Raw genomic sequence first — 112,433 nt, forward strand, 5'->3', positions numbered from 1 at the left:
CGTCGTGCTCCCGCCCTCCAACCCGGTCGTCTCGGTCGGCACGATCCTCGGGGTGCCGGGCATCCGCGACGCGGTGCGCGCGACGTCCGCGCCGGTGGTCGGGCTCTCCCCCATCGTCGGCTCCGCGCCCGTGCACGGGATGGCGGCGCAGATGCTCGCCGGCATCGGCGTCGAGGTGAGCGCGGGTGCCGTCGGCGCCCACTACGGCTCGCGCCGCGCGGGCGGGGTGCTCGACGGATGGCTCGTCGACGAGCGGGACGCCGAGCAGGTGCCCGCCCTCGAGCAGGCCGGGATCGCCGCCGCGGCCGTCCCGCTCATGATGACCGACCACGACGCCACCGCGGCGATGGCCGCGGCGGCCGTCTCGCTCGTCGCCGCCGGCCACGCGTGAGCGCCGTGAGCCGCCTGGAGGTGTGGGCGCCGGACGGGATCCCCGAGGTCTCCGCGGGCGACGACCTCGCCGCTCTGGTGCTGGACGCGCTCGACCGGGCCGGCGCGGGCGCGGCCCTGGCCGACGGCGACGTCGTGTGCGTGACGAGCAAGGTGGTGAGCAAGGCGGAGGGTCGCACCCGGGTGGGCGAGCGGGACGCCGCCGTCGAGGAGGAGACCGTGCGCGTCGTCGCGCGCCGCGGGCCGGTGCGCATCGTGCGCAACCGCCTCGGCCTCACCATGGCGGCGGCCGGGGTCGACGCCTCCAACGTCGCGGCCGGGTCGGTGGTGCTCCTCCCCCTCGACCCCGACGCCTCCGCGCGGACGCTGCGCCGGGAGGTGCACCGGCGCACCGGGACCAACGTGGGGGTCGTCATCACCGACACCTCCGGGCGGGCGTGGCGCGAGGGGCAGACCGACATCGCCATCGGTGCCGCCGGGCTGCTGGTCGCCGAGGACTTCGCCGGCCGGACCGACCCCCACGGCAACCCGCTCGCGGTGACCCTGCCCGCGGTGGCCGACGAGATCGCCGGGGCCGCCGAGCTCGCCCAGGGCAAGCTGGCCGGCCGGCCGGTCGCGGTCGTGCGGGGCCGGGCCGACCTCGTGCTGCCGCCCGGCGAGGACGGCCCCGGCGCCGTGTCGCTGGTGCGCCCCGACGGTGGCGACCTCTTCGGCTGGGGCGCCCGCGAGGCCGTCGTACGCGCGCTGGCCGGCGACGAGGCCGACCGCGCGCCGTTCGGGGCGCCCGCCCCGCCCGACGAGCTGCAGGCCGCGCTCGGTCGCGTCGTCGGGGCCGGTCAGGCGCTGTCGTCGATCCTCCTGCTGAGCCTCGACGACGACCCCGACCGCGTCGAGCTGCACCTCCCCGAGGGCTCGGACCGCGGCGCCGTGGCCGCCGTGTGCTTCGCCCACGGGTGGCGGATCGCAGGCTGGGAGACGACCGGAAGTCGCGTCGTGTGCCACCTGTCACCCGCGACTACGTAGACTCTGCCCGCGCAGGCGCAACCGTCGCAGCGAGCAGCACCCTCCAGCAGTCGACCGAGAGACACCGAGCACCGTGGCCAAGCAGGCAAAGACCGACCGTCAGGCGGTCATCGACTCCATCCGATCGCAGCAGTCCAAGCGCGAGAACCGACGCGGCCTGGCCATCGTGGGCGTGTGCGTCCTCGTCGCCGTCGTGATCGTGTGCGCCGCGGCGTTCAAGCCCGTCAAGGACTGGTGGGACCTGCGCGCCTACGCCTCGGCCTCGCTGGGTGAGATCGGCGCGAAGGCGTCCGTGTGCCAGGACGTCACGACCAAGCCGGCCGAGGGCAACCAGGACCACGTGGAGATCGGCACGCCGATGACCTACCCGGACTCCCCGCCGGCCTTCGGCCAGCACTGGAACGTCTGGGACAGCATGGACCGCAAGCTCTACTCGACCTCCGACCGCCCCGAGCTCGGCGAGCTGGTGCACAACCTGGAGCACGGTTACACGATCCTCTGGTACGACGACACGATCGCCGACGACTCCGAGCAGATGGACCACCTGCGCGGCATCGCCTCCAAGCTGCAGGGCACCGACAACCTGCGCGACAAGTTCAAGGCCGTGCCGTGGACCGACGAGGACGGCAAGGCCTTCCCCAAGGGCCAGCACGTCGCCCTGACCCACTGGTCGGTCGGCGGCGCCGGCGAGACCGACCCGTCCAAGCAGGTCGGCGTGTGGCAGTACTGCTCCGAGGTCAGCGGCTCCGCGCTGGAGACCTTCATGCAGGACTACCCCTACATGGACTCCCCGGAGCCCAACGCCGTCTGAGGCGTCCGGCGCCGATGACCCCTGCCGCGACGTTCAGCGAGGTGCTCGCTGCGCAGCTGCGCAGCGAGCCAGGTCGTCCGCTGGTGACGTTCTACGACCACGCCGGCGACGAGCGCGTAGAGCTGTCGGTGACGACGTACGCCAACTGGGTGGCCAAGGCGTCCGGCCTGCTGACCGACGTGGCCGACCTCGAGCGCGGCATGTCCCTGCGCATCGACCTGCCGCCGCACTGGCTCTCGCCGGTGTTCCTCGGCGCCGCCTGGACGGTGGGGCTGCGGGTCACCACGTCCGACGCGCCGGACGCCGTGGTGTGCGGCCCCGACGGGCTGGAGCGGTGGGCGCCGCGGGCCGCCACGGTGCCGGTGCTCGCCTGCAGCCTGCGCCCCCTGGGCGTCCGGTTCGCCGAGCCGCTGCCGGCCGGGGTGCTCGACGTCGGGGTGGAGATCTGGTCGCAGCCCGACGGCTTCACGGCGTGGGACCCGCCCACCGGTGACGACCTCGCCACCGACGACCTGACCCAGCGCGAGCTCTTCGGGCCGCCCCCGGCCCCTTCCGACGACCTGACGGCCGCCGTCGGGAGCGTGCTCACCGACGGCGGCCGTCTTCTCTCGGTGGCCGACCCGGCTTCCCCACCAGGAATGGCCACCTTCACCGAGCCCCTCGTACGAGGCGGCTCGCTGGTCCTCGTCCGCAACCCCGACCCGGCTCGCCTCGACGGCGTCTACGACGCCGAACGGGCGACGGCCCGGGCCTGAGGACGCGGCTCGCGTCCCTGCCGGCTCACCCGGCCAGGTCGAAGGCCCCCAGTCCCTCGCCCAGCACCCGCGGGTGGGACACGCCCTTCTTGCGGCCGCTGTAGACGTACGCCACGCCGCTCGAGCGGTCGCGCACGACGTAGTCGGCCGATCCCTTGAGCGTCATCGCCTGGACCTCGAGCACCCAGTCGAAGCCGGAGAGGTCCGAGGGCAGCCCGGCCCGCGAGGGCACCGCTCCACCCTTGATGGCGATGCCTGCGTTGAAGCTCGAGCCGTTGCCGGGCCACACCGTCGGACGGCCGCCGGACGGGGTCCCGACCAGGTCGGGCAGGCCGTCGCCGGTCACGTCGCCGACCGCGGTCAGTCCCTCGACCGGGCCCCAGCCCTCGCCCAGGACGCGTCCCTCCGCGAGGGCGCCGGTGCCGTTGCCGGCGAAGAACCAGAGCCGGCCGGAGCCGTCGCGGGTCAGCACGTCGCCGAAGCCGTCGCGGTTGACGTCGCCGGCGTTGAGGATGCGGTCCATGCCGGCGAACGACGCCCCGGTGTCGATGGGCGAGCCGAGCTCGAAGGTGTCGCGGTTGGCCACGACGACGAGCTGCTTGCCGGACACGCCGATCAGGTCCGCACCCGCCCCGCCGACCAGGTTGACGCCGGTGATCCAGCGCATCGACTTGAGGTTGGTGGCGGGTCCGAGCGCCGCGCCGAACGTGCCGTCGCCGCGACCCGGCTTGAGCATCATCGTGCCCTTGGACGTGCGGGCGACCAGGTCGGTGCGACCGTCGCCGTTGAAGTCACCGGCGACGACCCGGTTGTAGCCGCTCCACGACCCGGCGACCCGGCGCGGCGGGGCGAACCGGCCGGTGCCGTAGCCGGTCTGCAGGAACAGCCGGTTCTTCTTGCGCACCAGCAGGTCGGCGCGGCCGTCGCCGTTGACGTCGCCCGCTCCGATGAACTGCCGGTACTCGCCGTAGCCCTTGCGGGTCACCTTGCGGGCGAAGCCGCCCTTGCTGGTCGCCAGCAGCGTGACGAGGCGGCCCTTGAAGCGGGCGACCAGGTCGTTGCGGCCGTCGCCGTTGATGTCACCGGCCGCGGTCAGCAGCGAGTAGCCGCGCAGCTTCATCTTGCGGGTGGTCTTGCCGAAGTTGCCGTTGCCCTTGCCGGCGCGGATGCGCACGACGCCGGACTTGTCGGCCGTCACCAGGTCGGGCAGGCCGTCGCCGGTGAGGTCCGGTGAGACGAGCACGTCGGCGCGCTTGTCCCAGCCGCGCTTGCCCACCACGATGCGCTTCTGGAACGACGTGAGGCCGCCCGTCGGCAGCACCAGGCCGCGGCCGTCGGACGCACGGCGCACGACGAGGTCGGGATAGGGCGAGGCGTCGAGGTTGTTCTGCGGCGCCGGCTCGGAGATCGCCAGCTCCGTCGGCGCGGTCACGACCGGCGCCGCCTGCGCGGCGTAGGTGCGGATGAGCGGCAGCTGGGCGTAGAGGTACTTGCCCGGGCAGGCCGTCGACCCGGCGTCGCGGTGGCCGCTGATGGCCTGGAAGGTGCCGCGACCGATCTTCTGCGCGGTGGAGGCCGGGTTCACGCCGTGCAGCGACAGCTTCCACGCGAACAGCTGGCCGTACGCGCGCAGCATCACGTCGGGCGGCTGGACGGTGTCGAAGTTGCCGATGGCCGACATCGCGAACGAGTAGTCGTTGTAGTTGAGCGTGTGGGCGCCGACGACGGGGCGGTCGATGCCGCCGTAGCGGCCCTCCCAGATCCGCCCGAAGCGGTCGACGAGGAAGTTGTAGCCGATGTCGCTCCAGCCCCGCGACTTCACGTGGTACGCGTAGATGCTGCGCAGCATGGCCGGCACCTGGGCCTCGGTGTAGTTGTTGGCGTTGACCGTGTGGTGCACGAACCCGCCGCTGATCGAGCCGTAGCGCAGCGCGCCCTTGTTGCGGATGCTCTCGTCGGCGCCCCACTGGGCGCGCGAGTAGATCGTGGGCTGCGCGGCCGTCTGCTTGCGAGACGCCACGGTGGCCGACTGGAGGGCGAGGCCGTCGGTCGCCGGGGTGGAGCCGTCCTGCGCGGCGTACTCCTCGTCGTACGACGCGCTGGGGTCCTCGCTCGCCGTCCCGGCCGGCGCCTCGGCCGGCGCCTCGGTCTCGGTCCTCGTCGCCGAGCCGGGGTCGACCAGGGCCAGGGAGAGGTCGTCGGGCAGGGCCACGCCGTTGGTGCGGGCCTCGACCTGGACGTCGTCGACGTCGCCGACGAAGGCGGGATCGGTGCCGGGGCGCGCGCCCGCCGCCTCGGCGCTGCCGGGGTCGGGCCCGTGCTCGTCGTGGTACTCCAGGTCCTCCCAGTCGCTCCACTCCTCGCCGGTGCGCGTGCGGACCCGGACGGTGATCTGGTCCTCCTCGATCACCTCGCCGCTCTCCCAGGTGACGCCCACGGCACCGAACGCGTCGATCGGCTGCGGGGTGCTGACCACCCGGGCCTGGGTGGCACCGCCGGCGACGGAGCGCCCACGCAGCCCGGCGAACCCACCGGACGAGCCGGTGAGCGGCACCTCGGTGACCGCCGGCGTGACCGCCTTGGTGGGCACGGTGGCCGACATCAGCGCCGCGGGCGCGGTGGAGGCGGACGGGGCGCCGGGCGTATCCCCCACGATGTCGAGGGACACGACACCGGAGGCGGGGGTGAGCACGACGAGCACGACACCCAGCGCCAGCACCTGCTGGCAGAGGGTGACGAGACGGGCCTGAAGGGGACGCATGGGGATCTCTACTCCTGTGTGGGGGAAGGTCACACGAGAGATGAGTTCACACCAGTCACACCAGTCACGGAAGAGTTTCTGAGTAACTACAGCGTTGTAATTTCCACTCGCCACGCCGTTACATCGGTGTAATTATCGCTGATCGCCGTCGAAATCGGGCGAGATTCGGTTCGGAGCGTCGTTCCCGGGGTCAGGAGCCCGCTGCGCCCGTGCCCACGAACCGAGCACCGCGACTCCCACGATCGGCACCCACGCGTCGGCGGTGGCGCCTCCTTGCACCGAGGTGCCGAGGGACAGCAGGTAGGCGAAGACGGCCACCGGCACCATGACCAGCACCGCAGACACCGCAAGACGCAGGACGCCTCGCCGGCTCGGCCGCCGCGGCGCCAGGACGAACGCCGCAGCGACTGCCGCGACCATGGCCCCGATCGACCAGAGCCACCACGCCCGACGCCACCTCTCCGGGTCCTCCAGCGTGCCGCACGGCGCCGTCTGGCAGGCGGCGCCTGTGGGGATCATCTCCGGCTGCACGGGCGCCCAGGCGCCAGCGACCGCCATCACGGCGAACCCCACCGCGCCCAGCAACATCCAGCCCCCCGGCCTCATGGAGCGATCCTGCCCCTTGAGGCTCCCCTCCGCGAGGGTCCGATCTGCCGCGCCCCGCACTCCTGCCGTCTCCGGGGCGTCTGCGTGGCACGGTGACGCTCCCGCAGACCACGGTGACGCTCCCGCAGACCGAGGAGTATTGCCCCCTTGTTGGCTGCCGGAGTCCCCGCTCGAGCGGGGACTCCGACGCGATCGTGGAGTATCCGAGCCACCAGGTGACCCGGATCCTCCACGATCGCCTCATCCACAGATGAGGTCGGCGCTACTCAAGGGTCCCGGACGGCCCGCTCATGCGCGGCCGGCGCGTGTGCGGCGAGCCTCTCGAGCCGGTCGGAGACGTCGCCGGCGGGTGCGGGCATGCGTGAGCTCCTCGGGTGGGTGGACAGCCTCACACGTCCACACGCCACGAAGGTGGGATCCGGTGGGGTGCCGCGGTCCTATTTCTCGGAGCGGGACGGGAGCCACGGATCTGGGCTCGCGCCGGGACGCGTGCGAGGACGCGGACGGCGCGGCGCTCCCCGGTGGGATGTCGGGCTCGGCTCAGATGTCGGCGCCGAGGCCGTCGTCCTCGCCGGAGTCGTCGTCGCTCTCGTCGTAGTGGAGGTAGCGGATGCCCTCCTCGACGTCGCCGTCGAAGCCGAGGCGACCGTTCTCCATCACCAGGACGCGGTCGCAGAGGTTGCGCACCGACCCGGGGGCGTGCGAGACGTAGAACATCGTCACGCCGGACTTCACGATCTGGTCCATGCGCTTCTTGCACTTGCGCTTGAACGGCCGGTCCCCCACCGCGAGGGCCTCGTCGGCGATGAAGATGTCGGCGTCGACGTTGACCGCCACGGAGAACCCGAGGCGGGCCTTCATGCCTGAGCTGTAGTAGGCCACGTCGGTGTCGAGGAACTTGCCGAGGTCGGCGAAGTCGACGATCTCGTCGAACTTGCGGTCGGTCTCGGCCCGCGACATCCCCAGGATGGCGGCGTTGAGGTAGAGGTTCTCCCGGCCGCTGAGGTTGTTGTCGAAGCCGGTGCCGGTGGCGATCAGGCCGGCGATGCGCCCGCGGGTGAGCACCGAGCCGGAGTCGGGCCGCATCACGCCGCTGATGAGCTTGAGCAGCGTCGACTTGCCGGAGCCGTTGAGCCCCATCAGGCCGACCGACTCCCCCTCGTGCACCTTGAAGCTGACGTCGTCGACGGCGTTGAAGGTGTCGTGGGTCTTGCGGCCGCGGACCTTGGCCAGCACGGTCTGCTTGAGCGAGCGCTGGTAGGACAGCGTGAAGGCCTTGGTGGCGTTCTCCACCTGGATCATGGTCGTCATGCGGGGTCCCTGCGGAAGCGCGGGCTGGAGGAGCGAAGCGGGGGAAGGCCGCGGTTTCGTGGGGTGCTCATCAAAGGCGCTCCGGGACCTTGGCCTCGAGCCGCGCGAAGATCCTCTGGGCGAGCACGAGCAGCACGATCGAGATGCCCGTCATGATGAGCCCGCGGGTGAACAGGTGGTCGGGCAGGTGCTCGGCCGCCGTCGCGTCGGGGTCGCTGGTGGTGCCGATCCAGAAGCCGCGCTGGATGAGCAGCACCGCCTCGGCCATCGGGTTGAACAGGTAGTAGCTCGCGATCGGCTCGCCGAAGCGCTCCTGGACGAGCGTGAAGGGGTACATCATCGGCACGCTGAAGGTGACGAACTGGGTGAGGGTCTGGGCGACCTTGCCGATGTCGCGCATGAAGACGTTCCCGACGCTGAACAGCAGGCCCAGCGCCAGCCCGAGCGCGGCGGCCAGGCTGAAGCCGAGCAGGGCCGCCGCCATCCCCACCACGTCGGGACGCCAGCCGAGGAGGATGCACGGCACGACCAGGATCACGATCATCGGGAGGGTGTGCCACGCGGCCACGAGCATGCGGGCCACCGGGAACATCTCGCGTGGCACGGGCAGCTTGGTGATCAGCGAGCGGTTCTGCACCAGCGACTGGGTGCCGCCGTTGAAGGTCTCGGTGAAGAAGTGGACGATCACCATGCCGGCGAACAGGTGGATCGCGAAGTTCTCCATCCCCGCGCCACGGCCGATCATGACCTGGAACAGGAAGTAGAACATGAGGAACCGGATGGCCGGCTGGAGGTAGCTCCACACCCAGCCGAGCACGGTGCCCTGGTAGCGCGACTTGATGGTGTTGCGCACCAGCATGCCGAGCAGGTAGCGCCGGCGCACGACCTCGCCGAGGCCCGTCGCGGCGGGCGGCGCCAGCGGCAGGGCCTCGAGCTCGGCCGTCGTGCGCCGGGCCGGGCCGAAGGTCGCGGCGCTCACCGGAGGCTCATTCCGAGGTGCCCGACGGGTCGCCCTCCGGGCGGTCGGTCGGGTCGGTCCAGGGCGCGAACGTCTTCTCCCACGCCTCCGGTGAGGTGATCTCGCCGAGCGCCTCGCGGTACTGCTGGGCGAGGGCGGGCCACTCGCGGTGGAAGCGCCGGTGGATCTCGATCGTGCGTCGCAGCAGGTCGCGGTAGTGAGACGGGTCGCGCCGGTAGAGCGCGACCGAGGAGCCGTCGTTCATCGAGACCACGGCCGAGTCGTAGCGCGCGAGGTTGAACCAGCTGGCGTCCATCGCGGTGAGCTCGGTCTCGGGGTAGTCCTCGGCCATCCTCCGCACCGGCCGCAGCTGGCGCAGCGGGGCGAGCCCGGCTGCCAGCAGGGTCGCCTTGCGGCCGGGGATCTCGATGTCGGACTTGCCCTTCTTGGGCGGCTTCTCGCGGCGCACCGGGGGCAGGTCGTCGCGGTCGACGTGCAGCTGGGCGTCGGAGAACTGCGCCCGGAACGCGTTGATCTCGGCCAGCTTGGTGGCCAGCTCGCCGTGCAGGGCGTGGGGACCGCGCAGCACGTCCTCCATCGCGAGGTGGCGCAGCTCGGCGGTGGAGTACTGGAGGGAGGCGAGGTGCTTGACCTGGTGGTTGAGGCTCTCGCGCACCATCCGGCCGCCGCGCTCGTAGGGCGAGTGCAGCAGCGCCGCGATGATCCGGTTGCGGTGGTGGAAGTAGGACTGCCAGTCGACGCCGTCGTTCTTGTCGGTCCACGGCACGTGCCAGACCGCGGCGCCCGGGAAGGACACGGTCGGGTAGCCCGCCTGCTTGGCGCGCAGCCCGAACTCGGAGTCGTCCCACTTGATGAAGACCGGCAGCGAGAGGCCGATCTCCTCGAGCACCACGCGCGGGATCAGGCACATGAACCAGCCGTTGAAGTCGACGTCGGCACGCTTGTGCAGCCAGCGCGCGGAGCGCAGGTTGCGGGCGGCGAAGTCCCACTGGCTGTAGCCGTCGAGGCGGGTCTGCCACCAGAAGCGCCACGGCTGGACGATCTCGCCGAAGGAGTGCAGCTCGGCGCGGTTGTAGAGGTTGAACATGTGGCCGCCGACGATGGTCGGCCGCTTGGCCAGGTCGCCGAACGTGACGGCGCGGATGATGCCCTCGGGCTCGCAGACGACGTCGTCGTCCATCATCATCGCGTAGGTCGCGGTGCCCTTGCGCACGCTCTCCAGCTGGCCGCGGGCGTAGCCCCCCGACCCGCCGAGGTTGCCCTGCACGATCACCCGCAGCTTGTCGCCCAGGCCGCGCTCGGCCTCGGGGAAGTAGGGGCTGTCGGTGACCTTCTGCTTGCCCTGGTCCATCACCATCACGGTGTCCAGGTAGGGGTGCAGCTCCTCGGCCGCGCCGAGCTGGCCGAGCAGCTGGGCGCTCATGTCGGGCAGCATCGTGGTGATGCAGAGGTCGACGGTGCCGTGCTCGGCGCGGTCGGCCGGGACCTGTGCGGTCCACTCGGCGCCCTCGACGCTCGCGCCGTGGTCGCCGGCGACGACGTCGTACCAGTACCAGCCGCCGTCGACGAAGGGCTTGAGGGTCAGCGCGAACGAGAACGACGCCCGCGCGTCGGGGCCCTCGCCCTCGACGACCCCGGAGTGGATGCGCTGGGCGTGCCCGCGCGCCATCGACTTGTAGACGGTCACGACGGTGCCGGCACCGACGACGTCGACGGTGAGGTCGACGGCGGTGACGACGGTGTGGCGGCGCCAGTAGGAGGCGGGGAAGGCGTTGAAGTAGGTGCCGAAGGACAGCGGCTGCGAGGGCCGCAGCTGCAGCGCGGTGCGCGAGCGGATCTGGTCGGGGTGCAGCTTCTTGCCGGTCGAGGTGGACTGGCGGATCGCCGCGTTGTTGAGGTCCTTGGCCGCCTTGTCGCCACCGACGGCGTGCCGGTCGGTGTCGAGCTTGGCCTCCTCGAGGTCGACGTAGAGCGGGAACACCTCGGTGTTCTTGTCGACGGGCAGGATCTGGCGCTGCAGCAGCCGGGTGACGGTGGCGGCCGCGTGGGCGCCGGGGGTGGCGGGGGTGCTGGTGCCGGGTGTGGTGGTGCTCATGCGTCGATGCCTCCGCTGGTGAGCTCGGCGCCCTCGGTGAAGTGCGGCTTGAGCTTGTTGTCGTACATCGACAGCGCCGACCCGATGGCCATGTGCATGTCGAGGTACTTGTAGGTGCCGAGCCGCCCGCCGAACAGCACCATCAGCTCGGCCTTGGCGAGCTCGCGGTACTTGAGCAGCTTGGCGCGGTCGTCGGCGGTGTTGACCGGGTAGTAGGGCTCGTCGCCCTCCTCGGCGAAGCGGCTGTACTCGTGGACGATGACGCTCTTGCCGGGCAGGTGGGTCTTCTCCCGCTCGGGGTGGAAGTGCTTGAACTCGATGATGCGGGTGAAGGGCACGTCCTGGTCGTTGTAGTTGATCACTCCGGTGCCCTGGAAGTCGCCGGTGTCGACGACGCTCTCCTCGAGGTCGACGGTGCGCCACGACAGGCGGCCCTCGGAGTTGCCGAAGTACTCGTCGACCGGCCCGGTGTAGACGATCGGGACCGTGCCCTTGTACGTCTCGGCGACCCCTGTGGCGGGATCCAGGAAGTCGGTCTCGAGGCGCACCTCGATGTTGGGGTGGTCGGCCATCCGGGTCAGCCACGCGGTGTAGCCGTCGACGGGCAGTCCCTCGTAGGTGTCGCTGAACCACCCGTTCTCGAAGGTGTAGCGCACCGGGAGCCGGGTGATGATGTCGGCGCTGAGCTCGGTGGGGTCGGTCTGCCACTGCTTGGCGGTGTAGCCCTTGATGAACGCCTCGTAGAGCGGGCGGCCGATCAGGCTGATCGCCTTCTCCTCCAGGTTGGAGGCGTCCTCGGTGGCGATCTCGCTGGACTGCTCGGCGATGAGCGCACGCGCCTCGTCGGGGGTGTGCGAGCGGCCGAAGAACTGGTTGATGAGCGCGAGGTTCATCGGCAGCGAGTAGACCTGCCCCTGGTACTTGCCGAAGACCCGGTGCCGGTAGTCGGTGAACGAGGTGAACCGGTTGGCGTACTCCCAGACCCGCTCGTTGGAGGTGTGGAACAGGTGCGCGCCGTACTTGTGCACCTCCACGTTGGTCTCGGGGTCGCGCTCGGAGTAGGCGTTGCCGCCGATGTGGTGGCGACGCTCGAGGATGAGCACGCGGAGACCGAGCTCCTCGGCGCACCGCTCGGCGATCGTGAGACCGAACAGCCCGGCGCCGACGATCACGAGGTCGGGACGCGGTGCGGTGTCTGTGGTGGGGCCCTGGGACAAGGGAGGAACTCCTTGGGTGAGAAACGCGGGGTGAGTCTATCGAGGGGGGCGTGCGGAAGCCGTCAGGCGGCGCATGCCCCGCGCGGACGCCATGGCGCGGGTCACGTTGCGTGCCTCGGCCCGGCCGCCTCGCACCGGGCTGAGCAGCACGACCGCGGCCGTGATCAGCCAGGGCTTGAGCCGCACGAGGACGTTCTCCCCGTGGCGCAGGTGCACCACGAAGAGGTTGCGGTACATGTAGAAGCCCTTCCAGCCCGACAGGTCGTGCTGCTGGTTGAAGTCGAGCTGGCGCACCAGCACGGCGTCGCGCACCGCCCAGATGCGGTGGCCCGCGCGGCGCGCACGCACCGCGTACTCGGCGTCGTCGTAGAAGATGAAGAACGACGGGTCCGGGAAGCCGATCTCCTCGATCACCCGCCGGCGCGCCATGAAGCCCTCGAAGGCGACGTTGCGGACCTCGACGAGCTCGGGCATCGACGCGCGGTCGGCGTAGGTGCTGTCGACGGAGGCGCGCTTGGGGTTGATGGCGAGCGGGTTGCGCAGGTCGAAGTCGACGGCAGCCTTCTCGACCAGGGCGCCGCTGCGGTCCTCGCGCACCGCGATCAGGCAGTCCTCGTCGACGGCCATCAGCGCCTCGAGGCAGCCGGGAGCAGGCACCACGTCGTCGTCCATCAGCCACACCCGGTCCCAGCCCGCGTCGTACGCCTCGCGCACCCCGAGGTGGAAGCCGCCGGCGCCGCCGAGGTTGTCGTCGCTGTGGGTGACGTGGAGCGGGAGGTCGGTGCGCGCCTGCAGCACCTCGCGGGTGTGGTCGGTGCTGGCGTTGTCGATGACGATGACGGCGTCGGGGCGCCGCGTCTGGGCGGCGAGGCCGTCGAGCATCCCGACGAGCAGGTCGGCGCGGTTGTAGGTGACCACGACGACCGCCACTGTCTCCGGTGCGGTCGGGGCGGTCACGACAAGAACCTCCGGTGGCCGTCGAAGTCGCCGGCGATGCCTGCGCGCATGGCCGAGGCGCTGAGCCGCAGCCGCGACAGGCTGGGCCGGGTGAAGGTGTAGAACCACGCCGTCTTCACGACGAAGGCCAGCGCGTGCAGGGGCCCGCGGTAGTCGCGCAGGTTGACCAGGTTGTTGCGGGCCATGCAGTAGTGCTTGAGGTCGCTCGGCGAGTCGTTGTAGGTCGTGCGGCCGAACATCATCGGGGTGCCGAGGTTGCCGACGCTGGGGTGGCGGACCGTGGCGGTGACGACCGTGGCCACCCGGGCGCCCGACTCCTCCGCGCGCAGCCGGTACTCGTGGTCGTCGCCCCAGATGAAGAACTCCTCGCGGGGCAGGCCGATCCGGTCGACGAGCTCCTTGGTCACCAGGACGCCGTTGAAGGGGATGACGATCCCGTCGATGCGGTCGGCCCTCGCGGCACGGCGTACGTCGTCGACGGCGTGCACGACGCGGGTGCCGCCGGGCAGCCGGATCGGGAAGACCAGGCGGTCGGGGTCGGCCTCGTCGACCACGAGGGGGCCCCAGAAGTCGAGGTTGCCGGCCTCGCGCAGCAGGTGGTCGAGGCAGTCGAGGTCGGGCAGGCCGTCGTCGTCCATCAGCCAGACCAGGTCGGCCTCGCGGTCGATCGCCCAGGCCAGGCCGTCGTGGAAGCCGCCGGCGCCGCCGCGGTTGGTCGTCAGCGTGCGCGCGCTCAGCGAGACCTCGCCGGTGGTGGGGCGGGCGGCGAGCCACTCCCCCGTGCCGTCGGTGGAGGCGTTGTCGACCACCAGCACCTCGGCCAGCCCGTCGATCTGGCCGAGCCGGGCGACGAGCCGCTCGAGCAGCGGCAGGCGGTTGAAGGTGACCACGACCGCGACGATGCGAGGCAGCGGTCCGGTGGTCACGGCCTACACCCTAGGGGCGGGCGGTGCGCGCTCAGCAAACCGCGCCCAGGTCCTCCGACTGGTTGGCGGCGTAGCCGGTGGACAGCGAGCCGAGCGACCCGCCGGTGACGGCCGGCGGCGGGGTCGGGGTCGCCGTCTCGGCGGGCGCGGCGCCGGCGTCCCCAGCGTCGGCCCCAGCGTCGGCCCCGTCGGCGGCCGGCTCGTCCCCGGCGGGGGCGTCACCGCCCGCGGGGGCGGCCTCGGCGGTGTCGGCGTCGTCGGCGGGGTCCTGCTTCGGGCTCGCCGGCGCGCGGCCCTCGGCCTTGGCGATCGCGGCGGCCACCTTGGCGTGGACGAGGTCGATGTCCGGGTCGGCGGTGTTGATCATCGGCGGCACCAGCGAGAGGGTGGCGATCTTCTGGCCCTTCGCCTTGAGCGCGAGGTCGACGAACCGGTCGACCTCGCCGCGCGGGATGTCGGTGGAGACCATCGCCGAGCTCGCTCCGGCGATCGCCTCGAAGTTGCGCAGGGCCACCTGCGGGCTGACCTGCTGCAGCATCGCGCTCATCACGCACTTCTGCCGTGCCATCCGGGAGTAGTCGTCGGATCCCTCGCGCGCCCGGGCGAACCAGAGCGTGTCGTGCCCGTCGAGCGTGCGCGTGCCGGGCTCGATGTAGTGGAAGGTCTTCTCGTGCGGCAGGCCGACCGGGATCGGCTGGCGGACGTTGAGCTCGACGCCGCCGACAGCGTCGACGAGGTCCTTGAAGCCCTCGAGGTTGACCATCGCCCAGTAGTTGATGTCGAGGCCGGTGATCCCCTCCACGCCCTGGATGGTGGCGTCGACGCCCGGGTTCTTCGAGCCCTCGAACAGCTCGGCGTTGTCGAGGGCCCACGTCGCGAGGCCGTTGAGGTACATCCCCTCGACGTCGAAGCCGTCGGGGAACTGCTCGTCCATCACCGATCCCTCGGCGAAGGGGAAGTTCTGCATGTTGCGGGGCAGGGAGATCAGGACGGTCTTGCCGGTCTCGGCGTCGATGCTGGCCACCGTCATCGCGTCGGGGCGCAGTCCCCAGCGCCCGGCGCCGGAGTCGCCGCCCAGTAGCAGGAGGTTGTAGCGGCCGTTGCTGGCGTCGACGGCCGAGCCCTCGCCGAACATCGAGATCATGAACTGGCGCTGCACGCCCACGACGTGGGCGCCGAAGAGCAGCGCCCCGGCGACGCTGAAGCACAGGAAGCCGTTGACGCCGACGACCGCGAGGCGGTGCTGGCGCTGCAGGGTCAGCGGCTGGCCCAGGCGCCACGCGTCGACGAAGAGGTAGGCCCACCCGACGGCCAGCGCCATCAGGACCAGGCGCAGCAGCTGGAGGAAGGTGGTGCTGGTGCCGGCGCTGAACGCGAGCCCGTTCCAGAAGTACGCCGTCACCGCCGTGAGCACGCCGGCGACGAGCAGCGTGAGCCAGGTCCACATCGCGATGCGGCCGACCCGGCGGTTGCCGGACACGAGCTGGGCCGACCCGGGCAGGACCAGCGTCATCAGCATGAGCGTCACGGCACGTCGGAACCGCACGCGTTGGGCGCGGTCGAGCGTGGTGAACCGCGGCTGCGGCGACCCGGAGGGGGTGGCGGGCGGCATCGAAGGGCCTCTCTGCTGGGGGAAGTCAGCCCTCCCAGTATCACCAGTCACACCCGTCACACCGGCCCGCGACGCGCCGTGGCTCGCGGGTGCGATCAGGTCACACGGGGCTCAGTCCTCGCGGCCCTCGTCGATCTCGGCCTTGCGAGCCAGCCGGTGCGCCCGCCGGATCTCGGCCTCGCGCTGGCGTCGTACGTCGCCGGGCGTCTCGGTCGCCAGCGGCGGCACCGGGCGCGGGCGGCCGTCCTCGTCGATGGCGACGAAGACGAAGTAGGCGCTGGCGACGTGGACCGGCTCGTCGCCGGCGTTGCCCCACGGCTGCGCCTCGACCCGCACCCCGATCTCCATCGACGACGTGCCCGCCCAGTTGACCTGGGCGTAGGTCTTGATGATGTCGCCCACGTGCACCGGCGCCAGGAAGGTCATCTCGTCCATGGCGGCGGTGACCGCCGGTCCCCCGCCGTGCCGGTGCGCGACGGCGCCCGCGGTGGAGTCGGCGAGCTTCATGATCTCCCCGCCGTGGACGTTGCCCAGCAGGTTGGCCTCGCTCGAGTGGGCCATGATGCCGAGGCTGACGCGGCTGTAGGAGGTCGGTCGCGCCACGCCCGCGCCCGCTCGCTCGATGCGCTCGCTCATGCCTGGCACGGTAGCGTCTTCGCCCATGGCTGATCGTCCGCAGGGCTCCGGGGTGCCCGAGAAGGGAACACCCGAGTACGACTGGCTCTACGGGAGCCAGTCGTCCGCGCCGCCGAGCGACGCCACGCAGCGGATGGAGGCGCAGCAGGCCTCGAGCGCCCGCCCCGACGAGACCCGGGTGATGCCGGTGGCGCGTCGCGAGGCACGCGGCTCGGGCGGCTCCCCGCCAGGCCCGGCGCGTACGCCCGCAGCCGCTCCGCCGCCGCGGCCCAAGCGGCGCCGGTGGCGCCCGCGCCTGGCGATGATCCCCCTCGTGCTGGTCCTGCTGCTGGTCTACCTGCTCGGCATCCCGCTCTACCAGTGGACCCGGATCGAGAAGGTCGACGCGATTCCCGCCGGCGACCGGCCCGCCGACCAGCCCGGCACCAACTACCTCATCGTCGGCTCCGACAAGGCCGACGACCTGTCCGACGAGCAGCGCAAGGCGCTGCAGACGGGCCCGCGCGGCGGCACCAACACCGACACGATCATCGTGCTGCACACCGGCCCAGGCGGTCGCACGATGATGTCGATCCCGCGCGACACCCTCGCCGAGGTCCCGGGCCACGGCACGCAGATGATCAACGCCGCCTTCGCGATCGACGGCCCGCCGCTGCTGGTGGCCAGCGTGGAGGGGCTGACGGGAATCCACATCGACCACTACGTCGAGCTCGGCTTCGGCAGCGTCATCAACACCGTCGACGCCTTCGGCGGGGTGGAGATCTGCCCGACGCAGGACATGAAGGACCCGATGGCCCGCCTCGACATCGCGAAGGGCTGCCAGGAGGTCGACGGCCTGACCGCGCTCGCCTACTCGCGCTCGCGTCACGTCACCGCGCTGAGCGACCTCGACCGGGTCGCCCGGCAGCGCGAGGTGATCAGCGCCCTGGGCGACGAGGCGCTCTCGCCGTGGACCTTCCTCAACCCGCTGCGCTACTGGCGCATCACCGACGCGGCCGCCGACGCCATCCGGGTCGACGAGGAGATGAACCCCCTCGACCTCGGCCGGTTCGCGCTCGCCATGACGGGCAAGAGCCAGACCTGCACGATGCCCAACCTCCCCGCGCCCAGCGACCCCAACCGCATCATCGCCGACCCCGACCGGGCCCCCGCCCTCTTCAACGCGATCATCGACGGCTCGTCGGTGCCCAAGACGGCCTGCACGCCGACCGGTCGCGCGCGCCCTTAGGGCGGGCCGTCAGGGCCGGCGGCCGGTCAGGAGGTACTGGAGCACGACGTCGTGCCCCGGGGCGACGCCGTGCTCCCGGTCGAGCTCGAGGACGTCGTGGAGCGGGGTGACCGCGACGTCGACGAGCCCGCCGCGTCGCAGGACCTCGGCCACCTCCTCGATCGAGCCGGCGTCCGCGAGCGGCAGGTGGCCGGCGGGCCGGTCCCCGTAGAGGTCGCCGAGCCCGTCGGTGAACCAGAGGCTGTCGGCCATGGCGACCACCCCGCCCGGCCGCAGCAGCCGCACCCAGCGGGCGACCGCCGCCTCGGGGTCGCGCAGCGTCCACATGACGTAGCGACCCACCACGGCGTCGAAGGATCCCGCCGGCAGGTCGGGGTCGACCGCGTCGCCGAGCAGGAACCGGGGCGGCACCCGGTCGCTCGCGGCATGCCGGACCGCGATCTCGAGCATGCCGGGCGACAGGTCGATGCCGGTCACCCGGTGACCGAGGCCGGCGAGCAGCCGCGCGACGTGACCGCTGCCGGTGCCCACGTCCAGGACGTCGGTGGGTGCCGCTGGAAGCGCAGCGGCCCACCCGCGGCCCCAGACCTCGACGTCGAGGTCGCGGCGCTCGGGGCGTTGCTGGTAGGCGTCGTAGGCGGGTGCGCGTTCGGTCCAGTAGTCGTTGATCGCGCCCTGCAGGGAGGGCGTGCGGTGCTCGGTCATGCGGAGAGGTCCTCCTCGAGGGGCCGCCCGACGGCAGCCGGGTCGGCGAACGGGGTGAAGAGCAGGTGGAGCTGGTCACGGGTGCGCACGCGCTCGACACCGATGCCGTAGACCGGCTCGAGCACCTCGGGCACGAGCACGTCCTCGACGGTCCCGGCAGCCGCGACGCCGCCGCCGCCGAGCAGGACGACGTCGTCGCAGTAGCGGGCGGCGAGGTTGAGGTCGTGCAGCACCACCACCACCGTGCGGTGCAGGTCGTGGGCGAGCGCGGCCACGAGGCCGAGGACCTCGTGCTGGTAGCGGATGTCGAGGTGGTTGGTGGGCTCGTCGAGCAGCAGGTGGGTCGCCTGCTGGGTCAGCGCGCGGGCGATGAGCACCCGCTGCCGCTCCCCTCCTGACAGGCCGGCGAACGACCTCGTCGCGAGGTGCGTCGCGCCGACGCGGGCCAGCGCGTCCGCGGCGGCGTCGTGGTCGGCCGCCCCGGCCCGCTGGAACGTCGACAGGTGCGGGGCGCGACCGAGCAGCACCGTCTCGGCGACCGTCAGCGTGCTCTCCCCGCCGTTCTCCTGCACCACGACCGCGAGGCGCCTGGCCGCGTCCCGCGCGGGCAGGCGCCGCAGGTCGTCGCCATCGACCCGCACGGAGCCCGTCGAGCTGGCGAGGGCGCCGTGGAGCAGGCGGAGCAGGGTCGTCTTGCCGCTGCCGTTGGGACCGATCAGCCCCAGCACGCGGCCGTGCGGGGCCGCGAGCCCGACCGCGCGCAGCACCTGGTCGCTGCCGTAGGACCACGACAGGTCGTCAGCGGTGATCACGAGCCGTCCCCCAGCTCGTCCACGATCCGCTCGAGGCCCGCGAACACCAGGGGGCTCGGCGGCTCGGTGAAGTTGAACAGCTGCACCAGCACGTCGTCGTTGCGGACGGCGGTCAGCTCCTCGGCCCCCGGCAGGCTGGTCAACGCCTCCTCGACGGGCCCCGGGTCGCCGTCGCTGTGGAGGAGGACCAGCACGTCCGGGTCGCGCCCGAGCAGCTCCTCGAGCGTCACCTCGAAGACACGCTCGTCGACGTCGGCGAAGACGTTGCGCAGGCCTGCGGCCTCGAGCTGCGGGTGCGCCATGCTGCCGGTGCCGTAGGCGTAGGTCGTGCCTCCTCCGACGGTCGGGTAGAGCACCGCGGCCGTCCGTCCCGCCTCCCCGTTCCCGGCGGCGACCTTCGCCTCGGTGGCGGCGAGGTCGGCGCGGAGGTCGGCCGCGGCGTCCGCGGCCTGCGCCTCGCGGCCGAACACCCTGCCGTACACCTCGAGCTGGTCGTAGACGTCGTCGAAGCCCGGCTCGCCCTCGTCCGTCCCGCAGAGCGCGGGCTCCTCGATGAGCGGGATGCCGACCGCACCGAGGGTGTCGCGGGAGAGGTTGTCGACCTGGCCGAGGACGAGGTCGGGCTCCTGGCTGATGACGACCTCCTTCGAGATCTGGAGGTGGCCACTGCTGTCCATCCGGTCGGTGAGGAGGGGGATGTCCTCGAGCTCCGCGAGGGTCTCGTCGTCGTAGTACTCCGACGGGTAGGCGCCGGCCCGCGCCGTCACCCGGTCCATCACACCGAGCTCGTGCAGGAACGGCACCGCGGAGCTCATGAGGAGCACGAGCCGCTCGGGAGCACGGTCGAACGTGACGTCGGCCCCACAGCTGCGGACGGTGACGGGGTAGGAGCCCGTGCTCGAGGAGGTCGGTGCGGGGTCGGTGGCCTCGCCACCACATGCGGCGAGCGCGCCGAGCAGCACGATCGCTGCGAGTCCGGCGAGGCCGACGGGGACGCGGGGGTGGCTCATGAGGGTCTCCTCCTCGGTGACGTCACGCGGTGCTCGCGTGCAGGCGACGGATCAGGACCAGCAGGAAGGGGGCGCCGACGAGGGAGGTGACGATCCCGATCGGCACCTCCTGCGGCGCGAAGACCGTGCGCGCGAGCACATCGGCCCAGATCAGGAGGACCGCGCCCATCAGGGCGGCCACCACGACGACTCGCACGTGGGCCCCGCCGACGGCGCGCCGGGCGAGGTGGGGCACCACCAGGCCGACGAACCCGATGCTGCCCGCGGCCGAGACCACGACTCCCACGCAGAGCGCGACCACCACGAGGAGCCGGAGCCGGAAGCGGTCGGGCCGTACGCCGAGGGCGTGGGCCGTCTCGTCGCCGACCGCCAGGGCGTCGAGCCGGCGTCCCCAGACGGTGAGGAGGACCGTCGCCCCCAGCACGACGGCGGCGACCACGGCCAGCGGCAGGTCCCACTTCGCCAGGCCGAGCGACCCGAGGAGCCAGAACATCACCGAGCGGGCGCCCTCGGCCGAGCCGGACGCGAAGATGAGGAAGCTGGTCAACGCGTAGAGGGCGTAGCCGACGGCCACGCCGGCCAGCAGCAGTCGCACCGAGGTGACCCGTCCCCCGCTGCGGGCGACGAGGAGGACCAGCACGGACGCCGCGAGCGCTCCGGCGAACGCCGACACCTGGAGCGTGTGCTCCACCAGCCCCGCGCCGACGCCGAAGAGGATCACGGCCGCAGCCCCGCTGGACGCGCCGGAGTTGACCCCGAGCAGGTAGGGGTCGGCCAGGACGTTGCGGACCATCGCCTGCAGGGCGACCCCGCAGATCGCGAGACCCGCTCCCACGAGCGCGCCCAGCACCACGCGCGGCAGCCGCACCTGCCACACGATGGCGTCGACGGGAGCACTCCAGGTGCGCTCACCGGGCCAGCCCAACGCATGGTGGCCGACCACCCGCGCGACCGTGCCCCCCGGCACCGAGAAGGCGCCGATCCCGACTCCGGCGACCACCGAGACGGCCAGCGCCGACACCAGGCCGACCAGCCACCACGTCGTGCGCCGACGCCGGGCCGTGAGCCCCAGGACGTCGGCGCTGGCGGACGGCGCCGGCCGGGTGGGCGTCGTACCGGCCGTCACCACGCCCCCTCGTTGTTGCAAGTAATTTGCAACAACGACCGTAGTGCATCAGGGCCGCTGCGCATCGGGACCCCCTGACGGCCTTGTCCGAGGAATCCGGCGGGCGTACGCTCGCGATATATCGCGATACGTCACCGATAGATCACGACGTACCGCTCCGTCGCAGACACCGATCACCGATCACCGAGGAGCACCCATGGGACACCACTGGCCCGGCGCCGACTGGCCCGGCAACGACGACAACACCAACGCTGACGACACCCCGGGCGACAACCCCGGCGCGCGCGACTACCGGCGCCCGGGCAGCCAGGACTGGAGCAGCTGGGGCAGCGCCTTCACCGGCGGTCGCGGACGCCGCGCCGCCGGCCCGCCGCCGTGGCTCGGCGAGATCTTCGGCTTCGCCTCCGCCCCCCAGCGCCCGCCCCAGCGCGGCCCGCGCGTGCGGCGCGGCGACGTGCGCACGGCGATCATCGACGTGCTGCACCGCGCCCGGAAGGCCGACGAGCCGATCAACGGCTACCAGGTGATCCAGGAGATCGCCGAGCTCAGCCACGGCGAGTGGCGCCCCTCCCCCGGCTCGGTCTACCCGACCATCCAGCAGCTGCAGGACGAGGGCCTCGTCGAGGCCGACGACGCGCGTGGGCGCCGCACCATCCGGCTCACCGACGCCGGCGTCGCGTGGGCCGAGGACAACGGCAGCGAGCTCGCCGCCGTCTGGGCCCCCTTCACGCCCGTCCAGGAGACCGCTCCCGAGCAGCCGTCCGGGCAGGCCGACATCAAGAGCGAGATCGGGCAGGTGGTCAGCGCCGTGTGGCAGCTCGCCACCCAGGGCTCGGACCAGCAGAAGAAGGCGGCCCTCGACGTGCTCGTCGACACCCGCCGCAGGCTGTACGGCATCCTCGCCGACGGGCGGGACGGCGAGCGATGACGTCGCCCGACCCTCGGGTGCGCATCGCCGACAGCGACCGCGAGCGGGCGATGGCCGACCTGGCCCTGCACTACACCGACGGCCGGCTCGACCACGAGGAGTACGACGAGCGGCTCGACGCGATCTGGACGGCGCGCACCCACGCCGACCTGGCCGTCCTGTTCAGCGACCTGCCGCTGCTGAGGGCACCGCAGCCGGTGCGCGCTCCGGCGCCCGCCACGCGCGGGGCCGGAGCCCGCTTCCGCCTGCCGCTGCTGCCGGTGCTGGCGATCCTCCTCGCGCTGAGCGTGCTCGTCGGCGCGCCGCTGTTCCTGCTGATCTTCCCGCTGATGTGGTTCGCGCACCGGCGCCGTGGCCCGGCGTGCCAGGCCCGTCACGGGCACACCGACTACCGGCGCCCGAGGCGTTCGCACGGGTGGTGAGCCAGTCGCCCCACCCGGGCCACGGCTCTGCCATCATGACCGCGTGGAATGGGAGGCGACGGTCGCGCGCACACGTGCGCCGCACGCCCTCCCACGCGCCCTGACGGCGACGGTCGTCACCGTCGGCGGGGCGGCCGCCGCACACACCTGGGCCGGCGGCACCGTGCCCACGGGCCCCGGTCTCGCGCTCGTCGCCGGCGTCGTCCTCGGCGCCAGCCTGCTGGTCTTCCGCCGCGGGGTGCCCGGCTGGGCGCTGCTGCCCGCCGTGGCCGCCGCGCAGCTCGGCGTGCACGAGTCGTTCGGGCTGGTGGCCTCCCACCACCCCGGCGACGGCCACGCCCACTCCGTCGCCTCCTCGACCCCGGCCTGGTCGTGGCAGATGCTCGCCGCGCACACCTTCGTCGCCGCCTTGGTGGCGGCGCTGTGGTGGGTCGGGCGCCGTGCCGCGTCGTACGCCGTGCACCTGCGGGCCCGACCCGCGCTGCCGGTCGCCGTCCGGCTGGGCCGCCCGGCGGAGCCGCCGCTGCACCCCACCCCCGTCCTCCTGCTGGTCCCGCCCCGGCGCGGGCCGCCCACGGTGGTCCCGTCCGCCTGAGCCCGGTCCCGGGCTCGGGTGGTCGACGCGACCCCAGACCCGCACCACATCCCAGGAGAGACATGTCCATCCGTACCCTCGCGCGCCTCGGCGTGCTCCCGGCCGCCACGGCGGCCATCGCCCTCTCGCTCGTCCAGCCCGCCGGCGCCCACGTGACCGCGACGCCGTCGACCGCGGCCGCCGGCGCCTACTCCGTCGTCACGTTCAGCGTCGGCCACGGCTGCGAGGGCTCACCCACCCGCAAGATCGAGATCCGGATGCCGGAGTCCGTGCTCTCGGTGACCCCGACCCGCCACCCGCTCTACGACGTCGAGGCCGTGCGCGAGGTGCTCGACGAGCCGGTCACCGACAGCCACGGCAACGAGGTGACCGAGCGGGTCGCCTCGATCGTCTACACGGCCCGCACGCCGCTGCCCGAGGGCCAGCGCGACGCCTTCGAGCTGTCGTTCCAGCTGCCCGACACCGAGGGCGAGGTGCTCGCCTTCCCGACCGTCCAGACCTGCCAGAAGGGCGAGACCGGCTGGACCCAGGTCCCCGCCGAGGGCCAGGACGCCGACGAGCTCGAGACGCCGGCCCCGTCGTTCGAGGTGCTGCCCGCCACCGGGGACGGCCACGGCGCGGCCGCCGAGCCGGCCGCCGACGCGGACGACGCAGCGGACGACGCTGCGGGCTCGGGCTCTGGTGCCGAGCCGGTCGCCGACGACGCGGACGACGACGGCTCGTCGGCCCTCGGCTGGGCCGGGCTCGCTGCCGGCCTGCTGGGCCTCGCCGCCGGCGGTCTCGCACTGGCCAGGACGCGCACCACCTCGTGACCGCGTCGGCGCGACCGGCGCGGCGCCACCCGACCCCCTCGGTGGGGGCACGGGTGGGCGCCGTGCTGGTCGCGCTCGCGCTCGTCGTGCTCGGCGCGGCCCCCGCGTCCGCGCACGCCGAGCTGATCGACACCGACCCCGCCGAGGGGGCGGTCGTCGAGACGGCGCCCGAGGTCGTGACGCTCACCTTCAACGAGCCGGTCCGGCTGACCTCGCAGGAGGTCGCCGTCTACGACGCCGCCGGGGAGCCCGTCGAGGCGACCGCCGGCGCCAGCGGCACCGAGGTCGCCGTCGAGCTGCCGGGCGCCGCCGGCCTCGCCGAGGGCACCTACGTCGTGTCGTGGAACGTCCTGTCCGGCGACGGCCACCCCATCGCCGGGGCGCTGACCTTCTCCGTGGGCTCCCCCAGCGCCTCCGTGTCCGCGCCGCCGGAGCCGGAGACGTCGTCGGCCGTCGTGACGGTGCTGCGCGACGTGCTGACGGTGGTGACGCTGCTGGGGCTCCTGCTCGCGGCGGGGCTCGCCCTCTTCGTCGCGCTGGTGCTCCCCCGGACGTGGACGGGCACCGCCACGCGGGCCCGGCTGCGCCGGCTGATGACGTACGCCGCGGGCGCGGGCGCCGCCGGCGCGGTGCTGCAGGTGCCGGTGGCGGCCGTCTACGGCCAGGGCCTCGAGCTCACCGACGTCGCCTCCGCGCTCGAGCCCGGCCTCGTCGTCAACGAGGTGCTCAGTGCGGTGGTGGTCGTCGTGGGGCTGGGCCTGCTCGTCCGGACGACCACCGACTCACCGCCGACCCGTCACGGCGGCGCGCTCCTGGTCGGGGCCGCCCTGCTCGCGCTGGCCGGGCCCTCGCTCGTCGGCCACACCCGTGCCTTCGCGCCGGCGCCGCTGCTGGTCGCGGCGGACGTCCTCCACCTCGTCGCGGGAGCCACCTGGCTCGGCGGCCTGGTCGGCCTGGCCCTCAGCCTGCGCGCCCTGGCCGGGCGGGAGGCGGTCGCGGCGACCACGCTGGCGCGCTTCTCCTCCCTGGCCGCCGGCGTGCTGCTCGCCGTCGCGGCGACGGGGACGTTCCTGGGCTGGCGGATCCTGGGGTCGTGGGGCGCCCTGGTCGAGACCCGCTACGGGTGGCTGCTGCTGGCCAAGGTGGGGGTCGCGCTGCTCGTCGCGGGCCTCGGCGCCTGGAACCGGTGGCGCACGCTCCCCGCGGTGACCCGCGCGGTGGGCTTCGGCGACCGCGAGCGGGCCGCCGCTGCCGTGACCCGCACGGTGCGGGTGGAGGCGGTGCTGCTGGTCGTCCTGCTCGCGATCACCGGGGTCCTCGTCAACCAGTCGCCGCGCGCAGCCTCCGTCGCCCCGGCGTCCGGCACCACCGGCGTCGGCACGGCCACCGCGGGCGACCTCCGCGTGCTCGCCGTGCTGGACCCGCGGCGCACGGGCCCCAACACGCTGCTCGTGCAGGTGCAGGATGCCTCGGGCGAGCCGTACGACCCGCCGGTGAACCCCGTCGTCGAGATGCGCACCGAGGGCCTCGACATCGGCACGGTCACGGTCACGCCGATCGCCGCCGGCACCTATCGCGGCGAGGTCGTGGTGCCGCGGGCCGGCCAGTGGGAGGTGCAGGTCAGCATCGCGCTGAGCCCCTTCGACAACCCGGTGACGACGGTCAGGCTGACCGTGCGACCGTGAGCTCGACGGGCACCGTGTGCAGGAAGCCGTCCACGCGCACCTGGGCGAACAGGCGGTAGTCGCCCGGGTCCGGGATCTCGGCGTGGAAGGTCAGCTCGGACCCGTCCTCGGTGACGTCGGGGGCGGCGAGCGGGTGCAGGTGCACCATCGCCCCGCTCTCGCGGTGGAAGCCGGTGACGTGGCTGTAGGCGCCGAGGTAGGTGCCGAGCTCGACCGGGCTCCCCGCCGCGTCGCGCACGACGAGCCGGAGCTCGCCGTCGCGCCCGGCGACGGGCGCCTGGGAGACGGCGACCGTGACCGCCCGGTCCTCCGCCGCGGTGTCACCCGGGTCGCCGGCCGGCCGCGGCAGCTCCGTGCCCAGCACGACGTGGTCGCCGTTGCCGCCCTCGTCGACGGCGATGAACTCGGTGACGACGCGGTAGGCACCGGCGTCGGGCACGTCGAACGGCGCCCGCCAGGTCCCGTCGTCGCCGCGGGCGGGGTGCAGGTGGCGGAACACGGTCAGGTCGTCGGAGACGACGTAGAGGTGCAGCTCCTTGGTGAGCTCCTCGACGAACTCGGTGACCGGCTCGCCGCGGTGGTCCTCGATCCGGAAGCGCAGCTCGCCGATGCCGCCGTCGCGCTCGCGCACCCGCACACCCGTCAGCGAGTAGCCCACCTCGCTGGCCCGGGTGCCGTCGCCGACGGCCAGCGACGTGTGGCCCTGGCCGGGCGCGTGGGTGTGGCCCGCCTCGACCTGCCCGTCCTGCCGGTCCGGTCCGTCCCCGCCGCTGCCGCAGCCGGCCAGCGCGGCGGCAGCCAGTGCCCCGGCCACGGCCAGCGGGAGGCGGCGTGCGAGGGCTGGATGGGCGGTCGTCACGACGACGATCCTCCCCTACCGCTGCCGCGCGCCGTCGCCGGCGTCGAGGGTGGCGCCGAGGTAGGTGTCGAGCAACGTCCGCAGGCTGGCGAAGTGCCGCTCGGCGGACTCCTCGTCGTACATCGACGTGTCGGCCATGGAGTAGCCGTGGGGCCCGGGGAACACCTCGTTGCGCGCCGTGAGACCGGCCTCGTCGAGGGCATCGCCGAGCGCCGCGACGGCCTCGGGCGGCATGGACGGGTCGTCGGAGGCGTGCCCGAAGGCGAAGGCTGCGCTGGCGGTGCGCAGCGCGAGGTGCGGGCTGTCGGGCGCGTCGGTCACCAGGCCGCCGCCGTGCCAGCCGCCCACGGCGACGACGCCGGGGTCCATCCCTGCCGCGCGCACGGCGATGCGGGCGCCCATGCAGTAGCCGGTGACCCCGACCTCCTCCCCGACCGTCTCGGGGCGCGAGCGCAGCGCGGTGAGGTAGGCCGGCAGGTCGCGGGCGACCAGGTCGGGCGTCAGCGCGCGGACCCGCTCCATCGCGCCGGGCATGAAGGCCTCGCGGGCCCCGGGCTCGCGCAGGTCCGCCCGCGGAGCGAGCTCGGCCGCGGTCCCCGCACGGTGGAAGACGTTGGGGGCCAGCACCGTGTAGCCCCACGTGGCGATCCGGTCGGCCATCTCCTCGATCCGCGGCCGGAGCCCGATCGCGTCGATGACGAACAGCACGCCCGGGGCGGGCGCGCCACCGGGCGCGGTCGCGAGGTAGGCCTCGGCGTCGCCGTCGGGCGTGGTCAGCGTGAGGGTCGGCACGGCCCCGAGGCTAGCCAATCGGACCCACCGCGCTGTGGCGACAGGGGTCGAAGGGCCCTGTCCAGCCCCGGTGCGCCCGCCGTACGGTCCGGGTATGGACGAGCAGATCACCCGCCTGGACACCGAGGAGTGCTGGGAGTTCCTCCGCACCCACGAGCTCGGCAGGCTGGCCCACCACCTGGCCGACGAGGTGCACATCGCACCGGTCAACTACGCCGTCGACCACGACCCGGCCACGGGCCGCCGGACGCTGTTGTTCCGCACCGCCGAGGGCTCCAAGCTGCTGGGCGTCGTGATGAACCCCGACGTCGCCTTCGAGGTCGACGAGATCGTCGGCGAGGAGGCGACCAGCATCGTGATACGGGGGCGCGCCCGCAAGCTCGAGGAGGACGAGGAGCATCGCGCCGAGAACGTCCCCCTCCGCCCGTGGGTGGGCACCGAGAAGTGGAACGTCGTCGAGGTCGAGCCGACCGAGATCCACGGCCGCCGCTTCGAGCTCTCCCGCCCCTGGCAGCACATGCTCACGGACTGACCGGGAGCCGTCCGCTCTCCGCACGGATCGGCTTGGCCGTCACCACCTTGTACTTCGTGTAGTGGAAGTGACCGTTGGGGTAGACCACCCGGTCGCTGCAGCTGATGAGCAGGAGGCGGTGCGGGCCCGTGGTCCGGAACAGCCGCTGCGGCAGCGTGCGCGTCCGGTCGTAGGTCGCGACGTCGGACACCCGGTAGCGCTGGGTCCGACCGCCCCTCGTGATGGTGACCGTGTCGCCGCGCTTGGCGCCCCGAAGGCCCCACATCGCGCCGGGACGGTCGCTTCGGTCCGAGACGTGACCGGCGACGACCGAGGTGCCGATCTTGTCGCCGAAGCCGGCGGACCTGCGCAGCCAGCTGGTCAGGGAGACCTTCTCGGGCAGTCGCATCCTCCCGCGCACGATCGTCGTGGGCACGACCGCCGCGTCCAGGCCGAAGCCCGGCGCACGCACCTTCGCGCGGGCGGCAGCCTCACGGCCGGAGCCGGGCAGGACGCCCGCGAACCCTCCGCTCACGATCGGAGCCACGTAGGGCGGCTTCGCGACGGTGGTCGTCTCCGGCGGGAGCCCGCACCGGGTGGTGGCCGCGGCGGCCGTGGCGGTCGCCTGCGTGGTCACCTGCCAGGTGTAGACGCCGGGCTCGCTCACCTCCACGGCTGCGGTGCGGCTCCAGCCAGTGCTCGCCCGCCACCGCACGGTGCGGGCGAGCGTCCCGGGCCGGCAGGAGGCGTCCGCGAGGGACTCGAACGGACCGTAGAGGCGGGCGGTCGCGGGGACCGAGGCGCCATCGGGGAGCCCGGTGATCCGGACCCGGTCGCGGAACCGCTCGCCCGGCTCGACGTCGCGGTCGGAGGTGCGGGTGCGGATCGACGGGGTGGCCACCGGGGTGGCCACCGGGTTGATCTCGACCACGGCGCCGTCGGGGGCGGAGGAGGCCGCGCCGCCGCTGGGGCCGTTGCCGGAGGCGCGGGCGACGTTGCGCAGCTGACCGGTGGCCAGATCGGCGGCGGTGACGACGTACACGCTCGTGCAGTCGACGCTCTCCCCCGGCGCCAGGCGTGCCGCGCTCGGCGGGCACGTCGGCGTCGGGAGGTCGCCGGAGCCGGTGAAGCTGTCCTCCACGATCGAGATGGCGCTCAGGGGGACGTCGCCGACGTTGGTCACGCGGAACGTGTACTGCACCTGCTGTCCGGCAGCGGTGACCGTGGCGGGGCTCGCGGTCTTGACGATCTGGAGAGCCGGCTGCTCGGTGCCGTTCAGGGTCGCCGAAGCCGAGTTGTTGGTGGGGTCGGGGTCGTAGGGCACGGCGCGCGCGCGGTCGGACGAGGCGGTGTTGGTCAGCGGGCCGGTGCGGGTGACCTGCGCGGTGATCCGCAGGACTTCCTGGTCGCCGGTGGCGGGGAGGTCCGTGGGCGCCAGCCGGCCGACGTCCCAGACGCCGGTGGCAGCGTCGTAGGTGCCGCTCGAGGCCGTGCTGCTGACGTAGGTCAGGCCGTCGGGCAGGACGTCGTCGACGGTGACATCCTCGGCGGTGTCGGGGCCGAGGTTGCGCACCCCGACCGTGAAGGTGACGTTCGCGCCGGGGACCGGGGTGGGGTCGTCGACGGTCTTGGTGACCGCGATGTCGGCGACCGGCACGAACAGCTCCTCGTCGTCGATGTTGTCGTCAGGGTTCGGGTCGTCGACCCGGGTCTGCTGGATCGCCACCAGGTTGCGATAGTGCCCCGACGCGCTGGGGCCGATCAGCACCGAGACCTCCAGCGTCGCCGTCTCACCGGATTCGAGCCGAGGGATGTTCCAGACGCGAGCCGTCTCGTCGAAGGTCCCGGCGTCGGTGGTGTGCCCGGTGATGTTGGCCTGGATGAGCGCGGGGTCGTGGGCGATCGTGTCGTCCGTGGCGTTGGGCCCGTTGTTGGTGATGGTGATCGTGTAGACGACCGTGTCGCCCGGCTGGGCGGCCGGCTGGTCGACGGTCTTGGTGATCGTGAGGTCGGCGAGCTCGACGAAGGTGGCCGCCGCCGAGGCCGAGTTGTTGGTCGGATCGACGTCGCGCTGGTCGAGGCTGGACAGGCTGGCTGCGTTGTTCTGCTGCCCGACCACCGTGCCGGTCGCGGTGATGGTCAGGGTGACCGTCGTCCCGACCGGGATGGACCCGACGGTCCAGGTGCCGGTGTCGGCGTCGAAGGTGCCGTCGCCGCTGGCGGACACGAAGGTCAGTCCCTCCTGGAGGAGGTCGGTGAAGACCGCGTTGGTGACGGTGGTCTCGGGGGCGCCCGGGACCGCGGTGTTGGTGGCGGTGACCGTGAACACCGCGTCCTGGCCGAGCGGGATCTCCGAGGCGGATCCGCCGCCGGCCGCTTCCACGGACTTGGTGACGGCGACGTCGACCGCGGGGGCCTGCGTGGTCACGGTGGCCGACGACTCGTTGTCCTCCGGGGTCGGATCGTCGAGCAGCGGCGCGTCGACCGTGGCGAGGTTGACCTTGGTCCCCACGGAGTCGAGCCGGGCGGTGATGGTGAGGGCGGCGGACTGGCCGGACGCGAGCCTGCCGACGTCCCATCGGCGCGCGGCGACGTCGACGGTGCCCTGGGAGGGGTCGGTCCCGACGATGGTCACGCCCTCGGCGCCGGTGTCGGTGACGAAGACGCCGCTCACCGGGTCGGGGCCGCGGTTGAGGACGGTCACCGTGTAGGTGACCGTGTCATCGACGACGGCCTCCTCCGGCGAGACGCCCTTGACGATCACGAGGTCGGCGTTCGGCGTGCGAACCGTGACGGTCGCGGAGTCGGAGTTGTTGGCGCTGTTGACGTCGGTGGGCGAGACGGTGGCGAGGCTGACCGCGTTGGTGAACGTCCCCGCGGCGCTGGTGTCGAGGACGAAGTCGAACGTCGCGGTCTCGCCCACGGCGAGGGCGCCGATGGTCCAGATGCTGGTGCCCGGGTCGTAGCTGCCGGTGCCACCCGACTGGGCAGGCAGGTAGGTCAGGCCGGGGGGCAGGTCCTCGCTGACGGTGATGCCGGTGCCGGGCTGGGGGCCCAGGTTGGTGACCGTCACCCGGAACGTCGCCGGCTCCCCGGCCGCGACCTCCTCGGAGCCGACGACCTCCTTGGTCACGGCCAGGTCGAGGGCGCGCGGGTTCAGCGTCACGGTGGCGCTGTTGTTGGCCGGATCGGTGTCGAGCTGGTCGAGCCGGGTCAGGGTCGCGGTGTTCGAGGTCACCCCGTTGGTGTCGACCCGCGCGGTGATGGTCAACGTGACGGCGTTGCCGACGGCCAGCGCGGGGATGGACCAGGCTCCCTCGCCGGCGGAGTAGGTGGACGGCTGCGGCCCCGACGTGTCGGCGGTCTGGAGCGTGAGCCGGCCGTCGGGGAGCAGGTCGGTGACCAGGAGGTCCGTGGCGGCCGCCGGACCGTTGTTGGTGGCGGTGACGGTGAAGGTGATCGTGTCGCCGACAGCAGGCTCCGGCTCGTCGACGGTCTTGGTGATCGCGATGTCGGTGTTGACGCCGATGGTCGCCTGGGCCTCGGGCGACTCGACCTCCTGGCCGAACGGCGTCTCCCCCCTCGCGACGGCGGTGTTGACGATGCTCCCGGCGGCGTTGGCCTGGGCGGTGTCCACGAGGTAGGTGCCGGTGCAGGTGGTCGACGCGCCCGGTGCCAGCACGTTCGTCTCGCAGACGAGGGACTCCGAGGAGACGCGGTCGTCGGTGACGGCGATGTTCGTGACCGTGGACCCACCGGTGTTCGTCACGGTGTAGAGGTAGTCGACCTCCTGCCCGGCGACGTACGGCGGGTCGGTCTGCACGGCCTTGGTCAGGTCGAGGCTGGACACCAGCGGGACGGTGACGGTCGCCTCTGGAGAGGTGATCGTGTCGCCACCGGGGTTCACCGCGCTCGCCGTGGCGACGTTGACGACCTCGCCGGCCGAGACGTCCGCCGCGGTGACCGTGTAGGTGCCTCGACAGACCGTCGTCGACCCTGGTGCCGGCGCCGGTGGGAGCGTGGTGGCGTCGCAGGTGATCGGCCCGGTGATCGTGTCGTCGGTGATCGCGAGGGTCGAGAGGTTCTCCGTCCCGGCGTTGGTGACGGTGTACTGGTAGGGGATCGCGGTGCCGGCGGTGATGACGGCGGGAAGGGTGCCCGCGCTGCGGTCGACCTGCTTCTCCAGCTGCAGCTGGGCGAGCGGGTTGACCGTCTGGACCACGGCGTTGCGGATCAGGTGGACGTCGGTCACGCCCCCGGTGGACCCCGACAGGCCGAACTTGTAGGTGCTCGGCAGGTCCGGAGGTGCCGGGACGTCGAGCTCGGTGATCCACGGGCTGCTGGCGTTGGCGGGGTTGTAGCGGACCTGGACGATGACCCGCGGGTCCGGCGCCGGGGTGACCGTGATGTTCACCTGCCGCCAGGACCCCGCGAGGGTGCGGGCGCGCAGCGTCCCGGTGCCGCCGTTGAGCGTGGTGCCGGGATCGTCGGGGTCGGTGGCGTCCGCGGGCGTGGTGGAGGCGAGGTAGCAGTAGCCGGTGAGGCCGTCTCCGGGGCCGCGCAGCGTGATCACGTTCGGGGCCACCGCGCCTTCGGCGGTCGAGGGCGAGCGTTGGCCCTCGGGGCACCCGTTCCCGCGATTCTCACCGTCGTCGTAGTAGTTGCCGTACGCGTCCAACCCGACGCCGAGCACCCCGCCCTCGACGCCCGGCTCCGCCACGCCGCCCTCGGCCGTGCGCTGTGCGTAGCCCAGGCTGCCGCCCGGCGCGCCGGTCTCGGTCAGGTTGGTGGCGCCGTCGACGAGGAAGAAACCGATGCCGTCGGCACCGGTGCCGCCGTACTGGAACTGGTCGAAGGTGATCGTCACCCCGGCCGTGGCCGGGATCGGCCGGTTGTAGAGCACGCTGCCGGCCGTCTGGGTGCTCGCGTCGGTGAGCTGCAGGTAGCCCGGGATTGCGCCGAACGTGGGCACCGGGCCGACCCGATGTGCCGCGCAGGTCGGGATGTTGGCGGCACCCGCCGGTGGTGCGATGATGGCGCCGGTCAGGCAGCTGTCGCCCTGGGCGGTCCACGCCGGGTCCGTGACAGAGCGGCCGGTGAACGTCTCCGAGACGATCGTGGTTCCGCCGGTCGGCGGGTCCGCGGAGGCCGGGTCGGCCGTCCCCTGGGCCAGGACGAGGAGCGTGGACACAGCCATGCCCCACGCGACGGTCGCGGCGATCAGGCGTCGAGTCGTGGCCACGGGCTCCACCTTCCAGGTGCGTTGACGGCTCTCCACCATGTCGCGGACCCCGTCGGCGTCCAAGGGTCGGATGGCCCGGGTCCTCGACGCAGCCAGACGCTCACCTCACCCCAAAGGACGCTCCGACGCCGACGATGACGCCCGCGAGCGCACAGGCGCCGAGGGTGCGCAGCACGGACCAGCCGCGCCAGAAGACCAGCGCGCACCCGAGCGCGGTGATGGCGAGCGCCGCGACGTCGAGCGACCCCAGGTGCGGGTACTCGACGTCGAGCGGTCCCGCGGTGACCCGCCCCGTGGAGTCGAACAGCGTGTGGAGGGCGAAGAAGACGGCGAGGCTCGCGATGACGCCGACGACGGCGGCGGTGATGCCGGCCAGCGCGGACGTGAGGGCGCGGTTGCCGCGGAGCCGCTCGACGTACGGCGCCCCGAGGAGGATGAACAGGAAGCACGGCACGAACGTCACCCACGTGGTGAGCAGTGCGGCGATGACGGCGGCGACCCACGGGTCGAGGTCGCCGGGGTGGCGGTAGGCGCCGACGAACGCGACGAACTGCACCACCATGATGAGCGGGCCGGGCGTGCTCTCGGCCAGCGCCAGGCCGCGGACCATCTCGCCGGGGAGCAGCCACCCGTAGGCGCTGACGGCCTGCTGGGCGACGTAGGCGAGGACGGCGTAGGCGCCGCCGAACGTGACGACCGCCGCGCCGGAGAAGAAGAGGCCCTGGTCGACGAAGATGCTGGACCGGCCGAACGCCACGCCCACCACGGCGACGGGCACGAACCACACGAGCAGTCCGAGGACGAGCGTGAGTGCCGCGCGACGCCCGGAGGGGCGCTCGGTGTGGAGCTGGTCGTCGCCGATGAGGGGCGTCGGTCCGTCGTCGACGACGGTCCTGGCCGGCCTGCTGAGGGTGGGCATGCGGCGCCCGAGCAGCCACCCGGCGAACGCGCTCACCCCGACGACGGCGGGGAAGGGGACGCCGAAGAACGTCAGGGCGACGAACGCGGCGACGGCGAGCGCGATGAGGGCCGGATGCCCGAGCCCCTTCCTGCCGACCCGGATGACGGCCTGGAGCACGATGGCGATGACGGCGGGCGCCAGGCCGAGGAAGAGCGAGTCGACGAGGGTGGTGTCGCCGTAGGCGACGTAGACGCCGGACAGCACGAGCAGCGCCGCGACGCCGGGGAGGATGAACAGGATGCCGGCGACCAGGGCGCCCTTGACGCCGTTGAGCAGCCACCCGACGTAGGTGGCGAGCTGCTGCGCCTCCGGGCCCGGCAGCAGGGTGCAGTAGGACAGGGCGAAGAGGAACCGCTGCTGGCCGATCCAGCGCTTCTCGTCGACGAGCATGCGCTGCATGACGGCGATCTGGCCGGCGGGGCCGCCGAAGGTCTGCAGCGAGATGGCGAACCACGCCCGGGCCGCCTCGCGCAGCGGGACGACGTCGTGCGAGTGGTCCTGCGGCTGGTGCCCACCCGACGCGTGTGCGACCACGGTGGCATGCAACCCCGCCGTCGGAGCCGAGGTCAAGCGAAACGCTCGACTTCGCGACGACCTGGTTGGTCCCGTCGTTGCACGCCCTCAGCCGCTCGTGCCGTCCAGGGCGTCGACGACGGTGACCCGGCCGCCGTCACCCGGGTCGGGAGCGGGCAGCACCGACTCGGGGTCGACGATGACGACGTCGTGGCCGTCGATCGTGAGCCGCCGCGCGACCTCGAGCAGCATGCGCCGGGCCACGTCGGTGAGGGAGTGGACCCTGGTGAGGTCGAGCGCGACCCGCGCCTGCGCAGGCACGATTCCCTCGGCCTCCCGGACGACTCGCTCGGCCCCGGCGAAGTGGATCCCGCCCTGCAGCTCGATGACCCGGGTCGCGTCCGCTCCCCTGCCGACGACGTGGTGGGACCGGACGGCCGAGCGTCCCGACGGCGGGACGTCCATCACGTGCAGCCCCATGTCGGAGGAGAACCGCTCGAACAGCGAGACCCCGCGCGTGCTGGTCCCATGGATGTCGAGGCGCGGCGAGAACGTCGCGATCCCGATCTGGCCGGGCAGGGCACCGATCAGACCGCCCGCCACGCCGCTCTTCGCGGGGATCCCGACCTGGGTGGCCCAGTCGCCGGCGGCGTCGTACATCCCGCAGGTGGCCATCACGCTCAGCACCTGCCGGACGACGGGCTCGGGGACCACCTGCTCGCCGGTGCGCGGGTTGACCCCGCGGTTGGCGAGGGTCGCGGCCATGACGGCCAGGTCACGGGCGGTGACGAGCAGCGAGCACTGGCGGGTGTAGCCCGCCACGACTGCCGTGGGGTCCTCGTCGAGGACGTCGTGGCTGCGCAGCAGGTGGGCGATGGCGAGGTTGCGGTGTGCGTGCTCCAGCTCGGAGGCGCACACCACCTCGTCGACCTCGAGGCGTCGTCCCGCGAACGCCGAGAGCCCGGACACCACCCGCTCCAGGCGCTCCGTCGCGTCCAGGCCCTCGGGCCCGGCGAGCGAGTGGGTCGTGATCGCACCCGCGTTGATCATCGGGTTGCGCGGGCGTCCGGAGCCACGCTCGAGCGAGATCTCGTTGAACGCCTCTCCCGACGGCTCGACGCCGACCTTGGCCAGCACCGCCTCGAAGCCTCGGTCGGCCAGGGCCAGGGCGTAGGCGAACGGCTTGGAGATCGACTGGATGGTGAGCCCGACGTCGACGTCACCGGCACCGTAGACCTCGCCGTCGACCGTGGCGAACACCGCGGCGAGGCGGTCGGGATCGGCCGACGCGAGCTCGGGGATGTATCCCGCCGGCGCACCGGAGGTGTCCGCCTCGACGCCCGCGAGCGCCTCGGCCAGGTAGTCGGGGATCATCGATCGCATGGCGCCTCCTGGGGCTGGGCCTCGAGCCGAGGGGTGACGAGCACGAGGGCGCTCATCCCTGCGATGCCCGCGGGTGGCGGCGGGCGAAGTCCCAGGCGATGGCGCTGGCGTCCGGGCCGGCACGATCGGCGAACAGGCCCTCGCCAGCCGGGCCGGGCCACGCATGGCCCATGCCGTGGACCAGGTAGGACTCGACCAGGGTCGCGCCGTCGCGGGTCGTGACGATGGTGCGCACGTAGCCGTGGCGCCCGTCGCGTCCCGGCACGGTCGTGGTCTCCTCGGACGTCGCCAGGCTGTCGTTGAGCAGGCCGTCGTCGACCAGGTCGCCCACGCCCACCCACTGCTCGACGAGCCGGGTGGCGACCAGGGGTGGCACCACGTCGTCCTCCGAGCCCTGGATCACCAGCAGCGGCACCTGCCGCGCCCGGTCGCCCATCTGGGACCACGCCTGCCGTGCGGTGTAGCTCGGTGGGGTCGCGTCGGGGGCGTCGGGATCCACCTGGTCCAGCCCGTACTCGCCACCGGCCACGGACGTCGCCGTCGCGAACACGTCGGGATGGGTCGCAGCGAGGATGACCGCCGTGCCCGCCCCGGACGAGGCACCGGCGACGTGCACGTGGTCCGGATCGGCGCCGTAGGTCTCGACCACCTCACGGGCGACGCCGGCGAGGAGCGCGGGCTCGCCAGTGTGCCGGTGCTGCTCTCGTGGGTCGGCCGAGCTCCAGCAGTTGACGGCGCTGCGGAACAGCCGCTGCGAGGGGTAGACGACGATGAAGCCCTCCCGGTCGGCCAGGTCGTTGAGCTGCGTCAGGGACTTCATCGAGTTCCACCCGTAGCCACTCATCCCGCACCCGTGGAGCGCCATGACGACGGGCAGCCGGGCGGTGCCGTCGTGCTGCGGCGGCAGGTGGACCTGGTAGCGCTGGGCACCGGCGGCGCCCTCGTGGACGTGGTTGCGGTCGCCCTCGTCCAGCCACCACGGCAGGCCGAGGTGGAAGACCGCCCCGGCCGTCCCCACCACGGTCACGAGCGCCACGGCGACCACAGCCACGACCCTCGGCCACCTCCGCGGCCGATTCCTCCGGTCGAGAGTCCCGACCGCCTCGACCCGCTGGGCCGGCGTGGCCTGGCTGGTCATCGCCTCATCCCAGGAACGCGCGCAGCGCGCCGTTGACCTCGTCGGCGTGCGTCCACAGCAGCCCGTGCGGCGCACCCTCGATCTCGACGTAGTCCGCGTGCGGGACGAGGTCGCGGAAGCGCCGGCCGGTGGCGTCGATGGGCAAGATGTTGTCGGCGGTGCCGTGGAGGATCAGCGTCGGCAGGCCGGCCGCGCGGACCGCCTCGGTGTCGTCGCGGAAGTCCTCGATCCAGGTCGGCACGACGGCGTACGCCGCCACGGGCGCGCTGGAGGCGGCGGTGTCCCAGCTGGCCCGGACGACCTCCTCGCTGATCCGCGATCCGAGGGTCTGGTCGAGGTTGTAGAAGTCGCGGTAGAACTGGGTGAACCAGGCGTAGCGGTCGTCCCGGGCGGCCGTCGCGATGTCGTCGAAGACCTGCTGCGGCACGCCGTCGGGGTTGTCGTCGCGCTGCACGAGGAAGGGCTCGAGCGAGGCCAGGAACGCCAGCCCGGCGACCCTCTCGGTGCCGTACGTCGAGACGTAGCGGGCGAGCTCGCCGGTGCCCATCGAGAACCCGACCAGCACGACGTCGTGCAGGTCCAGGGTCTCCATCAGGACGTGGAGGTCGGCCGCGAAGGTGTCGTAGTCGTAGCCGGTCGCGACCTTGGACGACTGCCCGAACCCGCGCCGGTCGTAGGTGATGACGCGACGCCCCGCGGCCAGCAGCTCACGGGTCTGGCGCTCCCAGCTGTGGCCGTCCAGGGGGTAGCCGTGGATGAGGACGACGGGCTGGCCCGCGCCCTGGTCCTCGTAGTAGAGCTCGATCGGGGTGCTGTTCTCGTCTCCAACGGTGATGTGTCCCATCAGGTGTTCCCTTCGGTTGCGGTCCGGTGTGCCGTGCCGACAGGCTCGCGCGGGGTCCACCGCGGTCGCGTCGGTGAAGACCACCTAGCCAGCCACGAACGGGTCTCGGTGGTCGTCACCGACGCGAAGCACCGCCGGGCGACGGCAGGCTCGGGCACGTCCCCACCACCGAGCCCAGGAGCCCAGACCCATGTCCACCGATCTCACCGTCACCAACAGCGTCGATCGCCGGCGCTACGAAGCACTCGCCGAGCACGGGACAGTCGCGGGGTTCGTCGAGTACCAGGAGACCGACGAGCTGGTCGTCCTGACCCACACCGAGGTCGACCCGTCCTTCTCGGGGCGGGGCGTCGGCAGTGCGTTGGCCCGCGCTGCCCTCGACGACATCCGCCAGCGAGGGCTGAGGGCGCTGGTGGTCTGCCCGTTCATCCTGGGCTGGCTGCGCACCCACCAGGAGCACCGCGACGTGCTCTACAACGCACCCCTCCCCCGCGACGCCGAGCGGGAGGGGTAGAACTGAGCGACATGCCACGCACCGACCATCGTCGCACCGTCATCGTCGTCGTCGTCGCCCTCGTCGCCCTCGTCGCCCTCACCGTGGTGGGTGCGCTCGCCGGTCTGGCCGACAGGTCCGGGGGGTCCGGGTCAGCCGAGGAGGCCGGCGAAGCCGTCCGGGGTGCGACACCATCAGACGCCCCGAGCCCGGGGACGGTGGCCGCACCCGCGGACGTCCGCTCCCGGCTCGCGGCGCTCGAACGGCGCCGGGGCGCCCGCGTCGGCCTCATGGCGATCGACACCGGCACCGGCGCGCGGCTCGGCCACCGGGCCGACGAACGCTTCGCGCTGGCCTCCACCGTCAAGGTGCTGCTCGCCGGCGTCGTGCTCGACCGGCTCTCGACCCGCGACCTCGAGCGGCGGCTCTTCTGGTCGGAGGACGAGCTCGTGCCCCACTCACCGGTGACGGAGATGTTCGTCGAGGACGGGATGACGGTCCGCCAGCTCCTCGACGCCGCGATCACCCTCAGCGACAACACCGCGACCAACGTGCTCTTCGACCTCGTGGGCGGCCCCGGCGCGGTCGAGGACCGGCTCGTGGAGCTCGGCGACACCGTGACCTCCGTCGACCGCGTCGAGCCGGACCTCAACGACTGGCAGCCCGGCGAGGTCCGTGACACCAGCACGCCGAGAGCGCTCGCCGATGTCGTCGAGGACCTCGCGCTGGGCGACGTGCTGGACCGCCCCGACCGGTGGCTCCTCAACGACGACCTCTTCGACAGCCTCACGGGTGCGCGGCTCGTCCGGGCGGGCGTGCCGGCGTCGTGGCGGGTCGGCGACAAGAGCGGCACCGCGTCGTACGGGACCCGGAACGACGTCGCGGTCGTGCGCCCGCCGGGCCGGGCGCCGTGGGTGGTCGTCGTGCTGACCAGGCACGACGCCGCGGATGCCGACACCGACGACGACCTGGTGGCACAGGCCACCAGGATCCTCGTCGAGCACTGGTCGTGACGGCTACAGCTCGGACTGCACCCCGGCAAGGAGCTGACGTGCCATCACGATCCGCTGGACCTGGTTGGTGCCCTCGTAGATCTGGGTGATCTTGGCGTCGCGCATCATCCGCTCGACCGGGTAGTCGCGGGTGTAGCCGTAGCCGCCGAGCACCTGCACGGCGTTGACGGTGACCTCCATCGCGACGTCGGAGGCGAAGCACTTGGCGGCCGCGCCGAAGAAGGTGAGGTCGTCGTCGCCGCGCTCGGAGCGGCCGGCGGCGGCGTAGGTCATCTGGCGGGCCGCCTCGACCTTCATGCCCATGTCGGCGAGCAGGAACTGCAGGCCCTGGAAGTCGGCGATCGACCTGCCGAACTGCTGGCGCTCCTTGGCGTACTCGAGGGCGTAGTCGAGCGCGCCCTGCGCGACGCCGACCGCCTGGGCGGCGATGGTCACCCGGGTGTGGTCGAGGGTCTTCATCGCGGTCGTGAAGCCGGTGCCCTCCTCGCCGATCATCCGCGAGGCGGGGATGCGGACCTTGTCGAGGTAGACCTCGCGGGTCGGGCTGCCCTTGATGCCGAGCTTCTTCTCGGGGGCACCGAAGGAGACGCCCTCGTCGGACTTCTCGACCACGAACGCCGAGATGCCGCCGCGGGTCTTCTTCTCCGGGTCGGTGACGGCCATGACGGTGTAGTACTCCGACTCCCCCGCGTTGGTGATCCAGCGCTTCACGCCGTCGAGCACCCACTCGTCGCCGTCGCGCACCGCGCGGGTCTTCATGCCGCCGGCGTCGGAGCCGGCGTCGGGCTCGGAGAGGCAGTAGGAGAAGCCGCCCTCGCCGCGGGCGAGCGCGCCGAGGTAGTGCTGCTTGAGCTCCTCGGACCCGGCGATCTGCACGGGCAGCGAGCCGAGCTTGTTGACCGCGGGGATCAGGGACGACGACACGCAGGCGCGGGCGACCTCCTCGATGACCAGCACCGTCGCGAGCGCGTCGGCGCCGGCGCCGCCGTAGGCCTCGGGGACGTGCGGGGCGTGGAAGTCGGAGGCGAGCAGCGCCTCGGCCGCCTCGTGGGGGTAGCGGGCCTCCTCGTCCACGGCGGCCGCGAACGGCGCGATCTTGGCGTCGGCGACGGCGCGGACGGCCTCGCGGATGGCCTGGTGCTCCTCGGAGAGGGCGTAGAGGGGGAACTCGCTCATGCCGGAATTGTAGGACGTCCATGCTTCTGCGCGGAGACGACGGCGGTGTGGCCATCCCCACTACCCGTCCCGCTCCGATCCGTGGTCCGATCCGTGCTCCGATCCGTGCTCCAGGCGGGGAACGACGAACGCCCGGCCGGTGCCGAGGCACCGACCGGGCGGGAGAGGCGTGGAGCGGGTCAGCGGACCCGGATCACGACCTTCTTGTCCTTCGACTTCTTGGTGTAGTCGTCACCGAGGTAGAGCACCTTGAGCTTGGTCTTGCCAGCCGGCAGCGCCTTCTTCAGCGTGATCTTCGTCTTGCCCTTGGCGTTGAGGACGCCCTTGCCGACGGCCTTCTTGCCGAGCATGACCTTGACCTTGCCGGTCGGCACCTCGTTGGCCGCCTCCACGACGACCTTCAGCTTGGTCTTCGTGCCGAGCTTGGTGACCTTCTTGGCCGGGGTGGCCTCGGTGGTCGACTCGTTGGGGGCGAGGACGATCGAGCCGAGGCTCGACGGGGAGCCCGCCTTGAAGACGCACGGCACGTCCGCGAGCATCGTCACGTCGCCCTGCTTGGTCGCGGTGAACTTGAACGCCGACGGCACCACGATGTCGTAGGTGCCCTTGCCCGGCAGGTTCACCGGCACCGTGCCGGCCGGGACCGCGCCCGGGGTGGCGAGCGGATTGGGCGTGTCGAGCTTCACCGGGGTGTTGGCCGTCGCCGGGAGGGCCGTCTGCGGGAAGCGCACGTTCTGCAGGGGCAGGTCCGCGGCGGCGTCGGAGGACAGCTCGTCGAGGGTGGCGACCATGTCGTTGGAGAAGCCGCCGATGCTGGTGGCCTGGAAGAGGCCCTTCGCGGCGTCGACGACGTCGCCCGGGAGGGTGACGCTGAGCAGCACCGGGATGGACGGAGCGTCCAGACCGGCGTTGGCCGCGGCGGGCAGGGTGGCCGTGATCGCGACGGGGATGTCGCGGGCGCCCAGCGCCGGGAAGGTGCAGGTGTAGGTGGTCGAGGCGGTGGCCGCGGTCGCGGTCGGCGCCGCCAGGGCGACCATGGCGCCAGCGGTCAGCGCGCCGGCAGCAGCGACGGCGCCGAGGCGCCGGGATGCGGTGTGGAGCATGTGGAGTGTTCCCTCCGTGGATGTGATGTGACGTGGCTCATCCCACCACATCGCCCCACGAGGCGACACCACCCCCGCAGGTGTCGCTACCAGTTGGTAACCACGGCGCGCTCCGGGACGCTCCGCTGGTGGGTCCGCCCGGCTACCGTGACGCCATGGGCAGCGACTGGCAGGACCCCGCGGTCATCGACCGGATGCTCGACGAGACGCACACCTGGGCCGTCGTCGGGCTGTCCGGCGACCCCAGCCGCACGGCGTACTCGATCGCGGCGCTGCTGCAGGAGCGCGGCAAGCGGATCATCCCGGTGCACCCGGTGTTCGCCGACCCCGGCGCCCCGGCCGTGCTGGGCGAGCAGGGCTACCCCACCCTCGCCGACGTCCCCGACCCGATCGACGTCGTCGACGTGTTCCGTCGCTCCGAGGCGGCCGGCGAGTTCGCCGACCAGGCCGTCGCGGTGGGGGCCGGCGGCGTGTGGTTCCAGCTCGGGGTCGTCGACCGCGACGCCTACGCCCGCACGACCGCGGCCGGCGTGCCGATGGTGATGGACACCTGCCCGGCCATCGAGTGGCGCCGGCGCGGCCGCTGAGCCCGGCGCGGGCGGCGTCTCAGACGACGCCCATCGCCAGCATCGCGTCCGCGACCCGGACGAAGCCGGCGATGTTGGCACCGAGAACGTAGTCGCCGGGCCGGCCGTAGTCGTCGGCGGCCGCGGCGCACCGCTCGTGGATGCCCGCCATGATCTCGGCCAGCCTGGCCTCCGCGTGGTCGTGGGTCCACGAGTCGCGCGAGGCGTTCTGCTGCATCTCCAGCGCGCTGGTCGCGACGCCGCCGGCGTTGGCCGCCTTGCCGGGCGCGAAGAGCACGCCCGCGTCCACGAACGTCGCCACGCCGGCGGGCGTGGTCGGCATGTTCGCGCCCTCGGCGACCACGACGCAGCCCTGCTTGACCAGCGTCCGGGCCGCGACGTCGTCGAGCTCGTTCTCGGTCGCGCACGGCAGTGCGACGTGGCACGGCACGTCCCAGATCGACCCTCCCGCGACGTAGGACGCCCCGGGGCGCCGCTCGGCGTACTCGCTGATCCGCGCCCGCTCGACCTCCTTGAGCTGCTTGAGCAGCTCGAGGTCGATGCCGGCCTCGTCGACGACGTAGCCGCCGGAGTCGGAGCACGCGATCACCGTGCCGCCCATCTCGTGGACCTTCTCGATGGCGTAGATGGCGACGTTGCCCGAGCCCGAGACGACGACCCTCCTGCCGTCGAGGGACTCGCCGCGCTGGCGCAGCATCTCGCGCACGAAGAAGGCGGTGCCGTAGCCGGTGGCCTCCTTGCGGACCGCCGACCCGCCCCACCCGGTGCCCTTGCCGGTGAGCACGCCGGACTCGTAGCGGTTGGTGATCCGCTTGTACTGCCCGAACAGGTAGCCGATCTCGCGCCCGCCCACGCCGATGTCGCCGGCCGGCACGTCGGTGTACTCCCCGATGTGGCGGTAGAGCTCGGTCATGAAGGACTGGCAGAAGCGCATCACCTCGCCGTCGGAGCGACCCTTGGGGTCGAAGTCGGCGCCGCCCTTGGCGCCGCCGATCGGCATGCCGGTGAGCGCGTTCTTGAAGACCTGCTCGAAGCCGAGGAATTTCACGATGCCCAGGTAGACGCTGGGGTGGAAGCGCAGGCCGCCCTTGTAGGGGCCGAGCGCCGAGTTGAACTCCACCCGGAAGCCGCGGTGGATCTCCACCCGGCCGGTGTCGTCGACCCACGGCACCCGGAAGATGATCTGCCGCTCGGGCTCGCAGATCCGCTCGATCACCCGGGCGTCGGCGTACTCCGGGTGGCGCGCCACGACGGGCCCGAGGCTGTCGAGCACCTCGCGCACCGCTTGGTGGAACTCACCCTCGCCGGGGTTGCGCTGGACGACGAGGTCGTAGATCGAGTGCAGTCGGGAGTCCTCACGGGTCACCACCGCACCCTAGGCACTCGCCGCGACCCTGGCGCACCGGGTCCGAGTCCTGAGCCGTCGCTCACACCTCGACCGTGGCCTCCGCCATCGTGATGCCGAGCTGTCCGAGCGCCTCCTCCAGCACCCACATCACGTCGAGGGTGTCCTGCAGCGGCATCACCGGGCTCTCGGTCAGCCCGGCCGCCAGGCAGCGCTGCACCTCCTCGGCCTGGTGGACGTAGCCGCGGCCGCTGGGCAGGCGCTCGACCTCCTCGGGCTCGCCGCCGTTGCGGCGTACGACGACGGTGCTGGGGTGGTAGAACGGCGGGACGATCTCGACGGACCCCTCGGTGCCCACCAGGAGCGCCCGGCCGGGCGTCTGGCTCGCGAGCGTGCAGGTCAGCGACGCGGCGCGGCCGTCGTCGTAGGACAGCTGGATCGCGGCCGAGCGGTCGGCCCCGTCGGGGTAGGTGGTGCCGGTGGCGGTGACCCGGTCCGGGCGGCCGAGGACGTGCTGGGCCAGGGAGACCGGGTAGACGCCGAGGTCGAGGATCGAGCCGCCGCCGAGCGCGAGGTCGAACAGCCGGCTCGCCGGGTCGTAGTCGCGCTGGGCGCCGAAGTCGGCCTGCACCAGCAGCACCTCGCCGATCTCGCCGGCCGCCACGAGGTCGCGCACGTGCGCCACGGCGGGCTGGAAGCGGGTCCACATGGCCTCCATGCAGAACACGCCGGCGGCGCGGGCGGCGGCCACGACCTCCTCCGCACCGGCGAGGGTGGCGGTGAACGCCTTCTCGACCAGCAGCGGGGTGCCGGCCTCGATCGCGGCCATCGCGAGGTCGTGGTGCTGGGGGTGCGGGGTGGCGAGGTAGACCACGTCGACGTCGCCGCGCCGGCCCGCCTCGAGCAGGTCGCGATAGCTGCCGGCACCCGCGCCGTCGGCGGCGAGGCGGGCGGCGAAGTCGGCCGCCGAGGCTGGCGAGCGGCTGCCCACGAACGCGACCTCCGCGTCGGGCGTCACGGCGAGGTCGGAGGCGAAGGCGGCGGCCATGCCGCCCGTGGCGGCGATGCCCCAGCGTGTGGTCATGCCCCGACCCTAGACATCGCCGCACCGGTGCGCGGCGACCTCACGCGCGGTGCTGCCACACCGCGTCCACCACGTGGGCCGCGATGGCCAGGCTGGAGGTCGCCCCGGGAGAGGGCGCGTTGCGCACGCAGGTGACGCCGTCGGCGCGGGTGATGCGGAAGTCGTCGACGAGGCTGCCGTCGCGGTCGACCGCCTGGGCACGGACGCCGCTGCCGGCGCGGGTCACGTCGGCGACCCCGATGCCGTCCACGTAGCGCGAGGCCGAGCGCATGAACGCCCGCCGGGACGCCGAGCCGACCACCTCGCCGACGCCCGTGCGCCAGTGGGTGCGCGCCATCCGCCAGAACCCCGGCCACGCGAGGGTGTCGCGCAGGTCGGCGGGCGAGACGTCGCGGCGGCGGTATCCCTCCCGCCGGGTCGCCAGCACGGCGTTGGGGCCCACCTCCAGCGACCCGTCGACCCGCCTGGTGAAGTGCACGCCGAGGAAGGGGTAGCGCGGGTCGGGCACCGGGTAGACCATGCCGCGCACCAGGTCCTGCTTGTCGGTGCTGACGGCGAGGTACTCCCCGCGGAACGGCAGGATCGCCGGGCCGCCCTCGCCGTCGACCAGCGCCGACACCCGGTCGGCCTGCAGGCCCGCGGCGACCACGACGTGGTCGAACCGCAGCGGCGTCGGGTCGCCGTCCACCTGCACGAGCACCGCGTCGCCGTCGCGCCGGATGCCGACCACGCGCGCACCGAGGCGGACGCCGCCGCCCGCCGCGAACACGTCGTCGGCGAGCGCCGCGGTGATCGCCGGGTAGTCGGTGATGGCGGTCTGCGGCGAGTGGAGCGCCGCCAGCCCGCGAGCGTGGGGCTCGACGTCGGCGATCTGCCCGGCGGTGAGCCGGCGCAGGCCGGGCACGCCGTTGGCGCGAGCGGTCTGCTCGAGGGCGTCGAAGCGGCCCATCTCGTCGGCGTCGACCGCCACGACGAGCTTGCCGCACTCGTCGTAGGCGATGTCGCGCTCGAGGCAGAAGTCACGGAGCAGGCCGCGCCCGCGCGCGCAGAGCTCGGCCTTGAGGCTGCCGGGGCGGTAGTAGATGCCGGCGTGGACGACCCCGGAGTTGTGCCCGGTCTGGTGGGCGGCCAGCCGCTCCTCCTTCTCCAGCACCACCACCTCGGCGCCGGGGCGGCGGCGCACCACCTCGCGCGCGATGGCGACGCCGAGGATGCCCCCGCCGACCACGCCGACCCGCTGCTCCCCCATGGACGAGACGCTCGCGGCTCACCCGGCCGCCGTCAAGCGAGAGGGGGTTTCATCCCACAATGGGGGGATGCGCGACCTCCACGTCCCGGCCGGACCCGGCCTGCCCGACGGGTTGGTCGTGCCCGCGGCCGAGCTGGTCGAGCGGTTCTCGCGCTCCCCCGGGCCGGGCGGCCAGTCGGTCAACACCAGCGACTCACGCGTCGAGCTCGACTTCGACGTCGCCACCTCGCAGGCCCTCACCGACGCGCAGCGGGCGCGGGCCCTGCGGCGCTGGCCCTCGGGGCGGGTCAGCATCGCGGCCTCCGAGCACCGCTCCCAGCACCGCAACCGGGTGGCGGCCCGCGAGCGCCTCGCCGACCTGCTGCGCGAGGCGCTCGCCCCGCCACCGCCGTCGCGTCGGCCCACGCGTCCCAGCCGCGGGGCGAAGGAGCGGCGCCTGAAGGCGAAGAAGCAGCGCGGTCAGACCAAGGCGCTGCGCGGCCGGGTCGACGACCAGAAGCCGGGCTAGAAGCCGACCCGCGGGGTGTCGCCGGCCGCGGCGCGGCGCACGACCTCGCCCTTGGCGTGCGCGGTCTCGGCGAGCCCGGCCTGGTAGTCGACGAGGCGCTGCTGGAGGTCGGGGTCGCCGGTGCCGAGGATGCGGGCGGCGAGGATGCCGGCGTTCTTGGCGTTGCCGATGGCGACGGTGGCGACGGGGATGCCGCCGGGCATCTGGACGATGGAGAGCAGGGAGTCCATCCCGTCGAGGTACTTCAGCGGCACCGGCACCCCGATGACCGGCAGCGGCGTGACCGAGGCCAGCATGCCGGGCAGGTGGGCGGCGCCACCGGCGCCGGCGATCACGACCGACAGCCCGCGGGTGTGCGCCTCGCGGCCCCACGCGATCATCTCGGTGGGCATCCGGTGCGCGGAGAGGACGTCGGCCTCCCAGGCCACCCCGAGCTCGGTGAGCACCTCGCCGGCGGCCTGCATGACCGGCCAGTCGGAGTCGGAGCCCATCACGATCCCGACGCGGGGGCCGGCCTGCTGCGTGTCGCTCATCTGCTCGCCATCCTGTCTCTCGCCCTCACTCGCTCTCGTTGCCCAGGTCGCCACGGAACCACGCAGCCGCGTGGCGGGCCCGCTCGAGGCAGTCCTCGAGGTCGTCGCCGTAGGCGTTGACGTGCCCGACCTTGCGCCCGGGGCGCAGGTCCTTGCCGTAGAAGTGAACCCGCAGTCGCGGGTCGCGCGCCATCGCGTGCGGGAGGCCGTCGTACAGCCGGCCGGAGTCGGTGGGGCCGCCGAGGATGTTGACCATCACTGTCCAGCGCTCGCGGGGTGCGGGCGAGCCGAGCGGGAGGTCCATGACGGCGCGCAGGTGGTTCTCGAACTGCGACGTCACGGCTCCGTCCTGGGTCCAGTGGCCGGTGTTGTGCGGACGCATGGCCAGCTCGTTGACCAGGATCCGGCCGTCGGTCGTCTCGAAGAGCTCCACGGCGAGGATGCCCGTGACGTCGAGGGCGCCGGCGACCCGCAGGGCGATCTCCTGCGCCTGGCCGGCGAGCGCGGGCGCGAGGTCCGGCGCGGGGGCGACGACCTCGTGGCAGATGCCGTCGAGCTGGGTGGAGGCGACGACGGGGTAGGCCGCGGCCTGGCCGCTGGGCGAGCGCGCCACCAGCGCCGAGAGCTCGCGCCGGAAGTCGACGAGCTCCTCGGCCAGCACCTCCACGCCGGCCGCGGCGGCGGCGTCGAAGGCGGCCTGCGCCTGGGCCAGGTCACGCACCACCCACACCCCCTTGCCGTCGTAGCCGCCCCGGGTGGTCTTGAGCACGCACGGCAGGCCGAAGGCGGCCACGTCGTCGGTGGAGGCGACCACGGCGTTGCGGGGGCAGGGCACGTCGAGCTCGGCGAGCCGGCGCCGCATCACCGCCTTGTCCTGGGCGTGCACGAGGGCGTCGGGGCCGGGGCGTACGGCGACCCCGTCCGCGGCGAGCGCGCGCAGGTGGGCCGTCGGGACGTGCTCGTGGTCGAAGGTGACCACCGCCGCCCCCTCGGTCACCCGGCGCAGCGTGGGCAGGTCGGTGTGGTCGCCGACGAGGTGGTCGGGGATCACCTGGGCGGCCGAGACCCCCTCGGCCTCCGCGAGCAGGCGCAGCGGGAGCCCGAGCGCGATCGCGGGCTGGGCCATCATCCGCGCCAGCTGGCCGCCCCCGACGACAGCGAGCGTGGGAGCGCGGTGCGAGCCGGTCGAGGACACGCCCGGAGCCTATAGAAGCCGCCCACGCGGCGGGGCCGGGGGCTTGACGTCGAGACACCGCAGGTTGTTAAGTGCTTCACAATTACCGATCCCGAGCCCGTCTCCCGCCGCTTCGCCCTCGCGCTCCACCGGGCGACGGCCCTCGTCGACCGGGTGGCCGACGCCCACCTCCGCCCCGCCCACGGCATCGGGGTGTCCGAGCTGGCCGCCCTGGCCACCATCGACGCGCTCGAGCCCGCGCGCCAGAGCACCGTCGCGGCGGCCCTCGACGTCTCGCGCTCCGCGGTGACGCAGCGCCTGGCGTCGCTGACCCGCGACGGCCTGGTCGCCGTCGTCGCCGATCCGGGCGACCGTCGGGCGAACGTCGTGGGGCTGACGCCCGAGGGTCGGGCGCTGCTCGCCGCCGCGTGGGAGTCGCTCGCCCGGCACGACGACGGGCTGGAGGAGGGCGTCGACGTCCCCGCCCTCGTCGCCGCGCTCGACCGCGTCGCCGCCAACGCCGAGCGGCACCTCGCCGCGGTGCGCCGGCCGTGAGCGCTCCCGACCTCGTCGCGGTCCTCGTCGCCGCCGTGGTGCTGGCCGCGATCGCCGGGGTCCAGGTGCTGGTGGCGGCCGGACGGCCCCACGGACGGCTCGTGTGGGGCGGCCGGCACGAGGTGCTGCCGAGGGGCCTGCGGATCGGCAGCGCGCTGTCGGTCCCGCTGTACGCCGCCGTGGTCGGCGCCCTGCTCGTGCGCGCGGGCGCGTGGGGCACCGCCGGCACCGCGGCCCACGTGGTCGCGTGGGTGCTGGTCGGCTACTTCGCCCTCGGCGTCGTGCTCAACGCCGTCTCGCGCAGCCGTCCCGAGCGGCTGGCGATGACGCCGGCCTGCGTCGTGCTCACGGCCTGCTGCCTGGTCGTGGCGAGCGGCTGACCGATCAGCCGGAGACCGTGCTGGCGACCGGCTCGAAGCGCAGGCCGCGGCCGCGGTGGGTCGTGATCAGCGTGGGGTTGCGCGGGTCGTCGCCGAGCTTGCGACGCAGCCAGCCCAGGTGCACGTCGATGGTCTTGGAGTTGGTGTAGAAGGTCGTCTGCCACACCTCGGCCATCAGCTCGCCGCGGGTGACGATGTCACCCGGTCGCGCCATCAGGGCGTGCAGGAGCTGGAACTCCTTGCGCGAGAGCCTGATCTCGCGCTCACCACGCCACACGCGTCGGGAGAGGGGGTCGAGTCGCACGTCCTGCACAGCCAACACGGCCTGAAACGTAGGGATGACCGGGCGCCCGTGTGACCCTTATGGGTGAGAAAGGGGCCAGTGGTCTGGTCCAGGGACCTGTCAGCGGCGGCGCACGGCGACGGGCTCGACGAGGCCGAAGCCGCGCACCGGACGGGCCGGCAGCCGCCGGTCCTCCCACTCCTCGTCGGGCAGCAGGTCGGCGGTCTTCTGGTCGACGATGAGCCGGTTGCGGCGCGCGACCTGGGTGAGCCGGGCGGCCATGTTGACCGGGGGTCCGAAGATGTCGCCCAGCCGCTGGACGACCGGGCCGCTGGCGAGGCCGAGGCGCACGTCGGGCATCTTCGGGTCGCGCCCGATCACGTTGATGATCCCCTCGGCCACCCCGACCCCCTCCTCGGCGGTGTTGGTGACGAAGAGGACCGAGTCGCCGAGGCTCTTGATGATCCGGCCGCCGATGCGGGCGACCACGTCCTGGCACCTGCTCTCGAAGACCTCGACGAGGTCGCCGATCTCGTCGCGGTCGAGGGTGTTGGACAGCGCGGTGAAGGAGACCAGGTCGGCGAACCCGACGGTCACCTCGATGGTGTGCAGGTCCTCGTCCTTGGCGCCCATCGCCTCGATCCGGCCGACCGCGGCGGCCAGGTGGCGGCGCCACGCGTAGACGAGGAGCCGCTCGAAGGGCGGGTTGACCTCGTCGATGAGCCGCATGGCCGAGCCGACGCGCGAGCCGGTGGCCTCCTCGCCGGCCTCCATCTCCTCCACCCGGCTGACGAGCGTGGAGACCTCCCAGTCGGCCAGGCGCGCCATCGTCTGGCCGACGCCGCGGGTGAGGTTGACGGCCACGTCGAAGTCGACGGCACCCGAGTCGACGAAGCCCATGAGGGTCGCGACGGCCTCGATGTCGGCGGCCGTGTAGGCCTTCTCCCCCGTGAACTCGGGGAAGCCGAGCGCGCGCCACAGCCGGCGCGCCTGCTCGACCGTCACGCCGGTCTGCTCGGCGACCTCGACGGCGTTGAACGCCGGGTCGCTGCGCAGGATCGCGTGGTCGAGCTGCTCCCCCGGCGGACCGGGGTCGGGGACCGGGTCGGGGTCGGGCTTGGCGCCTCGACGCCTGCGCTCAGGCGCCATCGTCGCGTCGGTCGCCACCCGAGAGGTGGTGCAGCTCGTCGGAGACCTGCAGCTGCACCTGCTCCACGTCGGGGATGTCGTGGAGCCGGACGCTGCCGTCGGTGCTGGCGTCGGTGACGACCAGCGTGCCGCAGCCGAAGACGCGGTCGATCACGTCGATTTCGAAGTCGACGCCGCTGATGCGGTTGAGCGGGATGGTGCGACCGGACTTCGCGATGAAGCCGGTGCGCTTGATGAAGCGACGGTTGGTGAAGGTGTAGGTCGTGGTGAGCCAGCGCAGCAGGGGGCCGACGACGAACCACACCGCCACCGCGGCGAACAGGGCCCAGACGACCAGGCTCGCGACCCGGGGCTCGATGAGCCGGTCGAGGAGGACGGCGGCCGCCAGCGCCACCAGCACGGCGAGACCGGGGAGGATCAGCGCCTTGACGTGGGTCCGGGTGGACACGACGACGCGCTCACCGGGGTTGAGGAGATTGCTCGGGAACGGCACGCGCCGATCATGTCACTAGGCGGGACGCACGTGCACCACGTCGCCCGCGGCCACGACGAACGTCCCGTCGTCGGTGCCGACCACGAGCGCGCCGCTCCCGTCGATGTCGAGGGCCTCGCCGCGGCGTACGTCGCCGCCGGGCAGGTGGACGTCGACGGTCCTGCCGAGCGTCACGCACACGTCGGCGTACGCCGCGCGCAGCGAGTCGACGTCGTCGAGCAGCCCCTGCAGGCCGTGCAGCGAGCCGAGCACCTGGCCGAGCAGGCCGGTGCGCTCGACCGGCTCGCCCGTCTCGAGGCTGATCGAGGTCGCCAGCGCGACCGGGAGCTCGTCGAGGGTCTGGTCGACGTTGATGCCGACCCCGACCACCGCCGTCGGGCCGGCGGGGGTCTCCACGCGCTCGACGAGGATGCCGCACACCTTGCGCCCGCTGCCCGAGCCGCCGTCGACGAGCACGTCGTTGGGCCACTTGAGGGCGATGTCGGGCAGCCGGTCGGCGAGCGCGGCCTGCACGGCGTACCCGGTGAGGAGCGGCAGCCACGACCACGAGGCCGGCGGGAGGTCGGGGCGCAGCAGCACCGAGAACGTCAGCGAGGAGCGCGCCGGCGTCTCCCACACCCGGTCGAGGCGACCGCGCCCGGCGGTCTGGTGCTCGGTGACCAGCACCAGGCCCGGCTCCTCGCCCGCACGGGCCCGCTCGGCGACGGCGGCGTTGGTCGACGAGACGGCCTCGACGACCTCGACGCGCCACCCGGCCGGGGCCACCAGCCGGTCGAGGTCGAGGGGTGGGCGCGGTGCGGGCTCGGGCGTCATGGGGTCTAGATTGCCCCACGGGCCGAGCACGCAGCACCGGTCCCCAGACCGTCTCGCACCGTCTCGAGCAGACACGACCCCAGCACAGGAGGCCACCGCGTGAGCGCACAGCCCGGTGAAGGCACCGACGTCCCCCCGCCGTCGGAGATCGACGTCCACACGACCGCGGGCAAGCTCGCCGACCTCGAGCGCCGACTCGACGAGGCGGTGCACGCCGGCTCGGCGCAGGCGATCGAGAAGCAGCACGCCAAGGGCCGCCGGACCGCCCGCGAGCGCATCGAGATGCTCTTCGACGAGGGCACCTTCGTCGAGCTCGACGAGCTCGCGCGGCACCGCTCGACCGCGTTCGGGCTGGAGAAGACCCGGCCCTACGGCGACGGCGTGGTGACCGGCTACGGCGAGGTCAACGGCCGGATGGTGTGCGTGTTCAGCCAGGACTTCACCGTCTTCGGTGGCTCGCTGGGCGAGGTCTACGGCGAGAAGATCACCAAGGTGATGGACCTCGCGATCAAGACCGGCTGCCCCATCATCGGCATCAACGAGGGTGCCGGCGCCCGGATCCAGGAGGGCGTGGTCTCCCTCGGCCTCTACGGCGAGATCTTCCGCCGCAACGTGCACGCCTCCGGCGTCATCCCCCAGATCAGCCTGATCATGGGCAACTGCGCGGGCGGGCACGTCTACTCCCCGGCGGTCACCGACTTCACCGTCATGGTCGACCAGACCTCGGCGATGTTCATCACCGGCCCCGACGTGATCAAGACCGTCACCGGCGAGGACGTCACGATGGAGGACCTCGGCGGCGCGCGCACCCACAACACGAAGTCGGGCAACGCCCACTACATGGCCTCCGACGAGGAGGACGCCATCGAGTACGTCAAGGCGATGCTGTCCTACCTCCCGCAGAACAATCTCGACCCCGCACCGGTGCACGACCCCGAGTCGGGCGAGGCGCCCGACATGGAGGTCACCGACCTCGACCGGGCCCTCGACACGATCATCCCCGACTCGCCCAACCAGCCCTACGACATGCACGACGTGATCACGGCGGTGCTCGACGACGAGGAGTTCCTCGAGGTCCAGGAGCTGTTCGCGCCCAACATCCTCGTCGGCTTCGGCCGCGTGGAGGGCCACACCGTGGGCATCGTGGCCAACCAGCCGATGCAGTTCGCCGGCACCCTCGACATCGACGCCTCCGAGAAGGCCGCCCGGTTCGTCCGCTTCTGCGACGCGTTCAACCTCCCGGTGCTCACCTTCGTCGACGTCCCCGGCTTCCTGCCCGGCACCGACCAGGAGTGGAACGGCATCATCCGCCGCGGCGCCAAGCTGATCTACGCCTACGCCGAGGCCACCGTCCCGCTGGTCACCGTCATCACCCGCAAGGCCTACGGCGGCGCCTACGACGTGATGGGCTCCAAGCACCTCGGCGCCGACATCAACGTCGCCTGGCCCACCGCCCAGATCGCCGTCATGGGCGCCCAGGGCGCGGCCAACATCCTGCACCGCAAGACCCTCCAGGCCGTCGCCGACGAGGGCGGCGACGTCGAGGCCCGCCGCGCGGAGCTGGTCGACGAGTACGAGACCACGCTCGCCAACCCCTACATCGCGGCCGAGCGGGGCTACATCGACGCCGTCATCGCGCCCCACGAGACCCGCGTGGAGATCGTCCGCTCGCTGCGGCTGCTCCGGTCCAAGCGGGAGTCCCTCCCGGCCAAGAAGCACGGGAACATCCCCCTCTGATGGCCGCCGCGAGCCAGCCCGACCCCGCCGCGCGCACGCCCCTGCTGCGGGTCGTCAACCCGGACGCGACACCCGAGGAGGTCGCCGCGCTGGTGGCCGTGCTGTCCGCGCTGGGCTCCGGCGCCGGCGCTGCCCCGGCGCGCCCGCGGCCGGCGTGGACCGACCCCGCCCGAGGCGTACGCGGCCCGCACCGCCACGGCCCCGGGTCGTGGCGCTCGAGCGGCCTGCCCGGCTGATCGCCGCGGGACCACGGCAGGGCTAGGGTCGCGCCGTGAGCCCACGCACCGTCGACACCCTCTGCAACGCCTACGTCGAGGACTACTGCGCCCTCGACCCGCTGACCGCCACCTCGATCGGGGTGGCCGGGCACGAGCACGAGCTGACCGACTACTCCCCCGCGGGCTTCGACGCCCGCCTCGAGCTGGCGCGCCGGGCCGTCGCCGCGGTCGAGGCGGCCACCCCGGCCGACGACCGCGAGACCGCGGCGCGCGACTCGTTCCTCGAGCGCACCCGGCTGGAGATCGAGCTGGAGGAGGCGGGCGTCAACCGCTCGCGCATGTCGGTGCTGTGGAGCCCACTGCACGAGATCCGCGGGGTCTTCGACCTGATGCCCACCGAGGGCGAGGCGGCCGTCGCCGCGATCGCCTCGCGCCTCGCCGGCGTGCCGGCCGCCCTCGAGGGCCTGCGGGTGACGCTCTCCGACGAGGCGCGCCGCGGCAACGTCGTCGCCGCCCGGCAGTACGCCGAGGTGGCCGAGCAGGTGCGCCGCTGGACCGGGCAGACGGGCGAGGCGGGCGACTTCTACCTCAACCTCGTCGAGCGCCTCGACGGCGGCGACGCGACCCACCTGCGTGCGCTCGCCGGAGCCGCGAGCGCCGCCACCGCGGCCTTCGGGCTGTTCCTGACCGACGAGCTCGAGCCGCAGGGCCGCGAACGGCAGGGCGTGGGCCGCGAGGTCTACGCGCTCGCCAGCCGCTACTTCCTCGGCGCCGAGGTCGACCTCGACGAGACCTACGCCTGGGGCTGGAGCGAGCTGCAGCGGCTCTCCGACCTGATGGACGCCACCGCCGGGCGGATCCTCCCCGGCGCCGACGTCGCCACCGCGGTGGCCCACCTCGACGGCGACCCGGACCGCGTCGTCCACGGCCGCGAGGCGTTCCGCGACTGGATGCAGGACCTCGCCGATCGCACCATCGCCGCGATGGCCGACGTGCACTTCGACATCCCGCCCCCGATCCGGCGCATCGAGTGCATGCTCGCCCCCACCAACGACGGCGGCATCTACTACACCGGCCCGTCGGAGGACTTCCAGCGTCCGGGCCGCATGTGGTGGTCGGTGCCGGACGGCATCGAGGACTTCCACCCCTGGCGCGAGGTCACCACCGTCTTCCACGAGGGCGTCCCGGGCCACCACCTCCAGGTCGCCCAGACGGCCTACCGCAGCGACACCCTCAACCGCTGGCAGCGCCTCATGTGCTGGTGCAGCGGGCACGGCGAGGGCTGGGCGCTCTACGCCGAGCGGCTGATGGAGGAGCTCGGCTTCCTCGACGACCCGGCCGACCTGCTCGGGATGCTCGACGGGCAGTCGCTGCGCGCGGCGCGCGTCATCGTCGACATCGGGATGCACCTCGAGCTGAGGATCCCCGAGGACAACCGGCTCGGGCCCGGCGGCGCGCCCTTCCACCCGGGCGAGACCTGGACGCCCGAGCTGGGCCTGGAGTTCATGCGGCTGCACTGCCGGATGGACGACGAGGTCATCCAGTTCGAGGTCAAGCGCTACCTCGGCCTGCCCGGCCAGGCGCCGTCCTACAAGGTCGGCGAGCGGATCTGGCTCGACGCGCGCGCCGAGGTGCGCCGGCGCCAGGGCGACGCGTTCGACCTCCGGGCCTTCCACCGGGCGGCCCTCGACCTGGGCTCGCTCGGCCTCGACCCGCTCCGCGCGGCGCTGGGGCGGCTGTGACCGCCCGGGTCCCCCTCGTCCTCGCCTCCGCCTCCCCCGCCCGCCTGGCGACGCTCCGCGCCGCCGGGATCGAGCCGACGGTCGTGGTGAGCGGGGTCGACGAGACGCAGCTGACCGGGCTGGCCCCCGCCGAGCTCGCGCTCCGGCTCGCCGAGCTCAAGTGCGCCGCCGTGGCCGCGCGCGACGACCTACCTCCCGGCGCACTCGTCCTCGGCTGCGACTCGGTGCTCGAGCTGCAGGTGCCGCCGGGCACTCCCGGGCACGGCGAGGCGCTCGGCAAGCCCCGAGACGCCGAGGAGGCACGCGAGCGCTGGCGCGCGATGCGCGGGCGCACCGCGGTGCTGCACAGCGGCCACGGCCTGCGCGAGCCGGCGACCGGGCGGGCGGTCGCGGCCACCGGTTCGACCCTCGTGCACTTCGCGGACGTCAGCGACGCGGAGGTCGACGCCTACGTCGCGACCGGCGAGCCGCTGCACGTGGCGGGCGCGTTCACCATCGACGGGCTCGGCGGCGCGTTCGTCCGTGGGATCGAGGGCGACCACCACAACGTGGTGGGCGTCAGCCTGCCCCTCCTGCGCGACCTCGTGCTCGAGCTGGGGCATGCGTGGACGGACCTGTGGACCTGACCCGATAGCATCCACACGTGGGAAGTGGGGTGGAGCCAGACGCAGCGGCGTCGCAGGCGGCCCCCGGCGACCGGTACGGCGTACGGGAGGAGCGGCTGCTCACCGGCGCGACGGTCATCACCGGCGTGCGCACCGTGGCCTCCGTCGTCCTCGCGGCCATGGCCGCCTACCAGGAGAGCCTGACCCTGCTGGTCGTCGCCCTGGTCGTCTACTGGGTCGGCGACATGCTCGACGGCTTCTACGCCCGGGTGCGCGACTGCGAGACCCGCATCGGCGCGGTCCTCGACATCATGTGCGACCGCTTCAACGCTGCGGCGTTCTACATCGGGCTCGCGTGGCTGCAGCCCGACCTGTCACCGGCGATCTTCGTCTACCTGGCCGAGTTCATGGTGATCGACTGCTTCCTGTCGATCGCGTTCCTGGCCTGGCCGATCCGCAGCCCCAACTACTTCTTCGTCGTCGACCGGACGATCTGGCTGTGGAACTGGTCCAAGCCCGCCAAGGCCGTCAACAGCGCGCTGTTCGCCGTGCTGCTGCTCGTGACCGGTTGGATGTGGGTCGGCCTGGCGATCGCCACGGCGCTGCTGGTGCTCAAGTGCGTGTCCCTGCACCGCCTGGCCAGGATCGGCCTTCCCGTCCCCGGGGCCATCCGCTGATGCTGTTCTGGAGCATCCTGGGCGCCTCGATGGCGTCCGCCCTGCTTCCCCTGATCAACATCGAGGCGATCCTCGTGGTCGCGGTGAGCCAGTCGCCCGGCAGCGCCTGGGGGCTGCTCGTGGCCGCCACGATCGGCCAGATGCTCGGCAAGATCATCTGGTACTGGGGCGGCATGCACCTCGACCGCGCTCCGTGGATCCGCAAGCACCTGGAGAAGCCTAAGGTCCGGGCCTCGCTCGACAAGTGGCACGAACGCGCGGAGGGTCGCCCGTGGTTCACGGCCGGGCTGCTCTTCGTGTCCGCGAGCACCGGCATCCCGCCGTACGCCGTCACCGGCGTGCTCGCCGGCACCCTGCGCGTGCCGTTCTGGATCTTCATGGTGACCGGCCTGCTGGGGCGCGGCCTGCGCTTCTGGGCCGTGGTCGCGGGGACCTCGTCGGTGGTGGACCTCTTCTAGGTGCCCGCCTGCCGAGGTCCCCGCGCCCGGCTCACTCGGCGGCGGCCCAGGCCTGGCGGAGGCTGACGCGTCCACCGGTCTGGAGCAGGGCCCGCCGGTAGAGGCGCTCGCCCACCCAGACGGTGATCGCGGCGAACACGGCCAGCAGGCCCAGCGCCAGCAGTGGCTCCCACCACTCGACCCCGCCGGCCAGGATCCGCTTCGGCATCACGACCGCCGACACGGGCGGCACGAACGACGCGATCACCTGACCGCGGCCGTCGAGCGAGAGGCCGCCGAAGAACATCACGAGCATCAGCATGGTCAGGGGCGTCGACGTCGCCTGCAGGTCCTCGGTGCGCGAGGCGAGGGAGCCGGCGACCGCCCAGAGGCAGGCGAGCGCCACGAAGCCGGCGAAGAAGAACGCGATGAACCAGGCGGTGGGCCCCGACAGCGCTGGGACGTAGGACTTGAACGGCGTGAACGACATCCCCACCAGCCCGACCACGAGGTAGACCAGCAGCTGGATCAGCGCCAGCGCCGTGTTGCCGAGCACCTTGCCGGCCAGCAGGTGCCGCAGCGGGATCGCGGCGGCGATGATCTCCACGATGCGGCTCTGCTTCTCCTCGATCACCGACGACGCGAGCTGCATGCCGAAGGTGAGGGCGGCGAAGTAGAAGAGGAAGACGAACACGAAGCCGACCGCCTCGGCGACCCCGGCCCGCTCGGCGTCACCGCGCAGGAAGTCGGTCGACACGGTGCTGCCCGCCTGGAGCGCCTCGACGGTGGTGCCGGCGTCGGCAGCGTTGTCGGCGAGGACCTGCTGCTGCACGATGGCGCGCGCCACGTCGGTGAGCCCGTCCTGCTCGCTCGACTCCGACGTCAGCTGCCAGCCGTCGTCCGCCGGGTGCAGCCAGGCGTCGGCCTCGTCGTCGAGGAGCGCCGTCTCCGCCGCGTCGGCGTCGTCGACCTCGAGCAGGGTGACCACCACCCGGTCGTCGACCTGCGGCGCGCCGTCGGCGATCGCGGTCGCCATCGCGACGGCGTCCGGGGTCGCGGCGAGGGTGACCTCGTCGGTGCGCTCCTCCTGCCAGGCGGTGAAGCCGATGAAGCCGGCGATCAGCAGCACCATGAAGGCGGTGCCGAGGAGGAACGACTTGTCGGTGATCCGCGAGACGACCTCGCGGCGGGTCACCAGCAGCCAGGGCGGCTCGCCGGTCGACCCACGTGCGTCTCGGGTGTCGTCGTGGGTGCTCATGCGGTGGCCTCCCGGTAGATCTCGCTCAGGGCCGGGCGGACCCGGACGAATTCGTGGACGTGGCCGCGGCTGGTCGCCTCGGCGACGAGGTGCTGCTCGGCACCGTCCTGGTGGACCTCGACCAGCGCGGTCGCGCCGTCGAGGTCGAGCACCTCGAGCCCGCTCAGGCCGCGGACCCAACCGGCGTCGCCGCCGAGGACGAGGCGGAAGCGCGGCACCCCCGCGTCGCGCAGCTCCGCGACCGTCCCGGCGGCGACCCGGCGTCCGTGGGACAGCACGACCAGGCGGTCGCACAGTCGCTCGACGAGGTCGAGCTGGTGGCTGGAGAACAGGACCGGCACCCCGTCGCGGGTGTAGTCGCGCAGCAGGTCCACCATCGAGTCGACCGCCAGCGGGTCCAGGCCCGAGAACGGCTCGTCGAGCACGAGCGCGGCCGGCCTGGGCAGCACCGAGGCGATGATCTGCACCCGCTGCTGGTTGCCCAGCGACAGCTTCTCCAGGTGGTCCTTGGTCCGCTCGCCCAGGCCGAACCGCTCCAGCAGCTCGGCCACCTCGGTGCGGGCCGCGGAGCGGTCCATGCCCTTGAGCTGGGCGATGTAGACGAGCTGGTCGAGGATCGGCTGCTTGGGATAGAGGCCGCGCTCCTCGGGCATGTAGCCGATGCGGCGGCGGTCCAGCCGGGTGATCGGCCGGCCGTGCCACAGCACCTCGCCCTCGTCGATGCCGAGCACCCCCATGATCATCCGCATGGTCGTGGTCTTGCCCGCGCCGTTGCCGCCGACGAAGCCGGTCATCTGCCCGGCCGGCACCTCGAACGACACGTGGTTGACGGCGGTGTTGGCACCGAACCGTCTGGTCAGCTCCCTGATCTCCAGCATGGCGACGACGCTAGTGGCGCGCGACCCGCCTGTGATCCGCCGCCGGAGGGAGCTCTGAGGTGGAGGTGCGACCGTCCTGGCTCAGTCCTCCGCCGGGAGGATGAGGCCGGCCTCGTAGGCGTAGATGACCGCCTGCACGCGGTCGCGCAGGTGCAGCTTGGCGAGCAGGTTGGACACGTGCGTCTTGACCGTCGCCTCCCCGAGCACCAGCGTCGCGGCGATCTCGCCGTTCGACAGTCCCCGGCCCAGCAGCACCAGCACCTCCCGCTCGCGGGCCGTGAGCAGCGCGAGCTCCTTGGGCTCGGCCCGGACCGGGGCGTTCGACCCGCCTGCCGACGCCGCGTCGCCGACGCCCCCGGCCATCTCGGCGATCACCCGGCGCGTCACCTCCGGTGCGAGCAGCGCGTGCCCGCGGCCGGCCGCGCGTACGGCGTCGAGCAGCTGCTCCGGGCCGGCGTTCTTCAGCAGGAAGCCGCTCGCCCCCGCCCGGAGGGCGTCGAAGAGGTAGTCGTCGCGGTCGAAGGTCGTGACGATCACGACGTGGCCGAGGTCGTCGGCGACGAGGTGGCGGGTCGCCTCGATGCCGTCCATCCGCGGCATCTGGACGTCCATCAGCACCACGTCGGGACGGGTGGCGCGCGCCCGCTCGATCGCCTCGATGCCGTCGGACGCCTCGCCCACGACCTCGATGTCGTCCTCGACCGACAGCACCATGGCGAAGCCGGAGCGCACCATCGCGTGGTCGTCGACGAGGAGCACGGTGAGCGGTCGGTCGGTCACGACGCCGCCAGGGGGTAGCGCACGCGCACGCGGTAGCCGCCGGTCACGCGAGGGCCGATGTCGACCTGCCCGTCGTGCGTGGCCGCCCGCTCCCGGATGCCGAGCTGGCCCAGTCCGCTGCCGGAGGTACCGTGCCGCGGCCGCCCGTTGTCGACGACCTCGACCTCGGCGTACGCCGCCGCCTCGTCGACGCGGACCACCACCGAGACGGCGTCGGCGGTGCTGTGCCGACGCACGTTGGTCAGCGCCTCCTGGACGGTGCGGTAGATGGCCAGCCCGATCCCGCGCGGCAGCCTGCTGGCGGCGCACGACTGCTCCTCCACGACGTCGAGGCGCACGGCGAGGCCCTGTCGGGAGGTCTGCGCGACCAGGTCGGGGAGGTCGTCCACGCCCGCCTCCGACGTACGCGCCGCGGTGCCGGCGTGCGCGCCGTCGGGCCCACCCCCGGGTCGGCCCCCGGCCCCGCCATCGGGCGAGCCCGCGCGCAGCGTGCCGAGCAGGCGCCTCATCTGGGTGAGCGCGTCGCGGGAGGCGTCCTCCACGTGCGAGAGGGCCGTACGCGCGGCGTCGGGGTCGCGGTCGAGGACCCGCCGCGCGGCGCCGGCCTGGATACCCATCGCGGACACCCCGTGGGCGACCACGTCGTGCAGCTCGCGGGCGATCCGCAGGCGCTCGTCGACGACGGCTTGCTCGCGCAGCCGACCCGCCTGGGCAGAGATCGTGGCGGCCTGCTCCTGCAGGCGCATCCGCAGTCGCGCGGCCCGCCACGACACCCCGCCGCCGACGATGGCGCCGCCGAAGTAGATGACGTTGACCAGGAGGGTCATGGCGACCGCAGCGGGGATCGGCGCGAACACCCCCACGCGCTCGGTGTCCTCGAACTCGTCGATCATCTCCTGCGCCGCCGATCCCACGGCGAACTGCCAGGTGATCCAGGCGAACATGAACAGCAGGATCGTGCCGATGACGATCACCATGGCCCGCCTGTCGCGGGCGTAGGCGACGCCGGACAGCAGCGCGACGAAGTAGACGATCTGCAGCGAGAGCTGCCCCATCACCAGGGGCATCGTCACCCCGGCGACGAACATGTGCAGCGCCGCGAGGCTGGCCACGACGAGCGGCCACCTCCGGCGACCGAGCAGCAGCGCGGCCCCCGTGGACACGGCGAGCCACTGCGCCCACACCGGTCCGTCGGCGTGCTCGAAGCCGCCGGCGCTGCGCACCAGCTCGAGCGCCAGCACGCTGACTGCCTCGACGCTCGCGGCGAGCACGACGTCCTGGCGACCGATCGGCGGCCTCGGCCGCTCCCACTCGTCGTCGACGCCCAACCACGTGAGGACGCGCTGGCTCGTGCTCGGCATGGAGCGAGGGTAGATCGGTCGACGGTCAGCCGGATCCGCCGGGAGGAGGAGAAGTACGCCGGCAACCGTCCACAGGCGGTCGGGAGGGGCGGCTCTCCACAGCCGGCCGCCACGAGCGGGTCGGCCTGTCCGGAGCGGATGCTTCGGTGGTGCCATGACCACCGGCCCGCTGCAGAACGCCACCCCCGACGTCGGCGTCGACGTCGCGGCGATGCGAGGGCAGCTGCGGGCCGCGGTGGCGACCGCGCCGCAGCTCGGCACGGCGGCCTTGGTCGACCTGCTCGGCGAGCTCGAGACGCTCGGGCGGATGGTGAGTGCCGTCCAGGCCGAGCTCACCGGTCGGCTCGACGAACTGCTCACGCAGGAGCAGGCCGATGCCGGCGCGCGGCCCGAAGAGCTCGGCGCCGGCGTGGGCAACGTCGTCGCGGCCGCGCGGCGCGAGTCGCCCCACCGCGGCCGTCGGCACGTCAGCCTCGCCCGGGTCGTCCCGGCCGAGCTGCCGCACACGTGGGCGGCGTGGCGCGACGGCCGCATCGACGAGTGGACCACCACCGTCATCGCCCGCGAGACCGCCTGCCTGCCGCTCGAGCACCGGCTCGCCGTGGACGAGATCATCGCGAGCGACCCTGACGTGCTCGAGCAGCTCAGCCCGCGCCGGCTGCTCGCGCGGCTGCGCACGGAGTCCGAGCGGCTCGACCCGGCGGCGTGCGTGGCGCGGCGCCGACACGCTGAGTCCGAGCGTCGCGTGACGCTGCGTCCCGCGCCCGACGCGATGACCTGGCTCACCGCCCTGCTCCCGGTCAAGGACGGCGTGGCCGTCTACACCGCGCTCACCGGCGAGGCCGACCGAGCCCGAGCGCGGGGCGAGGAGCGCGGGCGGGGCCAGGTCATGGCCGACCTGCTGGTCGCCACCGTGCTCGGCGACGCCACGGCCGGCCCGGCGTGCGTCCCGGTCACCCCGGTCGCCTTGGGCGTCGTGATGAGCGACCACGCGCTCTTCGGCGGTGCCGACGACGAGGCGCACCTCGAGGGCTTCGGCCCGATCCCCGCCGAGCTGGCGCGCGAGATCGTGTGCGGCGCCCTCACCGCCGAGGAGGAGGTGAGCATCCGCCGCCTCTACGCCTCGCCGACGACCGGCGAGCTCGTCACGATGGACGCCCGCACGCGCACGTTCCGCGGCAGCCTCGCCCGCTTCGTCCGCCTGCGCGACCGCACCTGCCGCAGCCCGTGGTGCGACGCGCCGGTGCGCCACGTCGACCACGTCGAGCCGCACGCCGCCGGCGGTCCGACGTCCGCACTCAACGCCCAGGGACTGTGCGAGGCCTGCAACTACGCGAAGAAGGCCCACCGCTGGCGGGCCAGGCCCGGGCCGGACGGGAGCGTGACCACGACCCTCCCCACCGGCCGCACGTTCACCACGAGGCCGCCACCGATCGCCACGATCCGGCGCCGGTCGGTGCCACCGATTCACATCGACTACGTCCTCACCGGCTGAGCCGCGGGTGGGGCGCTGGGGCCGGGGCGCAGCAGCTCGGCCTGCCAGACTCCCGGGCATGTCCGTCGTGATGTCGCTCGTCCTCTTCGCCCTCGCCGCCCTGGCCGAGATCGGCGGCGCCTGGCTGGTCTGGCAGGGCATCCGTGAGGACCGCGGATGGCTCTGGGTCGGCGCAGGCTTCATCGCCCTTGGCCTCTACGGCCTCGTCGCGACGCTGCAGCCCGACGCCAACTTCGGGCGAATCCTCGCGGCCTACGGCGGCGTGTTCGTGGCCGGCTCGCTCGCGTGGGGCATGGCGGTGGACGGGTTCCGACCCGACCGCTACGACCTCGCGGGCGCCGTGGTCTGCCTGGTCGGTGTCGCGGTGATCATGTACGCCCCACGCTCCACCTGACCGACACGCAACGCCCGCTGGCGCTCACTCGACCGGCAGGCCGAGGCCTCGCGCGATCAGCATCCGCTGGACCTCCGAGGTCCCCTCGCCGATCTCGAGGACCTTCGCGTCGCGGTAGAACCGCGCGACCGGGTACTCCTCCATGAACCCGTAGCCGCCGAAGACCTGCGTCGCGATGCGCGTCGCAGTCACGGCCGACTCGGTGGCGTAGAGCTTGGCGACCGCGGCGGCCTGCTTGAAGGCACCCATCGAGACCACCCCACCTGCGTCCATCGCGTCCTTCATCGCCGCCGCCTTGTAGGTCAGGAGGCGCGAGGCGTCGAGCATCACCTGGAGGTCGGAGACCTGGAAGGCCAGGCCCTGCTTGCGACCGATCGGGCCGCCGAAGGTCTGCCGCTCGCCGGCGTACTCCAGCGACATGTCGAGGCACGCCTGGATGCAGCCGACGGCCAGGGCCGCGATGGCGACGCGGCCGTCGTCGAGCGTGGCGAGGAACTGGGCGTAGCCGCGGCCTCGCTCGCCCAGCAGGTGCGACTCGGGCACCCGCGCGTCGGCGAACGAGAGCGGATGCGTGTCGGAGGCGTGCCAGCCGAGCTTGTCGTAGGCCTTCTCGGCGGTGAAGCCGGGCGTGCCGGAGGGGACCATGATGGTCGAGAGCTCGGGACGACCGTCGGCCCGCGCGCCGGTGCGGGCGGTAATCGTCACCAGCGAAGTGATGGCCGAGCCGGAGTTGGTGATGAACTGCTTCGAGCCGTTGACGACCCACTCGCCGTCCTTGAGGACGGCCCTGGTCCGCGTCGCGCCCGCGTCGGAGCCGGCGCCGGGCTCGGTGAGCCCGAATCCGGCGACCTTCTCGCCGGCGACGAGCTCGGGCAGCCACGTCTTCTTCTGCTCGTCGGTGCCGAACGTGAGGATCGGGTTGATCCCGAGTCCCACAGCAGCCTCGAGCGTGATGCCCATCGACTGGTCGACGCGGCCGATCTCCTCGATCGCCAGGCACAACGACGTGAACCCGCCGTCCTCCCCCGCCATCCCGGCGCCCCCGAACTCCTCGGGAGCGGTCAGGCCCATCAGGCCCAGCGCGCCCATCTTCTGCACCACGTCGGTCGGGAAGTGGTGCTCGCGGTCCCACTGCGCAGCATGCGGTGCGATCTCGGCCTCGGCGAAGTCGCGGACGCTGCGGCGGAACTGCTCGTGCTCGGGGGACAGCTCGAAGGTCATGACTCGCACCCTATCGCCAGAGGTTAGCGATCGCTAACCCCGCGAGTGACGCAGACAACAGTCACGGTCGCCTCGACGGCGTGGAGCGATGCGTCGTCGGCCTCTCCGGGGTGGCCGCGAAGCGTTCCGCGACCACCGGCGGCACCTCCACGTCCCGGCGCCCCGGCCCGGGCGTCGCGATGGACCACTCGTGGCTCTCCTTGTGTCGTCGCTCACAGCCGGCATCGCCTCCGCGCGGGGCGTGGGGCCCGCGCAACGGGCAGCCGGTCGCACCGCCCTCGGAGCGCGATAGCCTCCGAGCGAACCACCCCACGGACATTGCGCCGCCCTACCCAGGAGTCCTCGCGTGAGCTTGAAGAAGGTCCTCATCGCCAACCGTGGCGAGATCGCCGTCCGCGTCATCCGCGCCTGCAAGGACGCCGGCATCGGCTCGGTGGCGGTCTACGCCGACCCGGACCGCGACGCCCTCTTCGTCCGCCTCGCCGACGAGGCCCACTCCCTCGGCGGCGCGACCCCGGCCGAGTCCTACCTCGACATCGCCAAGATCATCGCGATCGCCGAGCGCTCGGGCGCTGACAGCATCCACCCGGGCTACGGGTTCCTCGCCGAGAACGCCGAGTTCGCCCAGGCCGTCATCGACGCCGGGCTCATCTGGATCGGCCCCCCGCCGGCCGCGATCGAGGCGCTGGGCGACAAGGCGAAGGCCAAGCACATCGCCGACAGGGCGAAGGCGCCGCTCGCGCCCGGCACCAAGGACCCGGTCAAGGACGCCGACGAGGTCGTCGAGTTCGCCAAGGCCAACGGTCTCCCGGTCGCGATCAAGGCCGTCTTCGGCGGCGGCGGCCGCGGCCTCAAGGTCGCCCGCACCCTCGAGGAGATCCCCGACGCCTACGAGTCCGCGGTCCGCGAGGCGGTCACCGCCTTCGGTCGCGGCGAGTGCCTGGTCGAGAAGTTCCTCGACAAGCCCCGCCACGTCGAGACCCAGTGCCTGGCCGACCAGCACGGCAACGTGGTCGTCGTGTCGACCCGCGACTGCTCGCTGCAGCGCCGCAACCAGAAGCTCGTCGAGGAGGCCCCCGCGCCGTTCCTCACCGACGAGCAGGTCGCCGAGCTCTACGAGTCCTCCAAGCGCATCCTCACCGAGGCCGGCTACCACGGTGCCGGCACGTGCGAGTTCCTCGTCGCCCAGGACGGCACCATCTCCTTCCTCGAGGTCAACACGCGCCTGCAGGTCGAGCACTGCGTCTCCGAGGAGGTCACCGGCATCGACCTCGTGCGCGAGATGTTCCGCATCGCCGCGGGCGAGGAGCTCGGCTACGGCGACCCCGAGGTCCGCGGCCACTCCATCGAGTACCGCATCAACGCCGAGGACGGCGGCCGCAACTTCATGCCCGCCCCCGGCACCCTCACCCGGTGGCACCCGCCCGCCGGTCCCGGCGTACGCCTCGACGGCGGCTACGACCAGGGCGAGACGATCCCCGGCTCGTTCGACTCCCTCATCGCCAAGCTCATCGTCACCGGCAAGGACCGCACCCAGGCGCTCGAGCGCTCTCGGCGCGCGCTCGACGAGTTCGTCGTCGACGGCATGCCCACCGTCATCCCGTTCCACCGCGCGGTCGTGCGCGACGCGGCCTACGTCGGCGCCTCCACGCCCACCGGGGAGGGCGAGTTCAGCGTCTACACCCAGTGGATCGAGACCGAGTTCGACAACCAGATCGAGCCCTACGCCGGCGACAGCGCCGAGGCCGACGGCCCCGGCGAGCGGCAGACGGTCACCGTCGAGGTCGGCGGCCGGCGCCTCGAGGTCGTCCTCCCCGCCGGGCTCGGCGGCCTCTCCGGCGGTGGCAACGGCGGCGCAGGCGGGTCGAAGAAGCCGAAGCGCTCAGCCAAGAAGGCCGGCGCCGCGGCCTCGGGCGACGCCGTCACCTCTCCCATGCAGGGCACCATCGTCAAGGTCGTCGTCGCCGAGGGCGACGAGGTCGCCGAGGGCGACACCATCGTCGTCATGGAGGCGATGAAGATGGAGCAGCCGCTCAAGGCGCACAAGGCCGGCACCGTCACCGGGCTCCAGGCCGAGGTCGGCGCCACCGTCACCAACGGCGCCGTCATCTGCGAGATCAAGGACTGAGCCACCCCGGCCAGGAGCCCGAATGAGCGAGACCTTCGTCCCCGACGTCATCGTGGTCGGCGCCGGCCTCGCGGGCCTGGTCGCCACCCACGAGCTGGCCCTGGCGGGCAGGCGGGTGCTGGTGCTCGACCAGGAGAACCGCCACAACCTCGGCGGACAGGCCTGGTGGTCGCTCGGCGGGCTGCTGTTCGTCGACAGCCCCGAGCAGCGCCGGATGGGCATCACCGACTCCCCCGAGCTGGCCTGGCAGGACTGGCAGGGCTCCGCGCAGTTCGACCGGCTCGGTGACGGTACCGACGGCCCCCGGCGCGGCGAGGACTTCTGGCCGCAGCAGTGGGCGCGGGCGTACGTCGACTTCGCCCACCGCGAGAAGCGCGACTACCTGCGCGCCCTCGGCCTGCGCTCGCTGCCCTTCGTGGGCTGGGCCGAGCGCGGTGACGGCCGCGCGGGCGGCCACGGCAACTCCGTGCCGCGCTTCCACCTCACGTGGGGCACCGGCCCGGAGGTGGTGCGGATCTTCGCCGAGCCCGTGCAGCGCGCCGAGGAGCGCGGGCTGGTGCGGTTCGGCTTCCGCCACCGCGTCGACGAGCTCGTCGTCGAGGACGGCGCGGTGGTGGGCGTACGCGGCACGGTGTTCGTCGAGGACGACGCCGCGCGCGGCGTGCGGTCGAGCCGCGGCGCGGCCGGCGACTTCGAGCACCGCGCTCCCGCCGTCGTCGTGACCTCCGGCGGCATCGGCCACAACCACGAGCTGATGCGCCGCAACTGGCCCACCGACCGCGTCGGGCCGGCACCGGAGCACCTCATCTCCGGCGTGCCCGCCCACGTCGACGGCCGGATGCAGGGCATCGCCGAGACCGCCGGGGCGAGGATGGTGAACCGCGACCGGATGTGGGCCTACGTCGAGGGCATCCACAACTGGGACCCCGTCTGGCCCGACCACGCCATCCGGATCCTTCCCGGTCCGTCGTCGATGTGGTTCGACGCCACCGGGAAGCGGCTCGAGGGCATGTCGGGCGTGCCCGGTGCCGACTCGATCGGTGCGATGAAGCAGGTCCTCGCCGCCGGGCACGACTACTCGTGGTTCGTGCTGACGCAGTCGATCATCGAGAAGGAGTTCGCGCTGTCGGGCTCCGAGCAGAACCCCGACATCACCGGCAAGGACCTCAGGTTCCTCGCGCAGAGCCGCCTCGCCAAGGGCGCGCCCGGCCCGGTCGAGGCGTTCAAGGAGCGCGGGGTCGACTTCGTCGTCGCCGACACCCTCGAGGAGCTGGTGAGCGGGATGAACGAGCTCTCGCGCGGGCCGCTGCTCGACGCCGACCAGCTCCGCACGCAGGTCGAGGCGCGCGACCGCCAGGTCGCCAACCCGTTCGCCAAGGACGTGCAGGTGATGGCGATCCACAACGCCCGCCGCAGCCGCACCGACCGGCTGATCCGCGTCGCCAAGCCGCACGCGATCCTCGACCCGGCCCACGGCCCGCTCATCGCCGTACGCCTCAACATCTTGTCCCGCAAGACGCTCGGTGGCCTGGAGACCGACCTCGACGGCCGGTGCGTCGCGGCGGACGGCAGCCGGGTCGCGGGCCTGTACGCCGCGGGCGAGGTCGCCGGGTTCGGTGGCGGCGGGGTGCACGGCCACAACGCGCTCGAGGGCACCTTCCTCGGCGGCTGCATCTTCTCGGGGCGAGCGGTCGGGCGGGCGCTGGCGCGCTGAGCCCTACGTCGCCCGGGCCGTGGGGGTCCCGCCCGCCCGCCGGTGGTCGCGCGGGCTGATCCCCCGCTCGCGCTTGAACGCCGCGCTCAGCGCGAAGGGGCTGGCGTAGCCGACCCGGCGCGCGACCGAGGCGAGCGTCGCGTCGGGCTCGAGGAGGAGGTCGGCGGCCAGGCTGATGCGCCAGTCGACGAGGAACGCCATCGGCGGCTCGCCGACCAGCTCGGTGAACCGGCGGGCGAAGCCCGCCCGGGACACCCCGGCGCGCGCGGCGAGGTCGGCCACGGACCACGGGTGCGCGGGATGCTGCTGCATGAGGCGCAGCGCGGGGCCCACGACGGCGTCGGCCTGCGCGGCGTACCACGCCGGCGCCCCGGATCGCGGACGGGCGAACCAGGTGCGCAGCAGGGTGATGAGCACCAGGTCGAGGAGCCGGTCGAGCACCGCCTCCTGTCCCGGGGCGTCCCGCACGACCTCCTCCCCCAGCAGGTCGAGCAGGGGCGTGTCGAGCTCGTCGGCGCGCAGCACCAGCGTCCGCGGCAGGGACCGGACGAGCCTGCGGGTGACCTCGCCCTCGAGCTGGTAGACCCCGGTGAGCAGCACCGTCTCGCCCACGGCGCTGTTGCCCCAGCTGCGCACGCCCTGGCTCATCTCCTCGACCACGACGTGCCCGTCGACGGTGGTGCAGACCTGGCCGGGGTGGATGACGACCTGGTCGGGGGTGCCGGGGTCGTCGGAGATCGTCCAGTGCTCGCCGCCCACCCACACCACGACGTCCCCCGCCGCCAGGCGTACCGGCTCCTCCCCGTCGGGGCGCACCCAGAGGTGACCCCGCACGACGGAGGTCACCGACAGCGGCGCTTCGTCCGCGAGCCGCAGCGACCAAGGCGGGTCGAGCAGGATCCGGAGCAGGAAGGCGCGCCGGGCGCGAGGTCCGTCGAGCAGTCCGGTGAGAGCGTCCATGCCTCACAGTAGACGAACGCACATGCCCGCGCGCTCCTCGACCATGGCGTACCTCCACCCGTCGCGATGGACTGGGTGCCATGCCCAGCAGCCACCACCTCCAGGTCGACACCCTCTCGAGCACCGTCGCCGCCAGCGCCCCGCACGGATCCGTCCTCGCCGTCACCGTCGCCGCGACGCTGGTCGCGGGGCTGCAGGCGGGCACCTACTTCACGTGGGCCACCGGCGTGATGCCCGGCCTGGCGCGGGTGGACGACCGCACCTTCGTGTCCACCATGCAGCAGGTCAACGTCGCGATCGTGAACCCGGTCTTCCTCACGACCTTCGTCGCGGCGCCCGTCCTCGCGGGCGCCGTCACGGTCCTGGGCGGAGGCCAGGCGCGGCCCTGGGCGATCGCGGCCACGGCGCTGGCGGTGGCGACCGTCGCGATCACCGCCGCCGGGAACGTCCCGCTCAACGACGCCCTCGCGGCCGCCGGGCGCGTCGACGCGATCGCCGACCTCGCCGCGGTCCGCGCGGACTTCGAGTCGCGCTGGGTCGCGCTCAACATCGCGCGCTGCCTCACCTCGGCCGGCGCCCTGAGCTGTCTCGCCGCGGCCGCCCTGCGGCTCAGGGGCTGACGGGATCGGGGGCGCTCACCCCAGCCCGACGGTGCCGACCAGCACGTCGAGGTGGTGCTCGAAGACCTCCTCGGGGTCGGTGAACGTGTCGGCTCCGTACTGGCCGAACACCTCGAACGACACACAGCCGAACAGCGCGGCCCACGCGAAGAGGCCGCGGGCGACCAGCCGGTCGGGCGCGGAGATCTGCACCTCCTCGCGGATCCGGGCCAGGTCGCGCGACAGCCGGGGCGGCTCCAGCGGCGCGTCGTCGACCACGATCGCGCCCGCGCGCCACGCGTCGTCCCACACCTCCACGAGCCGCACGACCACCCGCGTGCCGGGCCCGGTCGTCCGCTCGGCCGGCGCCTCGTAGCCGGGCACCGGGCTGCCGAACAGCAGGGCGTACGTCGCGGGCTCGCGCAGCGCCCACGCGCGGGTGGCCCGGGCGATCGCGCGCATGCGACCGGCGTGGTCGCCCCGGTCCACGCCGGCCAGCGCCGCGTCCACGGCGTCCCCCAGCTCGTCGTAACCGTCGACGACCAGCAGCGTGAGCAGCTCGTCGCGGCTCGCGACGTAGCGGTAGACGGCCGACGAGACCACCCCGAGGTCGCGGGCGACCGCCCGCAGGGACAGGGCGGCGGCACCGTCGGTGGCGAGGTGCTCACGACCGATCCGCACGATGTCGCGCATCGTCTGCTCGCGGGCCCGGGCGCGCGGCGTGGTCTCAGGCATGCCTCGAGTCTCGCACATCCGTGAGCATGAGTGGCGAAAGAGAGCGGTGCTCTTGCTTTTGTCGTCGGACGTCGCCATGATGGTCGAACCGAGAGCACCGCTCTCTCTTTCCTGAGGAGATCCGCATGAGCGCCACCGCCCACCCCACCCACCCCGTCCACCCGATCCACCCCGTCCATGTCGTCACCGGAGCCGGCCCCGTCGGCTCGACCGTCGCCCTGCAGCTGGCCGACGCCGGCCACCGGGTCCGCCTGCTGACCCGCTCGGGCAGCGGCCCGGTCCACCCCCTCGTCGAGCGGCGCCGCGTCGACGTCTCGCGCCCCGAGGCGCTGGACGACGCGTTCGCCGGTGCGGTCGCGGTCCACCACTGCATCCACGGCTCCGCGTACGACGCCCGCGTCTGGCGCGCCGAGCTGCCGCAGGCCGAGCGGGTCGTGCTCGAGGCGGCGGGACGGGTGGGGGCCGTGGTCGTCTTCCCCGAGAGCCTCTACGCCTACGGCCCGGTGGCGGGGGTGATCACCGAGTCCACCCCGCGCACCGCGACCACCGGCAAGCTCGGGGTCCGCACCGAGCTGCTGGCCCGGCGCGACGCCTCCCCCACCCCGACGGTCAGCGTGGCCGCCTCCGACTTCTACGGTCCGCTCGTCCGCAACGCCCACGCGGGCGAGCGGATGGTGCCGACCGTCCTCGCCGGGCGGACCATGCGGGTGCTGGGCAGCCCCGACCAGCCCCACTCGTTCACCTACGTCCCCGACCTGGCGGCGGCGATGATCACGGCCGCAGCGCGCGAGGACCTGTGGGACTCGTTCCTGCATGCCCCCACCGCTCCGGCCCCCACGCAGCGCCGGCTGGTCGAGATGGTGGCCGCGGCGGCCGGCGTCCGGACGCCCCGGGTCGCCTCGATCCCGGTGCCGGTGCTCGGCGCCGCGGGCCTGCTCTCGCGCCAGGTGCGGGAGATGGCGGAGACCGGCTACATGTTCGCGCGCGCGTTCGTCATGGACTCGACCGAGAGCGAGCGCCGGCTCGGCCTCGCCCCCACCCCGCTGGCCGAGGGCGTGGCGCAGACGGTGGCGTGGTGGCGCGAGGAGCAGCGCGGCGCCGCGTGAGCGGCGCGCCCGGGGTACGGACGGGTAACCCAGGTCACACCGCCGGTCGATAGCGTGCGGCCATGTTCTCCAAGGTGCTCGTCGCCAACCGTGGCGAGATCGCAGTCCGGGCGTTCCGCGCCGCGCGTGAGATCGGCGCGCGCACGGTGGCCGTCTTCCCCTACGAGGACCGCGGGTCCGAGCACCGGATGAAGGCCGAGGAGGCCTACCAGATCGGGGAGGTGGGCCACCCGGTGCGCGCCTACCTCGACCCGCAGGCGATCGTCGACGTGGCGGTGCAGTGCGGGGCCGACGCGATCTACCCCGGCTACGGCTTCCTGTCGGAGAACCCCGCCCTCGCCGAGGCGTGCGCCGCCGCCGGCATCACCTTCATCGGCCCCAGCGCCGAGGTGCTCACCCTGACCGGCAACAAGGCGCGGGCGATCGAGGCGGCCCGCGCCGCGGGCGTGCCCGTGCTCGACTCCGTCCCGCCGTCCACCGACGTCGAGGCGCTCCTCGCCGCCGCCGAGCGCATCGAGGCGCCCCTGTTCGTCAAGGCGGTCGCCGGTGGCGGGGGCCGAGGCATGCGGCGTGTCGAGGACCGGACCGACCTCCGCGAGGCGATCGAGACCTGCATGCGCGAGGCGGAGGGCGCCTTCGGTGACCCGACCGTCTTCATCGAGCAGGCGGTCGTCGACCCGCGCCACATCGAGGTGCAGATCCTCGCGGACGCAACTGGCGCCGACGGCGGGGTCATCCACCTCTACGAGCGCGACTGCTCGGTGCAGCGCCGCCACCAGAAGGTCATCGAGATCGCCCCGGCGCCCAACCTCGACCCGGAGCTGCGTGAGCGCATCTGCGCCGACGCGGTCCGCTTCGCCCGCGAGATCGGCTACACCAACGCCGGCACGGTCGAGTTCCTCCTCGACCCCGCCGGGCGCTACGTCTTCATCGAGATGAACCCCCGCATCCAGGTCGAGCACACGGTGACCGAGGAGGTCACCGCCGTCGACCTCGTGCAGTCGCAGATGCTGATCGCGGCCGGCGCCACCCTGGCCGACCTCGACCTGACCCAGGACTCGGTGCGCCCGCGCGGCTTCGCGCTGCAGTGCCGCATCACCACCGAGGACCCCGCGAACGGCTTCCGTCCCGACACCGGCCGGATCACCACCTACCGCTCCCCCGGCGGTCCCGGCGTGCGGCTCGACGGCGGCACCACCTACTCCGGCGCCGAGATCAGTCCCCACTTCGACTCGATGCTGGCCAAGCTCACCTGCCGCGGCCGCACCTTCGAGGCCGCCGTGCAGAAGGCCCGCCGGGCGCTGCTCGAGTTCCGCATCCGCGGCGTCGCCACCAACGTCGGGTTCCTCCAGGCGGTGCTGGCCGACCCCGACTTCGCGGCCGGGGGCGTCACCACCTCCTTCATCGAGGACCACCCCCAGCTGCTCGACGCCAACCCCGGTCGCGACCGCGCGACCAAGCTGCTGGCCTACCTCGCCGACGTCACCGTCAACCAGCCCCACGGCCCCGCCCCCGTGAGCGTCGCGCCGGTGAGCAAGCTGCCGCAGCTCAACCGCTCCCAGCCCGTGCCCGACGGCACCCGGCAGCTGCTCCGCGAGGTCGGACCCGAGGAGTTCGCCCGCCGACTGCGCGCCCAGGACCGGGTCGCGGTCACCGACACCACGTTCCGCGACGCCCACCAGTCGCTGCTCGCCACCCGCGTCCGCACCCGCGACCTCCTCGCGGTCGCCGACCACGTCGCACGCACCACACCCGAGCTGTGGTCGGTCGAGTGCTGGGGCGGGGCGACCTACGACGTCGCGCTCCGCTTCCTGTCCGAGGACCCGTGGGAGCGGCTCGCCGCGCTGCGCGAGGCCATCCCCAACGTCGGCCTGCAGATGCTGCTGCGCGGGCGCAACACCGTCGGCTACACGCCCTACCCGACCGAGGTCACCGAGGCGTTCGTGCAGGAGGCGGCCGAGACCGGCATCGATGTGTTCCGCATCTTCGACGCCCTCAACGACGTCTCCCAGATGCGTCCGGCGATCGACGCCGTCCGCGCCACCGGGACGTCCGTGGCCGAGGTCGCGCTCTGCTACACCGGCGACCTGTCCTCGCCCGGCGAGAAGCTCTACACGCTCGACTACTACCTCCGCCTCGCCGACCAGATCGTCGACGCCGGCGCCCACGTGCTGGCGATCAAGGACATGGCCGGCCTGCTGCGCGCGCCCGCCGCCCGCACCCTGGTCACCGCGCTGCGCGAGCGCTTCGACCTGCCGGTGCACCTCCACACCCACGACACCCCCGGCGGCCAGCTGGCCACGCTGGTCGCGGCGATCGAGGCCGGGGTCGACGCCGTCGACGCCGCGTGCGCGTCGATGGCCGGCGGCACCTCTCAGCCCGCCCTGTCGGCCCTGGTCTCCGCGACCGACCACTCCGCGCGGGAGACCGGGCTGTCGCTGGCCGCGGTCAACGCGATGGAGCCCTACTGGGAGGCGGTGCGACGCGTCTACGCGCCCTTCGAGTCGGGGCTGCCGTCCCCGACCGGACGGGTCTACCGCCACGAGATCCCCGGCGGCCAGCTGTCCAACCTGCGCCAGCAGGCCATCGCGCTCGGCCTCGGCGAGAAGTTCGAGCAGGTCGAGGACATGTACGCCGCCGCCAACGACATCCTCGGCAACGTCGTGAAGGTGACGCCCTCCTCCAAGGTCGTCGGCGACCTGGCCCTGGCGCTCGTGGCCGCGGGCGCCGACCCGGCCGACTTCGAGGCCGACCCCGCGTCGTACGACGTCCCGGACTCGGTGATCGGCTTCCTCAACGGCGAGCTCGGGGACCCGCCGGGCGGCTGGCCCGAGCCGTTCCGCACCAAGGCGCTCGCCGGCCGCACGTGGAAGCAGCCGAGCGAGAGCCTCACCGGCGAGCAGCAGGCCCGCCTCGCCGAGGACCGCCGCGGGGCGCTCAACGAGCTGCTCTTCCCCGGCCCGACGGCGGCGTTCGAGGAGTCGCGCGCCGCCTACGGCGACCTGTCGGCGGTCTCGACGCTCGACTACCTCTACGGCCTGCGTCGCGGCGAGGAGCACCGCGTGCAGGTGCGCGAGGGACGCGAGATGCTGTTCGCCGTCGAGGCCATCAGCGAGCCCGACGAGCGCGGCATCCGCAACGTGATGGCCACCGTCGACGGCCAGATGCGCCCGGTGCAGGTGCGCGACCGCAGCATCTCCGCCGACGTCGCCTCCGCCGAGAAGGCCGACCCGGCCGAGCCCGGCCACGTCGCGGCCCCCTACGACGGCGCGGTGACCGTGGCCGTGGCCGAGGGCGACGCCGTCGAGGCGGGCCAGACGGTCGCGACGATCGAGGCGATGAAGATGGAGGCGGCGATCACGGCCCCCGTCGCCGGCACGGTGCAACGACTCGCGGTGCGCTCCACGCAGGCCGTCGAGGGCGGCGACCTGGTGCTGGCGATCAGCTCTCGTTGACGACGACCACGTCGGGGTCGGGCTCGGCGTGCTCGGTGACCTCGGGGTCCTCGCCCGTCACCTCGCGGTAGACCTCGCTCGCCACGGCGCGCATGCCGTTGACCTTGGGGTGGAACGGCGCGGCGATGCCGGCGCGGAACCGCGGGCCGTTGACCCACGCCCGCCCCTTCGCGCACACGTCGTGGCCATCGGAGACCGCCGCCATGTCGACGTAGGTCGCCCCGGCGGCCCGCGCGCCCGTGCGCAGCGAGTCGTTGAGCAGCCCGGCGACCTCCGCCACCGGCCGGAGGACGTCGGCGGGCACGCCCACGGCGCGGCAGGTGCCGTCGCTCGGCAGGATGTCGGGATAGCCGACGACCAGCACCTCGGCGTCGGGCGCGGCGCGCTTGATGCGTCGCACCGCCTGCTGGATCCGTCCGGCGACCTTGCCCGCGTCGGTGCGCAGCCGGTCGACCGGGCACGCGGCGCCGGCGCCGGCCTGGCACTGGATCAGCGCCTCGTAGATCCCGAAGTCGTTGCCGCCCATCCCGAGGGTGACCAGGTCGGTGTCGGCCGAGACTGCGTCGAGCTGCGGAGGGGTCGTGTTGCCGTCGAACGTCAGCATCGGCTCGTAGAGGTCGGCCGTCGTCGCCGCGGAGCACGTCACGTCGGTGTAGCTCGCGACCTCGAGCCAGTCGGCGAGGAAGGCCGGGTAGTTGTCCTTGGACCGGGCGCAGCCCTGTGGGTCGGTGCGCATCGTGCCGATGAACGGGCCGGCCGAGAACGAGTCGCCCAGCGCGACGTAGTCGATGTCGCTGGTCTCGGTGCCGATGCCGAGGTCGGGCAGGTCGGGCTCGCCGTCACCTGCCGCCTGGCCGGAGTCGCACGCCGAGGCGGCGAGGGCGAGTGCGGCGAGCGCCGCAGCGAGCCGGAAGCGTCGGGTCACTGGCGGGCGGGGCCGTTCTGGCGCGGGGTCACGGCGAAGGTGAACCAGTCGGAGTAGAGGCCGAAGTAGGAGCGGGCGGTGTCGCCGCTGAGGGTGGCCCGGCCGCCGGTGAAGACGAACGCCATCTCGCTCACGCGACCGCCCCAGTCGCCGTTGCCGTCGCGGGAGACGACCTCGATGCCGGTGAGGTCGCCCAGGTCGGGCCAGTGCTTCTCGACCTGCGTGTCGTCGATGGTCGTCGACCACGTGGAGTACTTCGGGTTGGCGACGCCGTCGTACGGGTCGGCCTGCGCCACGAGGTAGGGCATCGACCCGGCCGAGGAGAAGCCGCCGTTGCTGGCGGAGAACTGGGTGAACGCCGGGCGGCCGCCGTGGAAGAGGCCCTGGCGGGCGGTGGCGCGGATGGCCGCGGTGGCGGACGGGTGCTCGACGTCGGCGCCGCCGTAGACCTGGCACAGCGCGGTGTCGCAGAGGTCGTAGTGGGAGGCGGCGGGGTGGGAGCGCTCGAAGGCAGCGTAGGTCCGGGCCGCGACGGACTGGGCGCTGACCGCCGCGGGCTCCCAGAGCGCCGGCACCTCCTGCGGCACGACGCCGCGCAGGTAGGCCTCCATGCCGACGCGGTTGACGGTCTGGCGCTTGCCGCCCTGGCGGGGCGCGACCGACTGCAGGGTGCCGCGGTAGTCGCGCCGGCCGCCGGGCAGCACCAGGGTGAGCCGGCCGTCGGCGGCGCGGAACTCGCCCTCGCCGCGGAACGTCTTCCACGTGCGCCATCCCCCGCCCTTGGTGCGCTGGACCGCGGTGCGGTCGCCCTGCGCGACGAGGCGCCACTTCTTCGCCGGCAGCTGCGGGATCCGCCAGGTGCGTCCGCGGGCGAGGCTGGTGACCTTGAGCCCCCGCTCGGCCACGACCTGGACGTCGCGGCCGGTGTCGGCGGTGATCAGCACGCGGATCTTGCCGCGCACCTGGCCCCACGTGGTGCCGGGGTAGTAGAACTCGTTGATCTGCTGCCAGGTGAGGCCCTGCGTGGCCGCGCCCAGGGCGCCGTACTGCGACATGCCGCGCCCGTGACCGTAGCCGTGGCCGGTGATGGTGATCGCCGTGCTGCCGGGCGTGGTCCAGGCCTCGACGCGCTGGCGCGGCTCGGCCGCCGACGCGGGCGCGGAGACCGCTGCGGGCAGCAGCAGCGCGCTCACGGCGAGCGTGAGCGGCAGCAGCAGGCGGGAACGGGTCTTCATGTGGCTTCTCCCCCGAGGACGAACGTCGAACCCCCGAGGTTACAGGGGGTGCGGGGACGACGGGCCGGGACGGACGGGTCCGAGCCGGCGTCGGGACTCAGACGTGGTGGAGGCGGCGGGCGGCCTCGGCGATCGAGCCGCTCATCGACGGGTAGACCGTGAACGCGTGGGCGAGCTGGTCGGCGGTCAGCGACTCCGCGACCGCCACCGACACCGGATGGATGAGCTCGGAGGCGCGGGGACCGACCACCACTCCCCCGACCACGATGCCGGTGCCGGGGCGGCAGAAGAGCTTGACGAAGCCGTCGCGCACGCCCTGCATCTTGGCGCGGGCGTTGCCGGCCAGCGGCAGGGTCACGACCTCCGCGTCGATCTCGCCGGCGTCGACCGCCTGCTGCGACCACCCGACCGTGGCGATCTCCGGGGACGTGAAGACGTTGGAGGAGACCTTCTTGAGGTCGAGGGGCGCGACCGCGTCGCCGAGGAAGTGCCACATCGCGATCCGGCCCTGCATCGCCGCCACCGAGGCGAGCATCAGCACGCCCGTGCAGTCGCCCGCGGCGTAGATGCCGCGGGCCGAGGTGCGCGAGACCCGGTCGACGGCGATGAAGCCGCCCTCGTCGACCGCCACGCCGGCCTCCTCGAGCCCGAGGTCGGCGGTGTTGGGCACCGAGCCGAGCGCGAGGATGCAGTGGCTGCCGGTGACCGTGCGGCCGTCGGTGAGGGTCACGGTGACCTCGTCGCCGTCGCGGGTGACCGACTGCATGCGCGAGCGGCCGAGCACGTTCATCCCGCGGCGGGTGAGCACGTCCTCCAGCACGGCCGAGGCGTCGGCGTCCTCGCCGGGCAGCACCCGGTCGCGGCTGCTGACCAGCGTCACGTCGATGCCGAGCGAGAGGTAGGCGCTGGCGAACTCCGCCCCGGTGACGCCCGAGCCGACCACGATGAGCTTCTCGGGCACCTCGGTGAGGTCGTAGACCTGCTCCCAGGTGAGGATCCGCTCGCCGTCGGGCTGCGCGCTGGGCAGCGTGCGCGGCGCGGCGCCCGTCGCGACGATGACGGCGTCGGCCTGCAGCGTCTCCTCGCCGTCGGGCGTCGTGGCGACCACCGTCAGGTCGGGGCCGAGGCGGCCGCGACCGGTCAGCACGCGTACGCCGTCGCGGTCGAGACGGGCGGCGATGTCGCTCGACTGGTCGGCCGCGAGCTGCTTGACCCGGGCGTTGACCCGGGCCAGGTCGACGTTGATCGTCGTCGCCGCGTCGCCCTGGAGGTCGTGGAAGTTGACCCCCAGCTCCTGCGCCGTCGCCATGTCGGTCATCAGCTCGGCGGTCGCGATGAGGGTCTTGCTCGGCACGCAGTCGGTGAGGACCGCGGAGCCGCCGACGCCGTCGGTGTCGACCACGGTGACCTCGGCGCCGAGCTGCGCGGCGACGTGGGCGGCCTCGTAGCCGCCGGGGCCACCGCCGATGATGACGATGTGATCACTCATGCAGCACGCCTCAGAGGTTGATCATGTGACCGGCGATGCCGTGGACGGCCTCCTTGACGGCCTCGCCCAGGGTCGGGTGGGCGAACACGTTGCGCGCCACCTCGTCGGCGGTCAGGTCCCACTTCTGGGCCAGGGTCATCACGGGCAGCAGCTCGGTGACGTCGGGGCCGATCATGTGGGTGCCGATGATCTCGTTGTGCTCGGCGTCGGCGACGACCTTCACGAAGCCGAACGCCTCGCCGAGGCCCATCGCCTTGCCGTTGGCCGTGAAGGGGAACGTCGCGGTCTTGACGTCGTAGCCCTTCTCCTTGGCCTGGGCCTCGGTGTAGCCGAACGACGCGATCTGCGGCATGCAGTAGGTCGCGCGCGGCACGAAGTCGTACTCGACCGGCATCGTCTCGGCGCCGTTGATCGTCTCGGCGGCGACGATGCCCATCGCCTCGGCGACGTGGGCGAGCATCAGCTTGCCGGTGCAGTCGCCGATCGCGTAGACGTTGTCGACGTTGGTGCGGCAGTAGTCGTCGATCTCGATGGCACCGCGCTCGGAGACCGCGACGCCGAGGTTCTCGAGGCCGAAGCCCTTCACGCGCGGGGCGAAGCCGAAGGCCGCGAGGAACTTGTCGGCCTCGAGCACCTGCTCGTCGCCGCCCGCCGCGGGCGCGATGGTGACCTTGACGCCCGAGCCGGTGTCCTCGACCTTCTTGACCGCGGTGGAGGTGAGCACCTTCACGCCGAGCTTCTTGTAGTGCTTGAGCAGCTCCTTGGACACGTCGGCGTCCTCGGTGGGGACCATCCGGTCCAGGAACTCCACGATCGTCACGTCGACGCCGAAGTTGGCCATCACGTAGGCGAACTCCACGCCGATCGCGCCGGAGCCGCCGATGACGATCGAGCCCGGCAGCTGGTCGGTGAGGATCTGCTCCTCGTAGGTCACCACGTTGTCGCTGAGCTCCACGCCCGGCACGAGGCGCACCGTGGCGCCGGTGGCGAGGATCAGGTTGTCGAAGGTGTAGCCGGTGGTCTGGCCGTCCTTGTCCTTGACGTCGATGCCGGTCGTGCTGGTCAGGGTGCCCCAGCCGTCGATCTCGGTGATCTTGTTCTTCTTCATCAGGAAGTGGACGCCCTTGACGATGCCGGCGCTCACGTCGCGGCTGCGCTTGTGGGTGGGGCCGAACGCCATGGTGGCGTCGCCCTCGATGCCGAACTTCGCCTTCTCGTGCTGGAGCGTGTGCGCCAGCTCGGCGTTCTTCAGCAGGGCCTTGGACGGGATGCACCCGACGTTGAGGCAGACACCTCCCCAGTACTTCTCCTCCACCACGGCCACCTTCTGGCCGAGCTGGGCTGCGCGGATCGCGGCGACGTAGCCACCGGGGCCGGCGCCGAGGACGAGGGTGTCGAAGTGGGTGTCGGTCACGCCACCAGACTAGTTGTCCCCCGCTCGGAGGGAACACCCGAGGTGGCGGCTGGTTATCGTGTGGCCCGTGACCCTGTACGCCGCCTACGGGACCAACCTCGATCCGGCCCGCATGGGTGAGCGCTGCCCCCACTCGATCCTGCACTCCACGGGCTGGCTCACCGGCTGGCGGCTGACGTTCGGCGGCGAGGAGCACGGCTGGGACGGCGCCCTGTCGACCATCGTCCAGGACCCCTTCGAGCAGGTGTTCGTGGCGGTCTACGACGTGACCCCCGAGGACGAGCGGGCCCTCGACGGCTGGGAGTCCGCCGACACCGGCCTCTACCGCAAGACCAAGGTGCGGGTGCAGACCCTCACCGGCGAGCTGGTCGTGTGGGCCTACGTCCTCGACGCCTACGAGGGCGGCCTGCCGTCGGCGTCCTACCTGGGCGTCCTCGCCGACGCGGCCGAGGCCGCGGGGGCTCCCGAGGACTACGTCGCCGCCCTGCGCCGGCGCGCCTGCCGCTCCACCGGGCTCTGAGCGCCGGGGGCCGGGCTCGGGAACGGGTCCGTCTAGAGTTCGCGACGTGAGTCATGCAGCCGTCGCCCCCACGCCCTACGAGACCGCCACCGAGGCCGCCGCCCGGCTCGCCGAGCTGACCGGCGTCGAGCGCCATGACATCGCCCTGGTCCTGGGCTCGGGCTGGCTCCCGGCCGTCGACGCCCTCGGCGAGGCCACCGCCGAGATCGCCACCACCGACCTGCCCGGCTTCAGCGCCGCCGCGGTCGCCGGGCACAGCGGCAGGATCCGCTCCATCCGCAGCGGTGAGAAGAACCTGCTCGTCTTCCTCTCCCGCACCCACTTCTACGAGGGCAAGGGCGTCGCCGCCGTCGTCCACCCGGTCCGCACGGCGGCCGCGGCCGGCTGCTCGGCCATCGTCCTCACCAACGGGTGCGGCGGGCTCAAGGAGGGGTGGCAGCCCGGCCAGCCGGTGCTGATCTCCGACCACATCAACCTGACGGGCACGAGCCCCGTGGTGGGCGCCAGCTTCATCGACCTCACCGACCTCTACAGCCCGCGCCTGCGCGCGATGTGCCGGGAGGTGGACCCCTCGCTCGACGAAGGCGTCTACGTGCAGTTCCCCGGGCCCCACTACGAGACCCCCGCCGAGGTGCGCATGGCGGGCATCATGGGCGGGCACCTCGTCGGCATGAGCACCACGCTCGAGGCGATCGCGGCCCGCGAGGCGGGCATGGAGGTGCTCGGCATCAGCCTGGTCACCAACCTCGCCGCCGGCCTGAGCGGCGAGCCGCTCAACCACGAGGAGGTCCTCGAGGCGGGACGGTCCGCGGCCAGCCGGATGGGCGGCCTGCTCAGCCAGGTCGTCACGAGGATCTGAGGTCGGGGTGCGCATCCTGGTCACCGGCGCGGCCGGCAGCATCGGCCGGGTGGTCACGGCCGGGCTCGTCGAGCTCGACCACGAGGTCGTCGGCCTCGACCTGGTGCCGGCGCCCGACGGCACGCCCTTCCCCTGGCACGAGGCCGACTGCGCCGACTCCGACGCCGTCGAGGCGGCCTTCGCCGCGCAGCCGCTCGACGCGGTCGTGCACCTCGCGGGCGTCCCCCGCGAGGCGTCGCTGCCTGCCGAGCTGACCTCCCACGTGCTCACCACCGCGGCCCTGCTCGACGCGATGGTCGCCCACGACGTGCCCCGCATGGTCTACGCCTCCTCCAACCACGCCGTGGGCAGAACGCCGCGCGCCGACGGCGAGCTGACCGTGCAGGCCCCGCCGCGCGCCGACACCTACTACGGCGTCGCCAAGGTGGCGGCCGAGGCGCTCCTGCAGCTCTTCGCCGACCGCCACGGCCTCGACGCCGTGGCGTGCCGCATCGGCTCGTTCCTCGAGGAGCCGACGAGCGTGCGCAGCCTGTCGACGTGGCTCTCGCCCGGCGACTGCGTGCGCATGGTCGAGGCCGCGCTCACCACGCCGGCGCCGGGCTACGCCGTGCTCTACGGCATCAGCGCCAACACGCGTGCGTGGTGGGACCTCGAGCCCGGCCGCCGGCTGGGCTACGAGCCGCAGGACGACGCCGAGTCCCACGCCCGGCGCGTCGAGCCCCGGCCGGACGACGACGCGGAGGCCGCGTACGTCGGCGGGCCCTACGCGATGCCGCAGGCGGTCCGGCCGGCCCTCGGCGAGTGACCGCGGGGCTTGACTTCGAGCACGCTCCAGGTCGGACACTGGTCGGATGACCAGCCTGAGCATCGCCGAGGCGGCCGCGCGGAGCGGGCTGACCGCCCACACCCTGCGCTACTACGAGCGCGACGGGCTGCTGCTGCACTCGGTGGAGCGGGCCCCGTCGGGCCACCGCCGCTACACCGAGGAGGACCTGCGGTGGATCGAGATGGTCACCCGGTTGCGGGCCACCGGCATGCCGATCCGTGACGTGCGCCGCTACGCCGCCCTGGTGCGCGCCGGCGACGGCAACGAGGCCGAACGGCTCGGCCTGCTGCTCGCCCACCGCGACGTCGTCGAGCGCGAGCTCGCCGACGTGACCTCCCACCTCCGCGCCATCGACCACAAGATCGCCCTCTACGAGCACCAGGTCGCGCCGACCCCTTGACCTGGAGCGCGCTCGAAGGCGAAGGGTGGGGGCCATGACCATCCAGACACGACAGATCGGCACCCTCACCGTCTCGGCGCTCGGCCTGGGCTGCATGGGGATGTCGGAGTTCTACGGCACCCCCGACGAGCAGTCGGGCATCGACACGATCCACCGCGCTCTCGACCTCGGCGTGACCTTCCTCGACACCGCCGACATGTACGGCCCGTTCACCAACGAGCAGCTGGTCGGCCGGGCGATCGCCGGCCGGCGCGACGAGGTGCAGCTCGCCACCAAGTTCGGCAACGAGCGCAACCCCGACGGCTCCTGGGTCGGCATCAACGGCTCGCCCGACTACGTCCGCCGCGCGTGCGACGCCTCCCTCGAGCGGCTCGGCGTCGACCACATCGACCTCTACTACCAGCACCGGGTCGACCGGTCGGTGCCCATCGAAGAGACCGTGGGCGCGATGAAGGAGCTCGTCGAGGCGGGCAAGGTCCGCCACCTCGGCCTGTCGGAGGCGTCCGCCGAGACGATCCGCCGGGCCCACGCGACGCACCCGATCACCGCGCTGCAGTCGGAGTACTCGCTGTTCACCCGCGATGTCGAGGACCAGATCATCCCGGTGCTGCGTGAGCTCGGCATCGGCCTGGTCCCCTACTCCCCGCTCGGGCGCGGCATCCTGACCGGCGCCGTCACCCGCGAGTCGCTGGAGTCCGAGGACTCCCGGGCCGCCGGGATGTTCCCGCGCTTCAGCGGCGACGCCCTCGACGCCAACCTGGCCCTCGTCGACAAGGTCCGCGAGATCGCCGCCGCCAAGGCGTGCACCCCCGGCCAGCTCGCGCTCGCCTGGGTGCTCGCCCAGGGCGACGACACCCTCGGCGTCGCGCCGATCCCCGGCACCAAGCGCGTGCGCTACCTCGAGGAGAACGTCGGCGCGCTCGACGTCGACCTCACCGGCGACGACCTGGCCGCGCTGGAGCAGGCCGTGCCGCGCGAGGCCGTCGCCGGCGACCGCTACGGCGACATGTCCACCATCGACGCCTGAGCGCGTCGCCCGCGGGGCCGGGCCCGGGTCACGTCGAGGCGATCCCGACCCGGCCCTCGCGGAAGGCGTCGACGAACAGCGCGTGGTCGGCCCGCACCCGCTCGGCGTAGGCGATGCCCCAGTCGCCCAGCCACGACACGAAGTCGTTGCGACGACCCTCCAGCGCGGCGGCGAGCGCCGTCTCGACCTGGAAGTCGACCAGGTCCTGCTGGCTGTCCTCGTCGGAGGCGCAGTGGATCTTGGCGGTCGCGCGACCGAGCAGGTCCACCACCGACCGCATGTCCGCGGGCTCGTTGATCTCGCTCCAGTCGAGGTCGACCTCGTAGGGCGAGACCTCCGAGACCACGTAGCCGACGCCGTCGATGGCGGTGTGCCCGAGGAGCGGGTCGGTGTGCACCTGCAGCGCCCGCTGGCTCACCGCGGTGCGGTGGCCCTCGTGCTCGAAGTAGGCGTCCACCTCAGCGGTGTCCACGAATCGGCTCAGGGCCGGCACGTTGGCCTGCTTCATGCTCAGCACCACGTCGTTGTCCAGCGCCTGGCTGTAGCCCTCCACCAGCACGTTGTACGCCGGCAGCCCGGCGCTGCCGATGCCGAAGCCCGTCTTGCCCACCACGTCGCGCAGCTCGTAGAACAGGTCGCGGTCGAAGCGCTTGGACTCCGGGATCGTGTCGAGGTAGGCGCGGAACGCGGCGACGACCTTCGTCCGCTCCTCGCGCGGCAGCCGTCGCGTGCTCGCGTCCTCGGCGAAGCGCCGGGTGCCCCGCTCCACCACCGTGAGGTGGTCGAGGAGGTCGGCGCGCCGCACCTCGCGCGCGACGGTCAGCGCGGCGAGGATCGGTCCCTCGGCGTTGTCGAGGCGGATGGCGAAGTCGTGGTCGTCGTCGGAGGCGACGTAGTGGTTGACCTGCGCGAGGTAGCTGCGCGCGTAGCGCGTCACCAGCTTGCGGATCGCGTCCTCCGGCAGCGCCTTCTGCCAGCCGAGGAGGGCCAGGCTCGCCGCGAAGCGCTGCAGGTCCCACGTGAACCTGCCGAGGTAGGCCTCGTCGAAGTCGTTGATGTCGAAGATCAGCCGGCCGGCGGAGTTGAGGTAGGTGCCGAAGTTCTCCACGTGCAGGTCGCCGTGGATCCAGATCCGCTCCGCGCCGTGCGCGGCCCAGTCGTCCTCCTCGGCCGTCACGTCGCGGTAGAACAGGCACGCGCTGCCCCGGTAGAACGCGTGCGGGTCGCGGGCCATCGTGCGGTACTTCCTGCGGAAGGCCGCCGGGTCGGCGCGCATCAGCGGGGCGAACGCGTCACGGAGCACCTCGATGATGGTGTCGGTCCGGTCGGCGGTGCGCGCGGTGGCCATGCGGGCACTCTAGGTCTGGCGGCCAGTAGGTTGGCGTCATGGCAACCACACAACTTGGCCCCAACACGATCAGCACCGTCGGCGAGCTCCCCGCCGTGGGGACGAAGGCTCCCGGCTTCGAGCTGGTCGACTCCTCGTTCCAGGCGCTCACCGACGCCGACCTCGCCGGCAAGCGGGTGGTGCTCAACATCTTCCCGAGCATCGACACCGGCGTGTGCCAGGCGAGCGTGCGGAGGTTCAACGAGCTCGCGTCCGGCCTCGACAACACCGCCGTGGTCTGCGTCTCGCGCGACCTGCCCTTCGCCCAGGCCCGCTTCTGCGGTGCCGAGGGCATCGAGGACGTCCTGGTCGGCTCGGCCTTCCGCTCCTCGTTCGGCCAGGACTACGGCGTGGCGATCGACGGCGGCGGCTGGGACCAGCTCTTCGCCCGCGCCGTGGTGGTCATCGACACCGACGGCACCGTGCTCTACACCCAGCTCACCGACGCGGTCGGCGACGAGCCCGACTACGACGCCGCGGTGGCCGCCCTGGGCTGAGCGCCCCCCGACGCACCGGCGTGTGGCCGCGGACCCCGACGGGTCCGCGGCCACACGCGCGTCCGGACGAGCCCGGGCACTCCTCAGTGGTCGTGCCGGCCCTGGTGGGCCAGCGCCTCGTAGGCGTCGCAGGCGTGGGCGTACTGCTCGGCGACGACGTCGGGGTCGTGCCACCAGAACCTGCTGCCGGCCGAGGCGGGCACCCGGCTGCGCACCGACGTGGCGGGACGCGGCCCCGGCAGCGCGTCGCCGCGCTCGGAGGCCCGCACCCTGCGGAACGGCTTCAGCAGCTGGCGCGGGGTGTGGCGCTGTCCCCCGACCATCGTCATCCGCACGCGCGCGGCGGCGTCGATGTCACGCAGCGGGTTGCCCTGCACGGCGATCAGGTCGGCCACCTTGCCCGGCTCGAGCGTGCCGACGTCGTCGCTGACCCCGAGGTAGCGCGCGGGCGTGACGATCGCCGCCCGTAGCGCGGCGTACGGCGTCCACCCGTAGCCGACCATCTCCTGCAGGTTGGCGTGCACCCCGATCGCGACGTTGTCGAGCGGGCTGTCGGTGCCGACGAGCACCTGGCCACCGGCGCGGTGGATGCGCAGCAGGGCCCGCACCTCCATGCACTCGGCGGAGGAGCAGGCGGGATCCTTCGGCTCGGCGGCGTTGTCGGCCGTCGCCGCGAGCAGCGCCTCCCGCTTCCACGGCGGGAGCAGGCGCAGCCGGCGGTCACCCTCGAGCTCCCCGGTGGTGAGGAAGTCGGTGGTGAACAAGGTGGTGGTCACGGTGCGGTTGCCCTGGCCGTAGAGCGCCGGGACGTCGGCGTAGCTGTGCCCCGTCGGCGTGAGCGTGTGCGCATAGCCGAGCCGCTGGGTCGCGGCGAGGTGCGTCGTGCCGTCCTGGCCGACCATCGCCCCCGGCGTCAGGTAGTGCGAGGACGACGGCACGCCGAGCGCATGGGCGGCGGAGACCACCATCGCCATGCGGGTCGCCTGGAGCCGGACGTAGGACTTCACGAAGTCGTAGTCCATCCGCCGCGCCCGGGTCAGCTCGCGCCGCACCTGCGCGTCGGTCGTGGTGGGCCGCATGAAGTTGTAGTAGACCCGCGCCCCGTCGACCGGCTCGCCGGTGGCGTAGAAGCGCGGCCCGACCCGGGCGCCGGCGCGCAGCGAGTCGCGGTCCTCCATCGCGCGGTAGACCTGGTCGCCCACCGACAGCGTCGAGGTGATGCCCCACGCGAGGCTGACGCGGCCCTGCCGGTCGCCGAAGAAGCGGGACTCGTAGGCCTGGTGGACGTGGGAGTCCATCAGCCCCGGCATGACGGTCAGTCCGGAGGCGTCGACCACGCGGCCCGAGCGGTGCGGACGGTGCGGGGTGATGCTGCGGATCCGGTTGTCGACGATGGTGATGTCGACGTTGCGACGCAGCGACCTGGACCTCCCGTCCCAGAAGCGGCCCGCGTGGACGACCTGGCGCCCGGTGCGGACCTTCGGGCGGTAGCGCAGCGGCACGTCGATGGTGCGGGCCTTGCCGGTGCGGACGTCGGCCAGGCGCAGCCGGCCCTGGGAGAGGTAGAGCAGCCGGCGGGAGTCACCGCTCCACGACGGCGCGTCGGCCACCTCGCGGTTGACCCGTCGCGGCGCCCCGGTCGGGGTGCCGGTCGCGTCGACGGCCATCACGTGCAGCTGCGAGGCCATGACGAAGGCGATCCGGGAGCCGTCGGGAGACCAGACGGGGCCGTCGTCGCCGCGGGTGGACAGCGACGCGTGGCGCTCGCCCGGCTCGACGTAGCGCTGGGCGCCGGTCGCGACGTCGACGACGAGGATCTGGCTCACGCCCTCGCGGAACCGCTGGGAGTAGGGCCGGACGGCGGCGAACGCCAGCGTCCGCGAGTCCGCCGACCACGTGGGCCGGCCGGGCCCGAACAGCGGCGTCACCAGCTCGCGCACGTCACCGCTCGCGAGGTCGAGGACGTACGTCGCACCCGTCTCGTCCTGGAACGCCATGGACTCCCCGTCCGGGGAGAACGACGCCGAGACCTCGGCGGAGGGCAGGGCCGTCACCCGGCGCTGCCTGCCCGAGCGCAGGTCGCGGACGTAGACGTCCTGGGTGCCGGCCCTGTCGGAGCTGTAGGCGATCCGGCGCCCGTCGCGCGACCAGACGGGGTTGACCTCCTGGTAGGAGTCGCGCGTCAGGCGCCGCGGCGTGCCGCCGATCCGCATCACCCACAGGTCGTTGAGGGCGACGAAGAGCACCCGCTTCCCGTCGGGCGAGAGCTGGGGCGTGAGCACCCCGGAGAGGCGCCGGGGCGCCCGGGAGTCGAAGTCGTGCGTCTTCTTCGGATAGGTGCGCCCGGTCAGCCGGACGTCGGCGCGGAAGCGGATCGAGGCGGTGGCGCCGCTCGACGCGACGACGGTGCGGATGCCGCCGTCGGCGGTGTAGAGGAGCCCGTCGGGCCCGGTCCACTCCGGGGTGAAGAGGAAGACGTCCTGGCCCTGGGTGACGGGCCGGCCGTCGACCATGAGGTCGGCGCGCGTGCCCTGCTGCTCGACGTAGGCGACCCGATGGCCGTCCGGCGCCATCGCCGGGACGTTGAGGGTGACGCCCTGCGCCGGCCGGGCCACGAGCACCGTCGAGGCGCCGGCGCGGTCGGTGGCCACCACCTCGTTGTCGGCGACGTGGACCACCCGGGTGCCGTCGGGCGACCAGGAGGGCGTGAACTCCTGGCCCGGGCCGTCGGTCCACCGCGTCAGCGCGCCCGTGGCGACCTCGAGGCTCCAGATGTCATAGCTGCCGCCGCGGTCGGAGGAGAACGCGACGTGCGCCCCGTCGGGCGACCAGCGGGGCTCGCGGTCGTCGAAGCCGCCGCTGGTGAGCCGCGTCAGGTCGCCGCCGTCGGGTCGGATCGTCCAGAGGTGGTAGCCGCCATCGCGGTAGGCCTGGAAGACGATGCGGCCGTCGGGCCCCACGTCGGGACGTGCCGCCTCGTCGGCGACGGTCGTGAGCCGCCGGGTCGTGCCGCCGCCGGCGGGGACCCGGTGGAGGATGCCGTGGAGGTCCATCACCACCGAGCCGTCGGGCGCGAGCGCCGCGGCGATGTTGGTGCCCTCGGTGAGGGTGACGGTGCGGGCGCGGGGCTGGGTCGAGCCGTCGTCGGCGGCGCCGACCGGTGGTGCTGCTGCCAGCAGCGCGGCGGCGACGGCCAGCGAGGTGCCGGTCGCGCCCACCCGCAGCAGGCGTGGGGTCTTCCGTGTCGTGTCCATGTGGTGCTCCCGAGAGTGAGTGGTCGCCGAGGTGTGACCACCGTCACTGTGCGCATCTTCAGCGCCGTCGCGCCACTCGCTCGGGGACCAGCGGTCGGAGCTGTGCGGCCAGCGGTCGGGCGCGGGCACGAGCCCCCGTCCGGAAGGAGCCGGGTCCTGCGACTTTGGTCGCATGGCGGGCTGGATTCGACGTAGGTTAGGCTCCGCTTACTTAGGTAAGCCTAACCAAAGGTAGACATGCTCAGCTCTCCCGCTCCCCGCCGCCGTGGTCGGCGCTCGGGGACGACCTCCGCCGTCCGCGCAGCCACCTGCGCCGTCACCGCCGTCACCGCCGTCGCCACCGCGCTGCTGCTCGGCGCCTGCGCCCCCGTCGCCTCGCCGAGCGCCTCGGCTCCGGCCGCGTCCACCGCGATCCCCTCGGTCTCCGACGTCGAGCCGCTGGCCGACCCCCGGTCCTGGACCGGGGTGGTCGACATCGCGCTGCCCGACAGCGACGTCGACCCGGTCGCCGACGACCCGACGCCCCGCCTGCCGGTCACCGTCACCGACGCGCAGGGCACCGAGGTCACCGTGACCGACGCCTCGCGGATCCTCGCGCTCGACGTCCACGGCACCCTCGCCCGGACGGTCTTCGAGCTCGGACTCGGCGATCGGGTGGTCGGTCGCGACACCTCCTCGCAGTTCGCCGCGATCGCCGACCGCCCGCTCGTGACCGGCAACGGCCACGAGCTCAACGCCGAGGCGATCCTCGCCCTCGACCCGACGGTCGTGCTCACCGACACCTCCCTCGGCCCGTGGGACGTGGTGCTCCAGCTCCGAGACGCCGGCATCCCCGTGGTGGTCACCGACTCCCACCGTGGGCTCGACAACCTCGCGCCGCTGAGCAGCCAGGTGGCGGACGCGCTCGGTGTGCCCCGCGAAGGCAGGCGCCTCGGCGCGCGCATCACCGCCGAGGCGGAGGCGACCAGGAAGGCCATCGCGCGCCTCGCGCCGGAGAAGGTCACCGACCGGCTGCGCACCGTCTTCCTCTACGTGCGCGGCAGCTCGGGCGTCTACTACATGTTCGGCCAGGACTCCGGCGCCGACTCGCTCGTCGAGGCCGTGGGGGGCTACGACGTCAGCGCCGAGATCGGCTGGACGGGCATGCGGCCGCTGACCGACGAGGGCCTCGTCTCGGCCCAGCCCGACGTGGTGCTGATGATGAGCAAGGGCCTCGACTCGGTCGGCGGCGTCGACGGGCTGCTCGAGCGGTTCCCCGCCCTGGCCCAGACGCCGGCCGGCGACAACGAGCGCATCGTCGCCATGGACGACGACCAGGTGCTCAGCTACGGCCCGCGCACCGCCGACGTCCTCAACGCGCTCGCCATCGCCCTCTACGCGCCGGACTCGCTGTGACGGCCCCCGTCGCTGCGCGGCCCGCCCCGGCCCTGCACCCCCGTCCCCGGCCGCAGGCTCGAGCGCGGGTCCGCGGGGCGCGCCCGCTCGCGCTCACGGCGTTCTTCGCCCTCCTCGGTGCCGCACTCGTCGCCGCCCTGATCGTCTCCGCGGGGTCGGGACAGCTGGCCGTCCCCGCCGACGAGGTGGCGGGGTCGCTGCTGCACCGCCTCGGCATCGACCGGCTGCCGCTGCCCACCCATCCCCGCGGTGACGACACCCTGTGGAGCGTGCGCTTCCCGCGGGTGGCGATGGCGGCGCTGGTCGGCGCCGCGCTCGCGGTCGCCGGAGCCCTGATGCAGGGCGTCTTCGGCAACCCGCTCGCCGAGCCCAGCATCGTGGGCGTCTCGTCCGGCGCCGCCGTCGCCGCGGCGACGGTCATCGTCTTCGGGCTCACCTTCGCCGGCGACTGGACCGTCGCCGTCGCCGCCTTCGCCGGAGGCCTGCTCACCACCCTGGTCGTCTACGCGCTCGCCCGCTCCGGCGGTCGTACCGAGGTGGTGACGCTCGTCCTCACCGGCATCGCGGTCAACGCCGTGGCGGGCGCGCTGCTGGCGATGCTGATGTTCCTCGGCGACACCCAGGCCCGTGAGCAGATCGTCTTCTGGCAGCTCGGCAGCCTCAACGGCAGCCGGTGGCCCTACGTCGCCGTCGTCGCCCCGCTCACGGTCCTCGGCATCGCCCTGGCGCTGCTCAGCGCGCGCAGCCTCGACCTGCTGGCCCTCGGCGAACGCCCCGCCCGCCACCTCGGCGTCCACGTGGAGGGCCTGCGCATCGGCCTGATCGTCGTCGTCGCGCTGCTCACCGCCGCCGCCGTGTCGTTCTGCGGGATCGTGGGGTTCGTCGGGCTCGTCGTGCCCCACCTCGTGCGGATGGTGACCGGGCCCGGCCACCGCCTGGTCCTGCCCGCCTGCGTGCTCGCGGGCAGCCTGGTCCTCGTGGTGGCCGACCTGGCGGCACGCACGCTGGTCGCCTACTCCGACCTTCCCCTCGGCATGCTCACCTCCCTCGTCGGCGGCCCGTTCTTCTTCTGGCTCCTCTGGCGCACCCGTCGTACGTCGGGCGGGTGGGCATGACCGCCGCGCGACACGCCACCGCCGAGGTGGGCACCGCCGTCGCGTCCGTGCGAGGGGTGACGACGTCCTTCGGCACCCGCCGCGTCCTCGACGACGTCGACCTCGACCTCCACGCCGGCGAGGTGCTCGCCCTCGTCGGGCCCAACGGCACCGGCAAGTCCACCCTGCTCGCGGTCGTCGCCGGGGACCTCGAGCCGGAGCGCGGCACCGTCACGGTGCACGGCCGCCCGGTGCGGCAGTGGCGCCTCCAGGCACTCGCCCGCGAGCGCGCCGTGCTCACGCAGGAGCAGCGCGTGTCCTTCCCGTTCCCCGTGCGCGAGGTCGTCGAGATGGGCCGCGCGCCGTGGCGCGGCCACCCCGAGGAGGACCTCGACGACCTCGAGGTCGCCGTCGCGATGCAGACCACCGAGGTCGAGCACCTCGCCGTCCGCTCCTTCGGATCGCTCTCCGGCGGCGAGAAGGGCCGCGCCTCCTTCGCGCGCGTGCTCGCGCAGCAGACGGGGATCCTGATGCTCGACGAGCCGACCGCCGCGCTCGACATCGGGCACCAGGAGACCCTGCTCGCCACCGCCCGCCGGCGTGCCGCTGCCGGGGCCGCCGTCCTGGTCGTGCTCCACGACCTGACCCTCGCGGCCGCCCACGCCGACCGGATGGTGCTGCTCGAGGACGGCCGCGTGGCGGCCGTCGGCACCCCCCGCGAGGTCCTCGACCCGGCGCTGCTCACCCGCGTCTACCGCCACCGGATCGAGGTGGTGGCCCACCCGCGCACCGGCGACCCGATCGTGCTCGCCGACCGCAGGCCCGCCCCTGCCCTCGACGACCCGCTGTCCCAGGAGGACCCGTGCTGACCCACCGCCGCACCACCCGACACGCCGCCGCCCTCGCGAGCGGCGTCCTCGCCCTCGGTGGCGTGCTCGTCACCGCCACCCCGGCGCACGCCGAGGCGCGGATCGGCATCAGCAACGACCGCGGGACGGCGCTGGCCGACGACGGCCGGGCGACGACCTTCACGGTCCGGGGGTCGGGGTTCCAGGCGGTGCCGGGCGGCTTCGGCGGCGTCTACGTCGCGTTCGGCTGGGTCCGCGATCCGGCGGGCGGCGGGTGGCGGCCCTCGCGCGGCGGGGTGACCGGCCGCGACTACCGCTACGTCCCCGACTCCGAGAGCGGGGACAACGCCGGCTACCTCCGCTTCGTCTCCTTCCCCGGCAGCTCCACCACCGGCGAGGCGCAGGCGGTGATGACCCGGGCCGGCGCGTTCACCGTCTCCCTCACCGTGCCCGGGCCGACGTTCCGGGCCGTCGACCGCGACGGCGACCTGGTCGACGTCGACTGCCGCACGGTCACCTGCGGGGTGATCACCTTCGGCGCCCACGGGCTGAAGAACGCCCGCAACGAGACGTTCACCCCGATCCGCTTCGGCGCGGCCCGGGCCGACGACGCGGCGCCGCCCCAGACGCAGACGCAGCCGACGCCGGAGCGGTCCGACGAGGCCGCGAGCGCCGGCGGCGGCGGGGCAGCCGGGACCGGGGCCGAACCGTCGGGAGCGGCCGGGTCGGCTGCGGCGGCCGGGTCGGCCGGTCGCCACGACCCGCGGCGCGGTCGCCCGACGGTCCTCACCGAACGGCAGACGGCGCAGGCCGGCCGGGCGCTCGCCTTCACCGGGCGCGGCTTCGAGCCCGGCGAGCAGGTGCTTGCCCTCCTCGACGACGGCGTGGTGGCCCTCGGTCCCCTGGTGGCGGGAGCCGCGGGGGACGTGGCCGGCGTGATGTCCCTGCCCGTGGACATCGCCGGGGGCACGCACGAGCTGCGGCTCGTCGGCGCGGCCTCCGGGGCGCGACCGCGCGAGCGGTTCCCGGTGCGGGCGGCGGCCCCTGGTGGGTCGCCGGCCGACGCCGCCCCGGTCGCCGACGACGACGGCGACGTGGCCGCGACGGCGTTCGTCGCGCTCGCGGGACTCGCGCTCACCGGCTCCCTCGTCCTGCTCGTCCTGCGCCTGCGGCTGCGTCGCCGCCTCCGGCGCCCGGTCGCGGCCGAGGCCGTGGCATGAGCGCCGCCGCTCGCGGTCGTACGACCGCCCGGACCGGGGTCGTCGCGCTGGCCGCCACCGCCCTGACGACCCTCGCCGTGCTGCTGCTCGCGGTCGCCCCCTTCTCCCCGGCCGTCGAGCCGGCCCGGGGAGCGGCCCCGGCGGGCGGCGAGCCGTTCGCCGTCACCGGCGCGCAGCTGCGGTGGGGCCTCTCCAACGAGGCCAACAACCGGGCCTTCGCCCCCCAGAGCCACAACTTCCTGTCCGCGGGCGTCGTGCCCGACCCGGGCCGCGGCGGCACGACCCTGCCGCAGAGCGCCTGGAAGGCGGCCGACGGCAACGTGCGGATCGAGAAGCAGCAGGCCGACGGCTCGTACGCCGCTGCCACGTGGGCCGGGCTCACCACGACCCCGCAGGGCACGGCCATCCCCAGCCCGACCAGCGGCCGGTTCAGCAACCACCAGGTGGTGCTCGACGCGGGCTCCGGCACGGTCGACCCCGCTACCGGATCCGCCACCATCTCGTGGACGGGGTCCTTCTCGGTGGTCTTCTACTCCGGGCTCAGCTACTTCACCGTCACCGACCCGACCCTCGAGGTGACCCCCGAGCGGGCCCAGCTGACGGCGACCCTCGGCGGCCACGCCTCCGACATGGACGACCAGTCGCAGTGGACCCCGCTGCCGCCCACCCGGGTCGTGCTGGCGGACCTGCCGCGTGCGGAGGTCGACCTCGCCGCCTCCGACGGCTTCGCCAGCACGCCGGCCTACCTCGGCGTCGCCTGGCAGGCACCCGCCGACCAGGCGACCCAGGTGGGCGGGCCCTGGAAGGGAGCCTTCCCCAGCAGCTTCCTCGACTTCCTCGCGAGGGCGGGCACGGCCGGCTACTGGTACTCCACCGGTGGCGCCACCGACGCCTTCAAGCCGGCCCTCCCCCTCACGGTGAGCTGGGCGGGCGCGCCCGTCGCGACCCCCACGCCCAACCCGACGGCCGCGCCCACGAAGGGCTCGGGCACCTCGCCCACCACGGGCCCGACCAAGGGACCGACCAAGGGCGCGGGCCAGGGACCGGGCCAGGGATCGGGCCAGGGATCGGGCCAGGGACCGACGAAGACGCCCACGGCCGACCCCACCACGAGCCCCACGACTCCCCCGGTCGCGACGCCCACGGCCCGCCCGGGCGACATGACGGCGCCGGACCCCGACGGGCTGGCCGGCGCCGATCCCGGCGCGGCCGACCCGGACGCCTCCGGCGCCGCTGCCGCGGGGGTGGGCGGCACGCCGCTGGCCGTCCAGCCGCTGCTGGTCTCGGCCACCACCTCCGACCCCCCGATGCCGGCCGCAGCCGCGGCCGGCGAGACCGAGACCCACACCCTGTGGCTGCTCGGCTGCGTGCTGCTGCTCGGAGCGCTCGCAACCACCCTGATCAGCACCACCCTGATCAGCACCAACCTGGTCAGCAACCCTGTGGAAGGAAAGAAATGAAGCACGCGCACAGCGGCACCCGCCGCTCCGTGGGCAGCATCGCAAGCCTGGCGCTCCTCGCCGGGGGGATCGCGGTCCTCGCGAGCCCCGCGCCGGCGCAGGCGGCGACCACGACCGTCGACCACGCCGAGCTCCGCTGGGACCTCAACAAGGAGAGCACCGGAGGCGCCTTCGCGCCGGGCACCTGGAACCTGTTCTCCGCGGGCAGGCTGCACGACCCCGGCGCCGGCTCCCAGACCCTCACGGCCTCCGACCGGGGCGCCACCTGGACCAACGGCAGGCCGGCCGGGTGGTCGGCCAGCGAGGGCAACGTCACCATCGAGGACAAGCAGGCCGACGGCAGCTACGCCCCCACCACCTGGCAGGGCACCAGGACCAACGCGGCCGGCCAGACCGTCAACGCCGGCGCCACCCTGTCGGAGAACGTGGTCTCCTTCGCCAACGGGACCGGCACGGTCGACCCGGCGACGGACACCGGCACCATCTCGTGGGACGGCGACTTCACGGTCGTCTACTACTCCGGCATGTCCTTCTTCCACGTGTCTGACCCCGAGCTGAGCGTCACCGACGGCAGCGGCACCCTGACCGCCACGCTCAGCGGCTACGGCTCGCAGATGGGCGACCAGTCGCAGTGGAGCGCCCTCCCCGCGACCGAGGTCACCCTCGCCGACCTCACCGGCGTCGACCTCACGACCAGCGGGCTCACCGTCACGCCCGACTACCTCGGCGTCACCGTCGCCACGGCGCCCGGCACCACCCCGCAGTCGACGGCCGACCCGACGACGGCCGGCTCCTTCCCGCAGTCGTTCATCGACTTCCAGGAAGCGGTCGGGACGGCGTCGTACTGGTACTCCAGCGGCGGCAGCGTCGACGCACGCAAGGTCGCCACCCCGCTGTCCGTCTCGTGGGCGCCCCGGGTCACCGTGACCCGCACGACCCTGCTCCCGACCGGTGAGCAGGAGGTGACGGTCGAGGGCACGGGCTTCGACCCGGCCCTCGCCACCGGCACCCGCCCGCCGCTCGCCGGCAAGCCCGGCGGCGCCTACATCGCCTTCGGCCGCTACGCCGACGTGTGGCGTCCCTCGGAGGGCGCACCGTCCACGGCGCGGGTCAACCAGGGCGGCGCGGGCCTCAGGTGGGCCGTGCGCGCCGAGGACGTCGCGGCGCTCGGCAGCCAGGCCTCGTCGGCGGTCGTGCTCGACCCCGACGGCAGCTTCACCGCGACGCTGGTCGTGGACAAGGCAGCGATGGACGCCGCCGCGACCACGGGCAACTACGGCGTCTACACCTACCCCGGCTCCGGCGCGACGCAGGCGCTCTACGAGACCTTCACGCCGATCAGGTTCGCCGACTCCGCTGCCACGGTCGAGGTCGACGCGCCGGACGTCGTCTTCGGCGACGACCAGCTCGTCACCGTCGACGTGACCGGGTCGGGGAGCGTCGCGGGCACAGTCACCCTCCGCGAGGGGAACGCCGTCGTGGGACGTGCCAGCCTCGACTCCGGCGCCGCGGTCCTCCGGCTGCGCCGTCCCGGGGCCGGCACCAGGCACCTGTCGGTGACGTACTCGGGAGACCCCGCCACCGCCGGCGCCGCCACCACCACGACCGCGACCGTCGCGAAGGCCGTCCCTGCGATGACCGTGCGGGCGCAGGGCGCCACCGCGCCCGAGCCGGTGTCCGTCTCGGTGGCGCTGCCCGCCGCCGCGACGGGTGCGGTGAGCATCGCCGAGGGAGCCACCGCCCTGGGCTCGGCCGACGTCGTCGGTGGCACGGCTGAGCTCGCCGTCGGCGGGCTCGCCGTCGGCCAGCACACGCTCACCGCGACCTACGCCGGCGACCGCAACCACGAGGCCGGCACCGCGACGACGACGGTCACGGTCACCGCACCCACCCCGACTCCCACCCCGACTCCGACCCCGACTCCCACGCCCACCCCGGTGCCGCAGCCGGGCACGCTCGGGGAGCCGGCGAAGGGCTTCGCGAGGCTCACGTGGGGCACCAGGCCCCGGGCCGGCAAGCGCGGCACCGCCGTCGTGACGGTCAGCGAGCTCGCCACCGGCAGGGCGACCGTGCTCCTCCGCACCGCGAAGGGCAAGAGGGTCGCGTCGCTGAAGGTGCGGATCAAGGCCGGCACGGTCCGCGCGAGGCTGCCCAAGCTCCCCGCCGGGAGGTACTCCCTGGTGGCAAAGGTCCCTGGCAACGACGCCGTGGGCAAGGCGAAGGTGACCCGCACCTTCCGAGTGAAGTGAGGACGTCATGACGATGCTCGACCCGGCTCCGGCCACCGCTGCACTCTCCATCGCGATGCGCGACGGCTCCCAGGAGGCCCACACCGAGGCGGAGGGCTCGGCGTTCATGGCCGAGCTCACCTCGGCGCGCATCAACGCGCTGGGCGTGCGTGACTACCTGCTCCGATTCCGCGAGGTCTACCGCACGCTGGAGGCGCTCGGCACCGAGCTCGCCGGCGACCCCGCCGTCGCCGCGGTCGTCGACCCGGCGCTCGACCGGCTCGCCGCCATCGAGGAGGACCTCGCCTTCTGGGCGCAGGCCGCCGGCGCGCCCGCGCCCGCGGAGTTCCACAGCCCCGCGACCGACGCCTACGTCGCCCGGCTGCACGAGGTCCGTGCGTGGGCGCCGCTGTTCGTGGCCCACCACTACACCCGCTACCTCGGCGACCTCTCCGGCGGTCAGGTCATCGGCCGCATCCTCGACCGCGAGCTCGGGCTGGAGGGACGGGGCACGGCGTTCTACGCCTTCCCCGCGATCGCCAAGCCGAAGCCCTACAAGGACCGCTACCGCGCCCGCCTCGACGCCCTCGACCTCACGGCCGAGCAGCAGCGCGCGGTCGTCGGCGAGGTGAGCGTCGCGTTCGCGCTCAACCAGGCGGTCTTCACCGAGCTGGGCGCCGACCTGGCGGCCTACCGCCGCTGAGACGGCCGGGCCGGCGCACCGCGTGCGCCGGCCCGGCCCTCAGGTCCGCCGGGCCAGGAGCCAGGCGTGCTCGGCGGCCGGCAGCACCTCGGCGTCGAGGAGCACCGCGGCGAGGTCTCTGTCGCCCATGAGCGCGCGGAAGTACATCGGCAGGGTCAGCCCGTGTCCCGGCCGGTGCACGACCTCCACCGGGTCGCCCGCCCGGATCGCACCGGGCTCGAGCACTGCGAGGTAGGCACCCGTCAGGCCGCGCTCGGCGAAGCGACGCACCCACGCCCGCTCGGCCATGTGCTTGGCGAACGTCGCGCACGGGATGCGCGGGCCGCAGACCTCGAGGAGGGTCTGACCGACCTGCCAGCGCTCCCCCACCTCTGCGGTGTCGACCGCCAGTCCGAGCGTCGTGAGGTTCTCGCCGAACATGCCGTCGGCCAGGTCGCGGCCGAGGTGCTCGCCCCACCAGTCGAGCTCCTCGCGGGCGACGGCGTAGACCGCCTGGGTCGTGCCGCCGTGGTGCCTGCGGCTGATGATCGCGTCACCGACGACGCCGCTGCCGAGGCCGCCTCGCTTGGGGCCGGGGTCGCGGACCTCGATCACCTCGACCGGGCGCTTGTGGATGCCGCTGGGGCGCTTGAGCCCCACCACCGGCTCGGCGCTGCCGGCATTGACGGAGCGGACGCGGGCTGGCACCCGCACACGCTAACCGCCGCGCCCGGCTGACAGGTGGCCGACCACGATCGTGGAGGTTCCGAGTCACCTGGTGACTCGGAACCTCCACGATCTGCCGACAGCTCGACATCGGACGCCCTACTGTCACGTCATGGCAGACCGGGTGGCGGTGTACATCGACTTCGACAACGTCGTGATCTCGCGCTACGACCACCTGCACGGCGCGGGCGCGTGGCGTACGGACCGTGCGGGTTCTCGTGGTGGAACCGGCACCGGTGACGATCCGGTCGACGCCAGGCTCGCAGCCGCCAAGGTCGATCTCGCCGCCGTCATCGACTACGCCACGTCGTTCGGCATCGTGGCGATGACCCGTGCCTACGCGGACTGGTCGGTTCCGGCCAACGCCTCGTACCGCCGGGACCTCGTCGACCGTGCGGTCGACCTCGTCCAGCTCTTCCCAGCCTCGGGCACCAAGAACGGGGCGGACATCCGTCTTGCAGTCGACGCGGTCGAGGACCTCGCACGTCATGGCGACATCACCCACGTCGCTCTCGTCGCCGGCGACTCCGACTACGTGTCCCTGGCTCAACGATGCAAACGGTTGGGACGCTACGTCGTCGGCATCGGGGTGGCGGGCTCGACGAGCAGCGCCCTGGTCAGCGCGTGTGACGAGTTCGCCGAGTACGAGAAGCTGCCCGGGCTGAAGTCGGCGAGGGCCACCGCGCCTCCGGACGTCCAGGCTCGGGCCAAGAAGGGCACACCGCTCCAGGCGGGGCCGTCGGCTCCGCGCGCCAACGCCGCCACGACGAAGGTGCCCGTCCGGCAGGACAAGAAGTCCGCCGCGTCCGAGTCACCGGAGCTGAGGAAGGCCACGGAACTCCTCGTGCGTGCCGTTCGCCTGGGGTTGCAGAAGAGCGACGACGAATGGGTCTACGCGGCCGGGGTGAAGAGCCAGATGCAGCGGTTGAACCCGGCGTTCACCGAGAAGTCGCTCGGCTTCTCCACCTTCCGCGACTTCGTGTCGTCGCGAGCCGACCACGTCGAGTCGAAGAAGGCGCCGAGCGGGCAGCCCCTCCGCTTGCGCTAGTCAGCGTCGCGGCTCAGGCGTCGCCGGAGTGGCACACGGCCTCGACGTTGTTGCCCTCGGTGTCGCGGACGAAGGCGCCGTAGTAGCCGTCGTGGTACTCCGGCCAGAGCCGCGGCTCGTGCAGCGACTCGGCACCGGCAGCGAGCGCCTCGGCGTGCCAGGCGCGCACGGTCGCGGCGTCGGGGGCGCTGAAGGCGAGGTGGATCTCCCGGTTGGGCCCGACGCCCTCGAAGGTGCTGATCCAGAAGTCGGGCTTGTCGGTGCCGTAGCCGACGGCCCCCTCGAACTCCATCAGGCGGCGGTGCCCCAGCACGCCCAGGACCCGGTCGTAGAACGCTGCCGCCCGCGCCAGGTCGGTGCAGTTGATGCCCACGTGATCGATCATGGAAGGCATCGTGGCACCGCCCACCGACATCGGCCCCCTGCGTCACGCGAGCGGGTGACCACCGCGGCGTCGGGGCCGAGCCGGTGGGGATAGCGTGCGTCCATGACCGAGCACCAGACCGACGCCGACCTGCTCGACCGCGCCCGCGCCTGGGCCGCGGAGGACCCCGACGAGCAGACCCGAGCCGAGCTCGAGGCCCTCCTCGCCGCCGCCGGGCGGGGCGAGCAGACCGACCTGGCCGACCGCTTCGCGGGCACCCTCGAGTTCGGCACCGCCGGCCTGCGGGGGGCGCTCGGCGCCGGGCCCAACCGGATGAACCGTGTCGTCGTCGCCCGGGCCGCGGCGGGCCTGGCGGCCTACCTCCGCGACACCGGCCACGCCGGCGGGTCGGTCGTGATCGGCTTCGACGCCCGCCACAACTCCGACGTCTTCGCTCGCGACACCGCCGAGGTGATGACGGGCGCGGGGTTCAAGGCGCTGGTGATGCCGCGGCCCCTGCCGACGCCCCTCCTCGCCTTCGCCATCCGCGAGCTCGGCTGCGCGGCCGGCGTGATGGTCACCGCGAGCCACAACCCGCCGGAGGACAACGGCTACAAGATCTACCTCGGCGACGGCAGCCAGATCGTCCCGCCCGCCGACAGCGAGATCGCCGCCCGCATCGCCGCGGTCGGCCCGCTGGCAGACGTGCCGCGCGGCAACGCCGGCACCCTCGTCGGCGAGCAGATCGTCGACCGCTACCTCGACACGGCCGCGGGCCTGGCCGAGGACGGCCCGCGCGACCTGCGCATCGTCTACACCCCGCTCCACGGGGTCGGCGGCACGACCGTCGCGCAGGTGCTGGAGACCGCCGGCTTCGACGCGCCCCACGTCGTCGAGGAGCAGGAGCACCCCGACCCCGACTTCCCGACCGTGGCGTTCCCCAACCCCGAGGAGCCGGGCGCGATGGACCTCGCCATGGACCTCGCCGCGAGCGACCGGGCCGACCTGGTCGTGGCCAACGACCCCGACGCCGACCGCTGCGCCGTCGCCGTCCCGGACGCCCACGGGTGGCGGATGCTGCGCGGCGACGAGGTGGGCGCGCTGCTCGCCCACCACCTGCTCGCCCGCGGGCGCCAGGGCACCTACGCCAACTCGATCGTGTCGTCGAGCCTCCTCGGCAAGATGGCGGCCGCGGCCGGCCAGCCGCACGAGGAGACGCTGACCGGCTTCAAGTGGATCGGCCGCGTCGAGGGTCTCGCCTTCGGCTACGAGGAGGCGCTGGGCTACTGCTGCGACCCCGAGCACGTCAAGGACAAGGACGGCGTCTCGGCGCTGCTGCTGGTCTGCGAGCTCGCGGCGCAGGCCAAGGCCGAGGGCCGCACGCTCACCGACATCCTGGACGACATCTCGCGCGTGCACGGCCTGCACGCCACCGACCAGCTCTCCGTGCGCTTCGACGACCTCGCCGCCATCCCCGCGACCATGCAGCGGCTGCGGGCCGCCCCGCCCCGCTCGCTGGGCGGGCTGGCCGTGGAGCGGGTCGAGGACCTCTCCGAGGGCTCCGACCGGCTGCCGCCGACCGACGGGATGCGCTACACGCTGGCCGAGGGCGGCCGGGTCATCGTGCGCCCGAGCGGCACCGAGCCCAAGGTGAAGTGCTACCTCGAGGTCGTGGTCCCCGTTGGCGACGGCCCCGACGAGGGCGGCGTCGACGCCGCGCGGATCGCCGCGGTCGGGCGGCTCGACGCGATCACGGCCGACCTGCGCGGGACCGTCTTCGGGGGCTGACCCGGCCCGCCACCGCCTCCCCGGCGCGCAGCGTCATGGCAATCCCCGCCTCGGACCGGGCATTCCCATGACGTCCCGCTCGGGGGAGCGGCGGGCTAGGGTGTCGCCATGCTCCGGACCGTGGTGCTCGCGCTGGCGTCGGCCCTCGCCACGGTCTCGCTCGCCCCGACGGTCTCGACGATGTCGGCCGAGGCGCTCGTGGTGCTCGCCGCGCTCGTCACCGCCACCACGCTGATGGGCGTGCGCGGTCCCGCCGTCGTGCCCGACGCGACGCTGCGCTCGCTGCGGCCGCGGCGCCGTGCCGCCGACGTCCCCCTCGTGCTCGCGGGGCGGACGACCGACGTGGGCCACCACCCGGTGCGACCGCGTGCTCCGGGACTGGTCTGACCTCGCCACCGGCGAGCCCGTCCAGACCAGTCCCCCCTTCCCAGGAGCACACCCATGTCCTTGCTCGAGCCGATCTCGCACGCCCTCGCCGCGGTCCTCGCCGCCACCCACGACGCCCTCACCTCCCTCGGCGCGCCACCCGACGCCGCCGCCACCTGGGTGCTCGGCATCGCCGCCCTCGTCGTCCTCGTGCGGCTCGCGCTGCTGCCGCTCGTGGTCCACGGCGTCCGCCAGGCCCACGCCGCCGCCCGGGCACGGCCCCACCTGCAGGGCGTCGCGGAGCGCTACCGCGGACGCACCGACGCCGAGAGCATGCGCGAGCTGTTCGCCGAGCGCCGCGCGGTGTCGGCCGAGCACGGGGTGAGCCGGCTGGGCTGCCTGCCGGTGCTGCTCCAGCTGCCCGTGTGGATCTCGCTCTACCACCTCGTGGCCGACGTCGCCTCGGGCGCCGCGGTGGGCGCGATGGGCCCCGGCCTGGTGTCGTCCTTCGGTGCGGCGTCGGTCGTCGGCGTCTCGCTGGCCGGCCGCGGCTACCTCGGCGCGGGTGGGGTGCACCTCGCCGTCGTCGCCGGCCTGGCCCTGACCGCAGCGGCGCTGTCCTACGTCACCCAGCGCTTCGTCGTCGCCCCCAACACCCCCGTCGAGGGGATGCCGGAGGCGATGGTGGCCGCGCAGCGGATCCTGCCCGTGATGTCGGCGGGCGGGATGCTCGTGGCGGGCGGCGTCGTGCCGGTGGCGCTGCTCGTCTACTGGGTGTGCAGCTCGACGTGGACGCTCGGGCAGTCGGCCGTGGTCGCGCGCTGGTTCCCCACGCCGGGGACCGTCGCGGCCGCCCGTCGCGCCTGAGGGACCTCAGAGGAAGAAGCTGACCACCAGCGCCACGAGGGACGCACCGAGCAACGCGAGGGGCAGCACGGCCGGCTCCCGGCGTACGGCGTCGGGCAGGGCCAGCTGCTCCTTCGACCCGGGCCGCACCCCGGTGCGCCGGCGGGCGGCGTCGACCAGCTCGTGGAGGCGGTGCTCGGCCCAGTCGGCGTAGGGCATGCCCTCGCGGGGACCGTCGTCGGTGGGGCCGCTGCGCGAGACGATCGCCTTGCGCCAGCTGCGTCCCACCACGGTGCTGACGAAGCGCTGGTCGGCGGCGCGGACCGCCAGCACCTGGCGCACCGCGAGCTCCTCGATCGCGTCGAGGCGGATGTGCACGGTCTCGGCGAGGTTGCGCATGACGAGGTGCTCCTCGGTGGCCCACAGCGCCGGGCGCAGGTTGGCCGCCCACGCCAGCACGCCGACCAGCAGGCCGGCGGCGGTCACCCAGGCGGGGAACCCGTCGTCGAAGTAGGCCACGCCGGCGACCACCAGGAGCGCGGACAGCACGAGCGTGGCCCAGCCCGAGAACCGGCCGCTGGATGCCTGGAACCGCTCGACCACGGCCTCGCGGTCGTCCTGCAGGGATGCCATGTCGTCCTCGTCGGTGTGAGCAGACCGTGGCCCACCACGGATTGCCGGGGGCCTTCGACCCAACTCTATGCTGGGTCGGTGACACCCACTGCCAGCTCAACGGCGAGCACCCCCGAGACCCACGGCGGCGTCTTCGACGACATCGTGCGCTCGGACTCCTCGCTCCGCCGATTCCTCCACGGCCTCCCCGGGGTCGACCAGGTCGGGTGCGAGGCTCGCGCCGCGGGCCTGGCCACCCGGTCGATCAAGACCACGTCGAAGGCCTTCGCCATCGACCTGGCCATCCGCATGGTCGACCTGACCACGCTCGAGGGGCAGGACACCCACGGCAAGGTCCGCGCGCTCGCCTCGAAGGCGATGCGTCCCGATCCGGCCGACCCGACGTGCCCGGCCACCGCCGCCGTGTGCGTCTACCCCGACATGGTCGCCACCGCCAAGCAGACCCTCGGCGACAGCGGCGTCCACGTCGCCGCGGTCGCCACCGCGTTCCCCAGCGGCCGGGCCGCGATGGACATCAAGCTCGCCGACACCCGCGACGCGGTCGAGGCCGGCGCCGACGAGATCGACATGGTCATCGACCGTGGCGCCTTCCTGTCGGGGCGCTACCTCGACGTCTTCGAGGAGATCGCCCTGGTCCGCGAGGCGTGCGCCAGGCCCGACGGCACGAGCGCGCACCTCAAGGTGATCTTCGAGACCGGCGAGCTCCAGACCTACGACAACGTCCGGCGGGCCAGCTGGCTGGCGATGATGGCCGGCGCCCACTTCATCAAGACCTCCACCGGCAAGGTCCAGCCGGCCGCGACACTCCCGGTCACGCTGATCATGCTCGAGGCGGTGCGTGACTTCCGCGACCAGACCGGCCAGATGGTGGGCGTCAAGCCGGCCGGCGGCATCCGGAGCACCAAGGACGCCATCAAGTACCTCGTGATGGTCAACGAGATCTGCGGCGGCGACTGGCTCGATCCCGACTGGTTCCGCTTCGGGGCCTCCACGCTGCTCAACGACCTGCTGATGCAGCGCACCAAGATGACGACCGGGCGCTACTCCGGTCCCGACTACTTCACGCTGGACTGATGGGGATGACCAACATTTTCGAGTACGCCCCCGCGCCCGAGTCGCGCGCGATCGTCGACATCAAGCCGTCCTACGGCCTGTTCGTCAACGGAGAGTTCGTCGACGGCCGCGGCACGTCGTTCAAGACGATCAACCCGGCCACCGAGGAGGTGCTCGCCGAGGTCGCCGAGGCCAGCGACGCCGACGTCGACGAGGCCGTCAAGGCCGCCCGCCGCGCCTACACCCGCGTCTGGTCGCGGATGTCCGGGGCCGAGCGCGCCAAGTACCTCTACCGGATCGCCCGGATCATCCAGGAGCGCGGCCGCGAGCTCGCCGTCCTGGAGTCGATCGACAACGGCAAGCCGATCAAGGAGTCGCGCGACGTCGACGTGCCGATCGTCGCCGCCCACTTCTTCTACTACGCCGGCTGGGCCGACAAGCTGGAGTACTCCGGCTACGGCTCGACGCCGCTCGGCGTCGCCGGCCAGGTCATCCCGTGGAACTTCCCGCTGCTGATGCTGGCGTGGAAGATCGCCCCGGCGCTGGCGTGCGGCAACACCGTCGTGCTCAAGCCCGCCGAGACCACGCCCCTGACCGCGCTGCTCTTCGCCGAGATCTGCCAGCAGGCCGACCTGCCGCCCGGCGTCGTCAACATCGTCACCGGCGCCGGCGACACCGGCCGCGCGATCGTGTCGCACCCCGACGTCGACAAGGTCGCCTTCACCGGGTCCACCGAGGTCGGCAAGGCCATCGCCCGGGCGGTGGCCGGCACGAACAAGAAGGTCACCCTCGAGCTCGGCGGCAAGGCCGCCAACATCGTCTTCGACGACGCCCCGCTCGACCAGGCCGTCGAGGGCATCGTCAACGGCATCTTCTTCAACCAGGGCCACGTCTGCTGCGCGGGCTCGCGCCTGCTGGTGCAGGAGTCCGTCGCCGACGAGGTGATGACCCGGCTCAAGCGCCGGATGGCGACGCTGCGCGTGGGCGACCCGCTCGACAAGAACACCGACGTCGGCGCGATCAACTCCGCCGAGCAGCTCGCCAAGATCCGCGAGCTGTCCGAGGTCGGCGAGTCCGAGGGTGCCGAGCGCTGGTCGGCGCCGTGCGAGCTGCCGGCCAACGGCTACTGGTACGCCCCGACCGTCTTCACCGGCGTCACCCAGGCGCACCGCATCGCGCGCGAGGAGATCTTCGGCCCGGTGCTGTCGGTGCTGACCTTCCGCACCCCCTCCGAGGCGGTCGAGAAGGCCAACAACACGCCGTTCGGCCTCTCGGCCGGCGTGTGGACCGACAAGGGCTCGCGGATCCTGTCGATCGCCAACCAGCTGCGAGCGGGCGTCGTGTGGGCCAACACGTTCAACAAGTTCGACCCCACCTCGCCGTTCGGTGGCTACAAGGAGTCCGGCTACGGCCGCGAGGGCGGCCGCCACGGCCTCGAGGCCTACCTGAAGGGAGAGGACCGCTGATGTCTCGCATCGACGTCCGCAAGACCTACAAGCTCTACATCGGCGGGCAGTTCCCCCGCTCGGAGTCGGGTCGCACCTTCGTCGTCGACGACGCCAAGGGCAAGCTCCTCGCCAACGCCGCACTGGCCTCGCGCAAGGACGCCCGCGACGCCGTCGTCGCCGCCCGCAAGGCCTTCGGTGGCTGGTCGGGTCGCACGGCCTACAACCGGGCCCAGGTCGTCTACCGCATCGCCGAGGTCCTCGAGGGCCGGCGCGAGCAGTTCGAGGCCGAGCTCCGCGCGGCCGAGGGGATCTCGCCGTCGAAGGCCCGCGCCTACGTCGACGCCGCCATCGACCGCCTGGTCTGGTACGCCGGCTGGGCCGACAAGATCACCCAGGTCGTCGGCAACGCCAACCCGGTCGCCGGCCCCTACTTCAACCTCTCGACCCCCGAGCCCAGCGGCGTCATCGCCGTGGTCGCGCCCCGCGGCCCCCTGCTCGGGCTGGTCAGCGTCGTCGCGCCGCTCATCGTCACCGGCAACACCGTCGTGGTGATCGCCAGCCAGGCCAACCCGCTCACCGCGATCACGCTCGGCGAGGTCATGGCCACCAGCGACCTGCCCGGCGGCGTGGTCAACGTGCTCACCGGCTCGCAGGCCGAGATCGCCCCGTGGCTGGCCTCGCACATGGACGTCAACGGCATCGACCTGACCGGCGTCGAGGACCCCGAGCTGGCCGTCGAGCTCGAGGTCGCGGCCGCCGACAACCTCAAGCGCGTGCGCCGTCCCGCGCCCGACACCGACTGGCTCGCCGCGCCCGGACTGGACCGGATCACGCAGTTCCTCGAGACCAAGACCGTCTGGCACCCGATCGGCGTCTGAGCGGCCAGCCGTCCGACCGTACGAGCTGGTGCGGCTGGTCCGGCGGCGCGGGGTCGCGGCCCTGCGCGAGCGCCTCGCGCCCTGATCAGCGGTTGAGCAGGGCCTGGGCGAGCACGCCGAGGATCTCGTTGGGGTCGGTGACGAGGTAGTTCTGTCCGCCGGTCGCCGCCGCGATCTCGTCGAGCTCCCCGGTGTCGGCGTCCTGCGAGATGCCGATGATGACCACCTTGACGGGCTTGGCGGGGTCGCGCAGCGACTTGAGCTGGTTGACCAGCGACTCGAGCGTCAGCGAGCTGGAGTCGTCCTTCGCGCCGTCGGTCATGATGACCACGGAGTTGAACCACGCCGGGTCCCACATCTCCTGGGCGTGCTTGTAGGCCGCGAGCGTGGTGTCCATGACACCGGTGCCGCCACGCACCCGGCCGGGCAGGCGGTCGGCCTCGGCGCGGACAACGTCGCCGTGCGTGCTGCCGTCGCCGGTCGGCTCGTCGAGGCGCTCGAGCGGGGCGTACTCCGCCCACGACGCACCGCCCTTCCCGCGGTTCTTCGAGAAGCCCCAGATGCCGATGCGGGCCTGCGCGGGGAACGCGTCGAGCGCGACCTGGGAGGCGGTCATGGCCAGCCGGATGCGCGTGGTGTCGCCGATGGCGGTCTTCATCGAGCCCGACAGGTCGACCACCGCGAGGATGCTTGAGGGCACGGACAGCACGCGCCACCCGCGCAGGACGCTGTCGGTGGTCTTCTGCGCCACCTTGCCCAGCACCTTGGCCTTGCCGATCCCGATGTCGTTGGGGAGCGGCGCGCCCTCGGGGCCGCGCAGCTCGGCGGCGGTGATCGCCTCCACCCCGGCGCTCGAGGCGAACCAGCGCCCCAGTGCGCGGCCCACGCGGGCGGACAGGTCGCCGCCGGAGCTGAGCATGTCCGTGCTGCCGCGCCTGACGTCGATGAGCGGGAACTGCAGCATCGGCACGCCGGTCCTGGGCGCCACCAGGGCGAGCTGGTCGTTGCTGCGGCGCGCGGCGAGGTAGTCGTGCTCCGTGGCGGGCACCAGCTGGGTGCTGGAGGCGGTGATCGTGGACAGGTCGGTCTCGTTGACGCTGCCGGCCACGGCACGCTCGCCGTAGGTCTGGGCGACGGGAACCGTCTTCTGGTCGATCGACGCCGGGGTCTCGCCGGTCTTCTTCATCTCGGCGTACGGCGCCAGCAGCGCGAGCGCGGACGCACCCTCCGCGCTCGGGTCGGCCATCGCGAGGCTGCCGCTGCCGAGCGCGGCGGCCCAGGAGGCCGGCGCCTCGGCCGCCGGCCCGCCGATGAGGCCGACGGGCGTCTGGGCCAGCACCGCGGCGATCGGCGTGCCCGCCCAGCCGGCGCTGGTGAGCTGGCCCTTCCAGGTCGGGCTGTCGGGGATCCAGATGTCGGGGAGCTCGGCGTTGGGGTCGCTCAGGAGGGAGACGACGTCCTTCACCGTGCCGGCGCTCACCTGGATGTCGATGCACGGCTCGTCGGCGTTGACGTCCTCGACGGCCTGGCGCACCAGGTCCTCCATCACCGGCGCGGTGGTGAGCGTGATCACCTCGGAGACGCAGTCGGCTCCCTCGGGTTCGTCTCCTGCACCACGCATCGTGAAGAATGCGACGGTCGCGACGACCAGCGCCAGCGCGAGTCCCCCCAGGACGAAGCGCTTGCTGCCGCGTCCGACCGGACCGCCGGGCGTGCCGGTGGTCTCAGGCGCGGTCGAGTCGACGTGACTCATGGACGTCCTCCCCACAGAGGTGTCGATCAGGGTCTGCGCGACACTAATCTGCGGCCTTCTCGCCGCGTGGGCGAACGACGAAATGAGACTGTAACAAATGAGCACAGCCCAGGTGGTCGTCCTGGCCGGTCCCAGCGGCGCCGGGAAGTCCCGGCTCGCGGAGCGTCTCGGGCTGCCGGTCCTGCGCCTGGACGACTTCTACAAGGACGGCGACGACCCGTCCCTCCCCCGCATCACCGCCGGGGCCAACGCCGGCCTCGTCGACTGGGACCACCCCGACTCCTGGCACGAGGCCGACGCGCTCGCCGCCCTGCGTGAGCTGTGCGCCACCGGCCGCACCGAGGTCCCGGTCTACGAGATCTCGCGCAGCGGCCGCTGCGGCACCCACACCGTCGACCTCGCCGGGGCCCCCCGGTTCGTCGCGGAGGGCATCTTCGCCCCCGACGTCGTCGCGGCGTGCCGGGACGAGGGCATCCTCGCGGCGGCCTACTGCATCACCCAGCACCCGCTCGTCACGTTCTGGCGCCGCCTGACCCGCGACCTGCGCGAGCACCGCAAGCCGCCGCTCGTCCTGGTGCGCCGTGGCATGGCGCTGATGCGCGACCAGAAGCGGGTGGTCGCCCACGCGGTGCGGCAGGGGTGCCGCCGCGCCACCGGCGACCAGGCCTACGCCGAGCTGACCGCCGCGGCTACCGAGCGTCGATGAGCGCGGCGTAGCCGGGCTTGACGACGCCCTCGATCAGCGCGAGGCGCTCGTCGAAGGGAAGGAACGCCGACTTCGTCGCGTTGATGGTGAACCAGCGCAGGTCCTCGAGGGTGTAGTCGAACGCCTCCACGAGCCCGAACATCTCCCGGGTCATCGACGTGCCGCTCATCAGGCGGTTGTCGGTGTTGACGGTCACCCGGAAGCGCAGGTCGGTCAGCAGCCCGATCGGGTGCTGGGCGAACGACTCCGCGGCCCCGGTCTGGATGTTGGAGCTGGGGCACATCTCGAGCGGGATCCGCTTGTCGCGCACGTAGGCCGCCAGCCGGCCGAGCTCGACCGACCCGTCGTCGTTCACGGTGATGTCGTCGATGATGCGCACCCCGTGGCCGAGCCGATCGGCGCCGCACCACTGGATCGCCTCCCAGATCGAGGGCAGCCCGAACGCCTCGCCGGCGTGGATGGTGAAGTGGGCGTTCTCGCGCTGGAGGTACTCGAAGGCGTCGAGGTGGCGGGTGGGCGGGAAGCCCGCCTCGGCCCCGGCGATGTCGAAGCCGGCCACGCCACGGTCACGCCAGGCGATCGCGAGCTCGGCGATCTCCATCGACCGCGCCTGGTGCCGCATGGCGGTGAGCAGTTGGCGTACGACGATCCTGCCGCCGCTGGCGGCCATGCCGGCGTCGAAGCCCTCCTGCACCGCGGCGACGACCTCGTCGAGCGTCAGGCCGCCGCTGACGTGCTGCTCGGGGGCGTAGCGCACCTCGGCGTAGACGACGCCGTCGGCCGCGAGGTCCTCGACGCACTCGCGGGCCACCCGCGCGATCGCCGGGCCGCTCTGCATGACCGCCACCGTGTGGTCGAAGGTCTCGAGGTAGCGCACGAGCGAGCCGGAGTCCGCCGACTCGGTGAACCACCGGCCCAGCGACTCCGCGTCGGGGGCCGGCAGCTCGTGGCCGGCCTCCGCGGCCAGCTCGACGATGGTCTGCGGTCGCAGCCCGCCGTCGAGGTGGTCGTGCAGCAGGACCTTGGGAGCGGCCTGGACCTGGTCGCGCGTGGGGGTGCTCATCGGCACATCCAATCAGGGCCCACTATGTTCGTCGGCATGCGCACCTTCACCACCCTCGACGAGGTCGCGGCCGCCGCCCGCTCCGAGCTCGGCACCAGCGAGTGGCTCACCGTCGACCAGTCCCGCATCGACGCCTTCGCCGACGCGACGCTCGACCACCAGTGGATCCACGTCGACGTCGACGCCGCGGCCCAGGGGCCCTTCGGCACGACCATCGCCCACGGGTTCCTCACCCTCAGCCTGCTGCCGCACTTCGCCTCGCAGGTCTTCCGGCTCGACACGCCCGGCGCCCGCCTCAACTACGGCCTCGAGAAGGTCCGCTTCCCGGCCCCGGTGCCCGTGGGCAGCCGGCTGCGCTCGCACGTGCGCTTCGGCGAGGTGCGCGACGTGGCGGCCGGCCGGCAGCTGGTCATCGAGCACACGGTCGAGATCGAGGGCCACGACAAGCCGGCCTGCGTGGCCGCGCACGTCGTGCTCCTCCTCGGCTGAGCCGACCGGGACCCGCGGGCGCTCACCTGGACAGCACCGCCCGGGCGAACACCCCCAGCACGTCCTCGGGCTGGGCCGCCAGGTAGGCCTCGCCGCCGGTGACCCGTGCCATCCGCCGCAGGGCCGCGAGGTCGGCGTCGCCGCTGATCGCGATCCCGACCAGCCGCACCGGCCGCTGCGGGTCGCGCAGCTCGGCCAGGCGCCGCAGCAGCGTCGGGAGGTCGATCGAGCCGGGATCCTCGTTGCGCCCGTCGGTCATCAGCACCACGGCGTTGGCGTAGTGCGGGCGATAGCTGCGCAGCGCCTCGCGGTAGGCCGCCAGCGCGGTGTCGTAGAGCCCGGTCCCGCCGTCGGTGAGGCCGGGCAGCTCCGCGGTGCGCTCGCGCAGGGCGTAGCGCTGGGTGCGGCCGAACCGGAGGTCGTCGAGGCGGCGGATGGGCTCGAGCTCGCGCCAGTCGCGGCCGGGTCCGCCCTTGTCGATGGAGAAGACCCACAGCCCCACCCGGGCGTGGTCGGGCAGGAACCCGAGCCCGATCCGGGCGGCGTCGGCGAGCAGGTCCATCCGCGACCCCATCCCGGTGTCGAGGTCCATCGAGCCCGAGGCGTCCACCACGGCGAGCATCGCCGACGGGACGCTCCACAGGTTCCACGACTGGACCGCACGGGCGACGGCCGGCGCCGTGGGTGGGCGCAGCGCGCCGTCCCCGGCCCCGGGGGCACGGAGCCCCTCGTCGGCGATCAGTGCGCGGCCGGCCGCGCCCCGGAGGTGCTCGGCGAGGGCCTGCGCCAGCGCCCGCGCCCCCTGGGCGGCGTCGCGGCTGACGAGCAGCGGGAAGGTGAGGACCGGCGCGCCCACGGCCGGGGTCAGGTCGCGCAGGTCGCCGCGTCCGGCCGCGGTGCGCAGCTGCTGCTCAGTGGTGGCCACCAGGCGCGGTGAGCGACGTGCGAACATGCCCGGCCGCACGGCCTCGTCCTCGCCCCGCACGGCGCGCGCACCCTGGGCCTGCGCGAGCGGGACCACGAGCTGGCGGGCGTCGTCGCGGCTGCGGCCGACCGCGCGGGCCTCGGCCTCGGGGGCCGTCACCGCGAGGGCCCCCGCCGCCGACGAGCCGGGGTCGGGCACCGTGACGAGGCCCGACGCCGCGGCGTCGCCCCAGGACGGGAAGCGACGCGCGGCCGTCCCGCCGACGAGCACCACGCGGGTGCGCGCCAGGCTCTTCACGAGGAGCAGGGGCCGGGCCCCGGTCCCGAGGTAGGCCCGGGTGGTGAGGAAGTGCGCCTCCGGGATCCAGACGTCGGGCAGCGAGCCCTCCATCGAGGCACCGCGGGCCACGTCGGCGCCCGAGCGCATCGCCGGGTCCACCTGCACGCAGTCGGGGGTCACCTCGGCGAGGGCGGCCACCACCGCGCCGTACATCTCGGGCGCCAC

The 112,433-nt window shown here is 73.2% G+C and carries 103 protein-coding genes (2 of these 103 only partly in view); 52 read left to right on the forward strand and 51 right to left on the reverse strand.

Going from position 1 to position 112,433, the window contains the following annotated elements; translation table 11 throughout:
* The 4 genes from cofD to AC4H2S_RS15015 form a co-directional block, all read left to right on the forward strand.
* On the forward strand, window positions 1-391 hold the final stretch of the coding sequence (gene cofD / locus AC4H2S_RS15000; RefSeq protein WP_491497772.1) for a 2-phospho-L-lactate transferase. It extends 653 nt beyond the left edge of the window; 391 of the gene's 1,044 nt are visible here — the last part of the coding sequence; the start codon falls outside the window, past its left edge; its stop codon occupies window positions 389-391.
* A 5-nt stretch (window positions 392-396) separates the two neighbouring features.
* Window positions 397-1,413: a coenzyme F420-0:L-glutamate ligase gene (cofE, locus tag AC4H2S_RS15005; protein ID WP_491497773.1), complete on the forward strand. Its 1,017-nt coding sequence runs from the start codon at window positions 397-399 to the stop codon at window positions 1,411-1,413.
* 73 nt (window positions 1,414-1,486) lie between these two features.
* A complete protein-coding gene (locus AC4H2S_RS15010; protein WP_491497774.1) occupies window positions 1,487-2,224 on the forward strand; it encodes a DUF3105 domain-containing protein in 738 nt (245 codons plus the stop codon).
* 14 nt (window positions 2,225-2,238) lie between these two features.
* Window positions 2,239-2,979, forward strand: coding sequence for a TIGR03089 family protein (locus AC4H2S_RS15015; protein ID WP_491497775.1), 741 nt, complete (start codon window positions 2,239-2,241; stop codon window positions 2,977-2,979).
* Window positions 2,980-3,004: 25 nt separating this feature from the next.
* Here AC4H2S_RS15015 and AC4H2S_RS15020 read toward each other — a convergent pair whose 3' ends face one another.
* The 10 genes from AC4H2S_RS15020 to AC4H2S_RS15065 all read right to left on the reverse strand — a co-directional run bounded on the left by AC4H2S_RS15020 (window position 3,005) and on the right by AC4H2S_RS15065 (window position 16,079).
* Window positions 3,005-5,740: an FG-GAP-like repeat-containing protein gene (locus tag AC4H2S_RS15020; protein ID WP_491497776.1), complete on the reverse strand. Its 2,736-nt coding sequence runs from the start codon at window positions 5,738-5,740 to the stop codon at window positions 3,005-3,007.
* Window positions 5,741-5,872: 132 nt separating this feature from the next.
* Complete coding sequence (locus tag AC4H2S_RS15025; RefSeq protein ID WP_491497777.1) at window positions 5,873-6,346, reverse strand: hypothetical protein; 474 nt, start codon at window positions 6,344-6,346, stop codon at window positions 5,873-5,875.
* Window positions 6,347-6,886: 540 nt separating this feature from the next.
* Window positions 6,887-7,657, reverse strand: coding sequence for an ABC transporter ATP-binding protein (locus AC4H2S_RS15030; RefSeq protein ID WP_491497778.1), 771 nt, complete (start codon window positions 7,655-7,657; stop codon window positions 6,887-6,889).
* 70 nt (window positions 7,658-7,727) lie between these two features.
* Complete coding sequence (locus AC4H2S_RS15035; RefSeq protein ID WP_491497779.1) at window positions 7,728-8,636, reverse strand: ABC transporter permease; 909 nt, start codon at window positions 8,634-8,636, stop codon at window positions 7,728-7,730.
* 7 nt (window positions 8,637-8,643) lie between these two features.
* Window positions 8,644-10,731 (reverse strand): glycosyltransferase, encoded by a 2,088-nt coding sequence (locus tag AC4H2S_RS15040; protein ID WP_491497780.1) that lies wholly within the window; start codon window positions 10,729-10,731, stop codon window positions 8,644-8,646.
* A complete protein-coding gene (glf, locus tag AC4H2S_RS15045; protein ID WP_491497781.1) occupies window positions 10,728-11,948 on the reverse strand; it encodes a UDP-galactopyranose mutase in 1,221 nt (406 codons plus the stop codon). Before glf ends, AC4H2S_RS15040 begins: the two co-directional genes overlap by 4 nt.
* Before the next feature lie 36 nt (window positions 11,949-11,984).
* Complete coding sequence (locus tag AC4H2S_RS15050; protein WP_491497782.1) at window positions 11,985-12,905, reverse strand: glycosyltransferase family 2 protein; 921 nt, start codon at window positions 12,903-12,905, stop codon at window positions 11,985-11,987.
* Window positions 12,902-13,831, reverse strand: a complete 930-nt coding sequence (locus AC4H2S_RS15055) for a glycosyltransferase family 2 protein (RefSeq protein ID WP_491497783.1) — start codon at window positions 13,829-13,831, stop codon at window positions 12,902-12,904. The genes AC4H2S_RS15050 and AC4H2S_RS15055 overlap by 4 nt, the downstream gene beginning before the upstream one ends.
* Before the next feature lie 31 nt (window positions 13,832-13,862).
* The gene (locus tag AC4H2S_RS15060) at window positions 13,863-15,443 is read right to left on the reverse strand and encodes an LCP family protein (RefSeq protein ID WP_491497784.1); all 1,581 of its coding nucleotides are present in this window, start codon (window positions 15,441-15,443) and stop codon (window positions 13,863-13,865) included.
* 111 nt (window positions 15,444-15,554) lie between these two features.
* The gene (locus AC4H2S_RS15065; RefSeq protein WP_491497785.1) at window positions 15,555-16,079 is read right to left on the reverse strand and encodes an acyl-CoA thioesterase; all 525 of its coding nucleotides are present in this window, start codon (window positions 16,077-16,079) and stop codon (window positions 15,555-15,557) included.
* A 25-nt stretch (window positions 16,080-16,104) separates the two neighbouring features.
* On the opposite strand from AC4H2S_RS15065, the gene AC4H2S_RS15070 reads away from it, so the two are divergent.
* Window positions 16,105-17,307: an LCP family protein gene (locus AC4H2S_RS15070; RefSeq protein ID WP_491497786.1), complete on the forward strand. Its 1,203-nt coding sequence runs from the start codon at window positions 16,105-16,107 to the stop codon at window positions 17,305-17,307.
* 9 nt (window positions 17,308-17,316) lie between these two features.
* On the opposite strand, the gene AC4H2S_RS15075 is transcribed toward AC4H2S_RS15070, so the two are convergent.
* From AC4H2S_RS15075 to AC4H2S_RS15090, 4 genes are read right to left on the reverse strand one after another with little or no spacing between them, the layout of a single operon-like run.
* A complete protein-coding gene (locus tag AC4H2S_RS15075; RefSeq protein ID WP_491497787.1) occupies window positions 17,317-18,012 on the reverse strand; it encodes a class I SAM-dependent methyltransferase in 696 nt (231 codons plus the stop codon).
* Window positions 18,009-18,824, reverse strand: coding sequence for an ABC transporter ATP-binding protein (locus AC4H2S_RS15080; protein ID WP_491497788.1), 816 nt, complete (start codon window positions 18,822-18,824; stop codon window positions 18,009-18,011). Before AC4H2S_RS15080 ends, AC4H2S_RS15075 begins: the two co-directional genes overlap by 4 nt.
* A complete protein-coding gene (locus AC4H2S_RS15085; protein WP_491497789.1) occupies window positions 18,821-19,834 on the reverse strand; it encodes an ABC transporter substrate-binding protein in 1,014 nt (337 codons plus the stop codon). Before AC4H2S_RS15085 ends, AC4H2S_RS15080 begins: the two co-directional genes overlap by 4 nt.
* 22 nt (window positions 19,835-19,856) lie before the next feature.
* Window positions 19,857-20,906, reverse strand: coding sequence for a FecCD family ABC transporter permease (locus AC4H2S_RS15090; protein ID WP_491497945.1), 1,050 nt, complete (start codon window positions 20,904-20,906; stop codon window positions 19,857-19,859).
* Between the two features lie 250 nt (window positions 20,907-21,156).
* On the opposite strand from AC4H2S_RS15090, the gene AC4H2S_RS15095 reads away from it, so the two are divergent.
* The 5 genes from AC4H2S_RS15095 to AC4H2S_RS15115 all read left to right on the forward strand — a co-directional run bounded on the left by AC4H2S_RS15095 (window position 21,157) and on the right by AC4H2S_RS15115 (window position 25,402).
* Window positions 21,157-21,888: a PadR family transcriptional regulator gene (locus AC4H2S_RS15095; RefSeq protein ID WP_491497790.1), complete on the forward strand. Its 732-nt coding sequence runs from the start codon at window positions 21,157-21,159 to the stop codon at window positions 21,886-21,888.
* The gene (locus AC4H2S_RS15100; protein WP_491497791.1) at window positions 21,885-22,310 is read left to right on the forward strand and encodes a DUF1707 SHOCT-like domain-containing protein; all 426 of its coding nucleotides are present in this window, start codon (window positions 21,885-21,887) and stop codon (window positions 22,308-22,310) included. Before AC4H2S_RS15095 ends, AC4H2S_RS15100 begins: the two co-directional genes overlap by 4 nt.
* Before the next feature lie 43 nt (window positions 22,311-22,353).
* A complete protein-coding gene (locus AC4H2S_RS15105) occupies window positions 22,354-22,905 on the forward strand; it encodes a hypothetical protein (RefSeq protein WP_491497792.1) in 552 nt (183 codons plus the stop codon).
* Window positions 22,906-22,967: 62 nt separating this feature from the next.
* Entirely contained in the window at window positions 22,968-23,717 is a 750-nt protein-coding gene (locus AC4H2S_RS15110) for a YcnI family copper-binding membrane protein (RefSeq protein WP_491497793.1), read from the forward strand.
* A gap of 53 nt (window positions 23,718-23,770) precedes the next feature.
* Window positions 23,771-25,402, forward strand: coding sequence for a copper resistance CopC/CopD family protein (locus tag AC4H2S_RS15115; protein WP_491497794.1), 1,632 nt, complete (start codon window positions 23,771-23,773; stop codon window positions 25,400-25,402).
* Here the strand turns inward: AC4H2S_RS15115 and AC4H2S_RS15120 are convergent.
* Both AC4H2S_RS15120 and AC4H2S_RS15125 read right to left on the reverse strand, forming a co-directional pair.
* Window positions 25,380-26,261, reverse strand: a complete 882-nt coding sequence (locus AC4H2S_RS15120; RefSeq protein WP_491497795.1) for a DUF8832 domain-containing protein — start codon at window positions 26,259-26,261, stop codon at window positions 25,380-25,382. The genes AC4H2S_RS15115 and AC4H2S_RS15120 overlap by 23 nt on opposite strands.
* Window positions 26,262-26,276: 15 nt before the next feature.
* Complete coding sequence (locus tag AC4H2S_RS15125) at window positions 26,277-27,053, reverse strand: dienelactone hydrolase family protein (RefSeq protein WP_491497796.1); 777 nt, start codon at window positions 27,051-27,053, stop codon at window positions 26,277-26,279.
* A 94-nt stretch (window positions 27,054-27,147) separates the two neighbouring features.
* Here AC4H2S_RS15125 and AC4H2S_RS15130 point away from each other — a divergent pair, with 94 nt between their 5' ends.
* Window positions 27,148-27,585: a pyridoxamine 5'-phosphate oxidase family protein gene (locus AC4H2S_RS15130; protein ID WP_491497797.1), complete on the forward strand. Its 438-nt coding sequence runs from the start codon at window positions 27,148-27,150 to the stop codon at window positions 27,583-27,585.
* On the opposite strand, the gene AC4H2S_RS15135 is transcribed toward AC4H2S_RS15130, so the two are convergent.
* From AC4H2S_RS15135 to AC4H2S_RS15155, 5 genes are all read right to left on the reverse strand, one after another.
* Window positions 27,575-32,806 carry a DUF7507 domain-containing protein gene (locus AC4H2S_RS15135; protein ID WP_491497798.1) on the reverse strand — a complete coding sequence of 1,744 codons (5,232 nt, stop codon included), beginning with the start codon at window positions 32,804-32,806 and terminating at the stop codon, window positions 27,575-27,577. The genes AC4H2S_RS15130 and AC4H2S_RS15135 overlap by 11 nt on opposite strands.
* A 100-nt stretch (window positions 32,807-32,906) precedes the next feature.
* On the reverse strand, window positions 32,907-34,301 hold the full coding sequence (gene chrA, locus AC4H2S_RS15140) for a chromate efflux transporter (RefSeq protein ID WP_491497799.1): 1,395 nt from the start codon (window positions 34,299-34,301) through the stop codon (window positions 32,907-32,909).
* An 87-nt stretch (window positions 34,302-34,388) separates the two neighbouring features.
* The gene (locus tag AC4H2S_RS15145) at window positions 34,389-35,663 is read right to left on the reverse strand and encodes a glutaminase (protein WP_491497800.1); all 1,275 of its coding nucleotides are present in this window, start codon (window positions 35,661-35,663) and stop codon (window positions 34,389-34,391) included.
* 52 nt (window positions 35,664-35,715) lie between these two features.
* Entirely contained in the window at window positions 35,716-36,801 is a 1,086-nt protein-coding gene (locus tag AC4H2S_RS15150; protein WP_491497801.1) for an extracellular catalytic domain type 1 short-chain-length polyhydroxyalkanoate depolymerase, read from the reverse strand.
* Between the two features lie 4 nt (window positions 36,802-36,805).
* The gene (locus AC4H2S_RS15155; protein WP_491497802.1) at window positions 36,806-37,645 is read right to left on the reverse strand and encodes an alpha/beta fold hydrolase; all 840 of its coding nucleotides are present in this window, start codon (window positions 37,643-37,645) and stop codon (window positions 36,806-36,808) included.
* Between the two features lie 190 nt (window positions 37,646-37,835).
* Here AC4H2S_RS15155 and AC4H2S_RS15160 point away from each other — a divergent pair, with 190 nt between their 5' ends.
* Window positions 37,836-38,159, forward strand: a complete 324-nt coding sequence (locus AC4H2S_RS15160; RefSeq protein ID WP_491497803.1) for a GNAT family N-acetyltransferase — start codon at window positions 37,836-37,838, stop codon at window positions 38,157-38,159.
* An 11-nt stretch (window positions 38,160-38,170) separates the two neighbouring features.
* Window positions 38,171-39,151: a class A beta-lactamase gene (gene bla, locus AC4H2S_RS15165; protein WP_491497804.1), complete on the forward strand. Its 981-nt coding sequence runs from the start codon at window positions 38,171-38,173 to the stop codon at window positions 39,149-39,151.
* Window positions 39,152-39,154: 3 nt separating this feature from the next.
* Here bla and AC4H2S_RS15170 read toward each other — a convergent pair whose 3' ends face one another.
* Window positions 39,155-40,327, reverse strand: coding sequence for an acyl-CoA dehydrogenase family protein (locus AC4H2S_RS15170; RefSeq protein ID WP_491497805.1), 1,173 nt, complete (start codon window positions 40,325-40,327; stop codon window positions 39,155-39,157).
* 179 nt (window positions 40,328-40,506) lie between these two features.
* Window positions 40,507-41,430, reverse strand: a complete 924-nt coding sequence (locus AC4H2S_RS15175; RefSeq protein WP_491497806.1) for a DUF6801 domain-containing protein — start codon at window positions 41,428-41,430, stop codon at window positions 40,507-40,509.
* A 155-nt stretch (window positions 41,431-41,585) separates the two neighbouring features.
* Here AC4H2S_RS15175 and AC4H2S_RS15180 point away from each other — a divergent pair, with 155 nt between their 5' ends.
* A complete protein-coding gene (locus AC4H2S_RS15180; RefSeq protein ID WP_491497807.1) occupies window positions 41,586-42,017 on the forward strand; it encodes a CoA-binding protein in 432 nt (143 codons plus the stop codon).
* A 19-nt stretch (window positions 42,018-42,036) separates the two neighbouring features.
* On the opposite strand, the gene gdhA is transcribed toward AC4H2S_RS15180, so the two are convergent.
* From gdhA to lhgO, 3 genes are all read right to left on the reverse strand, one after another.
* On the reverse strand, window positions 42,037-43,383 hold the full coding sequence (gdhA, locus tag AC4H2S_RS15185) for an NADP-specific glutamate dehydrogenase (RefSeq protein WP_491497808.1): 1,347 nt from the start codon (window positions 43,381-43,383) through the stop codon (window positions 42,037-42,039).
* A gap of 61 nt (window positions 43,384-43,444) precedes the next feature.
* Window positions 43,445-44,446 carry a Gfo/Idh/MocA family protein gene (locus AC4H2S_RS15190; RefSeq protein ID WP_491497809.1) on the reverse strand — a complete coding sequence of 334 codons (1,002 nt, stop codon included), beginning with the start codon at window positions 44,444-44,446 and terminating at the stop codon, window positions 43,445-43,447.
* A 40-nt stretch (window positions 44,447-44,486) separates the two neighbouring features.
* Complete coding sequence (lhgO, locus tag AC4H2S_RS15195; protein WP_491497810.1) at window positions 44,487-45,695, reverse strand: L-2-hydroxyglutarate oxidase; 1,209 nt, start codon at window positions 45,693-45,695, stop codon at window positions 44,487-44,489.
* 67 nt (window positions 45,696-45,762) lie between these two features.
* On the opposite strand from lhgO, the gene arfB reads away from it, so the two are divergent.
* Window positions 45,763-46,203 (forward strand): alternative ribosome rescue aminoacyl-tRNA hydrolase ArfB, encoded by a 441-nt coding sequence (gene arfB / locus AC4H2S_RS15200; protein WP_491497811.1) that lies wholly within the window; start codon window positions 45,763-45,765, stop codon window positions 46,201-46,203.
* On the opposite strand, the gene purE is transcribed toward arfB, so the two are convergent.
* Together purE and AC4H2S_RS15210 are read right to left on the reverse strand one after the other, a co-directional pair.
* Complete coding sequence (gene purE, locus AC4H2S_RS15205) at window positions 46,200-46,736, reverse strand: 5-(carboxyamino)imidazole ribonucleotide mutase (protein WP_491497812.1); 537 nt, start codon at window positions 46,734-46,736, stop codon at window positions 46,200-46,202. The genes arfB and purE overlap by 4 nt on opposite strands.
* 25 nt (window positions 46,737-46,761) lie before the next feature.
* Window positions 46,762-47,931, reverse strand: a complete 1,170-nt coding sequence (locus AC4H2S_RS15210; RefSeq protein WP_491497813.1) for a 5-(carboxyamino)imidazole ribonucleotide synthase — start codon at window positions 47,929-47,931, stop codon at window positions 46,762-46,764.
* Window positions 47,932-48,084: 153 nt separating this feature from the next.
* On the opposite strand from AC4H2S_RS15210, the gene AC4H2S_RS15215 reads away from it, so the two are divergent.
* Together AC4H2S_RS15215 and AC4H2S_RS15220 are read left to right on the forward strand one after the other, a co-directional pair.
* Window positions 48,085-48,465 (forward strand): MarR family winged helix-turn-helix transcriptional regulator, encoded by a 381-nt coding sequence (locus AC4H2S_RS15215; RefSeq protein WP_491497814.1) that lies wholly within the window; start codon window positions 48,085-48,087, stop codon window positions 48,463-48,465.
* Window positions 48,462-48,845, forward strand: coding sequence for a hypothetical protein (locus tag AC4H2S_RS15220; RefSeq protein WP_491497815.1), 384 nt, complete (start codon window positions 48,462-48,464; stop codon window positions 48,843-48,845). Before AC4H2S_RS15215 ends, AC4H2S_RS15220 begins: the two co-directional genes overlap by 4 nt.
* 4 nt (window positions 48,846-48,849) lie before the next feature.
* Here AC4H2S_RS15220 and AC4H2S_RS15225 read toward each other — a convergent pair whose 3' ends face one another.
* The 4 genes from AC4H2S_RS15225 to AC4H2S_RS15240 all read right to left on the reverse strand — a co-directional run bounded on the left by AC4H2S_RS15225 (window position 48,850) and on the right by AC4H2S_RS15240 (window position 51,583).
* Window positions 48,850-49,167: a winged helix-turn-helix domain-containing protein gene (locus AC4H2S_RS15225; RefSeq protein ID WP_491497816.1), complete on the reverse strand. Its 318-nt coding sequence runs from the start codon at window positions 49,165-49,167 to the stop codon at window positions 48,850-48,852.
* An 81-nt stretch (window positions 49,168-49,248) separates the two neighbouring features.
* Complete coding sequence (locus tag AC4H2S_RS15230; RefSeq protein WP_491497817.1) at window positions 49,249-50,295, reverse strand: adenylate/guanylate cyclase domain-containing protein; 1,047 nt, start codon at window positions 50,293-50,295, stop codon at window positions 49,249-49,251.
* Window positions 50,267-50,770, reverse strand: coding sequence for a PH domain-containing protein (locus AC4H2S_RS15235; RefSeq protein ID WP_491497818.1), 504 nt, complete (start codon window positions 50,768-50,770; stop codon window positions 50,267-50,269). The genes AC4H2S_RS15230 and AC4H2S_RS15235 overlap by 29 nt, the downstream gene beginning before the upstream one ends.
* Before the next feature lie 15 nt (window positions 50,771-50,785).
* Window positions 50,786-51,583: a biotin--[acetyl-CoA-carboxylase] ligase gene (locus tag AC4H2S_RS15240; RefSeq protein ID WP_491497819.1), complete on the reverse strand. Its 798-nt coding sequence runs from the start codon at window positions 51,581-51,583 to the stop codon at window positions 50,786-50,788.
* A 99-nt stretch (window positions 51,584-51,682) separates the two neighbouring features.
* Here AC4H2S_RS15240 and AC4H2S_RS15245 point away from each other — a divergent pair, with 99 nt between their 5' ends.
* Genes AC4H2S_RS15245 through AC4H2S_RS15270 form a run of 6 tightly spaced genes read left to right on the forward strand, consistent with a single transcriptional unit; the run spans window position 51,683 to window position 57,020 of the window.
* Window positions 51,683-53,320 (forward strand): acyl-CoA carboxylase subunit beta, encoded by a 1,638-nt coding sequence (locus AC4H2S_RS15245; RefSeq protein WP_491497820.1) that lies wholly within the window; start codon window positions 51,683-51,685, stop codon window positions 53,318-53,320.
* On the forward strand, window positions 53,320-53,556 hold the full coding sequence (locus tag AC4H2S_RS15250; protein WP_491497821.1) for an acyl-CoA carboxylase subunit epsilon: 237 nt from the start codon (window positions 53,320-53,322) through the stop codon (window positions 53,554-53,556). Before AC4H2S_RS15245 ends, AC4H2S_RS15250 begins: the two co-directional genes overlap by 1 nt.
* A 35-nt stretch (window positions 53,557-53,591) precedes the next feature.
* Complete coding sequence (locus tag AC4H2S_RS15255) at window positions 53,592-55,280, forward strand: DUF885 domain-containing protein (protein ID WP_491497822.1); 1,689 nt, start codon at window positions 53,592-53,594, stop codon at window positions 55,278-55,280.
* Window positions 55,277-55,906, forward strand: a complete 630-nt coding sequence (locus AC4H2S_RS15260) for a Maf family protein (RefSeq protein WP_491497823.1) — start codon at window positions 55,277-55,279, stop codon at window positions 55,904-55,906. The genes AC4H2S_RS15255 and AC4H2S_RS15260 overlap by 4 nt, the downstream gene beginning before the upstream one ends.
* Window positions 55,907-55,923: 17 nt before the next feature.
* Window positions 55,924-56,562 (forward strand): CDP-alcohol phosphatidyltransferase family protein, encoded by a 639-nt coding sequence (locus AC4H2S_RS15265; protein ID WP_491497824.1) that lies wholly within the window; start codon window positions 55,924-55,926, stop codon window positions 56,560-56,562.
* Entirely contained in the window at window positions 56,562-57,020 is a 459-nt protein-coding gene (locus tag AC4H2S_RS15270) for a YqaA family protein (protein WP_491497825.1), read from the forward strand. Before AC4H2S_RS15265 ends, AC4H2S_RS15270 begins: the two co-directional genes overlap by 1 nt.
* A gap of 31 nt (window positions 57,021-57,051) precedes the next feature.
* Here AC4H2S_RS15270 and AC4H2S_RS15275 read toward each other — a convergent pair whose 3' ends face one another.
* The 4 genes from AC4H2S_RS15275 to AC4H2S_RS15290 all read right to left on the reverse strand — a co-directional run bounded on the left by AC4H2S_RS15275 (window position 57,052) and on the right by AC4H2S_RS15290 (window position 61,276).
* Window positions 57,052-58,257 (reverse strand): ABC transporter permease, encoded by a 1,206-nt coding sequence (locus AC4H2S_RS15275; RefSeq protein WP_491497826.1) that lies wholly within the window; start codon window positions 58,255-58,257, stop codon window positions 57,052-57,054.
* On the reverse strand, window positions 58,254-59,135 hold the full coding sequence (locus AC4H2S_RS15280; protein WP_491497827.1) for an ABC transporter ATP-binding protein: 882 nt from the start codon (window positions 59,133-59,135) through the stop codon (window positions 58,254-58,256). Before AC4H2S_RS15280 ends, AC4H2S_RS15275 begins: the two co-directional genes overlap by 4 nt.
* A gap of 81 nt (window positions 59,136-59,216) precedes the next feature.
* Entirely contained in the window at window positions 59,217-59,915 is a 699-nt protein-coding gene (locus AC4H2S_RS15285; protein ID WP_491497828.1) for a response regulator, read from the reverse strand.
* On the reverse strand, window positions 59,912-61,276 hold the full coding sequence (locus tag AC4H2S_RS15290) for a sensor histidine kinase (protein ID WP_491497829.1): 1,365 nt from the start codon (window positions 61,274-61,276) through the stop codon (window positions 59,912-59,914). The genes AC4H2S_RS15285 and AC4H2S_RS15290 overlap by 4 nt, the downstream gene beginning before the upstream one ends.
* A 154-nt stretch (window positions 61,277-61,430) precedes the next feature.
* Between AC4H2S_RS15290 and AC4H2S_RS15295 the strand changes: the two genes are divergently transcribed.
* Both AC4H2S_RS15295 and AC4H2S_RS15300 read left to right on the forward strand, forming a co-directional pair.
* Window positions 61,431-62,771 carry an HNH endonuclease gene (locus AC4H2S_RS15295; protein WP_491497830.1) on the forward strand — a complete coding sequence of 447 codons (1,341 nt, stop codon included), beginning with the start codon at window positions 61,431-61,433 and terminating at the stop codon, window positions 62,769-62,771.
* A gap of 58 nt (window positions 62,772-62,829) precedes the next feature.
* Window positions 62,830-63,165, forward strand: coding sequence for a YnfA family protein (locus AC4H2S_RS15300; RefSeq protein ID WP_491497831.1), 336 nt, complete (start codon window positions 62,830-62,832; stop codon window positions 63,163-63,165).
* Window positions 63,166-63,189: 24 nt separating this feature from the next.
* Here the strand turns inward: AC4H2S_RS15300 and AC4H2S_RS15305 are convergent, their stop codons facing one another.
* Entirely contained in the window at window positions 63,190-64,386 is a 1,197-nt protein-coding gene (locus AC4H2S_RS15305) for an acyl-CoA dehydrogenase family protein (protein WP_491497832.1), read from the reverse strand.
* Between the two features lie 346 nt (window positions 64,387-64,732).
* Between AC4H2S_RS15305 and AC4H2S_RS15310 the strand changes: the two genes are divergently transcribed.
* Together AC4H2S_RS15310 and AC4H2S_RS15315 are read left to right on the forward strand one after the other, a co-directional pair.
* Window positions 64,733-66,514 (forward strand): acetyl/propionyl/methylcrotonyl-CoA carboxylase subunit alpha, encoded by a 1,782-nt coding sequence (locus AC4H2S_RS15310; protein WP_491497833.1) that lies wholly within the window; start codon window positions 64,733-64,735, stop codon window positions 66,512-66,514.
* A 22-nt stretch (window positions 66,515-66,536) separates the two neighbouring features.
* Entirely contained in the window at window positions 66,537-68,228 is a 1,692-nt protein-coding gene (locus AC4H2S_RS15315; RefSeq protein ID WP_491497834.1) for an FAD-binding dehydrogenase, read from the forward strand.
* A gap of 3 nt (window positions 68,229-68,231) precedes the next feature.
* Here the strand turns inward: AC4H2S_RS15315 and AC4H2S_RS15320 are convergent, their stop codons facing one another.
* Entirely contained in the window at window positions 68,232-69,188 is a 957-nt protein-coding gene (locus tag AC4H2S_RS15320; RefSeq protein WP_491497835.1) for an AraC family transcriptional regulator, read from the reverse strand.
* A gap of 80 nt (window positions 69,189-69,268) precedes the next feature.
* Here AC4H2S_RS15320 and AC4H2S_RS15325 point away from each other — a divergent pair, with 80 nt between their 5' ends.
* A complete protein-coding gene (locus AC4H2S_RS15325) occupies window positions 69,269-69,808 on the forward strand; it encodes an anthrone oxygenase family protein (protein ID WP_491497836.1) in 540 nt (179 codons plus the stop codon).
* A 15-nt stretch (window positions 69,809-69,823) separates the two neighbouring features.
* Here the strand turns inward: AC4H2S_RS15325 and AC4H2S_RS15330 are convergent, their stop codons facing one another.
* Window positions 69,824-70,522, reverse strand: a complete 699-nt coding sequence (locus tag AC4H2S_RS15330; protein WP_491497837.1) for a TetR/AcrR family transcriptional regulator — start codon at window positions 70,520-70,522, stop codon at window positions 69,824-69,826.
* A 125-nt stretch (window positions 70,523-70,647) separates the two neighbouring features.
* Here AC4H2S_RS15330 and AC4H2S_RS15335 point away from each other — a divergent pair, with 125 nt between their 5' ends.
* Window positions 70,648-71,628 (forward strand): NAD-dependent epimerase/dehydratase family protein, encoded by a 981-nt coding sequence (locus AC4H2S_RS15335; protein WP_491497838.1) that lies wholly within the window; start codon window positions 70,648-70,650, stop codon window positions 71,626-71,628.
* A gap of 62 nt (window positions 71,629-71,690) precedes the next feature.
* Window positions 71,691-75,083, forward strand: coding sequence for a pyruvate carboxylase (locus AC4H2S_RS15340; RefSeq protein WP_491497839.1), 3,393 nt, complete (start codon window positions 71,691-71,693; stop codon window positions 75,081-75,083).
* On the opposite strand, the gene AC4H2S_RS15345 is transcribed toward AC4H2S_RS15340, so the two are convergent.
* The 4 genes from AC4H2S_RS15345 to lpdA all read right to left on the reverse strand — a co-directional run bounded on the left by AC4H2S_RS15345 (window position 75,070) and on the right by lpdA (window position 80,146).
* Window positions 75,070-76,008: an SGNH/GDSL hydrolase family protein gene (locus AC4H2S_RS15345; RefSeq protein ID WP_491497840.1), complete on the reverse strand. Its 939-nt coding sequence runs from the start codon at window positions 76,006-76,008 to the stop codon at window positions 75,070-75,072. The two genes, AC4H2S_RS15340 and AC4H2S_RS15345, sit on opposite strands and share 14 nt — an antisense overlap.
* Window positions 76,005-77,243, reverse strand: a complete 1,239-nt coding sequence (locus AC4H2S_RS15350) for a SpoIID/LytB domain-containing protein (protein ID WP_491497841.1) — start codon at window positions 77,241-77,243, stop codon at window positions 76,005-76,007. Before AC4H2S_RS15350 ends, AC4H2S_RS15345 begins: the two co-directional genes overlap by 4 nt.
* A 97-nt stretch (window positions 77,244-77,340) precedes the next feature.
* Window positions 77,341-78,732 carry an NAD(P)H-quinone dehydrogenase gene (locus tag AC4H2S_RS15355; protein ID WP_491497842.1) on the reverse strand — a complete coding sequence of 464 codons (1,392 nt, stop codon included), beginning with the start codon at window positions 78,730-78,732 and terminating at the stop codon, window positions 77,341-77,343.
* Window positions 78,733-78,742: 10 nt separating this feature from the next.
* Window positions 78,743-80,146, reverse strand: a complete 1,404-nt coding sequence (gene lpdA / locus AC4H2S_RS15360; RefSeq protein WP_491497843.1) for a dihydrolipoyl dehydrogenase — start codon at window positions 80,144-80,146, stop codon at window positions 78,743-78,745.
* Between the two features lie 67 nt (window positions 80,147-80,213).
* Between lpdA and AC4H2S_RS15365 the strand changes: the two genes are divergently transcribed.
* From AC4H2S_RS15365 to AC4H2S_RS15385, 5 genes are read left to right on the forward strand one after another with little or no spacing between them, the layout of a single operon-like run.
* On the forward strand, window positions 80,214-80,666 hold the full coding sequence (locus AC4H2S_RS15365) for a gamma-glutamylcyclotransferase (RefSeq protein ID WP_186341381.1): 453 nt from the start codon (window positions 80,214-80,216) through the stop codon (window positions 80,664-80,666).
* A gap of 46 nt (window positions 80,667-80,712) precedes the next feature.
* Entirely contained in the window at window positions 80,713-81,525 is an 813-nt protein-coding gene (locus AC4H2S_RS15370) for a purine-nucleoside phosphorylase (protein ID WP_491497844.1), read from the forward strand.
* A 7-nt stretch (window positions 81,526-81,532) separates the two neighbouring features.
* On the forward strand, window positions 81,533-82,330 hold the full coding sequence (locus AC4H2S_RS15375; protein WP_491497845.1) for an NAD-dependent epimerase/dehydratase family protein: 798 nt from the start codon (window positions 81,533-81,535) through the stop codon (window positions 82,328-82,330).
* A 46-nt stretch (window positions 82,331-82,376) separates the two neighbouring features.
* Window positions 82,377-82,751, forward strand: coding sequence for a MerR family transcriptional regulator (locus tag AC4H2S_RS15380; RefSeq protein WP_491497846.1), 375 nt, complete (start codon window positions 82,377-82,379; stop codon window positions 82,749-82,751).
* Window positions 82,752-82,785: 34 nt separating this feature from the next.
* Entirely contained in the window at window positions 82,786-83,778 is a 993-nt protein-coding gene (locus tag AC4H2S_RS15385; RefSeq protein WP_491497847.1) for an aldo/keto reductase, read from the forward strand.
* Window positions 83,779-83,806: 28 nt separating this feature from the next.
* Here AC4H2S_RS15385 and AC4H2S_RS15390 read toward each other — a convergent pair whose 3' ends face one another.
* Entirely contained in the window at window positions 83,807-85,126 is a 1,320-nt protein-coding gene (locus AC4H2S_RS15390) for a DUF2252 domain-containing protein (protein ID WP_491497848.1), read from the reverse strand.
* Between the two features lie 38 nt (window positions 85,127-85,164).
* Here AC4H2S_RS15390 and tpx point away from each other — a divergent pair, with 38 nt between their 5' ends.
* On the forward strand, window positions 85,165-85,662 hold the full coding sequence (tpx, locus tag AC4H2S_RS15395) for a thiol peroxidase (RefSeq protein ID WP_491497849.1): 498 nt from the start codon (window positions 85,165-85,167) through the stop codon (window positions 85,660-85,662).
* Window positions 85,663-85,745: 83 nt separating this feature from the next.
* Here the strand turns inward: tpx and AC4H2S_RS15400 are convergent, their stop codons facing one another.
* Window positions 85,746-88,916: an LpqB family beta-propeller domain-containing protein gene (locus AC4H2S_RS15400; RefSeq protein WP_491497850.1), complete on the reverse strand. Its 3,171-nt coding sequence runs from the start codon at window positions 88,914-88,916 to the stop codon at window positions 85,746-85,748.
* A gap of 237 nt (window positions 88,917-89,153) precedes the next feature.
* Here AC4H2S_RS15400 and AC4H2S_RS15405 point away from each other — a divergent pair, with 237 nt between their 5' ends.
* From AC4H2S_RS15405 to AC4H2S_RS15435, 7 genes are read left to right on the forward strand one after another with little or no spacing between them, the layout of a single operon-like run.
* Window positions 89,154-90,311: a heme/hemin ABC transporter substrate-binding protein gene (locus AC4H2S_RS15405; protein ID WP_491497851.1), complete on the forward strand. Its 1,158-nt coding sequence runs from the start codon at window positions 89,154-89,156 to the stop codon at window positions 90,309-90,311.
* Entirely contained in the window at window positions 90,308-91,426 is a 1,119-nt protein-coding gene (locus AC4H2S_RS15410) for a FecCD family ABC transporter permease (RefSeq protein ID WP_491497852.1), read from the forward strand. The genes AC4H2S_RS15405 and AC4H2S_RS15410 overlap by 4 nt, the downstream gene beginning before the upstream one ends.
* Window positions 91,423-92,274 carry a heme ABC transporter ATP-binding protein gene (locus AC4H2S_RS15415; RefSeq protein WP_491497853.1) on the forward strand — a complete coding sequence of 284 codons (852 nt, stop codon included), beginning with the start codon at window positions 91,423-91,425 and terminating at the stop codon, window positions 92,272-92,274. Before AC4H2S_RS15410 ends, AC4H2S_RS15415 begins: the two co-directional genes overlap by 4 nt.
* A complete protein-coding gene (locus AC4H2S_RS15420) occupies window positions 92,268-93,473 on the forward strand; it encodes a hypothetical protein (RefSeq protein WP_491497854.1) in 1,206 nt (401 codons plus the stop codon). The genes AC4H2S_RS15415 and AC4H2S_RS15420 overlap by 7 nt, the downstream gene beginning before the upstream one ends.
* Window positions 93,470-94,933: a hypothetical protein gene (locus tag AC4H2S_RS15425; protein ID WP_491497855.1), complete on the forward strand. Its 1,464-nt coding sequence runs from the start codon at window positions 93,470-93,472 to the stop codon at window positions 94,931-94,933. The genes AC4H2S_RS15420 and AC4H2S_RS15425 overlap by 4 nt, the downstream gene beginning before the upstream one ends.
* On the forward strand, window positions 94,930-97,182 hold the full coding sequence (locus AC4H2S_RS15430) for an Ig-like domain repeat protein (protein ID WP_491497856.1): 2,253 nt from the start codon (window positions 94,930-94,932) through the stop codon (window positions 97,180-97,182). The genes AC4H2S_RS15425 and AC4H2S_RS15430 overlap by 4 nt, the downstream gene beginning before the upstream one ends.
* Before the next feature lie 7 nt (window positions 97,183-97,189).
* Window positions 97,190-97,864: a biliverdin-producing heme oxygenase gene (locus AC4H2S_RS15435; RefSeq protein ID WP_491497857.1), complete on the forward strand. Its 675-nt coding sequence runs from the start codon at window positions 97,190-97,192 to the stop codon at window positions 97,862-97,864.
* A 39-nt stretch (window positions 97,865-97,903) separates the two neighbouring features.
* Here the strand turns inward: AC4H2S_RS15435 and AC4H2S_RS15440 are convergent, their stop codons facing one another.
* A complete protein-coding gene (locus AC4H2S_RS15440; protein ID WP_491497858.1) occupies window positions 97,904-98,551 on the reverse strand; it encodes an MOSC domain-containing protein in 648 nt (215 codons plus the stop codon).
* A 130-nt stretch (window positions 98,552-98,681) separates the two neighbouring features.
* On the opposite strand from AC4H2S_RS15440, the gene AC4H2S_RS15445 reads away from it, so the two are divergent.
* Complete coding sequence (locus AC4H2S_RS15445) at window positions 98,682-99,617, forward strand: NYN domain-containing protein (protein ID WP_491497859.1); 936 nt, start codon at window positions 98,682-98,684, stop codon at window positions 99,615-99,617.
* Window positions 99,618-99,630: 13 nt separating this feature from the next.
* Here AC4H2S_RS15445 and AC4H2S_RS15450 read toward each other — a convergent pair whose 3' ends face one another.
* Window positions 99,631-100,002 (reverse strand): VOC family protein, encoded by a 372-nt coding sequence (locus AC4H2S_RS15450; RefSeq protein ID WP_491497860.1) that lies wholly within the window; start codon window positions 100,000-100,002, stop codon window positions 99,631-99,633.
* A gap of 102 nt (window positions 100,003-100,104) precedes the next feature.
* Here AC4H2S_RS15450 and AC4H2S_RS15455 point away from each other — a divergent pair, with 102 nt between their 5' ends.
* The 3 genes from AC4H2S_RS15455 to yidC all read left to right on the forward strand — a co-directional run bounded on the left by AC4H2S_RS15455 (window position 100,105) and on the right by yidC (window position 103,002).
* The gene (locus AC4H2S_RS15455; RefSeq protein ID WP_491497861.1) at window positions 100,105-101,769 is read left to right on the forward strand and encodes a phospho-sugar mutase; all 1,665 of its coding nucleotides are present in this window, start codon (window positions 100,105-100,107) and stop codon (window positions 101,767-101,769) included.
* 108 nt (window positions 101,770-101,877) lie between these two features.
* Entirely contained in the window at window positions 101,878-102,156 is a 279-nt protein-coding gene (locus AC4H2S_RS15460; RefSeq protein WP_491497862.1) for a hypothetical protein, read from the forward strand.
* A gap of 54 nt (window positions 102,157-102,210) precedes the next feature.
* On the forward strand, window positions 102,211-103,002 hold the full coding sequence (gene yidC, locus AC4H2S_RS15465; protein WP_491497863.1) for a membrane protein insertase YidC: 792 nt from the start codon (window positions 102,211-102,213) through the stop codon (window positions 103,000-103,002).
* 6 nt (window positions 103,003-103,008) lie between these two features.
* On the opposite strand, the gene AC4H2S_RS15470 is transcribed toward yidC, so the two are convergent.
* A complete protein-coding gene (locus AC4H2S_RS15470; RefSeq protein WP_491497864.1) occupies window positions 103,009-103,614 on the reverse strand; it encodes a hypothetical protein in 606 nt (201 codons plus the stop codon).
* A 78-nt stretch (window positions 103,615-103,692) separates the two neighbouring features.
* Between AC4H2S_RS15470 and deoC the strand changes: the two genes are divergently transcribed.
* From deoC to AC4H2S_RS15485, 3 genes are read left to right on the forward strand one after another with little or no spacing between them, the layout of a single operon-like run.
* Window positions 103,693-104,688 carry a deoxyribose-phosphate aldolase gene (deoC, locus tag AC4H2S_RS15475; RefSeq protein ID WP_491497865.1) on the forward strand — a complete coding sequence of 332 codons (996 nt, stop codon included), beginning with the start codon at window positions 103,693-103,695 and terminating at the stop codon, window positions 104,686-104,688.
* 5 nt (window positions 104,689-104,693) lie between these two features.
* Complete coding sequence (locus AC4H2S_RS15480) at window positions 104,694-106,133, forward strand: aldehyde dehydrogenase family protein (RefSeq protein WP_491497866.1); 1,440 nt, start codon at window positions 104,694-104,696, stop codon at window positions 106,131-106,133.
* Window positions 106,133-106,993, forward strand: coding sequence for an aldehyde dehydrogenase family protein (locus AC4H2S_RS15485; RefSeq protein WP_491497867.1), 861 nt, complete (start codon window positions 106,133-106,135; stop codon window positions 106,991-106,993). Before AC4H2S_RS15480 ends, AC4H2S_RS15485 begins: the two co-directional genes overlap by 1 nt.
* An 85-nt stretch (window positions 106,994-107,078) precedes the next feature.
* Here AC4H2S_RS15485 and AC4H2S_RS15490 read toward each other — a convergent pair whose 3' ends face one another.
* Window positions 107,079-108,746 carry a substrate-binding domain-containing protein gene (locus AC4H2S_RS15490; RefSeq protein ID WP_491497868.1) on the reverse strand — a complete coding sequence of 556 codons (1,668 nt, stop codon included), beginning with the start codon at window positions 108,744-108,746 and terminating at the stop codon, window positions 107,079-107,081.
* A gap of 97 nt (window positions 108,747-108,843) precedes the next feature.
* On the opposite strand from AC4H2S_RS15490, the gene AC4H2S_RS15495 reads away from it, so the two are divergent.
* A complete protein-coding gene (locus AC4H2S_RS15495) occupies window positions 108,844-109,452 on the forward strand; it encodes an ATP-binding protein (RefSeq protein WP_491497869.1) in 609 nt (202 codons plus the stop codon).
* Here AC4H2S_RS15495 and AC4H2S_RS15500 read toward each other — a convergent pair.
* The gene (locus AC4H2S_RS15500; RefSeq protein ID WP_491497870.1) at window positions 109,436-110,515 is read right to left on the reverse strand and encodes an adenosine deaminase; all 1,080 of its coding nucleotides are present in this window, start codon (window positions 110,513-110,515) and stop codon (window positions 109,436-109,438) included. The genes AC4H2S_RS15495 and AC4H2S_RS15500 overlap by 17 nt on opposite strands.
* A gap of 36 nt (window positions 110,516-110,551) precedes the next feature.
* Here AC4H2S_RS15500 and AC4H2S_RS15505 point away from each other — a divergent pair, with 36 nt between their 5' ends.
* A complete protein-coding gene (locus AC4H2S_RS15505; RefSeq protein ID WP_491497871.1) occupies window positions 110,552-111,004 on the forward strand; it encodes a MaoC family dehydratase in 453 nt (150 codons plus the stop codon).
* 22 nt (window positions 111,005-111,026) lie between these two features.
* On the opposite strand, the gene AC4H2S_RS15510 is transcribed toward AC4H2S_RS15505, so the two are convergent.
* A protein-coding gene (locus tag AC4H2S_RS15510) for a VWA domain-containing protein (RefSeq protein WP_491497872.1) crosses the window boundary here: on the reverse strand, window positions 111,027-112,433 show its 3' portion. The gene runs 183 nt beyond the window's last position; the window shows 1,407 of its 1,590 coding nt (coding positions 184-1,590); its start codon lies off the right edge, out of view — the gene reads right to left on this strand; it ends in the stop codon at window positions 111,027-111,029.

The organism is Nocardioides sp. Z13_37 (assembly GCF_058355585.1).

What these genes read in the sequence shown, in the direction of transcription:
- AC4H2S_RS15040 (WP_491497780.1), bottom strand. Translation starts at nt 10,731, where the DNA reads ATGAGCACCACCACACCCGGCACCAGCACCCCCGCCACCCCCGGCGCC.
- AC4H2S_RS15415 (WP_491497853.1), top strand. Translation starts at nt 91,423, where the DNA reads ATGACCGCCGCGCGACACGCCACCGCCGAGGTGGGCACCGCCGTCGCG.
- AC4H2S_RS15425 (WP_491497855.1), top strand. Translation starts at nt 93,470, where the DNA reads ATGAGCGCCGCCGCTCGCGGTCGTACGACCGCCCGGACCGGGGTCGTC.
- AC4H2S_RS15300 (WP_491497831.1), top strand. Translation starts at nt 62,830, where the DNA reads ATGTCCGTCGTGATGTCGCTCGTCCTCTTCGCCCTCGCCGCCCTGGCC.
- AC4H2S_RS15445 (WP_491497859.1), top strand. Translation starts at nt 98,682, where the DNA reads ATGGCAGACCGGGTGGCGGTGTACATCGACTTCGACAACGTCGTGATC.
- AC4H2S_RS15380 (WP_491497846.1), top strand. Translation starts at nt 82,377, where the DNA reads ATGACCAGCCTGAGCATCGCCGAGGCGGCCGCGCGGAGCGGGCTGACC.
- AC4H2S_RS15175 (WP_491497806.1), bottom strand. Translation starts at nt 41,430, where the DNA reads ATGCTCCACACCGCATCCCGGCGCCTCGGCGCCGTCGCTGCTGCCGGC.
- AC4H2S_RS15190 (WP_491497809.1), bottom strand. Translation starts at nt 44,446, where the DNA reads ATGACCACACGCTGGGGCATCGCCGCCACGGGCGGCATGGCCGCCGCC.
- purE (WP_491497812.1), bottom strand. Translation starts at nt 46,736, where the DNA reads ATGAGCGACACGCAGCAGGCCGGCCCCCGCGTCGGGATCGTGATGGGC.
- AC4H2S_RS15075 (WP_491497787.1), bottom strand. Translation starts at nt 18,012, where the DNA reads ATGACCGAGCACCGCACGCCCTCCCTGCAGGGCGCGATCAACGACTAC.
- AC4H2S_RS15025 (WP_491497777.1), bottom strand. Translation starts at nt 6,346, where the DNA reads ATGAGGCCGGGGGGCTGGATGTTGCTGGGCGCGGTGGGGTTCGCCGTG.
- AC4H2S_RS15290 (WP_491497829.1), bottom strand. Translation starts at nt 61,276, where the DNA reads ATGCCGAGCACGAGCCAGCGCGTCCTCACGTGGTTGGGCGTCGACGAC.
- AC4H2S_RS15400 (WP_491497850.1), bottom strand. Translation starts at nt 88,916, where the DNA reads ATGGACACGACACGGAAGACCCCACGCCTGCTGCGGGTGGGCGCGACC.
- AC4H2S_RS15500 (WP_491497870.1), bottom strand. Translation starts at nt 110,515, where the DNA reads ATGAGCACCCCCACGCGCGACCAGGTCCAGGCCGCTCCCAAGGTCCTG.
- AC4H2S_RS15480 (WP_491497866.1), top strand. Translation starts at nt 104,694, where the DNA reads ATGACCAACATTTTCGAGTACGCCCCCGCGCCCGAGTCGCGCGCGATC.
- AC4H2S_RS15495 (WP_491497869.1), top strand. Translation starts at nt 108,844, where the DNA reads ATGAGCACAGCCCAGGTGGTCGTCCTGGCCGGTCCCAGCGGCGCCGGG.
- AC4H2S_RS15485 (WP_491497867.1), top strand. Translation starts at nt 106,133, where the DNA reads ATGTCTCGCATCGACGTCCGCAAGACCTACAAGCTCTACATCGGCGGG.
- AC4H2S_RS15095 (WP_491497790.1), top strand. Translation starts at nt 21,157, where the DNA reads ATGGGACACCACTGGCCCGGCGCCGACTGGCCCGGCAACGACGACAAC.
- AC4H2S_RS15110 (WP_491497793.1), top strand. Translation starts at nt 22,968, where the DNA reads ATGTCCATCCGTACCCTCGCGCGCCTCGGCGTGCTCCCGGCCGCCACG.
- AC4H2S_RS15240 (WP_491497819.1), bottom strand. Translation starts at nt 51,583, where the DNA reads ATGACGCCCGAGCCCGCACCGCGCCCACCCCTCGACCTCGACCGGCTG.
- AC4H2S_RS15315 (WP_491497834.1), top strand. Translation starts at nt 66,537, where the DNA reads ATGAGCGAGACCTTCGTCCCCGACGTCATCGTGGTCGGCGCCGGCCTC.
- AC4H2S_RS15180 (WP_491497807.1), top strand. Translation starts at nt 41,586, where the DNA reads ATGGGCAGCGACTGGCAGGACCCCGCGGTCATCGACCGGATGCTCGAC.
- AC4H2S_RS15155 (WP_491497802.1), bottom strand. Translation starts at nt 37,645, where the DNA reads ATGGGACACATCACCGTTGGAGACGAGAACAGCACCCCGATCGAGCTC.
- AC4H2S_RS15405 (WP_491497851.1), top strand. Translation starts at nt 89,154, where the DNA reads ATGCTCAGCTCTCCCGCTCCCCGCCGCCGTGGTCGGCGCTCGGGGACG.
- AC4H2S_RS15335 (WP_491497838.1), top strand. Translation starts at nt 70,648, where the DNA reads ATGAGCGCCACCGCCCACCCCACCCACCCCGTCCACCCGATCCACCCC.
- AC4H2S_RS15275 (WP_491497826.1), bottom strand. Translation starts at nt 58,257, where the DNA reads ATGAGCACCCACGACGACACCCGAGACGCACGTGGGTCGACCGGCGAG.
- AC4H2S_RS15385 (WP_491497847.1), top strand. Translation starts at nt 82,786, where the DNA reads ATGACCATCCAGACACGACAGATCGGCACCCTCACCGTCTCGGCGCTC.
- AC4H2S_RS15435 (WP_491497857.1), top strand. Translation starts at nt 97,190, where the DNA reads ATGACGATGCTCGACCCGGCTCCGGCCACCGCTGCACTCTCCATCGCG.
- AC4H2S_RS15250 (WP_491497821.1), top strand. Translation starts at nt 53,320, where the DNA reads ATGGCCGCCGCGAGCCAGCCCGACCCCGCCGCGCGCACGCCCCTGCTG.
- AC4H2S_RS15490 (WP_491497868.1), bottom strand. Translation starts at nt 108,746, where the DNA reads ATGAGTCACGTCGACTCGACCGCGCCTGAGACCACCGGCACGCCCGGC.
- tpx (WP_491497849.1), top strand. Translation starts at nt 85,165, where the DNA reads ATGGCAACCACACAACTTGGCCCCAACACGATCAGCACCGTCGGCGAG.
- AC4H2S_RS15030 (WP_491497778.1), bottom strand. Translation starts at nt 7,657, where the DNA reads ATGACGACCATGATCCAGGTGGAGAACGCCACCAAGGCCTTCACGCTG.
- AC4H2S_RS15325 (WP_491497836.1), top strand. Translation starts at nt 69,269, where the DNA reads ATGCCCAGCAGCCACCACCTCCAGGTCGACACCCTCTCGAGCACCGTC.
- AC4H2S_RS15270 (WP_491497825.1), top strand. Translation starts at nt 56,562, where the DNA reads ATGCTGTTCTGGAGCATCCTGGGCGCCTCGATGGCGTCCGCCCTGCTT.
- AC4H2S_RS15295 (WP_491497830.1), top strand. Translation starts at nt 61,431, where the DNA reads ATGACCACCGGCCCGCTGCAGAACGCCACCCCCGACGTCGGCGTCGAC.
- AC4H2S_RS15085 (WP_491497789.1), bottom strand. Translation starts at nt 19,834, where the DNA reads ATGAGCCACCCCCGCGTCCCCGTCGGCCTCGCCGGACTCGCAGCGATC.
- AC4H2S_RS15170 (WP_491497805.1), bottom strand. Translation starts at nt 40,327, where the DNA reads ATGAGCGAGTTCCCCCTCTACGCCCTCTCCGAGGAGCACCAGGCCATC.
- AC4H2S_RS15280 (WP_491497827.1), bottom strand. Translation starts at nt 59,135, where the DNA reads ATGCTGGAGATCAGGGAGCTGACCAGACGGTTCGGTGCCAACACCGCC.
- arfB (WP_491497811.1), top strand. Translation starts at nt 45,763, where the DNA reads ATGCGCGACCTCCACGTCCCGGCCGGACCCGGCCTGCCCGACGGGTTG.
- AC4H2S_RS15430 (WP_491497856.1), top strand. Translation starts at nt 94,930, where the DNA reads ATGAAGCACGCGCACAGCGGCACCCGCCGCTCCGTGGGCAGCATCGCA.
- AC4H2S_RS15460 (WP_491497862.1), top strand. Translation starts at nt 101,878, where the DNA reads ATGCTCCGGACCGTGGTGCTCGCGCTGGCGTCGGCCCTCGCCACGGTC.
- AC4H2S_RS15100 (WP_491497791.1), top strand. Translation starts at nt 21,885, where the DNA reads ATGACGTCGCCCGACCCTCGGGTGCGCATCGCCGACAGCGACCGCGAG.
- AC4H2S_RS15160 (WP_491497803.1), top strand. Translation starts at nt 37,836, where the DNA reads ATGTCCACCGATCTCACCGTCACCAACAGCGTCGATCGCCGGCGCTAC.
- AC4H2S_RS15145 (WP_491497800.1), bottom strand. Translation starts at nt 35,663, where the DNA reads ATGCGATCGATGATCCCCGACTACCTGGCCGAGGCGCTCGCGGGCGTC.
- AC4H2S_RS15340 (WP_491497839.1), top strand. Translation starts at nt 71,691, where the DNA reads ATGTTCTCCAAGGTGCTCGTCGCCAACCGTGGCGAGATCGCAGTCCGG.
- lhgO (WP_491497810.1), bottom strand. Translation starts at nt 45,695, where the DNA reads ATGGGGGAGCAGCGGGTCGGCGTGGTCGGCGGGGGCATCCTCGGCGTC.
- AC4H2S_RS15015 (WP_491497775.1), top strand. Translation starts at nt 2,239, where the DNA reads ATGACCCCTGCCGCGACGTTCAGCGAGGTGCTCGCTGCGCAGCTGCGC.
- AC4H2S_RS15390 (WP_491497848.1), bottom strand. Translation starts at nt 85,126, where the DNA reads ATGGCCACCGCGCGCACCGCCGACCGGACCGACACCATCATCGAGGTG.
- AC4H2S_RS15060 (WP_491497784.1), bottom strand. Translation starts at nt 15,443, where the DNA reads ATGCCGCCCGCCACCCCCTCCGGGTCGCCGCAGCCGCGGTTCACCACG.
- AC4H2S_RS15130 (WP_491497797.1), top strand. Translation starts at nt 27,148, where the DNA reads ATGGACGAGCAGATCACCCGCCTGGACACCGAGGAGTGCTGGGAGTTC.
- AC4H2S_RS15455 (WP_491497861.1), top strand. Translation starts at nt 100,105, where the DNA reads ATGACCGAGCACCAGACCGACGCCGACCTGCTCGACCGCGCCCGCGCC.
- AC4H2S_RS15450 (WP_491497860.1), bottom strand. Translation starts at nt 100,002, where the DNA reads ATGATCGATCACGTGGGCATCAACTGCACCGACCTGGCGCGGGCGGCA.
- AC4H2S_RS15470 (WP_491497864.1), bottom strand. Translation starts at nt 103,614, where the DNA reads ATGGCATCCCTGCAGGACGACCGCGAGGCCGTGGTCGAGCGGTTCCAG.
- AC4H2S_RS15505 (WP_491497871.1), top strand. Translation starts at nt 110,552, where the DNA reads ATGCGCACCTTCACCACCCTCGACGAGGTCGCGGCCGCCGCCCGCTCC.
- bla (WP_491497804.1), top strand. Translation starts at nt 38,171, where the DNA reads ATGCCACGCACCGACCATCGTCGCACCGTCATCGTCGTCGTCGTCGCC.
- AC4H2S_RS15150 (WP_491497801.1), bottom strand. Translation starts at nt 36,801, where the DNA reads ATGACCAGCCAGGCCACGCCGGCCCAGCGGGTCGAGGCGGTCGGGACT.
- AC4H2S_RS15020 (WP_491497776.1), bottom strand. Translation starts at nt 5,740, where the DNA reads ATGCGTCCCCTTCAGGCCCGTCTCGTCACCCTCTGCCAGCAGGTGCTG.
- AC4H2S_RS15070 (WP_491497786.1), top strand. Translation starts at nt 16,105, where the DNA reads ATGGCTGATCGTCCGCAGGGCTCCGGGGTGCCCGAGAAGGGAACACCC.
- AC4H2S_RS15355 (WP_491497842.1), bottom strand. Translation starts at nt 78,732, where the DNA reads ATGAGTGATCACATCGTCATCATCGGCGGTGGCCCCGGCGGCTACGAG.
- AC4H2S_RS15320 (WP_491497835.1), bottom strand. Translation starts at nt 69,188, where the DNA reads ATGGACGCTCTCACCGGACTGCTCGACGGACCTCGCGCCCGGCGCGCC.
- yidC (WP_491497863.1), top strand. Translation starts at nt 102,211, where the DNA reads ATGTCCTTGCTCGAGCCGATCTCGCACGCCCTCGCCGCGGTCCTCGCC.
- AC4H2S_RS15305 (WP_491497832.1), bottom strand. Translation starts at nt 64,386, where the DNA reads ATGACCTTCGAGCTGTCCCCCGAGCACGAGCAGTTCCGCCGCAGCGTC.
- AC4H2S_RS15330 (WP_491497837.1), bottom strand. Translation starts at nt 70,522, where the DNA reads ATGCCTGAGACCACGCCGCGCGCCCGGGCCCGCGAGCAGACGATGCGC.
- AC4H2S_RS15065 (WP_491497785.1), bottom strand. Translation starts at nt 16,079, where the DNA reads ATGAGCGAGCGCATCGAGCGAGCGGGCGCGGGCGTGGCGCGACCGACC.
- AC4H2S_RS15350 (WP_491497841.1), bottom strand. Translation starts at nt 77,243, where the DNA reads ATGAAGACCCGTTCCCGCCTGCTGCTGCCGCTCACGCTCGCCGTGAGC.